The organism is Campylobacter sp. CFSAN093224, from assembly GCF_012897395.1.
In the GTDB taxonomy this organism is placed as follows: domain Bacteria; phylum Campylobacterota; class Campylobacteria; order Campylobacterales; family Campylobacteraceae; genus Campylobacter_D; species Campylobacter_D jejuni.
This window is the reverse complement of sequence record NZ_CP040607.1, coordinates 1,036,639-1,151,981: the sequence shown is the minus strand read 5'-3', so window position 1 is coordinate 1,151,981 and position 115,343 is coordinate 1,036,639. Positions and strand designations below refer to the sequence as shown.

Here is a 115,343-nt window from a genome sequence, read left to right as displayed (position 1 = left end):
AAAAGAAAAAGAAGAGCTTGCAACTCTTCTACATTCTTTAATCAATGCAAAAGATAAAGCGTTATTGAGTAATTAAAATTCTATATAGTTTTCAAAATCTTCTTCTTTTGGAGGATTAGGTTGATTCGAGGCTAGGGCTTCTTTAACAACCTGCTCGTATCCAGCTATGATATGTTTAAAATTCTCTTTCGCTTTTCCACTAAGTTCTGATTTGGCGATTTTTACAACAGATGCAGGATTTATAGCTTTATTATTTAAATATACTCCAAAATGCAAATGAGGACCTGTGCTCATACCTGTTGAACCAACATATGCAATTACTTGTCCTTGATTTACCTTTTGTCCGTTTTTAATTTTTGCAAAACGACTAAGATGAGCATATAAAGTCATATAACCTGAGTCATGCTTGATTTGAATTACATTTCCATAACCACCTTTTGTGCCTATAAAGGTTACTACTCCTTTGCCAGCACTTTTCACAGGAGTTCCAGTAGGTGCAGCATAGTCTATACCAAGATGGGCACGATAGCGTTTTAATATAGGATGATATCTTGCTGTTGTAAAAGGAGAAGAAATTCTAGTGTAATTCACAGGTTTTGTAAGTAAAAAAGATTCTAATTCTTTGCCATCACGATCATAGAATATATCATTATAAGAAAAGACTTCTCTAGCGCTTTTATTGATTTCTACCATTGCCATTTTTATATTTATATCACCCCAAAGTTTACCCATGCGTCTTTTTTGTTCATAATATAGGGTTACTTCATCACCTTTTTGGATATTGCGAAAATTTATACTTCCTCGAAAAGCACGAACCATAGCACGAGCTAAAGTACTGCTACCACTTTCTTCATAGACATCTTGATAAGCAGAGCTTTTAATGGTTAAATGTAAAATTCTATCTTCTTTTTGATAAGATACAGGAGTAAAAGCAAGAGTGTATTGTCCATCTTTATCTTTATAGATATGAATTTGTAAATCATCACTAATTGGAATTAAAACTTGTTCTATGTTGTTGTTTTCATCTTTTAAAACTTGATATTTTATTTTATAGGCTATATCAGAAGCAAGTTCTTGATCTTCTCTATCAAGTCCATAATAAAGCGACATAGGTATGGAATTTCTTTGTAGGAATTTAAGCAAGGTATCTCCATTATCCCAAGTTAGCTCTTCAACACTTAAAGCTGCAAAACTTTGAACAACAAAAATAAATAAAAGCAATAATTTTTTCATGAGATAACCTTAATTTTTAAAAGAATTTTGAAATTTGAAAGCTATATTTTACTTTATTTTTCTTACAATTGCTTAACAAAAAAGGATTATAATTCTATAAATTTTTATTTAAGGAGCAAATTTGTTTAAAACTATAGTGTGTTTTTTAGCTTTAAACCTTAGCCTCTTTGCGGTTGGATTTGATTTAAAACCTATAAAAAGTGAACTTGTAAAAGTTGATGATATTTATGGTTATATTAAAGATAGTGATGATATAAAACTTTATTCAAGTGGCGTAGTAGTGCAACATTTTAGCAATTCGCAAAGTATCATCGCTAGAGCAAGTGTTATAGATAAAAAAAATGGTTTGGCAAAATTAGAATTTAGTGTTTTTTCAGCTCTTAAGCAAGATGCTTTGCCTTTACCAAATGTTTTACCTAAAGTAGGTGATGAGGTTGTTTTAAATTTTCTTTATGATAGAGGATTGGTAATTGCTCCTGATGAACAAACTTATAATGAACTTGTTAGAGAATTTCCGCAGATATATTTTACCCATATTGATATTTTTGGAGCACAATTAATTAGAACGGCTACTCTTTCTCCTAAGCGTTCAGATTTTAGGCAATTTTGTGATGATAATGCGGTCGGCATTTTGGTTGTGGCTTTGGAAAATCATGCAGAAGTTGTGGATTGTCAAGATTTTAATAAGCTTTATGAAGTGCCTATAAGCAAGCCAACTAGCGTTCAGGTTCCTTTTTATTCTCGTATAGGTGGATATAAAAGTAATTTTTTTGATTTTAACTCTCAAGAAATAGGAAATTATTATAGGTATTATGATGCTTTGATTAATCTTCCTAAGGTGCAATAAACATGAAAAAAGAATTTGAACAATATTTTAAACGATTTTTAGGAGAAGAAAACGCTTATTTTGATGAAATTCACAAAAGAGCTTATAGCTATGATGCGACAAAAAAACATTATTTACCCGATGGGGTTCTTTTTCCAAGAAATGAAGAAGATATTGCTCGAATTTTAAAATTTTGTAATGAAAATAATATCATAGTCATACCGCGAGGCTCAGGATCTGGTTTTACAGGAGGAGCTTTAGCTGTTAATGGCGGGGTGGTGCTTGCTTTTGAAAAGCATATGAATAAAATTTTAGAAATTGATCTTGAAAATTTAGTGGCTGTTGTGCAACCTGGGGTTATTAATATACATTTACAAAAAGAAGTAGCCAAATACGGACTTTTTTATCCACCTGACCCTGCTAGCATGGAGTATTCAAGCTTAGGGGGTAATGTAAGCGAAAATGCTGGGGGAATGAGAGCTGCAAAATATGGCATTACAAAAGATTATGTGATGGCTTTAAGGGCTGTTTTGCCTAGCGGAGAAATCATTCGTGCAGGGAAACGCACTATTAAAGATGTAGCAGGTTATAATTTGGCAGGAATTTTAATCGCTAGTGAAGGTTCTTTGGCAGTTTTAAGTGAGCTTACTTTAAAATTAATACCTTTGCCTAAATTTAAAAAAACTGCTTTTGCTATTTTTCCAAGTGTAAAAAGTGCTATGAATGCGGTTTACAAAAGTCTTGCTAGCGGTGTAAGTCCTGTATCTATGGAATTTTTAGACAATCTTAGCATTAGAGCGGTTGAGAGCAAATTTAATAAAGGTTTGCCTATAGAAGCTGGAGCTATTTTGATTGCTGATGTGGATGGTAATGTTAAAGAGGCTATTGATGAGGATTTAAGAAATTTAGAATATTATTTTTTAGAAGCTGGCGCTAGCGAATTTAAAATAGCAAAAGATGAACAAGAAACCGCAGATATTTGGTTTGCTAGAAGAAATTGTTCTCAAAGCATTGCCATGTATGGAACTTTAAAACTTAATGAAGATATTACAGTTCCGCGTTCTAAACTACCTACTTTGCTTGAAGGTATAGATGAGATTTCTAAAAAATATGGTTTTAAAATTCCTTGCTTTGGACATACAGGGGATGGAAATGTGCATACTAATGTTATGGTTCCTGATAAAAATGATAAAGAGCAGGTGAAAAAAGGCTATGAAGCTGTGGAAGAGATTTTTAAATTAACAGTGAAACTTGGAGGAACTTTAAGCGGAGAGCATGGTATCGGACTCTCTAAGGCACCTTTTATGAATTTAGCTTTTTCTGAAGCCGAAATGAATTTAATGAGAAATATTAAAAAAGCTTTTGATCCAAATAATATACTAAATCCTTTTAAAATGGGACTTTAGAAGGTGAAAAATTTTTTTACTATTTTACTAAATTTGCGTGATAAGGAAATTTTAAATTATGCAGCAGCGCTTAGTTTTTATACTGTATTATCTTTAATACCTATTTTATTTGTATGTTTTTCTGTTTTTACGCAAATTTCCAGTTTTAAAGCTTATTATGAAAAAGCAAAGCAAGTAATTTTTGCTTTTTTAATACCAACGCAACAAGATGTTGTTGCTACCTACATCGATACTTTTTTAAAAAATAGTGTAAATTTGGGTATTGTAGGTCTTATTGCTATGGCATTTACTTCTTTAGCTTTTTTTTCAGGCTATGATTTTGTAATCAATCGCATTACTAAAAATGAACCTAAAGGACTTTGGCAAAGTATTAGTTCTTATTGGACTCTTTTAACTCTTGTTCCTTTGGGGCTTGGGCTTAGTTTTTATATTTCAGGTTTTATCCAACAAACTTTAGATGATTATAAAATAGGGTTTAATTTTTTTGAAATTTTACCCTTTGTAATTATTTGGGGTTTATTTTTTATATCTTATTCAAGTTCTGTTCATAAGGGAACTCTTAAAAGTTTAGCTTTAGTATCTTTTGGAGCGGGTACTATTTGGTATATAGGAAAAAATTTATTTGTATATTACGTGGTATATAATAAAACATACGCTAGCGTTTATGGATCTTTTTCTACTATTTTATTCTTTTTTATTTGGATTTATATTTCTTGGATTATTTATCTTTTTGGGTTTAAACTCTATTATTTTCTAAATCACAATCATAATGAAGGGAATAAAATTCGCAAAAATACAAAGAAAAGCTAGATATTTAAATCGCACAGAGATTAAAGAAGCAATAAGATAACTTATAAAAATCCAAAATGGGATATGGATATTAGTTCCATAAATTTTAAATTTAAAAAATTCATCTAAGATAAAATTGAGCAAATCTCCATAGTTTATAAGATGCAAAAATAATACTAAAGGATAAAATATTACAAAAATTCCACTCAAAATAATACCTAAAATTTGTTGGTAGCTTATAAGTGGAAAAAAATAAAGCACAGGTAAAACCATAGCAAAAAAAGTCCAAATATTAAGCAAAATAATATTTATAAGATTATTAAATTTATTTGCAAAATGATGCATATATAAAAAAATATAAAAAACACCTAAAATAGAAAATAAAAATCCAATACTAAATAAAAGTCTAGGGTAAAGAGAAATGCACAATAAAATACTACAAAAAAGCGTAACGAAATTAATGATTTTTATATTTTTACACAATAGATAAAAAACCCAAAAAGCCATAATCAAGGAGCGCACAAAAGAAGGGACAAATCCTATTAAACAAGCATAAGCTAAAAGTAGTGCAAAAATTAAAATACTTAAATCTAAACGTAAATTTCTATAAGGAAAATATCTTTTTTGGAAAAAACTATAAATTGGAGCTAAAATAAAGAAAATTAAACTAAAAAGTAAGCCTATGTGATAACCGCTAATTGCTATAAGGTGTGCTATACCGTAGTAATTTACATCGTTTCTAAGCTCTAAAGATATGGGCAGTGCAAAAAATAAAGCACCATAAAATTCTTTAATCTTTTCATTTGTATGTTGATTTAAGAAGTAAGATATAATGGGATTGTATTCTTTTTCTTTTAATTTTTCAAAATCATAAGAAGGTGCGTAAAAACTTTTACTCAGATAGTCTTTAAAGTTAATATTATGGGTGATAATTCTAAGGCTTAAAAATTGATTCTTGCTTAAATTTAAATCCTTAAAACTTGTAGTATAAAAAGTGAAGTTTTCAGTTTGTAACTTTAAAACCCAGTATTTTTTATTTTTTTTATTATATTTTATATATTGGTGCGTTAATAGAGCGTTGTCTATAAGGTAATGTTTTTGGTTTTTAAAGTTTAAAAAATTATTATATTCTAAAAGGATATTAAAAATAAAAATAACAACAACAGAGAAAAATAAATAATGAAATTCTTTAAAAGAGTAAGAAAAAGAATTCCATAGAGACATTATTTTTTAGAAAATTTACTTAAATAAAGCCAAATTATTCCGGCTAAAAATAATAAAAATAAAGGAGCAGCATAAGGATATAAACTCAGTTTATCAAAAATTGCTTCAATAACATACCCAAAAGTATAAGCAGTAAAACCTAGAACAATAGCCCATGCCAAACTAGCTAGAGTATTGATAATAAAAAATTTAATAAAATTATATTTTGCCATACCTGCAGCTATGGGAATGAAAGTTTTTAAACCATAAATAAATTTTTGAGTTACAAGTAAAATAATTCCATGTTGTTTTGTTTTTATCATAGCAAGGGCTATCTTGCGTCGGTGTTTTTTAAAATAAGGCATAATGTCTTTTTTATAATATTTTCCAAGTATAAAAAGCAAAGTTGAACCTATGGTATTAGCAATAAAAGCAAGAGCAATGCAAAAACTAAGATCCATTTTTCCTTGAGAACTTAAAACTCCTGCAGCTAAAATTCCAACCATCCCGCCCCCTAAAGAGTAAAAGAATAAAACAATATAACCATATTTTATTAAAGTATCAATCATATCTTGCATAATAAACCTTATTTAGCGTATTCTACAGCTCTAAGTTCACGTATAACATTGACTTTAATTTCACCAGGATATTGCATTTTTTCTTGAATTTCAGCTGCTATTTCCTTAGCTAAAAGTACACTTTCATCATCATTAACAAGCTGAGCATTGGCTATGACGCGAATTTCTCTTCCGGCATTGATTGCATAGGCATTTTTAATTCCTTCTTTACTTTTAGCGATATCTTCTAGCTCACTGACTCTTTTTAAGAAAGCTTCTAACACTTCTCTTCTAGCTCCAGGTCGTGCAGCACTTAAAGTATCTGCTGCACAAACAGCTGCTGATTCTATGCTTGTAGCTTCTTCGTGTCCATGATGTGCGTAAATAGCATTGATTACTACAGGATGCTCTTTGTAGCGTTTGCAAAGTTCTGCACCTAAATCCACATGAGATCCTTCAAAATCATGGGTTAATGCTTTTCCTATATCATGTAAAATTCCCGCACGACGTGCTAAATTCTCATCTCCACCACACTCAGCAGCAATGATTCCTGCAAGGTGAGCCACTTCCAAAGAATGTGCTAAAGCGTTTTGTCCATAGCTTGCTCGGTATTTGAGTTTTCCTATGAGTTTTACAATTTCAGGGTGTATTTTATTTAAACCTAGATCCATAACTATGGTTTCGCCTTCTTCTAGAATGGCACTATCAAATTCTTTACACACTTTTTCGTGAATTTCTTCTATGCGCGCGGGTTGAATTCTGCCATCTTCAACTAAAAGTTCTATAACTTTTGTAGCAATAGCACGGCGATAAAGATTAAAACAACTTACTATAATAGCACCTGGTGTATCATCGATGATAATATCAACACCTAAAACCATTTCCAAGGTTTTAACATTGCGCCCTTCTTTACCAATGATACGTCCTTTAAGTTCATCGTTTTTAATGTTAATAACATTGATAAGTCTTTCAGCTGCAAATTCACCTGCAAAACGAGAAGTAGCTTGAGCAATGATGAAATTAGCTTTTCTTTTAGCTTCATTTTTTGCTTCTTCTTCATATTTTCTTACTATATGTGCAATTTGCTCGCGAGAATTTTCTTCTACTTTTTTAAGAATGATTTCTTTGGCTTCATTTTGTGTAAGTCCTGTCGAATGTTCTAAAATTTTTAAAACATCGTCAAGTTTTTCTTGATATTTATTTTTTAATTTATCAACATCAGATTGTAAGTTTTGAATGTGTTTTTGTGACTTGCAAAGGTATTCTTTATCTTCTTTTAGTTTTTCTTCTTCTTGCTGAAGTTTTTGTTCTTTTTTAGAAAGATCATCAAATTTTTGATTAAAATCTTTTTGAATTTTGTGAGTTTTTTCTTCGTATTTTTTTTTAACTTCTAATTCTGCATTAAGAATTGAATTTTTTGCATCTTTTAAAATAAGCTCCGCTTCGTATTCTATAGCTTTGGCTTTAGCTTTGGCTTGTTCTACGAAAATTTCATATTTGGCATCATTGATTTTTTTTGCAACTAAATATCCTATACCGAGTCCAACTATAGCGGCTATAAGTGCGATAAGTGATTCTATCATTTTTTCTTTCTTTCTTGTAATATTTTTTATAAGGGTTTATGTATAATTTTCCTGAAATATCATGCTTTTGTGTTAGATTATTTTGACTTAAAGCATCTATACTTTGGACAAATATTATATGAGGCTTGTAATTTAAATTTTCAAAAAATCTATCATAAAAACCTTGCCCATGTCCTATTCTTTTTAAATTTTTATCGACGCCAATTACAGGCACAATAGCTAAATCAATTTTTGCTTTAAAAAAAGAATCTATAGGCTCTAAAACCCCAAACCTTTTTTTAATAAAAGGCAATCTTAATTTTACAATTTTTAAACTTTTATCTTGCATAAATGGAACAAAAAGTTTGTAATTTTTATTTAGAATATGGCGAAATTTTATTAAGTTTGGTTCATAATGCAAAGGAATAAAAATTAAAATATTTTTAGCTTTAAATAGCTTTATTATTTTAAGACATTCTTTAAATATTTTATAATCTTGTTTGAAATTTAGTTTTGAATGTTTGAAAAGGCGTATTTTTTGCAATGCCCTAAAATCTGTTTTTTCCATTAATATGCCTTTAAAAAAATATTATCTTATGTATGTTATAATTTTAGCATTTTTATAAAGAAGAATAAAGGATTGATAAATAATGAAGATTAAAAAAATACTTTTACTAGTGGCAATATCTTGTTTGTTTGTTGCTTGTAGCAATGATAAAGAAAAGCAGCAAAATGATGTAAATTTAAGCACCGAGGCAAGTATAAATCAAAGTGATGATATGAATTTTAAACTTAATTTGATTGATGGAGGATCAATTTCAGTTAAAAAAGAAAATACCGTTTTAAATTTCAACGATGAAGATAAGGCAACTTTGTTTGTATTTTTTACCACTTGGTGTACCCCTTGCATTGCTGAAATCCCTCATCTTAATAAATTACAAGAAAAGTATAATAATGATTTTAATATAGTTGGGGTTTTATTAGAAGATAAATCTAATGATGAGATTCAAAAATTTATAGAACAGCATAAAATATCTTATAAAGTCGCTAATGGTGAAAATAACTATCTTTTAGCTAAAGCTTTAGGCGGGGTAAATGGAATTCCTACCATGTTTCTTTACAACAAGCATTCTAAATTGATTAATCAGTATTTAGGGCTTATTCCTGAAGAAATGCTAGAAATTGATATACAAAAGGCTATACTTTAATGTTTAATTTTTTTAAAAAAGGACTTGCAAAAACTCTTGAAAATATTGTTGGAGTTAAAGGAGAGAATAAAAAGATAACCAAAGATTTGCTTGAAGAAATTTTGCTTGAAGCAGATGTAAGTTATGAAATAGTTGAAGAGATAATTTATTATTTACCACCTCAAAATGAAGTAAAAAAAGAAGATTTAAAGCGTGTTATGGGTTCTTATTTTCTTTATGAAAAAAAAGAAACCAATCAAGAAAAACCTTTTGTAGAGCTTATTTTAGGAGTAAATGGAGCAGGAAAAACAACAAGTATTGCCAAGCTTGCTTATTTATACAAAAACCAAAATCAAAAAGTGATTTTAGGAGCGTGTGATACTTTTAGAGCAGGTGCGATTGAGCAATTAAAACTTTGGGCGCAAAAAGTGGATGTAGATATAGTTTTAACTGCACAAGGGCATGATCCTTCAGCGGTTGCTTTTGATACCATTTCTAAAGCAAAAGCAAAGGATTTTGATAGAGTTATTATCGATACAGCAGGGCGTTTGCAAAATCAAAAAAATTTAGCTCATGAGCTTGAAAAAATTGTAAGAATTTCAAACAAAGCTTTAGAAGGCGCACCCCATAGAAAAATTTTAGTTTTAGATGGAACACAGGGAAATGCTGGAATTTTACAAGCTAAAGCTTTTAATGAGCTTGTAAAACTTGATGGTGTGATTATCACAAAGCTTGATGGGACAGCTAAAGGGGGTGCACTTTTTAGTATAGCAAGAGAGCTTGAGCTTCCTATTTTTTATGTAGGCGTGGGTGAGCAAATGACGGATTTGCAAGAATTTAATGCAAGTGCTTATTTAGATACTTTATTAGATCCTATTTTTGAATAATGGCAAAAAATAAAGCACTTTTTGAATGTCAAGCTTGTGGAAATCAACAAAGCAAATGGCTTGGAAAATGTCCTGATTGTGGAGCTTGGGATAGTTTTGTAGAATTAAAAGCTGAGCAAATTAAAGTTTTAAAAGAGCTTGCGCAAGTTAGCATGAAAACAAGTGAGGCTGTTTGTATTGAAGATGTGGAGTTAGAGCATTTTACAAGATACAGCACAGATGATAATGAGCTTGATTTGGTTTTAGGCGGAGGGCTTGTTGAAGGTTCTTTAGTGCTTATAGGCGGAAGTCCAGGTGTGGGAAAATCTACGCTTTTGTTAAAAATTGCTTCAAATTTAGCTAAACAGGGTAAAAAAGTGCTTTATGTCAGTGGCGAAGAAAGTAAAGCCCAGATTAAATTAAGAGCTGATCGTCTTGAGGCTAATACTCCGAATTTATTTTTACTTACTGAACTTTGCCTTGAAAATATTTTAGAAGAATTGCACAAAAAAGATTATAGCATTCTTATCGTTGATTCTATACAAACTCTATATTCAAATAAAATCACTTCAGCAGCAGGAAGCATCACTCAGGTGCGTGAGATTACTTTTGAGCTTATGCGTGTGAGTAAGGCTTATAATATCAGTACTTTTATCATAGGGCACATTACTAAAGAAGGTGCTATAGCAGGACCTAGAGTTCTTGAGCATATGGTAGATGTGGTGCTTTATTTTGAGGGAGATGCCACTAAAGAAATCAGACTTTTAAGAGGCTTTAAAAATCGTTTTGGTGGAACGAATGAAGTAGGTATTTTTGAGATGACTGCTAAGGGTTTGATCAGTGCAAAAGATTTGGCAAATCGTTTTTTTACTCGTGGAAAGGCTATTTCAGGAAGTGCTTTAGGTGTTGTAATGGAGGGATCTCGTGCTTTGGTTTTAGAAGTTCAAGCTTTGGTGTGTGAAAGTTCTTATCCAAAACGCAGCGCTACGGGCTATGAAAAAAATCGCTTAGATATGCTTTTGGCTTTGCTTGAAAGAAAGCTTGAAATTCCTTTGGGGCATTATGATGTATTTGTAAATATTAGTGGCGGAGTAAAAGTAAGCGAAACTGCGGCGGATTTGGCTGTGGTTGCAGCTATTATTTCAAGTTTTAAAAATCGCCCTTTGAGCAAAGATAGTATTTTTATAGGGGAGCTTAGTTTAAATGGAGAAATTAGAGAGGTTTTTAGCCTTGATACGCGTTTAAAAGAAGCTAAAATGCAAAAATTTAAAAATGCCATTGTTCCTTCTAAGCCTTTGGAAGATATAGGGCTTAAGTGTTTTGTTGCTAAAGAACTTTCGCAAGTTTTAGAATGGATGTAAATTTTCATTAAAATATAAGTAAGATTTTGCTAAAATTTCGAGTTTAGAATAAAATTTTTGAGGAAACCATGAAAGATTTATTTTTATTTAGCTCTTTGCTTGATGCAAGTCATACTTTTTCTTATTTTTTTCACATAGGTTTGGTAGCTTTAATTGCTGTTATAGTGGCTATGATGGCTACTCGTTCTATGCAACTTGTTCCACGCGGTATGCAAAATTTAGGTGAGGCTTTTTTAGAGGGAGTTTTATCTATGGGTAGAGATACCATGGGAAGTGAAAAAGGTGCAAGAAAATATCTTCCTTTGGTTGCAACTTTGGGGATTATAGTGTTTTTTAGTAATATTATAGGTATAATACCTGGTTTTCACGCTCCAACTGCAAGTTTAAATTTGACTTTGTCCTTGGCTATTATAGTTTTTGTATATTATCATTTTGAGGGTATTAGGGCACAAGGTTTTGTAAAGTATTTTGCTCATTTCATGGGACCTATTAAACTTTTAGCTCCTTTGATGTTTCCTATAGAGATAGTCTCTCATCTTTCTCGTGTGGTTTCTTTGTCCTTCCGTTTGTTTGGAAATATTAAAGGCGACGATTTATTTTTAATGGTAATTTTAGCTTTAGTTCCTTATATAGCTCCACTTCCTGCTTATGTGCTTTTAACTTTTATGGCATTTTTACAAGCTTTTATTTTTATGATTTTAACTTATGTATATTTAGCGGGTGCAACTGTTGTTGAGGAAGGTCATTGATCTATATTTTAGAATTTTTCAAAGGTGCATCTTTAGCTTTAATGCTTTTTGGTGCACTTTTCTTCTTTTTTAAATATAATTCTTTTTTCTATCTTTGCTTGGGTATTATACCAGGTTTGCTTTTATCTTTAATTTTTGTTTTACTTATAGAAAACCATAAGCTAAAAAATGAAAATAAGTTAAGATAAAAGCAAAAAATAGTTTATTTTCTAAGCATGAAGCTCTTCTTTAAGCAAATGCTTTACAGCTTCATAAATTTTAATAGCCGCTTTGGATTTATTCATAGTATAAAGATGAATTCCATCTACACCACTTGTGATTAAATCGACAATTTGATCGCAAGCATACGCGATACCTGCATCTTCTAAAGCCAAAGTATTATTTTCATATTTTTCTAAAATTTTAACAAATTTAGGAGGGATTTTAGCTCCGCAAAGTTGAGAAATTTTTAAAACCTGTCTTTTGTTAGTAATAGGCATAATACCTGCGTAAATAGGTATGTCAATATCTGCTAAAGCACAATTTTGTTTAAAAGTATAAAAATCTTCATTATCGTAAAAAAGTTGAGTAATGAGCTTATCTGTTCCTGCATTTACCTTAGTTTTAAGATGGTGTATATCCTCGATGAAATTTTTAGATTCATTATGTTTTTCGGGATAGCATGCGGCATAAATTTCAAAGTATTCTTGTTTTTTTATAAAAGAAATTAAATCACTAGCATAAGAAAAATCTTTGCTTTTTTTTAAATTTTCACATATATCGCCTCTTAGGGCAAGAATTTGATTAAGATTTTTTTCTTTGCATTTTTGAAGTATCTGAGTGATTTTTTCTTTACTAGAATGGATGCAAGGTAAATGTACTATGCTAGGAATTTGATATTCTTTCTGGATTAAGCTTGCAACTTCTAAAGTATTTTGTGAGTTAATAGAGCCTCCAGCTCCAAAGGTTACGCTGATAAAATTAGGGCTTAATTGCCCTAAATCATCTAAGATAGTATGAAGATTTTTGATATTTTCATCCTTTCTTGGTGGAAAAACTTCAAAAGAAAAACTACACATGAAAACTCCTTATAATTGTTCTCGTATTTTTTGCGTAGCCGTAACTAAATTTTTAAGAGAGGCTATAACTTCTTCATAGGCTCTTGTTTTAAGTCCGCAGTCTGGATTGATCCAAATTTGCTCCTTAGGTAATTTGTTTAAAATTTTTTCTATAGTTAAACTTAATTCTTCTACGCTTGGAACTCTAGGGCTATGTATATCATAAACTCCTGGTCCCACCTCAGTTTTAAAACGAATAGCTTTTAGGGTATCTAAAAGACTTAAGTTTGATCTTGAAGCTTCAAAAGAAATCACATCAGCATCCATAGCGTCAATTTCTTTTAAGATATCACTAAATTCACTATAACACATATGAGTGTGAATTTGAGTTTTAGCTTTTACCCCGCTATGCACAAGATTAAAAGCAGGAATAGCCCAATCTAAATACTCACTATGCCAATCACTTTTTCTTAAAGGCAGTTTTTCACGCAAAGCCGCTTCATCAATTTGTATGATTTTTATACCTGCATTTTCAAGATCTAACACTTCATCTCTTATAGCTAAGGCAATTTGCTCAGTGCTTTCTTTTAGACTGATGTCTTCTCTTGGAAAGGACCAATTAAGTATGGTTACAGGTCCAGTTAGCATACCTTTTACGATTTTTTGACTTAAACTTTGTGCAAATTTAGACCAAGCTAAGGTGATAGGCTTTGTGCGTGATACATCACCCCAAATCACAGGAGGTTTAACGCACCTTGTGCCATAGCTTTGCACCCAACCATTTTGAGTAAATAAAAAGCCCTTTAGATTCTCTCCAAAATACTCCACCATATCATTTCTTTCAAATTCTCCATGCACTAAAACATCAAGTCCTATTTCTTCTTGAATTTGTATGCATTCTTTGATTTTTTGTTGGTTAAATTCAGTGTAGTTTTGAGCTGAAATTTTTTCTTGCTTAAAGGCAAGGCGATTAGATCTTACATCGGCACTTTGAGGAAAGGAACCTATGGTTGTGGTTGGTAAAAGAGGGAGTTTTAAAAATTCTTTTTGGATTAAGGCGCGTTCTTTAAAACTAGGCGTTCTGGTAAAATCTTCTTTTTTTAAGGCCTTAAGCCTTGCTTTGACTTTTTCATCTAAACGCTCTGGGATATTTTTAAAAAGCTCTTGATTGGCTCTAAAGAGCGGATTTTCTTCGCTAGAATTTAGAATTTCTTTTAAATCTTTAAGTTCTTGAAGTTTTTCTTTAGCAAAGGCAAAAAGTTTAAGATAGCTTGAATCTAATTTGCTTTCAAATTCAGTGCTATAAGGCACATGCAAAAGCGAACAAGAGGTGTTTAAGACGATATTTTGTGTATATTTTTGAAGTTCTTTAATAAGCTTTAGGCTTTTAGCATAATCATTAGCATAGATATTTTTGCCGTTAATAAGACCTGCAAAAAGGATTTTATCTTTAGCAAAGCCGTATTTTTGAATCAAGGCTAAGCTTTGTTTACCTTCGATAAAATCAAGACCCAAAGCATCAAATTTGCTTTCTAAAAGTTTAGGATAAATATCTCTTAAGTCTCCAAAATAGCTTTGAAGTAAAATTTTAAGATCTTTTTTGTGATTTAAAAGCTCTTGGTAAAATTCTTCAAACAAAGCGATATCTTCCTTGCTTAAATCATAAACCAAATAAGGCTCATCAAGTTCAAGCCATGTCACTTTAAGTTCATTTAGTTTATCAAAAAGCTCTATGTAAGCGTTTAAAAGCTTTTCTTTAGCGAGTTTTTGAGTTTTTTCATCTTTAAAGGCAATGAGTTTAAAAAGTGTGAAAATGCCTATTAAAACAGGCTTGCTTTCTATGCCAAGCTCTTTAGCTTCAAGGTATTCTTTAAAAATTTTATCCCCTGTTAAAGCTATAATATCAGCATTATCGCACTCAGGCACCAAATAATGATAATTTGTATTGAACCATTTTTTCATTGCTAAGGCTGTAACATCTCCATTTTCTCCTTGATAACCTCGACTTTGAGCAAAGTATTCATCTAAAGCATCTAAATTTAAATTTTTATACTTTGTATGAACAATGTTAAAAAGCACAGCTGTATCTAAGACATTATCATAAAGTGAAAAATCATTACTAGGGATAAAATCAATGCCAGCTTTTTGAATTTCTTGCCAGTGTCTAATCCTTAAATCCTTAGCACTTTTTAAAAGCTCCTCTTTAGAACTTTGGTTTTTAAAGTATTTTTCAATAGCAAATTTTAATTCTCTATTTGCACCTATTCTTGGGTAAGAAATGATTGAATTTTTCATATTTATTCTCCTTAAAATGTAGGGATTAAAGCACCCTGATATTTTTCTTCTATAAATTTTTTAACTTCATCGCTTTGCAAGGCCTTTACTAGGGCTTTGATTTTAGGAAGGTTTTCATTACCTTCTTTAACAGCGATGATATTGCCATATTCACTATATTTACTTTCTGTATAAAGCCCATCTTTTACAGGGTTTAAACCTGCTAAAATAGCAAAATTGCTATTAATAAGAGAATAATCTACATCATTTAAACTCCTTGTAAGTTGAGCGTCTTTTAACTCTACAAATTTAAGCTTCTTAGGATTTTTAGTGATATCTAAAGGAGTGATGAGCTCATTATCCTTAACTTCTATAAGTCCTTTGCTTGCTACAATGCGTAAAGCACGGCTTTCATTTGTAGGATTATTGGGTATAGAAATGCTTTGTCCTTCCTCGGGGTTAAATTTTTTATGTTTTTTAGAATACACCGCCATAGGTTCTATATGGATACTGGCAACTTTTACAAGATGGGTGCCTTGCCTTTGATTGAATTCTTTTAAATAGGGTTCATGCTGAAAATAATTAGCATCTAACTCACCATTTTCAACCATTACATTAGGGATTACCCCATCATTGAATTCATAAATTTTTAAATCATAACCTTGTTTTTGAAGTACTGATTTTATAAATCTTAAAATATCTGCATGAGGTGTTATAGAAGAGCCAACTTTAAGTTCTTCATTTGCCCATGCAAAACCGGTAAAAAGAGTAGCGACGCAAAAAGCTTTAGTAAATAAAGTCATTTTTTCTCCTTTACGCAAAACTAAATTTTTCTATCAAGTCACTATGATAAATACTTGCCACATCAGGATGAGAGCGTATCATTCTTTTAAAATAATTACTTGCAACATTTCTTAAAAGTGGATTTTTAGGATCAGTATCCACACCTTTACTTTCTTTAGCAAGCTCTGGGTTTAATTTAAAAATGGGTATGTCTTTATCAAGTTGCACTCCAAGAAAATAAGCTATGCTAAAGCGTTCTTTTGGGCTTAAATTCACGCGGTGAATAGTAGCTTTTAAATAGCCATTGGTAGCTAGTTCTAAAAATTCTCCTATATTAACTACAACGCTATTTTCAAGTGGGGGTATACTAAGCCATTTACCATCTATAAAAGCTTCAAGTCCACTTTGTTTTTCTTGAAAAACAAAAGTGATAAGCCCACCATCTTTATGTGAACCTACGCCTTGAGTGATATTTTTTGAGCTTTTTGGATAATGTATGATTTTACAATGTTCGTAAGAATTTTCTCCATAAAGTTTATCAAAAGCATTGCTAGGTAGATCAAGAGCTTGAGCAAAGGCTTTTAAAAGCTTTAAACAAGCTTTTTTGGTTTGTTTGTGCCAAGTTAAGAAAGTTTTTTTAAGTTCTGGAATTTCACTAGGCCAAAGATTAGGACCTTCTAGTCTTTGCCATAAGGGTGAGTTTAAATTCCAGTTTAAAGCATCTCTTTCTGTGCCTATATCCAGTTGTTCTCTATAATCCTTAGTTCCTGCTGTGTATTCAAAACCTTCGCTAGTATAACCTCTAAATTGAGGAGAATGTACCATAGAAATAAGCTCTTTAGAACTTCTAGAAAGATTAAAAAATTCTTTGCCAAGTTTGAATAATTTCTCGTTTAAATTTTTATCTATACTGGTATTGATAAGATAAAAAAAACCTATTTTAGAAGCAATTTCTCTTAAATTTTTAAGAAAAGTGCTTTTATCTTTTTCATAAGCTTGTAAATCAAGTATAGGTAAGTTCATTTTTGCTCCTTAAATTAAAATTAAGGATAAGAAGATATTTTGAATTAAATTTTATTTAGAGAAATTTTTGTAAGTTAAGATTTTAAATGAGTATTTTGAAAAAATAAACTTTTTTGACTTTCTTACACATTATATCTCCTTATCCACTTTTTGGACCTTTGGAAACATAATGTTAAGCCAAAGGACGCACTAGATACTACACATCTCGCACATCAGTTTCATTTTTTCTCCTTTTAAAATAATAAAATTTCAAAATCATATATAAAAATATATTAATTAAAGCTTAATCGTCTAAAAAATAAAGATTCTTTTTAAGCATTCTCGAGTTTTAATTCTTTGTTATTCATTATGCTAATACCTAGATTTAAAACCTTTTGGGCAATTTGTTTGGCTTCATCTAAAGAATGCATTGCGCAAGTTCCGCATTGATAGATATTAAGTTCAGGAATTTTGCTTTGATCGCTTACGCTTAAAACATCTTTCATAGCTGCTTTCCAAGCTTTTGCAACACTTTTTTCATCTGGTGTTCCAATTAAACTCATATAAAAACCCGTGCGACAACCCATAGGTGAAATATCAATAATTTCAACTGAATTTGAATTAAGATGATCTCTCATAAATCCTGCAAATAAATGTTCTAAGGTATGTGTACCTTTTTCGCTCATAATGTCTTTATTTGGTATACAAAAACGCAAATCAAACACGCTAATATCATCACCCTTAGGTGTTTTCATAACTTTAGCTAAACGCACAGCAGGAGCTGGCATTTTAGTATGGTCAACTTTAAAGCTGTCTAATAATGGCATTTTAACTCCTTAAATATAAATTGTCTAAGAATTATAGCATTTAAAGTTAATATTTAAAGCCTTTCTAAAAGAAAAAAAGATAAAATAAAACATTTAAAAATTCAAGGAAATTTTATGTTTGAAGTAGTTATAGGTCTTGAAGTTCATACTCAGTTAAATACAAAAACAAAAATCTTTTGCTCATGTGCAACTTCTTTTGGAGAAGCTCCAAATACCAATGTTTGTCCCACTTGTTTGGCCTTACCAGGAGCTTTGCCTGTTTTAAATGAAGAGGCTGTAAAAAAAGCTATAGCTTTTGGAAAAGCTGTCAATGCAACAATTAATAAAAAAAGTGTTTTTAATCGTAAGAATTATTTTTATCCAGATTTACCTAAAGCCTATCAAATTTCACAATTTGATATCCCTATAGTAGAAAAAGGTGAGCTTTTTATCAATGTAAAGGGTGAAAATAAACGCATAGGTATTACAAGAGCACACTTAGAAGAAGATGCAGGTAAAAATATCCATGAAAATAATTTTTCTAAAGTGGATTTAAATCGTGCAGGAACTCCTTTGCTTGAGATTGTCAGTGAGCCTGAGCTTAGAAGTAGCGATGAGGCGGTGGCTTATCTTAAAAAACTTCATTCTATTATACGCTTTTTAGATATTTCAGATGCAAATATGCAAGAAGGAAGTTTTAGATGCGATGCAAATGTTAGTATAAGGCCTAAGGGCGATACAAAACTTTATACTAGAGTAGAGATTAAAAATCTTAATTCTTTTCGTTTTATCCAAAAAGCCATAGAATATGAGGTAAAAAGACAAAGTGAGGCTTGGGAAGATGGAACTTACGAACAAGAAGTAGTTCAAGAAACCAGACTTTTTGATACAACAAATTTAGTTACAAGAAGTATGCGTGGCAAAGAAGAAGCGGCTGAATATCGTTATTTTCCAGACCCTGACTTGCTTCCTGTTTTGTTAAAAGATGAGTTTTTGGATATTAAAATTCCTGAACTTCCTGATGAGAAGAAAGCACGCTTTATAGACGAGCTTGGTATAAAAGAAAGTGATGCCGAGGTTTTAATCAGTTCTTTAGAAATGAGTCGTTTTTTTGAAAGTCTTATTTCTCAAAATTTAAATTCTAAGCTTTGCGTAAATTGGTTAAATACTGAACTTATGGGACTTTTAAAAGGAGAATTGACTATAGAAAATTCTCCCGTAGATGCTCAAAAGCTTGGAGTTTTAATTAAACGCATAGAAGATGGCACCATCAGTGCAAAAGCGGCTAAAGATGTCTTAGCTTTTGTATTTGAAAATACTAGCGTGGAAATTGATGAAGCTATAGAAAAGCTAGGACTTAAGCAAGTAAGTGATGATTCAGCCATAGAAGCGGTGATTGAACAAATTTTAAATGCAAATGCCGATAAGGTTGCAGAGTATAAAAGTGGTAAAGACAAGCTTTTTGGATTTTTTGTGGGTCAAACAATGAAAGAAGGCAAAGGAGCTTTTAATCCTGCAAAAGTAAATGAAATTTTAAAAACAAAGCTTGGTTGATGCGTATAGCGGTTATTGGTGCGGGAAAATGGGGCAGTGCTTTACATCTAGCCTTAAAAGAAAATCACAATTGTTTTATCAGTTCTTTGCATCAGCGTGATTTAGAAGATTTTGTTAGCATAAAAGAAGCTTTAGAATGTGAATATCTTGTTTTTGCTTTAAGTTCTCAAGGGATGCGTGCTTGGCTTAAAGAAAATTTCATCAACAAGGGACAAAAAATTTTAATTGCTTCAAAAGGCATAGAAGATCAAAGTTGTCAATTTTTAGATGAAATTTTTTTAGATTTTGTACCAAAAGAAAATTTTTGTGTTTTAAGCGGTCCTTCTTTTGCTGCTGAAGTAATGCAAAAACTTCCTACTGCTTTGATGATTAGCGGGATAAATCAAGAGCTTTGTAAAAAATTTGCAAGTTTTTTCCCTGATTTTATTAAAACTTATATTGATAATGATGTTCGTGGTGCTGAAATTTGTGGTGCTTATAAGAATGTTTTAGCAATTGCAAGTGGGATTAGTGATGGGTTAAAACTTGGCAATAATGCAAGAGCGGCACTGATTTCAAGAGGGCTTATAGAAATGCATCGTTTTGGTAAATTTTTTGGTGCTAAAGAAGAAACTTTTTTAGGGTTAAGTGGGGCAGGGGATTTGTTTTTAACTGCAACGAGTGTTTTATCAAGAAATTATAGAGTAGGTTTAAAACTGGCGCAAAATCAAAAATTAGATAGTATTTTAGTCGAACTTAATGAAGTAGCAGAAGGTGTAAAAACTGCTTATGCTATAGAAAAACTAGCAAAAATGAAAGGAATTTATACACCTATTGTAAATGAAGTAGTGGCAATTTTTAAGGGTAAAAGCGTGCAAGAAGCAACGCAGAGTTTATTAAAGCAAAATGATTAAGGAAAAATCATGATAATTAAAAATGCAAAAATTTATGGAGATTCTTTACAAGATATAGAGATTAAAGAAGGAAAAATTACCAATATTGGTTCTAATTTACAAGGCGAAGAAATTTTAGATGCTAAAGGTATGACTTTACTTCCATCTTTTGTGGATTTGTGTGTGAGTTTAAAAAACGATAAATTTTCTTTAGCTAATTTAGAGCTTTTAGAAAATGAGTGTCTAAAAGGAGGAATTTCTAGTATAGTTTTGCGTGATTGCATGGATTTTGATGAAGAAAGTTTTGCTTTATTTTTACAAAATTTAGCTCAAAGAAAGATGCAAATTTTTTCAAGTGTGCGGGTTAAGGATGCAAACGGCAAGCTTAAAAATTTAGCCACTCTTTTAAATAAAGGTGCTTGTGCTCTAGAACTTGACAGCTCTTTAGATGCAAATACTTTAAAAGTAAGTTCACAATATGCTTTTATGAAAGACTCTCCAATTTTTGTGCGTTGTTATGATAAGGATTTTGATGATAATGGAGTGATGAATGATTGTGAAATGAGTTTTGAGCTAGGGCTTATAGGCATGAGTAAAATCGCTGAAACTAGCCAGATAGCTAAAATGAAAGAATTGGCTAAATTTTATAAAAATAAAGTTATTTTTGATCTTTTAAGTTTGAAAGATTCTTTAGTATTATTAGATGAAAAGGATTTAAAACTTGTAAGCATTCATCATCTTATCAAAGATGATAGTGCTTGTGAAGATTTTAATACGGCTGCGAAACTTATGCCACCTTTAAGAAGCAAAGAAGATGTTTTGGCTTTAAGAGAGGCTTTAAAAGAAGGAAAGATTAGCTTTTTAACTTCCCTGCATAGTGCAAAATCAATTTCTTTAAAAGATTTAGCTTTTGATGAAGCGGCTTTTGGAATTCATAGCGTATGCGAATTTATAAGTCTTTGTTATACTTTTTTAATCAAAGAAGGATTTTTAAATTGGCAAGAGCTTTGTCGATTTACAAGTAAAAATCCTAGTGAATTTTTAGGTTTAAATAGTGGAGTTATAGAAGTTGGCAAAGAAGCTAATCTAGTTCTTTTTGATGAGAATGAAGAAATTTTTGCTCCAAAAAGTTCTCTTTATTCTGAGGATAAACTTTTTGGAAAGATTAAAATGCATATAATTAAAGGAAAAAATATTTTAGAAAAATAAGCTTTACTTAAATTCCTAAAGATAGTTTAAATCCTAAAAATACAAGTGCTGCCATAATACCAGCGGCTGGTAAAGTGATAATCCAAGCCAATCCTATAGGTTTCATCATAATCCAATTTGCGTTTTTATTATACACTCCTATACCCAAGATAGCACCTATGAGTATATGGGTGGAGCTAACAGGAATTCCAAATTGTGTAGCTAAGAGTATAACTATGCTTGCACCAAGTTCTGCAGAAAATCCAGTAGTAGGGCGTATGGTTGCAAGTTTTGAACCCACTGTAGTAATCACTTCTTTACCTAAAAACCAAAGCCCTACAACTAGAGCAACTCCAAACATAGCTAAAGCAGCAAAAGGTACAGGAGAAGTCGCGTTAATTGTGCCGTTTTTTAAGACATCTAAAATCGCTGCAAAAGGACCTATAGCATTGGCTATATCATTGGCTCCGTGTGAAAATGCAAAACTAGAGGCTGTAAATATTTGAAACCATGAGAAAATTCTATCAGTAGTTTTATTAAGTTCTGTTTTTTTAACGATTTTGACTATAGCAAATGTTACAACATAACTTATAGTTCCTATAATTCCGATAATCCAAAAGTTTTGTAAAATATCCAAAGTGCTAACATTATTTAAACCTTTAAATAAAAACATTGCCGAAATGATAGCAGCAGCAATACAAGCAATGATTGGCATATGAGTTTTTAAAATAGAGTAAATATCTATATCTTTTTCTTGATCCTTAAATTCCTTCATTTTATTTCTATAGAAATTATTTTCTTGTTCTTCTTCATCCAAAGCTATAGCGGAAAGTTCTTTGATTTGTTCTTCTTGGGATTTTGTTTTTAAATTTAAAAAATATTCTTCTTTGAATTTTTTTCTTTCTTTTTTGATATTTTTCAAATCATCATTTAGTTTTTCTGATGGTTTTAAAATTTTCTTATCAATATATGAATAAATAATATAAGCTACAATACCCCCTAAAAGAGGCGAAGCTACCCAAGAAATAGCTATTCTTAAAATTTCACTCCATTTAACCATAGAGAGTGTTTGGATCCCATCAAATTTTAAAAGCCCCATCATAATGCTAGCACCTACAATCCCACCAACTATACTGTGTGTGGTTGATACAGGTAAGCCTTTCTTGGTTGCAATAAAAATCCAAACCCCAGAGCTTAAAAGTGCAGCAAGCATAATGATAACAAAAAGCATAGGATCTAAAGAATTTGGAAAAATAACAATACCGCTGCGTATGGTCTTAGTAACTTCTGCGCCTGCGAAGATTGCCCCGCTTAGCTCAAAAACAGCTGCTATAATTAAAGCTTGTTTAATGGTTACTGTTTTTGCGCCAACGCTTGTTCCAAAAGAATTGGCTACATCATTTCCACCTATATTAAATGCCATAAAAATGCCAAATATAGAAGCAAGAATAAAAAGAATCAATTGATGTTGCGAAATATAACCAAATCCCCAAATAACAAATGCGATAGTACTGATAATAAAAATAACAAAAGCTATGAGGTTGTCTTTTTGCATTAATAACCCTTTTTTATTTTAATTATACACTTATTTACTTTAAATTTGCTAATTTTATTTTTTAGTCTTTGTGGAATTTTTATTTATATTATTTTTTTATAATAAATACTTAAACAAGAAATAATAAGGAATATAAGAATAATGAGGGGTATTTTTTATATAATAGCATTGTTTTCTTTACTCAATGGCGATGAACTTACAGAGGCTTTAGCAAAAAATAATAATCAAAATTCTTGGGAGCACTTTGATTATAAAAATACCAAAGAAGCTCCAAAAATTCAAGAAGAGAATGTGGATTTTAAAAGCACTTTTGATAGCTTACTTTCAAAAACTTTAGAAAATAATAATGGTATAGATAAAACAGATGGGAATTTAGATTTTCAAAATGAAAACGCGCAGGTTAAAAATTTAAGTTCTCTTTATGAGGGGGAGAATAATTCTTTGCTTTTTCAAAAAGAACTTTTTGTGGCTCAAAATAATTATAATTACTCAGGGGGTTTAATCAATCGTTATGAAAAAGATGATTTTTTATTTGGAGTTAATGGTTTTATTGATAAACAAAAGGAACAAAAAGATACTAAAAGCTTTGGTACAGAGTTTGGTTATAGTAAATTTATAAAGGCTTATAGTAATTATTATATACCCAATGAAGCAGAAAAAAATTTACAGCTTGGAATGAGTTTTGTAATTCCAACTTATACCGCTTTTGCTTTTGATATAAGTAAGGATAATGATAAAACTAATTATCAAGTATCTTACTCTCCTTATAGTGTATTTAGTTTAAATTTATTGCGTCGTGATTATAGTGCAAGAGAGACTGTTGATGATACTGTTGTTCAAGTTGGATTTAGTTTTAATTTCAATGAAAGTTTTTTAAAGCAATTTAGAAAAAAAGATAATACTTTAGAGGAGGTTAATCGATATGATTTCCTCCAAAGAACTCATTAGTTCATTCCAGCATTATGGAATTTTTCTGGATTATCCATAGCATAGCGGAATTTTTCCCAATCAATTTGTTTATCCCAGATGGCAACGATTAAGGCTGCTACTGAATTTCCACAAAGATTTCCAACCGCCCTCATTTCAGACATAAATTTGTCAACACCTAAAAGAATACCTATAGCAGTTACTGGTAGAACTTGTGCTAAGGTTGCATTTGCTTCTGAAATTTCCATATTTCCTAGAGCCGCAAGCGTACTTCCAAGCACTATAAAACCTGATCCAGTTACACCTACTGCACCTTTTGAGGCTATCATTAATACTATTAAAATACTGATTTCGTGTGCTAAACTTAAATTTACATTGAAAGCTTGTGCTAGAAAGATTAAGCTCATAGCTAGATAAATATTTGTACAATCAAGATTAAAACTATATCCCGTTGGTAAAACAAGTCCGACTGTTGCTTTAGAAAGTCCTGCTTTTTCTAGTTTTCTCATTAAAGGAGCAAGTGCAGACTCGCTTGAACTGGTTGCAAAAACGATCAATACTTCTCTTGAGATAAATCTCATAAATTTGAAGATATTTACTTTTGCAAAATAACAAATCAGACCTAAGATTCCAAATATAAAAACAAGACATGAAATCAGCATTACTAAAAGTAAATATGCTAAGTTGATCAAAGAGCCAATTCCGTATTGAGCTATGAGTACAGCCATTGCTGAAAAGGCGGCAATAGGACTAAAATACATAATGATTTGTAGAATTTTAAAAACAAAATTTTGTACCACTTCAAAAACTCTTTGAATTGCCTGTTTGTCTTCTATTCTCATTAAAGAAATAATCAAAGCAGTAATTATAGCAATAACTAAAACTTGTATGGTTTTTCCTTCTGTAAAAGGTGTGATAATATCAGTAGGCATAGCATCTTTTAAAATATGCATAATCTCAGAGCTCGCACTTACTTCTGTGGTTTGAGAAATGTATTTTTGAACGCTTTTTGTATCAAGTTGACTTGGATCAAGATTCATTCCATGGCCTGGTTGCATAACATTTGCCATAAAAATACCTATAGCAAGTGCTAAAGTACTTACAACTTCAAAGTAAATAACCGCTTTAGCACCAATGCTACCTACTTTTTTTAAACTTTCAAGACTAATGATGCCCAAAACCAAAGTAACAAAAATAATAGGGCCTATAAGAACCTTTAAAGCACCTATAAAATAATCAACTCCTGGTTTGCTAGCAATGGCTAATTCTTTATCTGTATAGCCAAGTACAATACCTGTAATAATGCCTATAATCACCCAAAATCCAAGACTTTTGATAATACGTTTATATAAAGGCGGTTTTCTTTCAGCTAAAGTTTGACTTAAAGTTTCCAAGTTTATTCACTCCTTTTGATCTTTGTAAAATATAATTTTAACAATGTGTATCGTAAATTTTAACAAAAAAACAAATCTAGAAATACTTTCTTTTATATGATATGATAATTTTTTATATAAACGTTACAAAATTTCTCATTATTTGCATTATAAAATTTAAAATATTTTTGAAAATTTTATAATTTTGTAATTCAGTTTGCTTTTTGTTATTTATTATTGGTAATAATTCTATTTTTGATTTATTTGTTTTATTGGGATGTTTTAAATTATGAAAGAAATAGTTTTGTCTGAAAATGCTTTAATTACTTCTAAAACAGATCTTAAGGGGAATATCATTTATGCCAATAATGACTTTTTAAAATACGCAGGTTATAAAGTCGATGAGCTTTTATATAAATCTCATAATATAGTAAGACATGAAGATATGCCACGCACTGTATTTAAATGTCTTTGGGATTATATTCAAAAAGGAGATGAAATTTTTGCATTTGTGAAAAATAAATCCAAAGATGGTAATTTTTACTGGGTTTTTGCAAATGTAAGTGCTTCATTTGATGCTAATGGAGATATCGTCAATTATTATTCTGTTCGTCGTGCACCCAATAGAAAATCTCTTTCTATAATTGAAGAAGTTTATAAAATTTTACTTGAAAAAGAGCAAAAATCAGGCATTAATGCTGGAGTTTCAGCTTTAATGGATATTGTAAGTTCTTATAAAATGACTTATAATGAACTTATTTTTAACTTACAAGAAAATAACTAAATAAGATATATTTAATCTTTTTTATTGTATAATTTTCGCCTAAAAATTAAAGTAATATATTATTAAAGTATTGTTTTGATTTATGATTTCAAAAAATTTTCAATAAAAGGGGTAAATTTATGGTGAAAAATGGATTATTATCAACTATTTTTCTAAGTGTTATCGGTGTTTTAGGTGTCATTTTTATTCATATTTTTGTTGGAGCGATAATTTTTGTTTTAATCGCTGTTTTAATGATTTATTTGCTTAGACAACACAAAGATGAGCAAATAATGATAGATAAACTTTTGGTTCTTTGTAGAGAGTTAAAAGAAGGAAATTTTGACAATAGAATTATCTATGTAAAAACAAAAAGCAAAAAATTAGCCGAAATAGCAGATAATCTTAACAATACTATTGATGGGCTAGAAGCTTACTTAAGGGAAATTAATACTTCTATTTCTTGTTCTCAAAAAGGTGAATTTTATCGCAAGGCTTTGCCTGAAGGTTTAAAAGGAATTTTTGCTCATAATATCGAATTTATAAATAAAGCTTTAGCAAACATAGAAGTGACAGCAAGATCTACTTTTAAAAATGCTTTATCAAGAACTTTAATGGATTTAAGCCTTGGAAATCAAAATAAAGACATGTCTCAAATTTCTAGCTCATTAAATCAAGATATTAGCATGATGAAAAATGTATATGATACAGTGGATGCGCCATTTCTCATACAGCTACAGAAAATGGCTCAGAAGTGGATTCTTTACAAAGTGCTATGGGTTCTTTAATGGATGTTGTAAATTCGAGCAAGGAGACAGTACAAACTTTTGTGGCTAATTCACAAAATATCACTTCAGTGGTTGAAGTAATACGTGATATAGCCGATCAAACCAATCTTCTAGCTTTAAATGCTGCTATTGAAGCTGCGCGTGCAGGAGAGCATGGTAGGGGCTTTGCGGTTGTGGCTGATGAAGTTAGAAAGTTAGCAGAAAGAACTCAAAGATCTACAAGCGAAATTTCTATTGCAATTCAGACTATGCAACAAGATTTTGTAAATATCCAAAGTGGCAGTGAGCAAGTTTTTAACATTGTTAGTGAATCTGAAGAAAGAATTAATAAATTTTCTCAAGCTTTTAAACGTCTAGAAGAAAATAGTAGTGCTCTTGGTGTTAATTTTGGATCCTTTGCAAAGAGATTGATTTTGTCTGTGGTTAAAATCGATCATATTCTTTATAAATCAAATATATATTTAAATTTAAATGGGGCTCAAAATTTCAATCTTGAAAGTGTAGATCCAATTTCTAATCTTTGTCAAGATGAGAGAGCTCAAGGTGTTATTAATGAGCTTAGTTCTGAAACTGAGTTAAAATTAGCTAAAGAATTTATAAAAGATAACGCTAAAAAAGCAATAGAAGAATCAAGTCAAGATTATATCGATCAAAAAGCTTATGATGCGATTGTAAATGATATTAAATCACTAGAGCAAAGAAGTGCTGAAATCTTAGCAAAATTAAAAATATAAATTAAGAGGGTGGGAAAATGTCAAGAGAAATTTTTTTACAAGAAGATAGTTTAATTACTTCTAAAACAGATTTAAAAGGTAAAATAGTTTATGCAAATGATGATTTTTTAAAGTATGCAGGTTATACCATGGGTGAAGTTTTAAATAAACCTCATAACATAGTAAGACATGAAGAGATGCCAAAAACTGTTTTTAAATATTTATGGGATTATATGAAAGAAGGCAAAGAAATTTTTGCTTACGTAAAAAATAAAACCAAAGATAACAATTACTATTGGGTTTTTGCAAATGTAACCCCATCAATAGATGTTAATAATAATATCATAGGCTATTATTCCGTTCGTCGTATGCCAAATAAAAGCGCTATTTCTACAATAGAAAGTCTTTATAGCGATCTTTTAAGAGCAGAACAGCAACAAGGCTTAAATAAGGGTGTTGAGATGCTTAAAAATTTCTGCAAAGATGCAGATAAAACTTATAATGAGCTAATCTTTTCTCTTCAAGAAGCTAAATAAATTTTTGTTAGACTTAAAACGAGTTTGTTTTAAGTCTAAATATTATATAATCTTTCTTTTAAAAATTCACATTTTTCAAGGCAAAATATGTTTGATGTCATTGTTATAGGTGGTGGACATGCAGGTGTTGAAGCAAGTGCTGCTGCTGCTAGAATGGGTAAAAAAACCTTACTTTTAACTACATTGATTGAGCAAATAGGAGCGGCAAGTTGTAATCCAGCCATAGGTGGACTTGCTAAAGGGCATTTGGTAAAAGAACTTGATGCCATGGGTGGTCTTATGGGTGAAATCACCGATGAAGCAGGGATACAATTTCGCATTTTAAATGAAAGTAAGGGTGTAGCCGTTCAAGGAAGTAGGGCACAAATTGATATGGATAAATACCGTATCATTACACGTAATAAACTTTTAAAACTTCCAAATTTAGAAATTTCTCAAGAACAAGCGAGTGTTTTAATCGTAGAAAATGATGAAGTTAAAGGCGTAAAAACAAATTTAGAAAATATATATTTTGCCAAAAAAGTGATACTTACAACAGGAACTTTTTTAAATGGACTTATTCACGTAGGTGAAAACAAACTTCAAGCAGGAAGGGTAGGGGAGCTTGCTTCGGTAAATTTAGGAAATTATCTGCAAACTTTGGGTTTAAAAATGGGACGTTTAAAAACAGGAACTTGCCCAAGAGTGGATGCAAAAAGCATTGATTTTAGCGTGCTTGAAATTCAAGATGGTGATGTAAATCCTAAAGCTTTTAGTTTTCGTTCAAGAAATTTCAATCCTACTCAACTTCCTTGTTATATCGCACGCACTAATACAACTACACATGAGATTATTAAGAATAATTTTTATCGTGCCCCGCTTTTTACAGGACAGATTGAAGGTGTGGGGCCAAGGTATTGTCCTTCTATAGAAGATAAGATCAATCGTTTTAGCGACAAAGAAAGCCATCATCTTTTTATAGAGCCTCAAACTATCGATGCGACGGAGTATTATATCAACGGTTTTTCTACTTCTTTGCCTTATGAGGTACAAATTCAAATGCTGCGTTCTGTAAAGGGTTTTGAAAATGCTAAAATAACCCGTTTTGGTTATGCTATAGAATATGACTATATAGAGCCAACTGAACTTAAGCATACTTTAGAACTTAAAAAGATTAAAAATCTTTATTGTGCAGGACAGATTAATGGAACTACAGGTTATGAAGAGGCTGCAGCACAAGGCTTTATGGCGGGAATCAATGCAAGCTTAAGCATAGATATGAAAGAGCCTTTGATTTTAAGGCGTGATGAAGCTTATATAGGAGTTTTAATCGATGATTTGGTAGTAAAAGGCACAAAAGAACCTTATAGAATGTTTACTTCAAGAGCGGAATTTAGACTGCTTTTAAGGGAAGAAAATGCTATACTTAGACTTGGAAAATATGGCTATGATTTAGGGCTTTTAAGCGAGCAAGATTTTACTTATATACAAAATATTGCAAACAATCTTCAAAAAGGACTTGAATTTTTACTTTCTAAAGAATTTACGCCTAATAACCAAAATAATGCTTTTTTAGAGAGTTTAGGAGAAGATAAAATTTCTTCTATAGTCAATCTTCAAAAAATTGTTGCAAGAGCAAGTTTTGATATAGAAAAATTAAAAAAACTTGACCCTATATTTGAAATCATGGATAATTATTCTTTAAGAGAAATTTTAAATGAGGCAAAGTATTATCATTACATTAGTATGCAAAAAGCTCAAGTAGAAAAAATGAAAAATCTTAGTGAGCTTAAAATTCCTGAAAATTTTGATTTTAAAAGTGTAAGTGGTTTGAGTAATGAGGTTGTAGAAAAACTTAATCATCATAAACCTCCAACCATTTTTGCTGCAAGTCAAATCAGTGGAATCACTCCTGCAGCGTTGGATATTTTGCAAATTTATATCAAAATGCAAAAGAAAAAAGCTTAAATGCTTGCTTTTTTTATTTTTTTATCTACTTTAGTTTTACTTTTTTGGCGTCCATGGAATTTACCTATTTGGGTATTTTCTAGCTTGGGGGCTTTTTTTGTTTTTATTTTTCAATTGGTAGATTTTAAAGATGCTTGTTTTATTTTTTCTTTGGTTTGGGATAGTTCTTTAACTTTGGTTGGGTTGATTATCCTTTCTTTTAGCTTGGAAGCTTTGGGATTTTTTGATTTTATTGCGAGTAAAATTTTGTATTTTTCTAGAGAGAAAAATCAAGAAAAAATTTATATCAGTACAAAAAAAATGATGTTATTTTTGTTGATTTTTGTATTTTTTCTTTCTGCATTTTTTGCTAACGATGGAGCGATTTTAATCATTACACCTATTATTATAGCTTTATTTTCAACTCTTAAAGATTGTAAAAATCATGCTTTTATTTTAAGTTCTTTTTTACTTAGCCTTTCTTTTTTATGTGATGCAAGTTCAAACGCTTTGGTTATTTCAAATTTAACCAATATCATCACAGCAAATTATTTTAAGATAGAATTTTTAGAATTTGCTAAAAATATGTTTTTGCCAAATTTTTTTGTTTTGCTTTCTACTATAGTTACGGTTTTTGTGCTTTATGTGAGAGTTTTACCTAAAAGGCTTGAATTTAAATTAATCAAAAAAGAGCAAATTTCATTGAAATTGTTTTTTCTTTGCATAGTATTTTTATTTCTTTTTGTTATCAGTTTTTTTATAGGTGAAATTTTTAATATTAAAATAAGTTTTTTTGCTTTGCTTTGGGCGGGAATTTTTTGGCTTATTATTTTAAAAATTCAAGGTAAAAAAAGTATTAAAATTCTTTTTGAAGCACCTTATGGAGTTTTGCTTTTTAGTTTTGGGCTTTATATGGTGGTTTTTGCTTTACATAAAATAGGTGTGAGTGAAATTTTGGTTAAAAGCTATGCTTTTTTGATGCAAGATAAGAGTGGAATTTTTGGTGTGGCCTTGATTTCAGCTTTTGGATCTTCTGTGTTTAATAATTTGCCTATGGTTTTAATCGGAGATTTGGCATTAAAAGAATATTTTGAGAATTTTTCTTTTGATTCTTTGATGATTTATGCACATCTTTTAGGTGTAAATATAGGTCCAAAACTTACGCCAATAGGTTCTTTAGCAACTTTGCTTTGGCTTGGAGTTTTGGCTAGAAAAGGCATTAATATTTCTTTTTGGCAATATTGTAAATTTGGCTTTTTGATAACTTTACCTGTGCTTGTTTTTTCTCTTTTTGCTCTTATTGTCTAAATATCAAAACTTGTTAAACAAAGAAAAAATTTATTTTAATTTCGATAAACTTTTAACTTGGTTAAAAAATAAAATCGAAAGGAGCAAGTTATGGCTACATCTGAGAGTAGACGAAGCTTTATGGGCTTTGCATTTGGAAGCGTAGCTGCTGTAGGCGGTGTTTTCTCACTTGTTGCGATGAAAAAAACTTGGGATCCGCTTCCAAGTGTTAAAGCTGCAGGTTTTACTACAGTAGATTTATCAGGAATGCAAGATGGGGAGCTTAGAACTATAGAATGGCGTAAAAAGCCTATTTTTATATTAAAAAAAGATGCGAGTATGCCAAAAGATGAAAAACGTGATGTTGTGGTAGATAACGCAGCTTATACTGTGGTTATAGGACTTTGTACGCATTTGGGTTGTATACCTGCTTACCAACCAAGTGAGCAATTGTTTAAATGCGCCTGTCATGGTGGAGAATTTGACACAAGTGGAAAAAATGTCTTTGGACCTCCTCCAAAGCCTCTTGAAATTCCTCCTTTTAAAATTGATGGAACCAAGCTTGTTTTAGGTGAAGAGGGTCCTGAATATAAAAAAATGATAGCGGAGGCTTAAGATGGCACAAATTAGAAAAGCTAATGGTCTTGTAGATTGGCTTGATCAAAGACTTGCGGTACATAAACTGCTTGATGTTTTAATGGTAAAGTATTGGATACCAAAGCAAATTAACTTTCTTTGGGCAATGGGGGTTATTTTAACCACTCTTTTTGCAGTGCTTTTTGTTACAGGACTTTTACTTGTGATGTATTATAAACCAGATACTGCACTTGCTTTTGATAGTGTGAATAAGACTATTATGCAAGAGGTGGACTATGGATGGCTTTGGCGTCACATGCATGGTGTTGCCGCTTCTGTTGTATTTTTGATTATATACATACATATGCTAACAGGAATTTATTACGGTTCTTATAAAAAAGGTCGTGAGATGATTTGGGTTAGCGGTATGCTTTTGTTTGTTGTATTTTCTGCTGAAGCTTTTAGTGGGTATATGCTTCCTTGGGGACAAATGAGTTATTGGGCAGCTCAAGTAATCACTAATCTTTTTGGAGGGATACCATTTATTGGCCCTGAGCTTGTGATTTGGATTCGTGGAGATTATGCGGTTTCTGATCCAACTTTAACAAGATTTTTTATGCTTCATGTGTGCTTGCTTCCTATAGTTATCATTGCTATTATAGCATTTCACTTCTATTCTTTAAGAATTCCTCATGTTAATAATGAAATTTCTGAAGAACTTGACTTTGATTTAGAGGCTGAGAAATATATGGCAGGTGACACAAAGGGTTCTAAAGTGATTCCTTTTTGGCCAGGATTTTTATCAAAAGATTTTATGTATATAAGCTTTTTTATGATTTTCTTCTTTTATTTGGTCTGTTTTAAATTTGAATTTGCAATGGATCCAATTAATTTTGATCCAGCTAATGCGCTTAAAACACCAGCTCATATTTATCCTGAGTGGTATTTCTTATGGAGTTATGAAGTTTTAAGAGGATTTTTCTTTGATATTGCAAGTATTAAAGCTTTTGATATAGGTTTGGCTGCATTTGGTATTGCTCAAGTGATTTTCTTCTTGCTTCCTTGGCTTGATAGAAGTGATGTGGTAAAACCAGCTCATGAAAGACCTTTATTTTTCATTTGGTTTTGGATATTGCTTATCGATTTAATTGTTTTAACAGTTTATGGAAAATTACCTCCAACAGGTGTAAATGCTTGGGTAGGATTTTACGCTTCTATAGTATTTTTACTTTTACTTATTGTAGTTTTACCGGTTATTACTATTATGGAGAGAAAAGGAGCTAAACAATGAGAGAAATAAAAATATTTTTAGTTGTAGTAGTTTTTACTGCACTTGTATATTGGGGGGTAGAGCCTTATGCTCATTCAGTGATGAAGCCTCATGTTGCTCCTGCAAATTTTGATTTTGCTGTTGAAGATACTACTTTTGCAAAAGGTATAGTTGAAGCTAAAGAATTAGCTCTAAAAGATGCACAAGCTTCAGGAGATGCTAAAAGAATAGAGAGTGCAAACAAAGAACTTGAAAAAGCAAAAGAAGAATTAAGCAAGGTTGAAACACTTTGGGCAGATGTTGCAAAGATCGATTTTGCTAAGGGTGATGCAAAAAAAGGTAAAGAATTTTTTGAAAATAACTGTTTTGCATGTCATGGTGTAAAAGAAGATGGAATAGCAGCTAATATTACTGATTCTTCTATGGGAGTAATACCGCCTGATCTCAGTGCAGCTGGTGCTATTTTTGATGAAAAATTTTTAGCAGCTTTGATTATGCATCCTGCGCTTGCTTTAAAAGTAGATCATAAATTTGGTGATGCTTTTATTATGACAGCTTACAATAAAGATACTTCAGGAGAAAGTGAAGAAGCTACAAATGCAAATATAGCCAATGTAATTGCTTATCTTAAAGATGTGAGTGTTAAATTTGAAGCCAATGAAGATGCTACTATTAAGAAAGATGTTGAGGCAAAATATGCTAAAATGGAAAATAGTGCTCAAAAAGCAGCTTTAATGGAAAAAGATATAAAATTTGCTAAAGATAAAGCAACTTTTATTGAGGCTTGCGGACGTTGTCATGATATGAAATACGATAGCTTTTTTACTCCATCAAATCAAAATGATTTAAAAACTTATTTAGGTTCTGTTCCACCTGATCTTTCTATGATGATAAGATCTCGTGGTGAGCAATATTTACATGATTTTATTAATAATACTCAAAAACTTCTTCCAGGAACCGCTATGCCAAGAGTAGGTTTAACAGAAGCTGCACAGGCTAAGGTTGTATCTTATATTGATCAAGTGGGTGATAGCAAAAAAGAAGAAAGAAAAACTACAGGAATTTATGTAATGATATTCTTTGTAATTTTAAGTATTTTTGCTATAGGTTGGAAGCGTTCTGTTTGGTCTAAATTACATTAGTATTATAAAATTTTTGCCACTATTTTATATCTGTGGCAAAAATTCTATCTTTTCTTCAATTTTATCAAATTTTAAACATAATTAAGAGATACTATCAAATAATAATTTTTATTAGTTGGAGTATGTCATGCTTGAAAAACAAATGATTAAATTTATTCTTTCAAAATGGAATTATGGAAATTTTAGAATTGTATTTTGGGATCAAGAAGAATTTCATGTGGGTAATCAGCCTGCTAAATTTTCTTTAATTTTCAAAGAAAAAATACCTTTTTTAAAATTATTTAGTGATACGAGTTTAGTTTTTGCAAAACATTATATGGAGTCTAAACTAGAAATAGAAGGTGATTATGATGAAATAGCTAAAGTTTTGTATTATTTTTCAAATAAGCGTTTTTTAAAAAATACAGAGGATATCTTGAGTAAAATAGCCCAAAAACAGGAAAGTAAAAATATCAAAAGTCATTATGATATAGGTAATGATTTTTATAAGCTTTGGCTTGATGATACTATGAGCTATTCTTGCGCTTATTTTAAAGAGCCTAATAATACTCTTTATGAAGCTCAAATTAACAAAATAGAACATACTCTTAAAAAACTTGATTTAAAAGAAGGAGAAAAGCTTTTAGATATAGGTTGTGGCTGGGGTTGGCTTTCTATTATGGCGGCTCAAAAGTATGGAGTTAAGGTTGTTGGAATTACTATTTCAGAGGAGCAGTGTAAAAAAGCTAAGGAAAGAGTAAAAGAACTTGGTCTTGAAGATAAAATAGAAATAAGACTTCAAAATTATCAAGATTTAGAATTTGAAAATTATTTTGATAAAGTTGTTTCTGTGGGTATGTTTGAACATGTAGGCAAAGAGAATTTAGGACTTTATTTCATGAAAGTAAAACAAGTGTTAAAACCTGGAGGTTCTATGCTTTTACATTCTATTTTAGCCATGTTTGAAGGAAAAACAAATGCTTGGATAGATAAATATATTTTTCCAGGAGGATATTTACCTTCTTTAAGAGAGGTTGTAAGTGCTATGAGTGAGTGGGATTTTCATCTTCTTTTAGCAGAAAGTTTAAGAATGCACTATGCAAAAACTTTAGATTTATGGGATGAAAATTTTAACAAAGTATTGGACAAGGTAAGGGAAAAATATGATGAAGAATTTATAAGAATGTGGGATTTATACCTTCGTTCTTGTGCCTCTGCTTTTCGTGTTGGAAGCGTGGATTTGTTTCAATTTTTAATCACAAAAGAAATCAATAATAATCTAAGCCTTACCAAGGACTACATATATAAGTAAAAACTAAACTTAAATTTGATAAAATATTAGCTTCATTTCACACGCATCAATCCTTTTTAGCTTGTGTAAATTAAGGGATGTGGAGGAATAAAGCTAAATTTACAAGGAGAAACTCATGGTTAGTATGAGAGATTTATTAGAATGCGGTGTGCATTTTGGACACCAAACAAGACGCTGGAATCCAAAGATGAAAAAATTCATTTTTGGCGAGAGAAAAGGTATTTATGTAATTGATTTACAAAAAACTTTAAGATATTTTAGATATACCTATAATATCGTTCGTGACGCTGCTGCCGAAGGAAAAACTATACTTTTTGTCGGGACAAAAAAACAAGCAGGTGGAGCGATTAAAGAATACGCTGAAAAATGCGGTATGCCTTATGTAAATCATAGATGGCTTGGCGGTATGATGACAAATTTTGGTACCATTCGCCAATCAATTAGAAAATTAGAAGTAATTGAAAAAATGGAAGAAGATGGAAGTATTAAACTTTTAACTAAAAAAGAAGCTTTAATGCTTACAAGAAAAAAAGAAAAATTATTAGCTTATTTAGGTGGAATTCGTTATATGAAAACTCAACCTGATATGATTTTTGTTATTGACACAGTAAAAGAAAAAATTGCTGTTCAAGAAGCAAATAGATTAAGAATTCCTGTTGTAGCTCCACTAGATACAAACTGTGATCCTGACTTGGTAACTTATCCTATTCCAGGAAATGATGATGCAATTCGTTCAGTGCAACTTTTCTGCCAAGAAATGGCTGAAGCGATTAATGAAGGAAAAGCTTTAAGAGAACAAGATGGCGAAGCTTTAGCAAATGAAGAAAAAGAAATCACCGATGAAGAGAAAAAAGAAGTTTTAGATGAAGCGATGAGCGAAGAAGACTTCGGTGAGGAGCAAGAATAATGGCTGAAATTACTGCTGCAATGGTAAAAGAACTCCGCGAAAGTACAGGCGCGGGGATGATGGATTGTAAAAATGCTTTGAGTGAAACTAATGGAGATTTTGATAAAGCAGTACAACTTTTAAGAGAAAAAGGTTTAGGTAAGGCTGCTAAAAAAGCAGATAGACTTGCTGCAGAAGGTTTAGTAAGTGTAAAAGTAAGTGATGATTTTACAAGCGCAACTGTAAGTGAGATTAATTCCGAAACAGATTTTGTGGCAAAAAATGATCAGTTTATCGCTTTAACAAAAGATACTACAGCTCATATTCAAAGCAATAGCTTGCAAAGTGTGGAAGAGCTTCACTCAAGTACGATTAATGGTGTAAAATTTGAAGAATATTTAAAAAGTCAAATTGCAACTATAGGAGAAAACCTAGTTGTAAGAAGATTTGCAACTTTAAAAGCAGGTGCTAACGGCGTTGTAAATGGTTATATCCATACAAATGGCCGTGTGGGCGTTGTGATCGCTGCAGCTTGTGATAGCACTGAAGTGGCTTCAAAATCAAGAGATTTGTTAAGACAAATTTGTATGCATATTGCAGCAATGAGACCAAGTTATTTAAGTTATGAAGATTTGGATATGACTTTTGTTGAAAATGAATACAAAGCTTTGGTTGCTGAACTTGAAAAAGAAAATGAAGAAAGACGCAGACTGAAAGATCCAAATAAACCTGAACATAAAATTCCTCAATTTGCAAGTCGCAAACAATTAAGTGATGCAATTTTAAAAGAAGCTGAAGAAAAAATCAAAGAAGAACTTAAAGCTCAAGGTAAACCTGAAAAAATTTGGGATAATATCATTCCAGGTAAAATGAATAGCTTTATAGCCGATAATTCTCAACTCGATAGCAAACTTACTTTAATGGGTCAGTTTTATGTAATGGATGATAAAAAAACTGTAGAACAAGTAATTGCTGAAAAAGAAAAAGAATTTGGCGGAAAAATTAAAATTGTTGAATTTATTTGCTTTGAAGTTGGCGAAGGTTTAGAAAAGAAAACTGAAGATTTTGCGGCTGAAGTTGCTGCACAACTTTAAAAACGGTTAAAAATGGAACTCTTAAGAGCGGAAAATTTAAGCCATAGTTTTGATTATCCGCTTTTTGAGGGTTTAAATCTTACTTTAAATACCAAAGATTGCATTGCTATTCAAGGGAGTAGCGGTTGTGGTAAATCTACTCTTTTGCATATACTTTCTTCTTTATTGATTCCAAAAAAAGGTGAAGTTTTTTTTAAAGGTTCTAGTCTTTATCAGATAGATGAAAACGAAAGATTAAAAATTCGCCGTTATGATTTTGGTATTATTTTTCAGACACATTATCTTTTTAAAGGTTTTTCGGCTTTAGAAAATATCGAACTTGCTAGTGTTTTATCGGGTCAAGATTTAGATGAGAAAATTTTAAAAAGGTTAGGTATTGATACGCTTTTACATCAAAAAATAGGAAAGCTTAGCGGCGGACAACAACAGCGTGTGAGTATCGCACGTGTGCTTTGTAAAAAACCAAAGATTATTTTTGCTGATGAAGCAACTGGAAATTTGGATTTTGATAATGCTAAAAATGTTATCGAACTTTTAATTTCTTATGTTAAAGAAAATGATGCGGCTTTATTTTTTGTAACTCACGATAGTAAGCTCGCAAGTTTTTGTGATAAAATTTATACTATAAACGTTAATGGAATTTGTTAATTATTTAGGCGATAAAAATGTTGTAACTTTTATGTTGCTTCTTGCTAGAATGAGTGGTCTTATAGTTTTTTTTCCTTTTTTTTCACATAATTCTATTCCTATGATAATAAAAAGTACTATAGTTTTATTTTTGACTATGTATTTATATCCTTTGGCTAGATTAGAATCTTTGCATTTAGATAGTTTTTTTGTTTTACAGCTTATTAGTGAAGTGATTTTTGGAATGATGGCAGGATTAATGCTTCAAATTATTTTTGCTATTATTATGATGGCAGGTGAGCAGATTGCTTTTACTATGGGATTTACTATGGCAAGTATATTAGATCCAAGTTCTGGAACGAGTATGCCTATTACGGCACAAATTTTAAATTTACTTGCTTTGATGTTTTTTCTTGCTTTTGATGGCCATCATTTAATGCTTTTGTTTTTAAGTCATTCTTTGGGTTATATTAGTTTAGGTGGATTTTATCCGCATGAGAATTTAATGCATTATTTAAATATGGGTATGTTTAATATTTTCATCATAGGTTTTACTATGAGCTTTCCTATACTTGGAATTTCACTTTTAGCCGATGTTATTTTTGGACTTTTGATGAAAACAATGCCACAATTTAATCTTTTAGTTATTGGCTATCCTATAAAGATAGCTCTAGGTTTTGTAGTTTTAATTGCTATTTTACTAGTTATGATGCAATATTTTAAAAATTTAATTTTAGAACTTTTTACTCATATGCAAACTCTTTTTTTCTCCTAAGGAAAGGATAAATGAAATTATCGTAAAATAGCGATTATTTTTTAAGGATTAAAGTGATGAAAATTTTACTTTTAAATGAAAACCCTGTAGTTTCAAGACTTGTAAGCCTTAGTGCTAAAAAAATGTCTTATGATTTTGAAGAACTTAATGCTTATAGTGAAAATTTGGGTAATTATGATGTGATTGTTGTAGATAGTGATACTCCAGCACCTTTAAAAATTCTTAAAGAAAAATGCGATAGATTGATTTTTTTAGCCCCGCGAAATCAAAATGTAGAAGATATAGATGCGCAAATTTTACAAAAACCTTTTTTACCTACAGATTTTTTAAATTTACTTAATAATAAAGATGCGAACAAGCATACATCTATTGATTTGCCAATGTTAAGCAATGATGAAAATCCTTATGCTGATATAAGCTTGGATTTAGATAATTTAAATTTAGATGATTTGCCTGATGAAAATTCTTTAGATATAAATTCAGAGGGAATGGAAGATTTGAGTTTTGATGATGATGCTCAAGATGATAATGCAAACAAAACTTTAGAAACTCAAAATTTAGAACATGACAATTTAGAACAAGAAACAATTAAAGAACAGACTCAAGAAGACACTCAAACTGATTTAGATTTAACTTTAGAAGATGGCGAAAGTGAAAAAGAAGACTTAAGCCAAGAACATACAGCTTTGGATACTGAGCCTAGTTTAGATGAGCTAGATGATAAAAATGATGAAGATTTAGAAATCAAAGAAGATGATAAAAATGAAGAAATAGAAAAGCAAGAATTATTAGACGATTCTAAAACAAATACATTAGAAATGCAAGAAGAGCTTAGCGAATCTCAAGATGATAATTCAAACAAAACTTTAGAAACTCAAAATTTAGAACATGACAATTTAGAACAAGAAACAATTAAAGAACAGACTCAAGAAGACACTCAAATTGATTTAGATTTAACTTTAGAAGATGGCGAAAGTGAAAAAGAAGACTTAAGCCAAGAACATACAGTTTTGGATACTGAGCCTAGTTTAGATGAGCTAGATGATAAAAATGATGAAGATTTAGAAGATAATAAAGAATTACAAGCTAATATAAGCGATTTTGATGATCTTCCTGAGGTTGAAGAGCAAGAAAAAGAAATGGATTTTGATGATCTTCCTGAGGATGCTGAATTTTTAGGTCAAGCAAAATATAATGAAGAATCAGAGGAAAATTTAGAGGAGTTTGCTCCTGTTGTGGAAGAAGATGTTCAAGATGAAATAGATGATTTTGCTTCAAATTTGAGTACTCAAGATCAAATCAAAGAAGAACTAGCTCAACTTGATGAGCTTGATTATGGTATTGATAGTGACAATAGTAGCAAGGTCTTAGAAGATTTTAAAGATGAACCAATTTTAGACGATAAAGAATTAGGAACAAATGAAGAGGAAGTGGTTGTGCCAAATTTAAATATAAGTGATTTTGATACATTGAAAGAAAGTGATATACAAGAAGCTCTTGGAGAGGAAATCTTAGAAAAAAATGAAGAGCCTATAGTAAGTGATGTGACTAAAGATGATAATAGCGAAGAGATAGTTAATGAGCTTAGCCAAAGCATAGCAGGAGCGATCACTTCAAGTATTAAAGATGATACCTTAAAAGCTGCTCTTAAGGGTATGAATATGAATATAAATATAAACATTAGTTTTAAAGAGGATTGAAATTGCAAGGTTTTGTTTTGTTGATTTCAGGTCCTAGTGGTGCTGGAAAATCAACTCTTTTAAAAAAACTTTTTGATGAATTTGAAGATGAGCTTTATTTTTCTATTTCTTCAACAACTCGCAAACCAAGAGAGGGTGAAAAAAATGGAATACATTATCATTTTATATCCCATGAAGAATTTCAAAAAGGTATAGATAGTGATCATTTTTTAGAATGGGCTAGAGTGCATGAAAATTTTTATGGTACTTCTTTAAAGCACACTCAAAATGCTTTAGATAATGGAAAAATAGTTGTTTTTGATATTGATGTGCAAGGATTTAAAATAGCCAGAAAAAAAATGGCTGATAAGATTGTTTCTGTTTTTATTACTACAAAAAATAAAGATGAGTTAAAAAAAAGACTTATTAAGCGAAATACTGATACAATAATACAACTAGAAAAAAGATTACAAAACGCTAGTGATGAGATGAAAGAGCTTAGCGAGTATGATTATCTTATCATTAACGATGAGTTAAAGCAAAGTTATGAAGCATTGCGAGCGATTTTAATCGCCCATAAATTTAGAACCAAAGGGCAGAATCTAGGGCAAATTCAAAATATTTGGAATGAAGGAGAATAAAATGGGTGGTTGGTCAAGTCCAAGTCATTGGTTGATTATTTTATTGATTGTTGTATTGCTTTTTGGAGCAAAAAAAATTCCAGAACTTGCAAAGGGTTTAGGTAAAGGTATTAAAACTTTTAAAGATGAAATGAATAATGATGATGAAGTAGCAAAAAATACTCAAAAAATAGAAGAAAATAAAAACACAACTAATAATACAAATGCTGATGCAAGTATAGACGAAACAAAAAAAGCTTAAGGTTTAGTCTTTTGAAAAGTATTATTTTTAATGTAATTAAAAAGATTTTAGAGTGTGATTTTGCACTTGAAAATCCAAAGGATAAAAATTTAGCACATTTTGCTACCCCTTTGGCTTTTTCACTGGCTAAGGAATTAAAAAAATCCCCTATGTTGATCGCTAGCGACTTAGCGAGCAAATTTCAAAATCATGATTGTTTTGAATCAGTTGAAGCTGTAAATGGGTATTTAAATTTTAGAATTTCCAAAACTTTTTTAAATGAACTTGCAAATCAGGCTTTAACAAATCCAAATGATTTTACTAAAGGAGAAAAAAAACAAGAAAGTTTTTTGCTTGAATATGTGAGTGCAAATCCTACTGGGCCTTTACACATAGGACATGCAAGAGGCGCTGTTTTTGGAGACACCTTAACAAGACTTGCAAGACATTTGGGCTATAAATTTAATACAGAATACTATGTCAATGATGCGGGTAATCAAATTTATTTACTAGGGCTTTCTATTTTACTAAGTGTGAAAGAAAGTATACTTCATGAAAATGTTGAATATCCAGAGCAATATTACAAAGGCGAGTATATAGCGGATTTAGCAAAAGAAGCTTTTGAAAAATTTGGTAAAGAATTTTTTAGCGAAGAAAATATCCCTAGTTTGGCTGATTGGGCAAAAGATAAAATGCTTGTTTTGATTAAACAAAATTTAGAACAAGCAAAGATTAAAATTGACAGCTATGTAAGCGAAAGATCGTATTATGATGCTTTAAATGCAACTTTAGAATCTTTAAAAGAGCATAAAGGAATTTACGAGCAAGAAGGTAAAATTTGGCTTGCTTCTTCGCAAAAAGGCGATGAAAAAGATAGGGTAATTATCCGTGAAGATGGACGCGGGACTTATTTGGCAGCAGATATTGTTTATCATAAAGATAAAATGAGTCGTGGTTATGGAAAGTGTATTAATATTTGGGGAGCAGATCATCATGGTTATATCCCTAGAATGAAAGCTGCGATGGAATTTTTGGGATTTGACTCTAATAATCTTGAGATTATTTTAGCACAAATGGTTTCCCTACTTAAAGATGGAGAACCTTATAAAATGAGTAAAAGAGCAGGAAATTTTATCTTGATGAGCGATGTGGTTGATGAGATAGGAAGTGATGCTTTGCGTTATATCTTTTTGAGCAAAAAATGCGATACGCATTTGGAATTTGATATCAGTGATTTGCAAAAAGAAGATAGTTCTAATCCTGTGTATTATATCAACTATGCACACGCTAGAATTCATCAAGTGTTTGCTAAAGCTGGTAAAAAAATCGATGATGTAATGAAAGCTGATTTACAAAGTTTAAATCAAGATGGCGTAAATTTGCTTTTTGAAGCTTTGAATTTAAAGGCTGTTTTAAACGATGCTTTTGAGGCTAGAGCTTTGCAAAAAATTCCTGATTATCTTAAAAATTTAGCTGCAAATTTTCATAAATTCTACAATGAAAATAAAGTTGTAGGCTCTGCAAATGAAAATGATTTGCTTAAATTATTTTCTTTGGTTGCTCTTAGTATTAAAACCGCATTTTCTTTAATGGGCATTGAAGCGAAAAACAAAATGGAACATTAAAACCGCATTTTGCTGTTTTAATAGTTTAGTAAAAATACTGCTATTATCACGATAATGATACCTAAAATTCCTATTTTGTTTAATTTTTCTTTATATAAAATCCATCCACCAAGACAAGTTCCTATGATGCCTATAGCACCCCAAGTTGAGTAAGCTATGCTTAAAGGAACATATTTTAAAGAAAAAGAAAGTAGAAAAAAAGCAAGTATAGCATTGACAATCGCAGCTAAGCCCCAAATTTTATTCTTAAAACCATCTGATTTTTTTAGCAATAAATTTGCTACGATATCTAACAATGCCGATAGAACAATAATAAAAATATACATTATTCTTTAACCTCGCCTATATTAATCATGATAATTCCAACGATAGAAAGAACAATGCCTAAAATTTGAGTTAAGGTTAAACTCTCTTTAAAAACTATAAAAGAAACTAAAAGTATAAGAATAATCCCTAAAAGTTCCCATACGGCATAGGCTATGCCTACTTGAATTTTTTTAATCGCCTTGCCCATAAAAAAATAAGAAAAAGCTATAAATAAAGCCATAAATATATAGCCTAAAATTTGATTTTCCATTTTTAAAAAACTAGTACCTAAAACTTCAAATACAATAGCAGCAATCAAGAAAAACCAAGCAATAAAAAGTTCTTTTTTTGCGATATTCAAAAAGCTTCTCCCTAAAAATAAATGGTAAAATCATACCATTTAAAGCTTTAATTAGCCTTTTTAGTTTATACTTTTAAGTTTAAAAATCTTTAAAGAAAGTGAGAATTTATGGGACGAGCGTTTGAATACCGAAGAGCTTCTAAAGAGGCTAGATGGGATAAAATGAGTAAGCTTTTTCCTAAGCTTGCTAAAGCCATACAAGTAGCTGCTAAAGAAGGTGGCACTGATCCTGATATGAATCCAAAATTAAGAAGTGCTATAGCCACAGCAAAAGCAAATAATATGCCAAAAGATAATATAGATGCGGCTATTAAGCGTGCAAGTGGAAAAGATAGCGCAGATATTAAAAACATTCATTATGAAGGAAAAGCTGCACATGGAGCTTTGGTTATAGTTGAATGTATGAGCGATAACCCTACGCGCACCGTGGCTAATGTTAAAGCCATTTTTAGCAAAAATGGTGGAGAAGTTTTACAAAATGGATCTTTAGGCTTTATGTTTACTAGAAAAGCGGTTTTTCATCTTGAAAAATTTGCAGGAGATTTAGAAGAATTAGAACTTGATTTGATCGATGCAGGGCTTGAAGAATTAGAACAAAATGAAGAAGAGTTAGTAATTAGCGGTGATTATACTGCCTTTGGTGAGCTAAGTTCTGCTATAGAAGCTAAGGGTTTAGTTCTTAAAAAAGCAGGGCTTGAGTATATACCAAACAATCCTGTAAGCTTTAGCGAAGAACAGCTTAGCGATATAGAAAAACTTTTAGATAAGTTAGAAGATGATGATGATGTTCAAGCTGTTTATACAAATATAGATTAAGGAGAAATAATGATAAAAACAATCGACACAAGCAAAGTAAACGAATATAAATTTGCTCTTATAGAAACTGAAAAAGGCACAATGAAACTAAAACTTTTTGGCGATGAGGCTCCACAAACGGTTTGTAATTTTGCTACTTTGGCTAATGAAGGATTTTATAAAGATTTAAATTTCCATCGTGTGATCCCAAATTTTGTCATACAAGGAGGTTGTCCACACGGCAATGGTATAGGTGGGCCTGGATATGAAATCATTTGCGAATGTGATGATCAAGAACATAAACATGAGCGTGGAACCTTATCTATGGCACACGCAGGACGCGATACGGGTGGCTCTCAATTTTTTATTTGTCACAGCCCTCAAGCTCATTTAGATGGAGTTCATACTGTTTTTGGGCAAATTGATCCAAAAGATGAAGAAAGTTTGGAGGTTTTAGACTCTATACGTCAAGGAGATAAAATTTTAGACATAAAAATTTGCAATAAAATTTAAAAATTTAAAATCTTAAAACTTTTTTGAAACTACAATATTTACAAAGCTAGTCATAAGTTTGACTAGCTAAAAATGATTAATGTATAATTTTTTTTTAAACTTTTTTTTCTATAATCACAATTTTAATTTACTAAATGTAACAAAATTACAAGGAGTTATGATTATGAAAACTAAGTTTTCACTTATTTTAAGTGCTTGTCTTCTTTCATCTTCACTTTTTGCTAAAAATACAGATGATGAGATAACCAAGCTTCAAAAACAGCTTGCACAAATTCAAGCTGAACTTGCAGAAATCAGAAAAGAAAGGGAAGCTCAAGCTAAGCAAAATGAAGCTGTAAAAGCTGAACTTGCCGATCTTAATGATAGAGCCGATGAAACAGAATTTCAAGCTGCTTTAAGTAAGGTTAAATTTGGTCTTGAATTCTCAACTGCTGTATCCAATACAAACTATAAAGTTAGCGGACAAGATTATAGCGCTAATAACAAATGGATGAATGAGCTTCATTTAAATATGAATGCTGATATTAATGATAAAACCAAATTCTATGGTCGTTTATCTATGGCTAAAAACTGGTCTCAAATGGGTTGGAGTGGAAGTCCACTTGACTTAGACGCAGGAAGAAACACAAGATCAAGCGGGCCTGTACTTTATGTAGATAGAGCTTATCTTGACTACTATATCACACCTGAGTGGATTGCAACCATAGGAAGACAGCCAGGAACCGATGGTCCAGGAAGTAATCTTAGAAACAATGCTTTAAGACAATCAACTTATCCAGCTTTAGCAATCAATGCTTTAGGTGATGCAGCAGTGATCACTTATAAACCTGAAAGTTTGCAAGATCATAAGGTAGCTATCCGTGCAGCTTATGGTAAAACTTATCAATGGGATGAAGAAAATGGTAAAGTAAGAGACTGGATGAGTGATCAAAAAGATGCTGATGCAAATCTTTACTATGCTGCAGTAGAAGGAGAGCTTCCTATAGAAGGTATGGGAGATAATCTTATTATCTTCAATGTGGCTCATATGACTGATTTTGCATTGCCTATTCCAGGATCTATGTCATTGGGTGATGATGATGAAGTTGTTAATTTAGGTAATCTTACTTTAGCTAATATTCATTTTGAAAATTACAAAGCTTTTGGAACAAATTTTAATTGGTTCGCATCTTTGGGATATTCTAATGGAAGCAATAATGAGATAAATCCATTATTAAGCACAGCTCTTCAAATTCAAAGTAAAGGTTATAGCAATGGTAAGTTCAATGAAAAAGACGGCTATGCTGTGCATGTAGGCGGACGCTATGATTTTACCAAGGCTTTAAAAGTAGGGTATGAGTTCTTCTGGGGAAGTAGATACTGGTATACTATGAGCCGTCCAAGTATCAACGATCCGCTTAATATAAGAATGACAAGAGGAACGGCACATGATTTTTATGTGATTTATCAACTTGATAGATATCAATTCTTACGCTTAAGCTATACTAATATCCAAAATATTTGGGGTAATCGTGGCTTACCATTTGGTGGAGCGAAAAAAGATAAAGCAAGAGCTGATAATATCATGTTAATGTATAATGTAAAATTCTAAGGAGCAAAAGATGAGAAAAATACTTTTTGCAAGTTTATTACCTATCATTGCTTTGGCTGATTGTGCAAGTTTGATGGCAAAATACGAAGCTCCAGAGCCAGAGTCAAAAACAATGAAACAAGTTGAACGCTGGATTAATAAAAAAGTTAGCGATCCAGCTGATGCTGCTGTTTTAAAAGAGTGTATGATCGCTCGTGCAGCGGACAATCCAAATCAAGTTTCAGTTGCAGGTAAATAAAAAAAGCGGTGTAAAACCGCTTTTTACTGTTTAATCTTTTAAGCTACAATTTTTTAAAATTTTCTTCAAATAAGGCTAATATGCAAGAAATCATTTCTTTTATTGTTGAGACGGCTAGTGCTTGGGGGTATTTGGGTATTATTATCTTAATGACCTTAGAGAGTTGTTTTATACCTTTTCCAAGTGAAGTTGTTATGATACCTGCTGGATATTTGGCACATAAAGGCGAACTTGATATCACTCTTTGTATACTTAGTGGGACTTTAGGTTCTGTTTTAGGGGCTTTGATTAATTACTATATTTGCTTTTTTTGGGGTAAAAATTTTGTATTAAAATGGGGTAAGTATTTTGGTATAAATGAAGTCAAATTTGCTAAATTCGAAGAATTTTTTAACAAACACGGGGAATTTTCAACCTTTACTTGTCGTCTTTTACCAGGAATTCGTCAGTACATCTCTATGCCCGCAGGTTTGGTAAAAATGAAACTTGTAAATTTTATACTTTTTACTGCACTTGGTAGTGCTATTTGGGTGGCTATACTTGTATTTTTGGGTTATTATATAGGACAAAATGAAGAGTTGATTAAAACTTATTTAACTCAAATTTTAATCATTATAATTGTTTTTGTGATTTTAGCAAGTTTAATTTATATTAAAATCAAAAAGCCTTTTAAAAAGGCTTAAATTTTATCTTTTACGCTTTGTATCGCGTTTTTGATTTGTTGTTTTGAATTTTCTAATTTTGTTTTTTCTTTTTCATTGAATTTTAATTCAAAAACCTTTTCTATACCATCTTTTCCTATGATAGCAGGCATTGAAAAAGCTATATCATCGAAAACCACACTTACAGGATGTAAACTTTTTCTATCTTCTAGGATGGCTTTGGCTAAATTTGCACAAGAAGTTCCTATGCCAAATTCTGTCCTTCCTTTGCGTTCATAGATGAAATATCCCTCGCTAATCACGGCTTTTTCGAGTTCTTGTATGTCTAAATCTTTGCCTAATTTTTGCTTGTAAAAATCTAATAAATTTTGTCCTAAAACGCTTGCATTAGAAAGTGCTGCAAACTGAGAATCTCCATGTTCACCAATCATACAAGCAAAAATATCTTTTGAATTTATGTTTAAATCTTTGGCTAAAAATTTCTTAAGTCTTGAACTATCTAAATTTGTTCCACTACCAAAAACATGATTTTTAGGTAATTGGCTTAATACTTGAGTGTAGTAAGTTATGGTGTCATTTGGATTTGTTGCGACAATGTATTTGCCTTTAAAATTAGCATTTTTTAAGGTTAAGACAATGTCTTTAAGTTCGAGGATATTGTTTTTAAGTTCTACTAAGCGACTAGGTAATTCTTTTAAGCTTTCTTTTCTAAAAGCTAAAATGATAATATCGCAAGAAGCTAAATTTTCTAAATTTGGCACATGAAAAATTTTTGTATAAGAAAAATGAATGGCTGACACATCTTCCAAATCTCTTGCATGAGCTAGAGCTAAATCTTGTTTTATATCATATAAGTAAAGTTCTGAACAAATTCCTTGAGTAACTATGCTATAAGCACTAGCAGCTCCTACATAACCTAAACCAACTATACCGATTTTTGCCATTTTTTTTCCTTATTTATTTTAAAATTTGCTATAATTATAACAAATTCAATCAAAGATTATTAAAATATGGAAAAACCTGATATACAAAGATTAACTAATTTTTTAATCGTATATACTAAAACTTTGCTAGGTGCTGGAACTTATACAGCTAGGGTGGCAAAATGCGTAGGAAGAATAGCTGAGGTTTATGGCTATGAGATAAATATCAATTTCTTTTTTCATCATATTACTTTAAATGTTGTAGATATGGATGATAACTCCATTCAAAGAACTTATGTTATACCCAATCATCATGCCCATATTAATTTTAAACTTATTTTTGATTTAAGTGCTTTAAGCTGGGCTATATATGATCACAAATACGATCTTGAAAAAGCAAAAGTCGTTTTTGAGCAAATTTCTCAACAAAAAAAGCATTCTTATTTGCTTAATCTTTTATTTGTTTCTATGGCAAATTCGGCTTTTTGTAGGCTTTTTGGTGGTGATTTTGGCGCTGGAAATTTAGTGTTTTTTGCAACTTTTGTGGGATTGTTGTTAAGATATATTTTAACTAAAGCAAAGATTGATTTAAGAATTCAATACATCCTTTGTTCTTTTGTCTCATCGTGGTTTGTATTTTTTGGACTGGATATGGGATATACCAATACTTCTGATGTGGCTTTGGGTTCTAGTATCTTGTATCTTATACCAGGGGTATTTTTTATAAATTCTGTGATTGATATATTAAAAGATCATATTTTAATGGGGCTTAGCCGTATTATCAGCGTGGCTATTTTGATTTGTTGTATAGCACTTGGAATTTACATGACACTTAGTATTTCGGATTTTGGGATTTTAAGATGATTGAATTTATTTTAAGAGATATGTTTTTTGCTGCTGTGGCGGGATTTGGCTTTGCTTATGCTTGCAATCCACCTTTAAAAACCCTTATTTTATCTGCTCTTTTAGCGGCAATTGCACATGGGCTTCGTTTTACCTTGGTGGAATATTTTCATTTTCAAACTTTAGCAATCGCAACTTTTGTTGCTTCATTTTGCATAGGATGTTTAGGAATTGCTTTAGCAAAAATCATCAAAACCCCTGCTGAAATTATCGCTTTTCCTGCTCTTATTCCTATGATACCTGGAATTTATGCTTATAAAGCGATTTTGTATCTTATTTCTTTTATACGCAGTGATGATTTGAAGGCTAAGTCTGAATTTTTGGTTCAATTTTTTGATTATTTTTTTACAACTGTTTCTGTGACTTTGGCTCTAGCTATAGGAGTGAGTGTTACTTTGCTTATATTTTTTGAACAAAGTTTTATGATGACTAGACATGCAAAAAAACATTAAAACTTGTTGTAAATTTGTTTAATATTTCTTTTTATAATTTTAAATCAAAAATTTAAAAAAAGGTATTGTATGTTATGTCCAGTTTGTAATGTAGATTTGGTTATGAGTGATAGGAGTGGAGTTGAGATTGATTATTGTCCAAAGTGTCGTGGCGTTTGGCTTGATCGTGGAGAGCTTGACAAAATCATAGAACGCAGTGTCCCTAATACAGCAAATTTTAACCAAGCTCCAAGACAAGAGTCAAGATATAATGACTCAGCTTATCATCAGCACAATGACTACTATAAAAAGAAAAAGAAAGAAAGTTGGCTAGGCGAGCTTTTTGACTTTTAATTTTTATAAAAATAACAAATATTTATATCCTTTTTAGCTTAATATCTTAAAATGTCAAGCAAAAAAGGATATAAGATGTATAAATTTTTATCACACGAGCCTTTAGCTAACAAATCTTGTCATCATAATCACGAAGAACATTCTCATGAACATCATCATTCCCATGCTGATGCAAGGAGTGTGGATAAAAAGATTTTAAAAATTTCTCTTTTAATGACTTTTTCTATGATGCTTGTGCAATTTATTTATTCAATCCTTTCAAATTCTTTAGCACTTTTAAGCGATACTTTGCATATGTTTTCTGATGTTTTTTCCTTAGCTCTTAGTTTTTTAGCCATTATAGCCGTAGAAAAATGGCAAGATCATCAAAAGACCTTTGGGTATTTTCGTCTTGAAGTTTTAGTGGCTTTTATCAATGCTCTAACCATTATTTTATCGGCTTTATTTATCATTTATGAAGCTATAGAAAAATTTATTAATCCAAAAGAAATTGATGTTAAAACCATGATAATTGTAGCTATTTTGGGCTTTTTGGTAAATGGGATTAATGCTTTGATGATGTTTAAGGGTGCAAATTTAGAAAATGTCAATATGAAGTCCGCTTTTTTGCATATGATGAGTGATTTATTGGGTTCTTTAGCGGTTATTATAGGTGGGATCGTGGTGTATTTTAGCGGTATTGTTTATATAGATACGATTTTAGCTATTGTATTATCAATCTTGCTTTTAAGATGGGCGATTATCTTGCTTAAACAAAGCGCTAATGTCTTGCTTGAAAGTTCTCCTGTGGATATAGAAAAAGTAAGACAAGTTTTGCTTTTAAATCCTAGTGTGGATGAGGTAGTGGATTTGCATATTACTCAAATCACTAATAAAATGCTAGTAGCCTCTATGCATTTAAAAGTAAGAGTTTGCAATCTAAAGGAATTTGAAAAACTATCTCAGGATTTATCTCATAAGTTATTGCATGAATTTGAAATCGGGCACATTACCATACAACCTATAAGGAGTGAAAATGAAATTTAAAGTAAAAAATGTTAATTGCATGAATTGTGTAAATTTGATCAAAAATTCTCTTGAAGATGAATTTGGAAATATAGAAGTGGATTTGGAGCAAAAAATTTTAAGTTTAAATTTAGAAGAAAATCAAGTATCAAATTTTACAAAAGAATTTCAAGATTTAGGTTTTGAGATTGTAGAGCGTTTATAATGGAAGAATTGCGTATAAAAATAGGCAAAATGACTTGCGTTAATTGTTCTAATGCTATAGAAAGAGCTTGTAAAAAAATTGATGGTGTTAAAGATGCTAGTGTTTCTTATGTGAATTCTAGCGGGGTTTTTTTACTTGAAGATCAAAAAAAACGCAAGGATATCATCGCAAAAATTCAAAATTTAGGCTTTGAAATTTTAGAAGATGAACAAAGCTTGAACGCATACAAGGCAAAAAAACACTTAGAATTAAGAAAAAATTTGCTCTTAAGTATAGTTTTGAGTGTGATTATTATGTATTTTGAAATGTTTGTTAAAAGTTCTTTTTCTCAAAATATCCAAATGGCTTTGAGTTTTTTTGGGATATTTTATTGTGGGAGAGACTTTTTTTCTCATGCTTTTTTAGGACTTAAAAGTAAAAATTTAGATATGAATACCCTTGTAGCTTTGGGGACTTTGAGTGCTTTTGTGTATTCTTTTTTGGTGTATTTGCAAATTTTCAAAGAAGAAGATTTGTATTTTAGTGGTGCAATGATGATTATTTCCTTTGTGCTTTTAGGAAAATATCTTGAAAGTAAGGCTAAATTTAAGGCACAAGATTATCAAAGAATTTTAGAAAATATAGACACAAAAAAGACAAAAATTTTGCTTGAAGATGAAAGTATCAAAGAAATTTCAAGTTCTTTTGTCAAAAGTGGCGATGTACTTTTGGTAAAAGAAGGAGAAAGTATTGTTGCAGATGGAGTAGTGCTTTTAGGGAGTGCAGAGCTTGATATGAGTTTTTTAAATGGGGAGTTTTTGCCTGTTTTAAAAAAAGAAGGCGATGAAGTTCAAGCAGGAGCAGTAGTTTTAAATGGTGCTTTAAGGATCAAAGCAAACAAAAAGGCCATGGATAGTACTTTAGAACAAATCAAAAATCTAGTTTTTGAAGCAGGAAGTATCAAAAGTCCTTTGGCAAATTTAGCAGATCAAATTTCTAAATACTTTGTAGGGGGTATAATATTTTTTGCTTTTTTAGTTTTTGTTTTTTGGGTGCTAAAAGCAGATTTAAATACAGCTTTTTTACACTCTTGTGCTGTGCTTTTGATCTCTTGTCCTTGTGCTTTAGGTCTTGCAACGCCTATAGCTTTGGTTGTGGCAAGTGCAAATGCGGCAAAAAATTTCATTCTTATTAAAAATCCTGCTGCTTTAGAAAAATTAGCCTTAGTTAAGTATGCTTTTTTTGATAAAACGGGTACATTAACAAAGGAAAATTTGAGTATTTTTAAACACAATCTTTCTAAAGATGATTTTGATAAATTATGTCAAATTGAAAGTTTAAGCTCTCATCCTATAGCTAAGGCTTTACATAAAGATCATTTTTTTGATTTAAAGGGTGAGGGAAGAGTGATTGTGGGTTCTGGTATAAAATACAAAGAAGATAATGATAATTATCTCGTAGGCAATGCACAGTTTTTGCACGAAAATGAAATTGACACAAAAGAAAGTGATATCTTTTTTGATACTTTTAAAGAATATGTTAGGGTGTATTTTGCTAAGAATAAAAAGTGTTTAGGCGGTGTTTTGTTAAGCAATGCTTTAAAAGATGGAGCCAAAGAGCTTGTGTTAAATTTAAAAAAGCAAAATCTTAAAACTTTTATTTTAAGCGGCGATCATGTAAAAAATGTAGAAAAAATAGCCAAAGAATTACAAATAGACGAATTTCACGCTCAGCTTAAGAGTGAAGAAAAACTACAAATCATTCAAAAATTTAAAAAAACTCTTTTTGTAGGAGATGGGATCAATGATGCGGCGGCTTTATCTGCTGCAAGTGTGAGTATGAGTTTTTCAAAGGCAAATGAACTTGCTAAAAAAACAGGAGATTTTATCTTGATAAAAGATGATTTATCAGCGATTTTTAAATGTTTTAAACTTGCTAAAAAAACACGCGGTATTATTAAGCTAAATCTTTTTTGGGCTTTTATTTATAATGTGCTTTGCATTCCTATCGCGGCAGGATTTATACCTTTTATCTCTTTAAGTCCTCATATAGCAGCACTTGCAATGTGTTTTAGTTCTATTACTGTAGTGCTTAATTCTTTAAGACTTAAAAGAATTTAAAAATTTAATTTTTATTAATAATATATTATATATAATTAATATTACTAAAATATATTATTAAAAGAGTATAAATGCAACAAAAATGTTTTTGCATAAGCAAAATGATTAGATTTTCAAAAATTATTATTTTGCTTACCGTTGTATCGTTAGCAGGTATAGTGGTTTTTGGAAATGTGACAGATTACAATTCTAATTTCCAATTTGTTTCGCATGTGATGAGTATGGATACAAAGCCTGATTTATTTAGGTAATGCTGTAGTTTATAATGGCTATTACTTCTCCCGTGATTTATCATATAGGCTATATAGCAATTATTCTTTTTGAAACTTTTATTGCCTTAACAGCTCTAAAAAAGGTGCTTATGATATGTTTAAAGCTAGAAATTTAGATGCTCAAAGCTTTCATAATGCTAAGATTTTTTGGGATTATTTCTTTAACTTGTGTATTTTATGGTTTTTTGCCTTCCAAGTAGTTGTTGCAGAATGGTTTGGAATGTGGATGAGTAAGGTTTGGAAAGGTTTACCTGATACTATAAGATTGGTAACTTATATGTTTTTAGCTTTGATTTTCATCTCTCTTAAAAATGATGATTAATTTTCTATACTAGGCTCTCCAAAACAATCTTTAAGAGCCTCTTTAAGATCTTCTTGTGGGTCAAATTTTTTGGCCCCTTCTTTAAGCATATTAATAGAACTTTGAATATCTATGTTTTTATTTTCATTGTTTGGTAATTCTTGAGTTAAGGATTGAAGCTTATTTTCATCAATTGTTAGTGCTTTTTGCACATTAATTTTAGCATTTTCTCCAAATTTAGCTTTAAAAAGTTCTTGTATGAGTTTAAAACCTTTATTGAGTGTATCGCGATTTTGTCCTTGTGCGTTTGAGCTTATATTTAAGGTATTGTTTTCAAAACTAATAAATTTTGTGCTTTGTTTAAAGCATTCTGCAAGATCAAAATCCCTATCATAAATACTATCAAGCAAGATTTCATAAGCATTTTTTTCTATTTTTTTCTCAAGATTAGGTATGATAGGAGAAGGTGTGATCCTAGGTGTAATATTTGTTATATTTTCTTGTTTGATTTCTTGGATTTGTGCATCAATTTCTTTTAAATGGCTTGCTTCCATCATCATAAAAGCCATAACACAAAGCGTAAAGCCATCATCATCGCAAAGCATATTTTTAGCTTTTGATAAAATACGGAAAAATCTTTCATAAATTAAAATAGAAAATTCCGTACTTTTTGCAAAAAAGCTTTCTTTTAAATAAAAAAGCATTTCATCAATCACGCTTGAGGCTTCATAGTCTTGTAATTCTTCTAAGTATGCAAAAACTTTTTCCTTGTCTTTTGTTAAGATAGCCTGATAAAAGGCTTTGATTTTTTGAGGATCTAAAAAGCCTAGCATATCGGTAATCTTGCTAATGCTGATTTCATTTTGACAAAAAATAATAGCTTGGTCAAGCAAGGTTAAAGTATCTCTTAAAGATCCATTACCGCTTCTTGCTATGAATTTTAAAGCTTCTTCTTCAAATTTAACATTTTCTTTAAGTAAAATTTCTTTAAGATGATTTAAAATTTCACTCTGTGGAATTTGTTTAAAGCGAAAATGTTGCGTTCTTGAAAGCACGGTAGCTGGGAGTTTTAAAGGATCAGTGGTTGCAAGTATAAATTTAACATAACTTGGGGGTTCTTCTAAGGTTTTTAAAAGTGCATTTGCAGCCTGTGGGGTAAGCATATGTACTTCATCAATGATGAAAATTTTAAATCTTGCCATAGAAGGGGTGTATTTGGTTTGTTCGATTAAGGCTTGTATATCTTCAAGCCCACGGTTGCTTGCAGCATCCATTTCTATAATGTCTATATGTTTGCCTTCAAGTGCTGCAAGACAGTGTTTGCAAGTGCCACATGGAGTATCACTTGGTCCTTGTTCGCAAACTAAAGCACGAGAAAAAATTCTAGCACTTGAAGTTTTTCCACTTCCTCTAAGTCCTGAAAAAAGATAAGCATGAGCTAAGCGATTATGATTTAGGGCGTATTTTAAACTTACGCTAACTGTCTTTTGTCCTATGAGTTCATCAAAGGTTTTTGGTCTGTATTTAATCGCTAAAGCTTGGAGCATTTTCTACTCGTTCATTATAGATAAAAGTTCTACATTGTCTTTGGTTTTAAGCATTTTAGAATATAAAAATTTCAACGCTTCAACATCATCCATTTGAGAAATCGCTGAACGGATTGCCCAAATTTTTTGAAGGTTTGCCACACCTTGGAGTAATTCTTCTTTTCTTGTTCCTGATTTGATGATATTAATCGCAGGATAAATTCTTCTATCGGCGATATTTCTATCAAGAACTATTTCGCTATTTCCTGTGCCTTTAAATTCTTCAAAAATCACATCATCCATTCTTGAACCTGTATCAATTAAAGCTGTAGCAACTATGGTTAAAGAGCCTCCATTTTCTATATTTCTAGCTGCACCAAAGAAGCGTTTTGGTTTGTGTAGGGCATTAGCATCCACCCCGCCGCTTAGGACTTTTCCACTGCTTGGAGTTGCGGTGTTATAAGCACGTGCCAGTCTTGTGATACTATCAAGTAAGATGATAACATCTTTGCCTGTTTCTACCATTCTTTTGGCTTTTTCTATCACGAGTTCGGCTACACGCACATGATTATAAGCAGGTAAATCAAAAGTAGAACTAAAAACTTCGCCTTTTACACATCTTTGCATATCGGTAACTTCTTCAGGTCTTTCATCGACTAAAAGTACGATTAAATGCATTTCTGGGTGGTTTTTTGCAATAGCAGTAGCAAGTTCTTTCATAAGCTCTGTTTTACCTGTGCGTGGTGGAGCAACGATAAGCCCGCGTTGTCCTTTTCCTATAGGAGTAAAAAGATCCAAAACACGACCTGTAAGCTTCATTGCATCGTATTCGAGTTTGATTTTTTCTGTTGGAAAAATAGGGGTTAAGTTATCAAATAAAGGTCTTTCTTTGGCTTCTTGTAAAGGCAGATAATTGATCGCTTCGATTTTTAAAAGAGCGTAGTATTTTTCTTGATCTTTTGGTTCTCTAACTTGTCCTGTAACGATATCGCCTACACGCAGAGCAAATTTTTTAATTTGTGAATTTGAAACATAAGCGTCATTAACACTATCGCTAAGATTAGAGTCCATACCTCTTAAAAAGCCATAACCTTCGGAAGAAATTTCTAAAATCCCTGTAAAAAGTATAAAACCGCCTTTTTTTGTTTGTGCTTTTAAAATTTCAAAAATAAGTTCTTGGCGGCGAAATTCTCTTGGGTTTTCGATTTCGCATTCATTGGCGATTTTAACTAGATTTTCTAAATCTAATAATTTTAATTCTTCGATTTTATAACCTTCCACTGGAACGTGGGTTCTTTGATGTTGTTTTTTTTCTTTTTCCATAAGTCCTCGTAAGATTTAGCAGAATAATTTTTGTAAAATGTGATTTTAATAAAAAAATGCACTTTTTGTCAAATTTGTTTATAATTATAAAAAATATTTTTTTAAAGAATGATTATGAAATGTGAACATTGCAAACTTGATTATAAACAAGCCCAAATGATAGAGTATAAGGGTAAATTTTTTTGTTGTAAAGGTTGTGAGAGCGTTTGGGAAATTTTGCATGAAAGTGGATTAGATGAGTTTTATGAAAAGCTTGGAAATCAAACTTTAAGCCCTGTAAATTTTCAAAATGAAATGAAAAATTATGATGAGTTTATCACTAAAACCAAAGAAGGATTTAGTGAAATTTATCTCATGATACACGGTATAGAATGTGCAGCTTGTGTGTGGCTTAATGAGAAAATTTTAACCAAACAAGAAGGAATTTTAGAACTTGATATTAATCATTTAAACCATAAAGCACGCATTGTTTTTGATGAGCAAAGCATTTCTTTGGTGCAAATTTTAAGACTTATTGAAAGCATAGGCTATAAAGCGAGTGCTTATGATGCGAGCAAGGCTTCAAAAAAAGCGGATTTACTAAAAAGGGAATTTTATTCTAAGCTTGTTGTGGCTATAGCTTGTGTGATGAATATCATGTGGATAGCAGTGGCAAAATACGCAGGATTTTTTAGCGGTATGGATAAGGACACTAAGGATATTTTAAATTTTGCTGAATTTATCCTTTGTTCTCCTGTGCTTTTTTATACGGGATCTCATTTTTATAAAAGCGCTTTTAAAACTTTAAAAATGCATAGTTTAAATATGGATGTATTGGTGATTAGCGGAGCGAGTTTGGCTTATGTTTATTCTTTATGGGCCATGTTTTTTAGGGTGGGGGAAGTGTATTTTGACTCTGTGGCGATGATAATTTGCTTTGTATTTATAGGTAAATATCTTGAGATGTTTAGCAAAAAGCGTGCTTTAGATACCATAGATGGGCTTAATGATTTTTTGCAAAATGAAGTTTTAGTTTTCAATGGTAAAGAATTTGTTTCTAAAGAAGTGCAAAAGGTTTGTTTAGGAGATAGAATTTTACTTAAAACTGGAGATAAAATTTTAATCGATGGGATTTGTAAAAGTGGTGAAATGAGCGTGGATACCTCTTCTTTAAATGGAGAAAGTATTCCAAAACTCATACAAAAAGAAAATGAAATTTTTTCAGCTTGTATAGTGCTTGATGGAAGTGTGGAGTATGAAGCAACAAAGCTTTACAAAGATTCAAAACTCAGTCAAATTATCCAGCTTTTAGAACTTGCGAGTTCTAAAAAAGCAAAACTTGAAAGTTTGGTCAATAGTCTTTCGGCTTATTTTTCTAGAACGGTTTTATTGATCGCTTTTATTTGTTTTGCTTTTTGGTTTTTTTATAAAGATGCAAGTTTTGAAATTTCTTTAGTCAATGCGATTGCAGTTTTAATTATCGCTTGTCCTTGCGCTTTGGCTTTAGCAACGCCAGTGAGCAATCTTGTGGCCTTAGGTAGGGCTTTAAAAAAGCATATTTTGTTTAAAAGTTCTAGTGTGATAGAAGATTTAAGCAAATGTGATTGCGTGGTATTTGATAAAACGGGTATTTTAACCAAAATAGAGCTTGAACTTAAAGAGGTTTTTTTAGATAAAGCGCTTGATTTAAACGAGCTTTATAATTTTGTAAAACTTTCTAAACATCCTATATCTCAAAATATTGCGTCGTATTTAAAGCAAAAAGGAGCTAAGGATTTAAATTTGAATTTTAAAAAGCATTCAAGTATTCAAGCTAAAGGTTTAAGTGCTGAGTTAAATGAAGGGTTGCTTTTAGGCGGAAGTTCTAAATTTTTGCAAGAAAAGGGTATTGTGGCTAAAGAATTTGATAATACACATTTTATTTTTGCCAAGGAAGGTAAAATTTTAGCTTTTTTTGAGTTTGATAGTGTTTTAAGAGAAGGTGCAAAAGAGCTTATTGCTTATCTTAAAAAAGAAAAGAAAGAATTAATGATACTTAGTGGCGATCATCAAAAAGCAGTGGAAAAAATCGCTAAAAAGTTAGAAATTCAAAATTATCAAGCTTCTTGTTTGCCTGAAGATAAGATGAAAACTATAGAAAATTTAAGTAAAAATTACAAAGTTTTATTTGTAGGTGATGGGGTAAATGATGCACTAGCTTTAAAATACGCAAGTGTTTCAATGACTTTAAGAGAAGGAAGTGATCTAGCTATAGAAAGTAGTGATGTTTTGCTTTTGAAAAATGACTTGCTTTCTTTAAAAAAAGCCATCAAATTATCTAAAAACACCTTTAAAATTATCAAGCAAAACCTTGCTTTTTCTTTGTTTTATAATGCTTGCACCATACCTTTGGCTTTTTTGGGTATGATAAATCCTTTATTTGCTGCTATTTCTATGTCTTTTAGTAGTATAATAGTCGTTTTAAATGCTTTAAGGATTAAAGAATGAATAGTATAATCATGATGATGATAGGAGTTTCTATCTTAGCGTTTTTTATCATTTTGGCAACTTTGCTTTGGGGGATTAAAAATAAGCAATTTGATGATGATTATAAATTTACTACTTTAAATGATGATGAGGATTCTTTACGTGATGCTATAGAATTAGAAAGACGTAAAAAAGAAGCTTTGGATAAAAAAAGGCTTTCTTAAAAAGGAAAGCCTTTTGTAGAAATTATTTTAAAGTTTCAATATGAGCTTCGATAGCTTTAAAATCTTCTTCAGTTAAACCTTTAAGGTTAAGTTTCATGATCGCACCTTGACCATAAGCATTTCTTTTACCTTCTGAATATTCTTTCATGTATTGAAGTCTTTCAGCAGAAGAAAGAGTTTTTAAGGCTGGAACTTTGTTTAAGTAAACTTTGTCAGCATTTGCACCATGGCATACTGCGCATTTTTTAAAAAGTGTAGCACCATCTGCAGCAAAAGCAGAAACACCAAGACATGCCAAAGCAGAAACTACTAATAATTTTTTCATTTGATTTCTCCTCAGTAAAAATTAGATTGCTAGATATTATATATCTTTATTTTTATAAAAATCTTAAGAAAATAAAGATAATGTTTATTTTCTTTTCAAAAAAGCTATATTATAATGTTTTTTATGAAAACAAAAGCATTATTTTTAGATAGAGACGGTGTGATTAATATAGATAAAAAATATGTCTATAAAATAGAAGATTTTGAATTTTGTGATGGAATTTTTGAACTTTGTAGATATTTTTTAGCTAAAAAATATTTGCTTTTTATAGCGACAAATCAATCAGGCATTGCAAGAGGATATTATAAGGAAAGTGAATTTTTTAAGCTTTGTGATTATATGCTTAAAGAATTTACTAAACAAGGTATAAAAATTGATAAAATTTATCATTGTCCGCATTTAGAAGGTTGTGAATGTCGCAAACCTAAAGCAGGAATGCTTTTAAAAGCAAAAGATGAGTTTAATTTAGATATGAAAAATTCTATTTTTATCGGAGATAATCTAAGCGATATGCAAGCAGGGTTAAATGCTAATATTGGCACTTTGATTTTGGTAAATGAAGAAAAAAAAGAAGGCGATTTTTTTAGACAATTTAAAAATTTAAAAGAAATTTTGAGCTTTTTTAAAGAAAAGGACATTTAAATGAGAGTAGCAATCACAGGTGGTGCAGGATTTATAGGTTCGCAACTGGCTTTAAATTTGCAAGAAAAACATGAAATTTTAATCATTGATAAAATGCGTAGCAATGCGACTTTTGAAAATGGAAATTTACAAAGTTTTGGGCATTTTAAAAATTTACTTAAATTTGATGGAGAGCTTTTTGCAGGTGATATTAACGATGAAAAAGTTTTAAAAAAGATTGAAGATTTTAAGCCAGAGATTATTTTTCATCAAGCAGCAATTTCAGACACTACGGTTTTTGATCAAACTAAGGTTTTACAAACCAATTTAAATACTTTTAAAGATTTTATAGAACTTAGCATAGATCTTAATGCAAAGCTTATTTATGCAAGTTCAGCTTCGGTTTATGGTGATGCAAAAAGTCCACAAACTGTAGGTAAAGATGAAGAACCAAAAAATCCTTATGCTTTTTCAAAATTGATGATGGATAAGTTAGCGAAAAAATACTACGATAAAGCTCATTTGGTAGGACTTAGATATTTTAATGTTTATGGAAAAGGCGAATTTTATAAAAACAAAACCGCTTCTATGGTTTTGCAATTTGGCCATCAAATTTTAGCAGGAAAAAATCCACGATTGTTTGAAGGAAGTGATCAAATTTATAGGGATTTTACTTATATTAAAGATGTTATTAGTGCTAATTTAATCGCCCTTGATTCAAAATGTGGGGTTTATAATGTAGGCAGTGGTAAAGCAAGAACCTTTCAAGATATAGTTGATATTTTGCAAAAAGAGTTAAAGACTGATTTGCCTTGTGAATATATCCCAAATCCTTATGTAAAATCTTATCAGTTCCATACTGAAGCAAAACTAGATCAAACTTGGAATTATCAGCCAAAATTTAGCCTTGAAGAGGGTATAAAAGATTATTTAGGCGAGATAAAAAGACTTTTTGAAAAGGAAGTAAATGCTTGAGTTTTTAAGTCAGCAAAAACCTAAAATTTTGATTATAGGAGATTTTATGGTGGATAATTACACTTGGTGTGATTGTTCGCGTATCAGCCCTGAAGCCCCTGTTTTAATAGCTAAAACTCTTAAAGAAGATAAAAGATTAGGCGGGGCTGCGAATGTTTATGCAAATTTAAAAAGCTTGGGAGCTGATGTTTTTGCGCTCGGTGTTGTGGGCGATGATGAGAGTGGAAAATTTTTACAAGAAAATTTAAAAGGAGAATTTTTGATCCAAAAAGGACGCAAAACTCCTTTTAAAAATCGTATTATGGCGCATAATCAGCAGGTTTTAAGACTGGATGAAGAAGATATAAGTGAGATTTTGCTTGAAAATGAGCTTATTGCTTTGTTTGATGAAAAGATTAAAGACTTTAAGGCTGTGGTTTTAAGCGATTATGCCAAAGGTGTTTTAACCCCTAAAGTTTGTAAGGCTGTGATAGAAAAGGCTAAGGTTTTAAATATCCCTGTTTTGGTTGATCCTAAGGGGAGTGATTTTAACAAATACAGCGGTGCAACTTTACTTACACCTAATAAAAAAGAAGCTTTAGAGGCTTTGAAATTTGAAAATTTAGAGGGTGAAAATTTAGAAAAAGGCATCAAAAAATTAAAAGAAGATTTTTCTTTGCGTTATTCTATCATCACTCTTTCAGAAGCTGGAATTGCACTTTTTGATGAGGGTTTGAAAATCGCACCTGCTAAAGCCTTAGAGGTTTATGATGTAACAGGAGCGGGCGATAGTGTGATTGCCGTTTTGGCTTTTTGTTTGGCAAATGAAATTGAAATTTTTAAAGCTTGCGAACTTGCCAATGAAGCCGCAGCTGTTGTGGTAAGTAAAATAGGTAGCGTGAGTGTGAGTTTTGATGAGATTAAAAGTTTTAAGCGCGTGGATTTTGAGAAAAAAATCAAAAGCAAAGAAGAACTTTTGGTACTTTTGAAACAAAATAATAAAAAGATTGTTTTTACAAATGGTTGTTTTGATATCGTGCATTTTGGACATATAAAATACCTTGACAAAGCTAAAAGATTGGGCGATGTTTTGATTGTAGGTTTGAACTCAGATGCGAGTGTGAAAAGACTCAAAGGCGAGAGTCGTCCTGTAAATTCAGAATTTCAAAGAGCTTGTATGTTGGCAGCTTTTTATTTTGTTGATTTTGTAGTGATTTTTGATGAAGACACGCCTTTAGAACTTATAAGCTTTTTAAAGCCTGATATTTTGGTTAAAGGAGCTGATTATAAAGATAAACTTGTTGTAGGTGCAGATATCGTTTCAAGGGTTGAATTAATCGACTTTGAAGAAGGATTTAGTACAAGTAAGATCATAGAAAAGATTAAGGATAAAAAATGATAAATTTAGTGGAAAAAGAATGGCAAGAACATCAAAAAATTGTTCAAGCAAGCGAAATTTTAAAAGGACAAATCGCTAAAGTAGGTGAGCTTTTGTGTGAGTGTCTTAAAAAAGGTGGTAAAATTTTAATTTGCGGAAACGGTGGAAGTGCGGCTGATGCTCAGCATTTTGCGGCTGAACTTAGCGGGCGTTATAAAAAAGAACGCAAGGCTTTAGCAGGCATAGCACTTACAACCGATACTTCAGCACTTAGTGCCATAGGAAATGACTATGGTTTTGAGTTTGTTTTTTCAAGACAAGTGGAAGCTTTAGGAAATGAAAATGATGTTTTAATCGGTATTTCAACGAGTGGAAAAAGCCCTAATGTTTTAGAAGCTTTTAAAAAAGCAAAAGAGCTTAATATGCTTTGTTTAGGACTTAGTGGAAAGGGTGGTGGAATGATGAATAAGCTTTGCGATCACAATCTTGTCGTGCCAAGCGATGATACAGCTAGAATTCAAGAAATGCACATTTTAATCATACACACACTTTGTCAGATCATAGATGAGAGTTTTTAAGTAAATTTTTAGCCTGTTCTATCACTTTTTCAGGCTTTAGATCTTTCATGCATTTGTGGTGTTTTAAAGGGCAGGTTTTTTGCATACAAGGCATACAAGCTAGATCTAAATGCACTAATTTTGCATTTTCATTTTGCCAAGGTGAAGTTTGAGTAAATTTCGTAGGGCCAAAAATAGCTACGGTTTTTACCTTATAAACCGCACTTAGGTGCATAGGTCCACTGTCATTTGTGATGAAAAGATCGCAAAAAGCGATATTTTGACAAAGGGTTTTGATGGTGGTTTTATTGCAAAGATTTTTTACTTTTATGTTTTGTTCTTTTAAAATTTGATAAATTTCATTACAAAGTTCTTGTTCGGCTTTTCCTGCACCAAAGATTAAAATATCATGACTTTGGCTGAAATTTAAAGCCACTTTAGCAAAATAACTCGCATCCCATCTTTTTGCACTTCCAAAGCTTGCACCAGGGTTGAGTCCTAGAATTTTTTTACCATTTCTTAAGATAAGAGGGTTTTGAAATTTTAGCTTAAAGGGAAGCTTTAAGTCCTTAAAATGAGCTTTTATACTAAGTGAATTTTCTATAAAATAAAGGTATTTTAAAACTTGATGTTCTTCTTTGTACTTGTTTTTGTCAAAAAAATATCTTTGTTTTGTTTTAAGGATATGCAAGATAATCTTAGAAGAGAACGCAGATCTAAAAGCAAAGCTAAGATCGATTTTACCAAGTTCTTTGCGTAAAGATAGAGCTTGTTTATAACGGGATAGTTTATTTTCTATGATGATTTTAGAATTAGGAAATTCTTTAAAAAGTGCTGTAGAAACAAAAGAACCATAAAGGATAAACTGAGCATCTTTAAAATGTTCTTTTATAGTGTATAAAGCAGGTGAAGCCATTACCGTATCGCCTAACCAGGTGGGAAGATGTATAAAAATTTTCATAAATTTCCTAAACTTTGATAGAATTGTTTTTATTATTTTAACAAAATTTAGGAAAAATATGCCACAACTTTCTATCATAATCCCGCTTTTTAATTCTTGCAATTTTATCTCAAGAGCTTTGCAAAGTTGTATAAATCAGACTTTAAAAGATATTGAAATTTTGATTATCGATGATAAAAGTAAAGATAATAGTTTAAATATGGTTTTAGAATTTGCTAAAAAAGATCCAAGGATAAAAATCTTTCAAAATGAAGAAAATTTGGGCACTTTTGCAAGTAGAAATTTGGGAGTTTTGCATTCTAGTTCTGATTTTATAATGTTTTTAGATAGTGATGATTTTTTAACTCTTGATGCTTGTAAAATAGCGCTTAAAGAGATGAAAAAAGGTTTTGATTTGCTTTGCTTTGATGCTTTTGTACATAGGGTAAAAACCAAGCAATTTTATCGTTTTAAACAAGATGAGTTTTTTAATCAAAAAGAATTTTTAGAATTTCTAAGCAAACAAAGGCATTTTTGCTGGTCGGTTTGGGCTAAGTGTTTTAGAAAAGATATTATCTTAAAAAGTTTTGAAAAAATTAAAATAGATGAGCGTTTGAGTTATGGCGAAGATGTGCTTTTTTGTTATGTTTATTTTATGTTTTGTGAGAAAATAGCTGTTTTTAAAACTTGCATTTATCATTATGAATTTAATCCAAATGGAAGATATGAAAACAAAAATAAAGAAATTTTATGGCAGAATTATCAAGATAAAAAGAAAAGCAATGAACTTGTAAAAAAGCTTTGTTTAAACTTTAAAAATAATGATTTTCATAAGAAGTTGTTTGAGGTTTTAGAGAAAGAAGAATTTGATTTACAAAGAAGGGTTGATGAAGCAAGAAATTAGTAGTTTTTGGTATACACCTAGAGGTTATAAAGGTATTGGTTTAATGGAGCTTTTATCTATAAAATCTTTTATAGATAATGGTTATAAATTTATACTTTATACTTATAATTTAGATGATAAAATTTTTAAAAAATTAGATGAATTATTTGATGATTTTGAATTAAAAGATGCAAATGAAATTGTTTCTTTTAAAAATTATTTTAGAGACGATAGGGGATCTGGAGTAGCAGCGTTTAGTGATTATTTTAGATACAATTTACTTTATCTTAAAAAAAAAAGGGGGGGGGTATGGGTAGATCTTGATATGATATGTTTAAATTATATTGATTTAAATGAAGAATATATCTTTACACAAGAAGTGGATGAAGATAATAAAAAATCAAGAATCACAACATCCTTTTTAAAATTTTCTCGATATTCAGATTTTGGAAAAAATCTTATACAAGAAGCAGAAAAAATCATTAATAAAAGAAAAAAAATCTCGTGGGGTGTTATAGGACCTTGGTTTTTAGCTGATCATGTAAAAAAATGTGGTTTAGAAAATTTTGTTTGGGATTATAAAAGAACTTGTCAGATTCCATGGTGTAATGTAAAAATTTTTTTAGATAATACTTCAATAGATATCAGTCAACCTTTCTTACATTTATTTTCAGAAATGTGGAGATTAAATAATATGGAGAAAAATACTTTTCATCAAATGGGAGTTTATGGACAACTTTTAAAAAAACATGAGATAGAAAAATTATATAATCAGATAAATACTTGTTTAAAAACATCAATGCTAGATAATATAGCATCCTTTTTAACCAAGTTTTTTATAAAAAAATTATAAGAAGCTTATATTATTAACTCTTTTTAAATCCTCTGTTGTATCTATATCCAAACTAGCTTTTTCGTCCATTATATAGCAACTTGTTTTTTCTTGTAGAAAAGTTGGGTTATTTAAAAATAAATTTGACTTTACTATATAAATTGCACCATTACTCATATAAGTTTTTGGTAATTTTTGTCTAGGCATAAATGGATATTTGTTATCACAAATTCCTTTTAAGTTACCATTATCATCTATAAAAGCTTTTAAAATTTTATTATCACATTCTACAACACTTATTAATGCATTTGAGTTTTCATTTTTAAATTTTAAAAAAGCTTCATCTATATGTACATTTGTCCTTAAAGGAGAAGTGGGTTGTAATAAAACAATATTTTCATAATCTTTATAAAAACTCAAGGTATGCAATACAACCTTATCACTAGTTGTATCATCTAGCGCTAATTCTTTAGGTCTTTTTAACACATCTACACCTTGAGTTTGTCCATATTCTAATATATCATCGCCATCACTACTTAAAACAATTTTATCTACATACTTTGAATTTTTTGCTGCATTGATAGTATAATACAACAAAGGCCTATCATGCAAAAGAGCTAAATTTTTATTTTTTATACCTTTTGAACCAGCTCGAGCAGGTATTATAGCTAAAGTCATTTTTTTACCACTCAATTTAAATTTATCTAATATTTCACGAATTACTTTTTCATCAAGCATTGTATAATTTATTTTCTTTATTTTTCTATGTCTATAATGGATTTTTTTAAAATCTTCTAAAGTTAAAGCATCCAAATGTTTTTGATAATCATTTCTATGATATTTTAAAGCAGGAAAATGCCATTGAAGTAATTCTGCTTGTAAGATTTTTATATGTTTGGGTATAATTTGCTGTTCAGAATACAATTCTTTCACAGTTTTTTCAGGATCAATCCACTGACTTTGCTTTGAAACCATTCTTTCTATAAATACACTATTGCACTTTTGAATTAACAATTGATCCCCTCCATCGATAAAACCACATTCTCCTATATTTTGAATTACAATTTTTCTAGTATTAAAAAATTAATTCTTGGAAATCTAACAGCAGTATTTTTTGATGCCATATAAAAACTCTTATATAATTTTTTTGCATCATAGTAATGATCCACATCTATTTTTATAAGCCACTCATCTTGCGGTATAAAACTAGCTACATAGTTATAATAACTATGAAGTTTATTTTCTTCGCTTTGCGGATTTTCAATTTGCACCTCATGGGGATATTTTACTGGTATAAACGAAGGGTATTGTTTGCAAAATTCCAAAATAATTTCTTCACTTCCATCAGTACAATCATTATATCCTATAACACCTCTTTGTATGGCAGGTAACATACTTTCAAGTGATACTCTTAAAGTAGTGGCTTCATTTTTTACTCTTATAAAAGCCCATGGATTTAAAGGAGATTTTGTATCTTTTGAGTTTGGATCAAAATCAAAAAAACCTTTATGCTTTTCATTGTAGATTTTTTTATTTAAGTTTAAAAAATATTCATTATCAAATTTTAATTTTTTATCAATTTTAAGCAATCTTAAAAAAGCTATAATTTTATAAAACAAAGTCATTTTTTATCCATGAATATTTTTTGCTTGTTTATAGTAAATAAAATATTATTTTTCAATAACCTATAAAATTGCTCAGAACTATTTAAAATTTCTAGTCTTTTATTTGTAATATTAGTGCATTTACTAGTATTTAAAATCGCTTCCAATATATCCTTTTCCTCTGCATTTACTCTTATTGTTTTATTAATGTCAGTTCTACCATCTTGTCTTGAACCAACTAAAATTCCATTTATATTAAGATATAAAGCTTCTTTTATTATACAACTTGAATTTCCTATGATAAAATTGGCATTTTTTAGCAAACTTATAAAATACTCAAATCTTAAAGAAGGAAAAATTTTAAATCTTTCATTATTTTTTAGCCTTTCATAATTTTGCAAAATTAATTCAAATCCTAAATCATTATTTGGATAAATAACTATATAATTTTTTTCACTTTTTATAAGAGCATTTACAAATTCTTCACTTTGTTTATATAAAGAGTTTATTTCGGTTGTAATTGGATGAAATATAGCTATGGCATAATTTTTAAATTTTATATCATAATATTTTTTTGCTTCATCTAAAGATATAGTATTATTTAGCAATTCTAAATCAGGAGAACCTATAATAAAAATAGATTTCTCATCTTCACCCATTTGTATTAATCTTTTTTTTGCTATTTCATCATTTACTAAATGAATATGTGCTAATTTACTAATAGCATGTCTTAAACTCTCATCTATAGTTCCTGAAAGCTCTCCGCCTTCTATATGTGCCACTAAGATATTATTTAAACTTCCTACTATAGCAGCAGCTAAAGGCTCCACTCTATCACCATGCACTACTATTAAATCAGGCTCTATCTCATGTATAAATTTAGAAAAACCATCTATTGTTGATGATAAAGCCTTATCCATCTGATAATACTTATCGTGATTTATATATTTATATATATTTTTAAAACCACATTTTTCTATTTCCATATAAGTAGAACCAAACTTTTTACTCATATGCATACCGGTTACAAATATAAATAATTCAAATTCATTTGAATTTTCAACTTTCATCATTAGAGATTTTATTTTAGAAAAATCAGCTCTAGTTCCGCTAACAAAAACTATTTTTTTCATTCAAAATCATCCCATGTTAGTTGTATATTATTTTTTATATCTTTTTTTGCTCTTTTTCCAAGTATGGCTTCAAAATCCTTTGCACTTATACCACCTTTTGAAGGTCTTTTTACCCAAATATTATCCATAGATAAAATTTCACCCTTTTTTATATCTTTAATACTTACTACACTAGCAAATGCAAAATCAATGGTCACTTGCTCTTCTTTTAAAGGATTTTTATTATTATCGCCTCTTAAAAGCACCATTTCTTGTGTTTGATTTATAAGATCTTTTAAAGTGCTTTCATCCATAGAGCAAACTATATCAGGGCCTTTTCTGTCCATGGTATCTGTAAAGTGTCTTTCTAGTACACTTGCTCCAAGAGCTATTGCACCTATACATGCAAGATTGTTTGTGGTATGATCACTAAGTCCATAAAGACAATTAAACTCTTTATATAATTCTAACATAGCTTGTAATCTTACTAAGTGCGATGGAGTAGGATATAAATTTGTAGTATGAAGCAAAACAAAAGGTATTTCATAATCTCTAAGTATCTTAACTGTGGGTTTTATACTTTCTATGCTATTCATTCCGGTGCTTATAATCATAGGTTTTTTAAATTGTGCTATATGTTTTATTAAAGGATAATTATTACATTCACCTGAGCCTATTTTATAAGCACTTACACCCATATCTTCTAAACGATTTGCTGCAGCTCTACTAAATGGAGTGCTAAGATATACCAAACCTTGCTTCTCTACATACTCTTTTAAAGCTAGTTCATCTTTATAGTTTAATGCACATTGTTCCATAATCTCATAAATGCTAATATTTGCATTACCCGGTATAACATTTTTAGCCTCTTGGCTCATTTCATCTTCGACTATATGAGTTTGGTGTTTTATTATCTTAGCTCCTGCTCTTTTGGCCGCATCTACCATAAGTTTTGCTATTTCTAAACTACCATTGTGATTTATACCTATTTCAGGGATTATCAAAGGATTTTTCTGAGAAATAGTTAATTTATCTATTTTTATTTGCATATTTTTCCTTTAAGTAGTGTTTTATGTCACTTGGAAGTCTAATTAGATCTTTTATTAGCTTATAATGGAGATTTTCTTTTAACCTACTTTTTTTTCCATAATATCTTTCTTGTGCATACTTATCTGGTATCAATATATCATTTATATATTTTTTTGGTTTTTTACTCAATACAAAATCACTTCCAATATCCGGAGCCAATTTAAAATACTCATCTGAATTTAAACTATAAATATTCACATCATACCTTTTCATTAGATAATCTAAAGCTTGTAAATCACATGCCATTGAATGATTGATAAATTTGAATTTTTGATTTTTAAAACCAGTGCATTTATTTAATAAATTTTTTTTATTATTATCGAAGGCATATAAATTATTTGTATCTTGATAAAAATCAATACCACTTATATATATACTTTTATATCCCAGAGCCACAGCTGTAGCACACATATAAACTCCACTAGTAATTCTTTGCCTATTGTATATTTCATTATATTTAATATAGGCAAAAAAATCTTTAAGCTTTTTTATAATCTCATGACCTAAAAAAGCATCACTAAAGTATAATTCAAAATTATCAACAAATTGAAATCCATCTATGTATTCTAAATTAATAGTAGAACAAACTATATTTTCTATGTTATATTCTTCGTTTTGTATAAGTTTTTTACTAGTATAGTATTGTTCAAAAAACACAAAAGGATTAAAAAAAACATATTTTACATCTTTACCCACAAAATATCTATCTTCAAAATAAAACTGATTGCATCTAAATACATCAAATTGTTTTGGTAACCTTTTATAATCTATATTTTTTAAACTAGGTCCATTACCGCATACCAAAGCATTAATATTCATACTCATTTTATTACCTTAAATTTATAGTATAATTATATCAAAAAAAAATAAAGAGCTAAAATGAGTCAAATTTCCATCATACTACCAACTTATAATGTGGAAAAATATATTGCTAGAGCATTAGAAAGTTGCATTAACCAAACTTTTAAAGATATAGAAATCATTGTAGTAGATGATTGTGGTAATGATAAAAGTATAGATATAGCTAAAGAGTATGCTAGTAAAGATGATAGAATAAAAATCATACATAATGAAGAGAATTTAAAGCTTTTAAGAGCAAGATATGAAGGTGCTAAAGTAGCAACTTCACCTTATATCATGTTTTTAGATTCTGATGATTATTTAGAACTTAATGCTTGCGAAGAATGTATTAAAATTTTGGATATGGGTGGGGGGGGGTAAAATTGATTTGTTGTGTTTTGAAGCTTTTATTACCAATGCAAAAAAATCAATAAAAAAATTAAATATAAAACAAGGAAAATACAACAACAAAGAATTTACAATGCAAATACTTAAAACTAAAAATCCATTTTGGACAATGTGGGCTAAAATAATCAAAAAAGATATTTATTTAAAAGCCTTCAACATGTTAAATCTCAAAAAAGAAATCAAAATAAATATGGCAGAAGATGCCTTATTATATTATCCTTTGACAATATTATCTAATGAAATATTTTACTTAACACAACCTTTGTATACCCAGCATGTAAATAGCAATTCTATAACAAATAATATTAATTCTTTAGAAGCTAATATTCAAGAACATAAAATTGTTTTAAATGTTTTAAAATCAATTAAAAATAAAAAAACACCTCTATATTTTCTAATTATATATTTATTAAAAATTCAATTATTGAAATATGAACAAAATTTTAATAAAAGAAATATAAATCTTATTTATTATAAAATAAATATTTTATATCAAAAATATCAATTCAAATGGAAAAAATTTTTATATAATTTAATTCCGTAAAGATATTAAAAATTTCATAACTTTATATCTTATTTTTGAAATTTTATAGGGTTTTAATAGTTGCAATTTCTCTTTAATACACAAAGGATCTTTATCGAATTTTTTAATTTTAAATGCATTTTTGATATAAAAATACAAAATAGTATCTTTCAGCAACGAAGAAATTTTTTTATCATGATAATTTTCTACAAATCGCACTAATTCTAAACTGGTTTCCACCCAACTAACATATTTAAAATACTCTTTTGCTAAAGTTGCATTCTCTTCAAATGCAATAAATATATCTTTAAAATATGGAAGTATATTATCTTTAGTGATTTTTTTATCTTGATTTGTCAAAGAATTAGCTCGAATTCTATAATAATAAAATACTTTAGGATAGACATAAATATTTTTAGCTTGCGAAAAAAGCAAAATTCCAAATAAATGATCTTCAGCAAAAATAGCGTCTTTAAATTTCATTTTTTTATCTTTTATATAATCAAAATCAATTATGCCACTCCACGCAAATGCAAAGTCTTTAATTTTATTTTGCCTTAGAAGCTTAAGCCACTCTATAGGATTTATTCTACATTCTTTCTTTATATTAATATCTTTTAAACGACTATGATGCTTGAAATAACTTTTTTCTATATCATGATATTCAATACTATCAAACCAAACCACATCTACCCCATCCATTCTAGGTACACATTCTTCTATGCAGTTTAATTCCCAATAATCATCAGAATCTAAAAAGATGATATAATCTATAATAGGATAAGTAAAGTTAGTTAAATCTTGTTCATTATTAAAAGCTTTATAGCTTTTATATACAGTATATATTTCATAAGGATTATTACCTTCTATGTTAAATTCTATTAAAGAATTTTCTTTTATAGTTTGAGTTTTATTTTTGAGTTTATATTCTCCACTAAAATATTCTATACCTACATTTCTAGCACTACTTAAACCACCATTTTTTTTATCAAAAAGAATTATTCTTTTATCTTTTAAAGTATATTCTTTTGCAATATTAAGTGAGTTTTCATCTGTACTACCATCATTTACTAGTATGATTTCTAAATTAGTATAAGTTTGATTGATTACACTATCTAAACATTCTTTTAGATATTTTTCTACATTGTATATGGGGATTACTACACCTACGGTTTTCATATATACATAACCTTAATTATTTTTGATATTATATCAAAAAACTTTTTAGGAATATATATGCAAATACAACAAAACAATTCTTTAATTTATAATACTTTAACAAAAAAACTAAGCTCATTTATACCCATAAAATCAACAAGAAGAAAATTAAGAAATCATATTCAATATAAGCTAGAACACCCTAAAGTGACTAATTATCTTTCAAACAACTATATTAATCCTTTTTTAGAAGGGAAAATTCCTCATTTTGATTTTGAAAAAAAACATTATTTTAAAAACGATAAAATTATTTGGCAATTTTGGTATCAAGGTAAAAATCAAGCTTCACCTATGATACAACAATGTTTTAACTCTGTACAAAGTCAAATGAAAGATGACTACACAATTATCATTTTAGATAAAGATAATATAAAAGATTACCTTGATTTTCCACCATTTGTTATAGAAAAATTAGAAAATAATTTTTTTGGAGAAAAAACTATAACTTTTTTTTCAGATCTTTTAAGAGTATGCTTGCTTGCAACTTATGGAGGTATATGGTGTGATGCAAGTATATTTTTAAGTTCTAAAATTCCTAGTGAACTTTGTGATAAAGACTTTTTTACCTTTGAAAGATCAAAAATAAAACCTAGTAAAGAAAAATTGAAAAAATTTATCAAAAGTGGATATTTTTCTTATGGATACTTTAACTGGAATGATGATTTTAAAGTTAAAATGCTAAGTAGTTTTATGATAGCCAAAACAAACAATACTTTTATTCAAACTCTAAAAGATATTTTAATGAATTATTGGAAAAATGAGCAATCAAGTGAAAATCACTATTATTTTATACTACATATCATATTTGAACTTTTAAAAGAGCATGGCTTTGTAAATGATATCTATAAAAACATGAGCGATATAGAATGCCATTTATTACAATTTAGTGCCAAAGAAAAATTTAATTCAACTCTTTGGGAAGAAATTCAAAAACAAAGCTTTTTACACAAACTCACGCATTTTAAATCTATAAAAAAAGATTCAATGATAGATAAAATCATTTTGCAAAGTTGATTTTATCTAAAATACCCTTTATTTTTTGCCAAATTTTCCAAAGATCATAAGGAATTTTTGTTTGGATAAAAGGTTTAATTATAGGTAATTTTTCCTTTAAATTCAAAGGATCTTTTTTAAATTTTTTAATCATCAAAGCCTTTTTTACATAAAAAGGCAAAAAAGCCTCTTTTATGGCTTGAGAATTTTCATTTTTTTGATCTTTAAAAAATTCTATCAACTCCAAAGCTGTTATCATCCTACTTGCTGCTTTTAAATAGTTTTTTGCCTCTTTAGCATTTTCTCCAAAAAATTCATACAAGTCTTTAAAATACTCTGACACATTTGCCTTTGTAACTTTTTTATCATGATTTGATATACTATTTGCCCTCAAACGGCATAAGTACAATCTTTTTGGTAAAATATAGATACTATCAGCACTCGCAAACAAAACCATGCCAAAATGAATATCTTCATTGATGATTTTGTTGATAAATTTAAGTTTTAATTGTTTTAAAAATGAAAAATCTATCATACCACCCCAGCTAAACGAGATATCCCTCGAACCTACTTTTATAGCTTGCTTAGCATAGTCTCTTGGAGTGATAGTGCATTCTTGAGTAAAATTAAATACATTCATCCTTGTTTTTTGACCCTTATCTTCTATACCATCATCATAAATACAAGCATGGTCAAACCATAATACATCTACATTTTGCATTCTTACAACACACTCTTCTATGCAGTTTAACTCCCAATAATTATCAGAATCTAAAAAGATAATATAATCAATCTTTGAAATTTCTAGCTTATCACTCGCTAAAGCATTTTTGTACTTATAAATTTTATAAATATTTTGTGGATTATCGCCAATAATCTTAAAAACATTTAATTCATTTTCTTTTTCAATATATTGTGTTTCATATTCTCCACTAAAATATTCTATACCTACATTTCTAGCACTACTTAAACCACCATTTTTTTTATTAAAAAGAATTATTCTTTTATCTTTTAAAGTATATTCTTTTGCAATATTAAGTGAGTTTTCATCTGTACTACCATCATTTACTAGTATGATTTCTAAATTAGTATAAGTTTGATTGATTACACTATCTAAACATTCTTTTAGATATTTTTCTACATTGTATATGGGGATTACTACACCTACTTTTTTCATGTTTTATCTCCAAGTTGTTTTTTCATTTTTTATAGTTTCAAGATAAATTTGATGATTGATTTCGAGCATATTTTTGCTATTTTCTTCATGATAGATATGATAAGCCAGAGCATTAAATTTAAGCCTTTTAAACACTCCATCATTAAATAAAAATCTAGCTACAAACTCACTATCTTCCCTACCCCAGCCTATAAATTTTTCATTAAATCCCTCAATGGCTTCAAAATCACTTTTATAAAAACTCATATTGCAAGTTTTACTACCTTTAACAAGTTGTGATTTTTTAAAAAATTTCTTAGTTAGTTTTGAAAATTTATATACACATTTAGCTAAAAAAATACTTCTTTGATTTTTAAAACCTTTTTTATTAAAAGCTAAACTATAATTATTGTTTTTTAAGATTTCTTCGCTTTCATTTTTATTTAAAATTACTCTTGAACCTTGTAAAATTACTTTGCGTTTTGCAAATTCTAAATGATTTTTTACAAAGTCTTTTTCTAAAATCATATCACCATCAATTAAAATTATATATTCACTTTTAGAAGCTTTAATAGCATTATTTCTACTTTTTGCAGCACGAAAACCCTCATCTTCTTGCCAAATGTGTTTTAAAGGGCAAGGAAAATCTTTTTGATATTCTTCAATAAGCCTTGCTGTATCTTCTTTGCTACCATCATCTGCGATTAAAACTTCATTGGGTAAAAAGGCTAGATTTTTAACACTATCAAGCACTAATTTAAGGCGTTCTTTTTGATTATAAGTTGTTATTATTAAAGCGCAAGTTTTTGGCTTTTGCTTTTGAAGTTCATATAATTTCATGTATTTAAAAAAAGTCCCTAAGGCATTGCAAACGCTAATTATAAAACCCTTATAACCATATAAAAAGCCATTTTTTAAAAAATAATTTCTAAAAAAAGTCCAAAAAGCTCTTAAATTTGCTTTTAAAACACCACTTTTTTTGTGTATATTTTGTTTTGCCCAAAGGCTTGAGTAGTACTGCATTTTATCAATTAAGTGAGAAATATCTCTAAAAGCATAATGCCTTAATCCATTTTTAAGATGAATTTTTTTAACATTACTTGGTAAAACAAGGCTTTCGTGTACTAAATTATCATTAAAACGAGTGAAATTTTTATTAAAAATTCTTAAAACATAATCAGGCCACCAACCACATGCCTTTATCCATTCGCCTTTATAGAGATTTTTACGACTAAGTGCGATGATATTATCTTCTTGAAGTTCTAAATTTTTAAGCTCTTTAATACACTCATTTTCAAGCACTTCATCAGCATCAATGCTTAAAATCCAATCATTTTTTGCATAACTTAAAGCAAGGTTTTTTAAAGCTCCAAAACCTATAAAAGCACTGTGGTAAATGTGCAAATTAGCAAAATCTTTTTTAAATTCATTAGCTATATTTAGGGTATTATCACTACTTTCATTGTTAAGTAAAATAATTTCATCAAAATCTTTTAAAGAATTTAAACACTCAAGCAAGGTTTGTTTTGCATTTTTTACGATGATAATAGCACTTATTTGCTTTAGATTCATTTTGCATCCTTGTAAATTTCCTTATTATAACTTGCAAAGCGTCTATGAAAAAAAAAGTATTCCCAAGGTCTTTTTTTAATCATTTCTTCGCAACTTTGTGCTTGATAAAGTGTCAGTTCTTCTAAGCTTGCATTTTGAGAATCTTTTACTTTAAAAAACTCTATGCAAAATTTACCATCTTCTTTATAGGCATAAACAGGGATGATCAAAGCATTACTTCTTTGTGCGATAAGGCTTGCTCCCATTTGATAATTCACTTCTTTGTTAAAAAATTTTAATCTTACGCTTTCGTTTTCTACACAGTCTTGATCAGTTAAAATTCCCAAAGTTCTCCCTTTTTTTAGAGCGCTTAGCATTTGTCTTATGCCGCCTTTTTTGTCGATAAGTTCTATGTTAAATTGGGTGCGACTTTGGCTTAAAATTTCATACATAATTTCACTTTTTAACTTTTTCCCTACTATAGAAATCGCACCATATTTAGCTGCATAAGCAAGGCTTAAAATTTCCCAGTTTCCATAGTGTGCAGTTGTGAAGATAATAGGACGATTTAAAGCTAGAGCATCTATAAGAAAATTTTCATTGATGAAATTTACTTTATTGAGAATTTTTTCTTTGGTGGTGTTTTGATTTTGCAAACAATCAATCCCAAATTGAGCAAAATTTTCATAAATTTTTAAAGACAATTTATCGCGTTCTTTTTGAGTGTATTGAGGAAAACAGATTTGCAAATTTGTATTGATGATTTTGCGGTGTTTTTTGTTAAGATAAAAAGCGATTCTTGCTACAATCAAAGCTAAAAAATGCAAGATACACTCAGGCATAAAAGTAACAAAAAATTTCAAAATATAATAAAGACTAAGATATATTCTATCACTATTTTTCATTAAGTAAGCCTTTGGCAAGTTTGAAGATATCTTCTTCTTCTATACGCGTGATACAAAAATCACTTTTATCGATATGCTTGGCATTTTGGATTTTTTTACCTGCATCAATGATTTTATTGATATGAGTTTGAAAAGCATTGCGGTAGCTTGGTGTTGCACCAAAAATCGTAATAGATGCCTTATTTAAAGCAAAAGCCAAATGTGTTGGGCCGCTATCATTTCCTATGATTAAATTCATCATTTTTGTAAAAGCCATTAGTTCTTCAAGATTGAATTTTGGCGCTAATTCTATATGTGTTTCATCAATACCACTAAGATTTAAAACCTCTTTAGCAAATTCGTATTCTTTTACATTTCCCCAAGCGAGCCAAATTTTTGTTTGTTGAAATTCATTGATTAAAAGCTTACAAAGTATAGCAAGTTTGGTTTTAGGATAGATTTTATTTTCTACACTTGAGCCCACATGTATGAGTATGTTTTTTTCGTTTTTGTCGAGTTTGAGTTTATTATTTAAGAGTTGTTTTAAATTTTCATCTACGCTAAAAATATCTTGTTTAAAGGCTAAATTTTTGACATTAAAATCAGTATTTAACATAAAGGAGGTAAGACTTAAGTATCTTACAAATACATTTTCATTGTAATCTAACTCAAGTTTTTGGTTGTAGAAATTATGAGCAAAACTTTCTTTAAGACTATTTTTATCAAAACCAAAATTATTTCTACTTAAAATTCGACTTACAATAGCAGATTTTATGAGCCCTTGTAGATCTATTACTGCATTATAGTTGTTTTTTCTTGCTTTAAGAAGAATTTTTAGGCTTTTTAAAATTTTTTTGTCTTTTAAGGGCAGGGCATAGAGTTTGTTTATTAAAGGATGGTTTTTAAGTATGCCTTCAAATTTTTCATCTACAAACCAATGAATTTCTATATCTTTTTTAAAATTTTTGATAAATTGCAAAACTACGGCACTTTGTATAATATCACCAAGTGCTGACAAACGAACAATTGCTATTTTCATTAAAAGCCTAATATTTTAAAATTTTTGCTATGATTTTAGCGAAATTATTTAAAAAAAGGTTAAAAATGGCAAAAAATGAAGGTTATATTTGTGTTTTTGATTGTGAGAGTGTGCCAGATGTTGAGCTTATCCGCAAAACTTTGGGTTTTGAAGGAAGTGATTTAGAGGTAAGTTTAAAAGCACTTCAGTGGCAAAAAGAACAAAGTGGGAGTGAGTTTTTGCCTTTGCCTTATCATAAAATTATCAGTATTTGTGCGGTTTTAAGTGATAATTTTGGAAAATTTATCAAAGTGAATAAAATTGATGGACAAAATGAAAAAGAAATGATTGCTAATTTTTTTAATTTTATAGAAAATTATGAGCCAAAATTAGTCAGTTTTAATGGTAAAAATTTCGATATGCCTGTTCTTGTTTTAAGGGCTTTAAAATACAATTTAAAAGCAGCAACTTATTTGGATACTCAAAGTGATAAATGGAATAATTATAAAACAAGATTTTCAGAATTAAAACATTGTGATTTATTAGAATCCTTAGGATCTAACGGGCGTGGAATAAAGCTTGATACACTTTGTTCTATGGTGGGTTTGCCAGGAAAATATGATGTGCATGGCGATGAGGTAATGAAACTTTTTTATGAAAATAAACTTGAAAAAATCCACGAATATTGTGAAAGTGATGTTTTAAACACCTATATGCTTTTTTTAAAATATGAACTTATTAAAGCTAATGTTGATGAAGAAGATTATGTTGGTTTTCTTTCTTATATGAGAGATTTCTTGTGTGCAAAAAAATCAGATCGTTCTTATACAGAAGTTTTTGCAAAAGCTTGTGAGAGTGAAATTTCAAAAGTTCGATCTTAAGTATTTAAGAAAATATATTAAAATTTATTTTTGACATTTTTAAAAAAAGGAATGATGATGAAAATTCTTATTAGCGGTGGTGCAGGTTATATAGGTTCTCATACTTTAAGACAATTTTTAAAAACAGATCATGAAATTTGTGTTTTAGATAATCTTTCTAAGGGTTCTAAAATCGCAATAGAAGATTTGCAAAAAACAAGAGCTTTTAAATTTTTCGAACAAGATTTAAGTGATTTTCAAGGCGTAAAAGCATTGTTTGAGAGAGAAAAATTTGACGCTATTGTGCATTTTGCAGCAAGCATTGAAGTTTTTGAAAGTATGCAAAATCCTTTAAAATATTATATGAACAACACTGTTAATACGACAAATCTCATCGAAATTTGTTTGCAAACTGGAGTGAATAAATTTATATTTTCTTCAACGGCAGCCACTTATGGCGAACCACAAACTCCTGTTGTGAGCGAAACAAGCCCTTTAGCACCTATTAATCCTTATGGGCGTAGTAAGCTTATGAGTGAAGAGGTTTTGCGTGATGCAAGTATGGCAAATCCTGAATTTAAGCATTGTATTTTAAGATATTTTAATGTTGCAGGTGCTTGTATGGATTATACTTTAGGGCAACGCTATCCAAAAGCAACCTTGCTCATAAAAGTTGCAGCTGAATGTGCCGCAGGAAAACGTGACAAACTTTTCATATTTGGCGATGATTATGATACAAAAGATGGTACTTGCATAAGAGATTTTATCCATGTAGATGATATTTCAAGTGCGCATTTAGCGGCTTTGGATTATTTACAAGAGAATGAAAGTAATGTTTTTAATGTAGGTTATGGGCACGGTTTTAGTGTAAAAGAAGTGATTGAAGCGATGAAAAAAGTTAGTGGAGTGGATTTTAAAGTAGAACTTGCCCCACGCCGTGCAGGTGATCCTAGTGTATTGATTTCTGATGCAAGTAAAATCAGAAATCTTACTTCTTGGCAGCCTAAATATGATGATTTAGAGCTTATTTGCAAATCTGCTTTTGATTGGGAAAAACAGTGTTAAAAAAACTTTTTTTTATTTTAAGTAAGGAAGATAAAAATTTTTTATTTTTCTTGCTTGTTTTTTCAATATTTGTTTCTTTTATAGAAACTTTTGCAATTTCTTTAGTAATGCCTTTTATCACTTTGGCCAGTGATTTTTCTTATTTTGATCGTAATAAATATTTAATCAGCTTAAAAGAATATCTTAATATCCCTGTTTTTGAAATCATTGTTTATTTTGGGGTGGGGCTTATTGTTTTTTATGTGTTTAGAGCTTTGTTAAATGCGTATTATTTTCATCTTTTAGCAAGATTTTCTAAAGGGCGTTATCATGCGATCGCTTATAAGGTTTTTTCTAAATTTTTAAATATTAATTATGAAAAATTTACTCAAAAAAATCAATCTGAAATTTTAAAGTCCATTACAGGGGAAGTTTATAATCTAAGCACTATGATTTCATCATTTTTGCTTTTGATGAGTGAAATTTTTGTAGTGCTTTTGCTTTATGCTTTAATGCTTTTGATTAATTATAAAATCACTTTATTTTTAAGTATTTTTATGGTGTTAAATGCCTTTATTTTAGTGAAAATTTTAAGCCCTATCATTAAAAAAGCAGGAGTAAGACGCGAAGAAGCGATGAAAAATTTCTTTGAAATTTTAAATACAAATTTAAATAATTTTAAATTTATCAAGCTTAAAACCAAAGAAGATGGAGTATTAAGTCTTTTTAAAGCGCAAAGTGAAGCTTTTTCTAAAGCAAATATTACCAACGAAAGTGTAGCTGCGGTGCCTAGAATTTATCTTGAAGGAATAGGTTTTTGTGTACTTGTTTTTATCGTGGTATTTTTGGTGTTGAAAAATGAAAGTGATATTTCAGGTATTTTATCCACGATTTCTATTTTTGTTTTAGCACTTTATCGCTTAATGCCAAGCGCAAATCGTATTATTACAAGTTATCATGATTTGCTTTATTATCATTCTTCTTTGGATATTATTTATCAAAATTTAAGACAAGAAGAAGAAAATTTGGGCGAGGAAAAATTAAGCTTTAATCAAGAGCTTAAAATTTGCAATCTTAGCTTTGGTTATGAGGGAAAAAAACATTTATTTAAAAATCTTAATTTAAACATTAAAAAAGGCGAAAAAATCGCTTTTATAGGGGAGAGTGGTTGTGGAAAAAGCACCTTAGTAGATCTTATCATAGGACTTTTAAAACCAAAAGAAGGGCAAATTTTAATTGATGAGCAAGAATTAAATGCAAATAATACAAAAAATTATCGCCAAAAAATAGGCTATATCCCGCAAAATATCTATCTTTTTAATGACAGTATAGCTAAAAATATCACTTTTGGAGATGCGGTTGATGAAGAAAAACTTAATAGGGTTATCAAACAAGCAAATTTAGAGCATTTTATAAAAAATTTATCTCAAGGAGTGCAAACAAAAGTGGGTGATGGGGGGAGTAATTTAAGCGGGGGACAAAAACAACGCATAGCTATAGCAAGAGCTTTATATTTAGAGCCTGAAATTTTAGTGCTTGATGAAGCAACTTCTGCTCTTGATACTCAAAGTGAAGCAAAAATCATGGATGAAATTTATAAAATTTCTAAAGATAAAACCATGATTATTATCGCACATCGCCTTTCTACGATAACGCAATGTGATAAGGTTTATCGTTTAGAACACGGTAAGCTTAAAGAGGAGAAATGATGAAAATAAGCTTTATTATCGCAACTTTAAATTCAGGAGGCGCTGAGCGTGTTTTAGTAACCTTAGTTAATGCACTTTGCAAAGAGCATGAAGTAAGTATTATTAAATTTCATGCAGGAGAATCTTTTTATAAGCTTGAAAATGAAGTTAAAGTTACAAGTTTAGAACAATTTAGATTTGATACGCTTTATCATAAAATCGCAAGTCGTTTTAAGAAATTTTTTGCTTTAAGAAAGGCTTTGAAAGAAAGTAAGGCTGATGTTTTTATTTCTTTTTTGGATACGACTAATATTGCTTGTATTGCTGCGAAAATAGGGTTTAAAACTCCACTCATTATAAGTGAGCATAGCAATGAAGCGTATTTAAAACCTAAAATTTGGCGTTTTTTAAGAAGGGTAAGCTATCCTTTTTGTGATGCTTTAAGTGTGCTTGGAAGCAGTGATAAGGTGTATTATGAAAGATTTGTAAAAAGGGTTAGGCTTTTATTAAACCCTTGTCATTTTAGCGATGAAATTCCTTTTGATTCTAGTTTTGAAAAGGAAAATTTGGTTCTTTTTATAGGGCGTTTAGATCACAACAAAAACCCTGCAATGTTTTTAAAAGCTATAGCGCATTTGGATAAAAATTTGCAAGAAAATTATAAATTTGTTATAGCAGGAGATGGACAGTTAAGGCAAGAACTTGAATACAAGGTAAAATCTTTAGGAATAAAAGTTGATTTTTTAGGACGAGTTGAAAATGTCAAGACTCTTTATGAAAAAGCAAAAGTGCTTTGTCTTTGTTCTTTTGTAGAGGGTTTGCCAACGGTTTTAATTGAAAGTTTGTATTTTGAGGTTTGTAGAATTTCAAGTTCTTATTATAATGGTGCTAAGGATTTAATCAAAGATAATCATGATGGGCTTTTGATAGGTTGTGATGATGAAATAGCACTTGCTAAAAAACTTGAACTTGTTTTAAATAATGAAAATTTTAGAAAAGAACTTGTAAATAATGCCAAACAAAGGTGTAAAGACTTTGAAATTTCTCATATCAAAGAAGAATGGCTTAAGCTTATAGCTGAGGTTAAAAATGCCTAAACTTTCTGTTATAGTACCAACTTTTAATCGTCAAGTTTTACTAGAAAAGGCTATTAAAAGCATACAAAATCAAGATTTTAAAGATTTAGAAATTATTGTAAGCGATGATAATTCTAGCGATGATACTAAAAGTGTGGTGCAAAATTTACAAAAAGATGATGATCGCATTAAGTATTTTTTAAATCAAAATTACAAACAAGGCCCAAATGGCAATAAAAATAATGGCTTAGATCAAGCAAGTGGCGAGTTTGTAACTTTTTTAGATGATGATGATGAACTTTTATCTGGGGCTTTAAGCACCTTGATGCAAAAAGCAAATGAGGGTTATGCTCATGTTTTTGGAAATTGTTTGATAGAAAAAGAAGGAAATTTAAGCAAGGAATTTAGCGGCAAGGGCTTGGAAAAAGATAGTGAAATTTCTAAAAAAGATTTTTTAATGGCTAAATTTAGCGGAGAGTTTTTTTCTGTTTTTAAAAAATCTCTACTTGAGAACCAGCGTTTTAATGAAGAATTTTATGGCAATGAAGCCACGCTTTGGGTAAATTTATACAAGGAAAAAAGTTTTTATATCCATAAGGCTTTTAGGATTTATAGGATTTTTAGGCAAGATAGCGTGACTTTGGGGGCGAGTAAAAATGCTCATAGGGTATATTTGGGATATTTAGAGCTTGCTAAAATTTTAGAAAATGAACTTAGAATGAGTAAGGATAAAGATTATAAAAAAACTTGTGCGAGTTATTATAAAATGGCAGCTTATTATGCAAAACTTGCAAAAAATTATAAAGCTCTTTATAAGTGTTTGTTTAAAAGCTTGAGTATAAAAATCAACGCTCCTGCTTTGATATTACTCATTTTAAGTATAATTCCAAATAATATGATTGAAAAATTATCAAAAATTCGGGTGGCTTTATGCAAAAATTAGGCATTTTTATTTATTCTTTAGGAAGTGGTGGTGCTGAAAGAGTTGTGGCGACTTTATTGCCTATTTTAAGTTTGAAATTTGAAGTGCATTTGATCTTGATGAATGATAAAATTTCTTATGAAATTCCAGAGTGTCAAATTCATTTTTTAGAATGTTCAAAACCTAGTGAAAATCCTATTTTGAAATTTTTAAAACTACCTTTTTTGGCTTTAAAATATAAAAAACTTTGCAGAAATTTGGGCATTGATACAGAATTTGTTTTTTTAAATCGACCTAATTATATAGCCTTAATGGCAAGAATGTTTGGAAACAAAACTCGCCTTGTGATCAATGAATGCACTACGCCAAGTGTGATGTATGTAAAAAATAATTTTAATTCTTTGGCAAATAAATTTTTAATTTCTTTGCTTTACCCAAAAGCTGATTTAATCTTGCCTAATTCTAAAGGAAATTTAGAAGATTTAGTGCAAAATTTTAGTATAAATCCAAAAAAATGTGAAATTTTATACAATGCCATCGATTTAGAAAACATAGGGCAAAAAGCCCTTGAAGACATAGCTTTAAAAGATAAATTTATTTTAAGTGTAGGCAGGCTTGATAAAGGTAAAAATCATGCTTTATTAATTCGTGCTTATGCGAGATTGAAAACAGATTTAAAGCTTGTGATTTTAGGTGAAGGTGTGCTTAAGGATGAGCTTTTAGCTTTGATTAAAGAATTAAATTTGGAAGAAAAGGTTTTGCTTTTAGGATTTGATAATAATCCTTATAAATACATGACTAAATGCGAATTTTTTGCTTTTGCTTCTGTGTTTGAAGGTTTTTCAAATGTTTTAATCGAAAGTTTGGCTTGTTCTTGTGCGGTGGTTTGCACTGATCATAAAAGTGGTGCAAGAGAGCTTTTTGGCGATGATGAATTTGGACTTTTAGTAGAAGTAGATAATGAAAACTCTATGTTTCAGGGTTTAAAAACTATGCTTGAAGACGATAAATTAAGAAAAGCGTATAAAAACAAAGCTAAAACTAGGGCTAAAGCCTTTGATAAAGTAAAAATTGCACGCGATGCTTTGAAATATTTATTAGGATAAAAGATGTTGAAAAAAGAGTATTTAAAAAACCCTTATTTAGTTTTGTTTGCGATGATTGTATTAGCTTATGTTTTTAGTGTATTTTGCAGGTTTTATTGGGTTTGGTGGGCAAGTGAGTTTAACGAGTATTTTTTCAATAATCAATTAATGATCATTTCAAACGATGGCTATGCTTTTGCTGAGGGCGCAAGAGATATGATAGCAGGTTTTCATCAGCCTAATGATTTGAGTTATTATGGATCTTCTTTATCTACGCTTACTTATTGGCTTTATAAAATCACACCTTTTTCTTTTGAAAGTATCATTTTATATATGAGTACTTTTTTATCTTCTTTGGTGGTGATTCCTATTATTTTACTAGCTAATGAATACAAACGCCCTTTAATGGGCTTTGTAGCTGCTCTTTTAGCAAGTGTAGCAAACAGTTATTATAATCGCACTATGAGTGGGTATTATGATACGGATATGCTGGTAATTGTTTTACCTATGTTTATTTTATTTTTTATGGTAAGAATGATTTTAAAAAAAGACTTTTTTTCATTGATTGCCTTGCCATTATTTATAGGGATTTATCTTTGGTGGTATCCTTCAAGTTATACTTTAAATGTAGCTTTAATTGGACTTTTTTTAATTTATACACTTATTTTTCATAGAAAAGAAAAGATTTTTTATATAGCTGTGATTTTGTCTTCTCTTACTCTTTCAAATATAGCATGGTTTTATCAAAGTGCCATTATAGTAATACTTTTTGCTTTATTCGCCTTAGAGCAAAAACGCTTAAATTTTATGATTATAGGAATTTTAGGTAGTGCAACTTTGATATTTTTGATTTTAAGTGGTGGGGTTGATCCCATACTTTATCAGCTTAAATTTTATATTTTTAGAAGTGATGAAAGTGTGAATTTAACACAGGGCTTTATGTATTTTAATGTCAATCAAACCATACAAGAAGTTGAAAATGTAGATCTTAGCGAATTTATGCGAAGAATTAGCGGTAGTGAAATTGTTTTCTTGTTTTCTTTGTTTGGTTTTGTATGGCTTTTGAGAAAACATAAAAGTATGATTATGGCTTTACCTATATTGGTGCTTGGGTTTTTAGCCTTAAAAGGGGGGCTTAGATTTACCATTTATTCTGTACCTGTAATGGCTTTAGGATTTGGTTTTTTATTGAGCGAGTTTAAGTCTATATTGGTTAAAAAATATAGCCAATTAACTTCAAATGTTTGTATTGTTTTTGCAACTATTTTGACTTTAGCTCCAGTATTTATCCATATTTACAACTATAAAGCGCCAACAGTTTTTTCTCAAAATGAAGCATCATTATTAAATCAATTAAAAAATATAGCCAATAGAGAAGATTATGTGGTAACTTGGTGGGATTATGGTTATCCTGTGCGTTATTATAGCGATGTGAAAACTTTAGTAGATGGTGGAAAGCATTTAGGTAAGGATAATTTTTTCCCTTCTTTTGCTTTAAGCAAAGATGAACAAGCTGCGGCTAATATGGCAAGACTTAGTGTAGAATATACAGAAAAAAGCTTTTATGCTCCGCAAAATGATATTTTAAAATCAGACATTTTACAAGCCATGATGAAAGATTATAATCAAAGCAATGTGGATTTATTTCTAGCTTCATTATCAAAACCTGATTTTAAAATCGATGCACCAAAAACTCGTGATATTTATCTTTATATGCCCGCTAGAATGTCTTTGATTTTTTCTACGGTGGCTAGTTTTTCTTTTATTAATTTAGATACAGGAGTTTTGGATAAACCTTTTACTTTTAGTACAGCTTATCCACTTGATGTTAAAAATGGAGAAATTTATCTTAGCAACGGAGTGGTTTTAAGTGATGATTTTAGAAGTTTTAAAATAGGTGATAATGTGGTTTCTGTAAATAGTATCGTAGAGATTAATTCTATTAAACAAGGTGAATACAAAATCACTCCAATCGATGATAAGGCTCAGTTTTATATTTTTTATTTAAAGGATAGTGCTATTCCTTATGCACAATTTATTTTAATGGATAAAACCATGTTTAATAGTGCTTATGTGCAAATGTTTTTTTTGGGAAATTATGATAAGAATTTATTTGACTTGGTGATTAATTCTAGAGATGCTAAGGTTTTTAAACTTAAAATTTAAGGGTTGAAAATGAGAATAGGATTTTTATCACATGCAGGAGCGAGTATTTATCATTTTAGAATGCCTATTATAAAAGCGTTAAAAGATAGAAAAGACGAAGTTTTTGTTATAGTGCCGCAAGATGAATACACGCAAAAACTTAGAGATCTTGGCTTAAAAGTAATTGTTTATGAGTTTTCAAGAGCTAGTTTAAATCCTTTTGTGGTTTTAAAGAATTTTTTTTATCTTGCTAAGGTTTTGAAAAATTTAAATCTTGATTTTATTCAAAGTGCGGCACACAAAAGCAATACTTTTGGAATTTTAGCAGCAAAATGGGCAAAAATTCCTTATCGTTTTGCTTTGGTAGAAGGCTTGGGATCTTTTTATATAGATCAAGGTTTTAAGGCAAATTTAGTGCGTTTTGTTATTAATAGTCTTTATAAATTAAGTTTTAAATTTGCGCACCAATTTATTTTTGTCAATGAAAGTAATGCTGAGTTTATGCGGAATTTAGGACTTAAAGAAAATAAAATTTGCGTGATAAAATCTGTAGGGATCAATTTAAAAAAATTTTTTCCTATTTATGTAGAATCGGAAAAAAAAGAGCTTTTTTGGAAAAATTTAAACATAGATAAAAAACCCATTGTACTTATGATAGCAAGAGCTTTATGGCATAAAGGTGTAAAAGAATTTTATGAAAGTGCTACTATGCTAAAAGACAAAGCAAATTTTGTTTTAGTTGGTGGAAGAGATGAAAATCCTTCTTGTGCGAGTTTGGAGTTTTTAAACTCTGGCGTGGTGCATTATTTGGGTGCTAGAAGTGATATAGTCGAGCTTTTGCAAAATTGTGATATTTTTGTTTTGCCAAGCTATAAAGAAGGCTTTCCTGTAAGTGTTTTGGAGGCAAAAGCTTGCGGTAAGGCTATAGTGGTGAGTGATTGTGAAGGTTGTGTGGAGGCTATTTCTAATGCTTATGATGGACTTTGGGCAAAAACAAAAAATGCTAAAGATTTAAGCGAAAAAATTTCACTTTTATTAGAAGATGAAAAATTAAGATTAAATTTAGCTAAAAATGCCGCCCAAGATGCTTTACAATACGATGAAAATATAATCGCACAGCGTTATTTAAAACTTTATGATAGGGTAATTAAGAATGTATGAAAAAGTTTTTAAAAGAATTTTTGATTTTATTTTAGCTTTAGTGCTTTTGGTGCTTTTTTCTCCGGTGATTTTAATCACTGCTTTACTTTTAAAAATCACTCAAGGAAGTGTGATTTTTACCCAAAATCGTCCCGGGTTAGATGAAAAAATTTTTAAAATTTATAAATTTAAAACCATGAGCGATGAAAGAGATGAAAAGGGTGAGTTATTAAGCGATGAATTGCGTTTGAAAGCTTTTGGAAAAATCGTTAGAAGCTTAAGTTTGGATGAGCTTTTGCAACTTTTTAATGTTTTAAAAGGGGATATGAGTTTTGTTGGACCTAGACCTCTTTTGGTTGAGTATTTGCCTCTTTACAATAAAGAGCAAAAATTGCGTCATAAAGTGCGTCCAGGTATAACAGGATGGGCGCAGGTAAATGGTAGAAATGCTATTTCTTGGCAGAAAAAATTCGAACTTGATGTGTATTATGTGAAAAATATTTCTTTTTTGCTTGATTTAAAAATCATGTTTTTAACAGCCTTAAAGGTTTTAAAACGAAGTGGGGTAAGCAAAGAAGGACATGTTACAACGGAGAAATTTAATGGCAAGAACTGAAAAAATTTATATTTATGGTGCTAGTGGTCATGGGCTTGTTTGTGAAGATGTGGCTAAAAATATGGGTTATAAAGAATGTATTTTTTTAGATGATTTTAAAGGAATGAAATTTGAAAGTACCTTACCTAAATATGATTTTTTTATAGCTATAGGAAACAATGAAATTCGAAAAAAGATTTATCAAAAAATTTCAGAAAATGGCTTTAAAATTGTCAATCTTATCCATAAAAGCGCGCTTATAAGTCCTAGTGCAAGTATAGAAGAAAATGCAGGAATTTTAATCATGCCTTACGTGGTAATTAATGCTAAAGCCAAAATAGAAAAAGGCGTGATTTTGAATACTTCAAGTGTGATTGAACATGAATGTGTGATAGGGGAATTTTCTCATGTGAGTGTAGGGGCTAAATGCGCAGGTAATGTAAAAATTGGTAAAAATTGTTTTTTAGGGACTAATTCTTGTGTTTTGCCTAATTTAAGTTTGGCAGATGATAGTATTTTAGGTGGTGGAGCAACTTTAGTTAAAAATCAAGATGAAAAAGGTGTTTTTGTGGGAGTACCTGCAAAAAGAAAAATATGAAATGATTATAAAAAGATTTTTGTTTGATTCTTTGTAAATTTTTTTAGGTAAAATAGAGTCAATTTATAAAAATTTTGTTTTACACAAAGGATAAATCATGAGATTTTTTCTTTCTCCTCCGCATATGGGTGGTAATGAATTAAAATATATAGAAGAAGTTTTCAAAAGCAATTATATAGCACCTTTGGGTGAATTTGTAAATCGCTTTGAACAAAGTGTCAAGGCTTACAGTAAAAGTGAAAATGCCTTAGCTTTAAATTCAGCCACAGTGGCTTTGCATTTAGCTTTAAGGGTGGCAGGGGTAAAACAAGATGATATTGTTTTGGCTTCTTCTTTTACTTTTATCGCTTCAGTAGCACCTATTTGTTATCTTAAAGCAAAACCTGTATTTATAGATTGTGATGAAACTTATAATATCGATGTAGATTTATTAAAGCTTGCTATTAAAGAATGTGAAAAAAAACCAAAAGCATTGATTTTAACTCATCTTTATGGCAATGCGGCTAAAATGGATGAAATTGTTGAAATTTGCAAAGAAAATGAAATTGTTTTAATCGAAGATGCTGCTGAAGCTTTAGGAAGTTTTTATAAGAATAAAGCTTTAGGAACTTTTGGAGAATTTGGAGCTTATTCTTATAATGGCAATAAAATTATCACCACTTCAGGTGGAGGTATGCTTATAGGAAAAAATAAAGAAAAGATTGAAAAAGCAAGATTTTATAGCACTCAAGCTAGGGAAAATTGTTTGCATTATGAACATTTAGATTATGGTTATAATTACCGCTTAAGCAATGTTTTAGGAGCTATTGGCGTAGCGCAAATGGAGGTTTTAGAACAAAGAGTGCTTAAAAAAAGAGAAATTTATGAGTGGTATAAAGAATTTTTAGGAGAGTGTTTTAGCTTTTTAGATGAATTAGAAAATTCAAGAAGCAATCGCTGGTTAAGTACAGCTTTGATTGATTTTGATAAAAATGAACTTAATTCTTGTCAAAAAGATATAAATATCAGTCAAAAAAATATTACTTTGCATCCAAAAATTTCAAAACTCATAGAAGATTTGAAAAATGAACAAATAGAAACAAGACCATTATGGAAAGCTATGCACGCTCAAGAAGTATTTAAAGGAGCTAAGGCTTATCTTAATGGCAATAGTGAGTTATTTTTCCAAAAAGGAATTTGTTTGCCAAGTGGCACGGCGATGAGTAAAGATGATGTTTATGAAATTTCAAAACTGATCTTAAAGAGCATAAAGGCTTAAAATGATTTTTTATAAAAGCAAAAGATTAGCATTTTTTTTAACTTCAGATATTGTTTTAATTTTACTTAGCGTTTATCTGGCTTTTTCTTTGAGATTTAGTGGAGATATTCCGAGTATTTTTTATCATGGTATGATGGTTTCTGCTATTATTTTGCTTGTTTTAAAACTTTCATTTTTGTTTGTTTTTAGAATTTATAAAGTAGCTTGGAGATTTTTTTCTCTCAATGAAGCAAGAAAAATTTTTATCGCTTTGCTTTTAGCTGAGTTTTGTTTTTTTCTTATTTTTTATTTTTTTAGTGATTTTTTTAATCCTTTTCCAAGAAGTGCTATTGTGATAGATTTTGTTCTTTCTTATATGTTTATAGGTACTTTAAGAATTAGCAAAAGAATGCTTGTGGATTTTAAACCTTCTAGAATGAAAGAAGAAGAAACTCCTTGTATTGTAGTAGGGGCAACTTCTAAGGCTTTGCATTTGTTAAAAGGTGCAAAAGAAGGTTCTTTAGGGCTTTTTCCTGTAGGCGTAGTTGATGCGAGAAAAGAGCTTATAGGGACTTATTGTGATAAATTTATTGTAGAAGAAAAAGAAAAAATAAAATCTTATGTAGAACAAGGGGTAAAAACTGCCATTATTGCTTTAAGACTTGAACAAGAAGAGCTTAAAAAACTTTTTGAAGAACTTGTAGCTTATGGTATTTGTGATGTAAAAATATTTTCTTTTACAAGAAACGAAGCAAGAGATATCAGTATAGAAGACTTGCTTGCTAGAAAACCAAAAGATTTAGATGATAGTGCTGTGGCGGCTTTTTTAAAAGACAAGGTAGTTTTGGTAAGTGGAGCAGGTGGAACTATAGGCAGTGAACTTTGTAAGCAATGTATTAAATTTGGTGCTAAGCATCTTATTATGGTTGATCATAGTGAGTATAATCTTTATAAGATCAATGATGATTTAAATTTATATAAAGAAAAAATTACTCCTATTTTACTGAGTATTTTAGATAAGCAAAGTTTAGATGAGGTATTAAAAACTTATAAACCTGAGCTTATTTTACATGCAGCCGCTTATAAACATGTGCCTCTTTGCGAACAAAATCCACATTCAGCAGTAATCAATAATATTTTAGGAACTAAAATTTTATGCGACAGTGCTAAAGAAAATAAAGTAGCTAAATTTGTGATGATAAGTACAGATAAAGCAGTGCGACCAACAAATATTATGGGTTGCACTAAAAGAGTTTGTGAGCTTTATACTTTAAGTATGAGTGATGAAAATTTTGAAGTTGCTTGTGTGCGTTTTGGTAATGTTTTAGGTTCTAGTGGTAGTGTGATACCGAAATTTAAAGCACAAATTGCCAATAATGAGCCTTTAACTTTAACGCACCCTGATATAGTGCGTTATTTTATGCTTGTGGCTGAGGCAGTGCAACTTGTTTTACAGGCTGGAGCTATCGCAAAAGGAGGAGAGCTTTTTGTTTTGGATATGGGTAGGCCTGTGAAAATCATAGATTTAGCTAAAAAAATGCTTTTACTTTCTAATCGCAATGATTTAGAAATTAAAATCACAGGTTTAAGAAAAGGTGAGAAGCTTTATGAAGAGCTTTTGATTGATGAAAATGATGCTAAAACGCAATATGAGAGTATTTTTGTAGCAAAGAATGAGAAGGTTGATCTTGATTGGCTTAATAAAGAGATAGAAAATTTACAAATATGTGAAGATATTTCAGAGGCTTTATTAAAGATTGTACCTGAATTTAAACACAATAAAGAAGGCGTATAATGTATATAAAAGATATACAAAGATTTGAAGATAATCGCTATCGTGCTAGGGCTTATATGAGTTATATTTTAACAAGAAATCTGCCCAATAAACTTCCTGACATTCACCTTGAAACGATTAAAACAGCTTTGGATAAAATAGCTCATGAAGTTGTTGTTTTTGATGCTTTGTATATTTTAGATATTTCAGGCATGCAAATAGAAAATGCGATTTCCTTAAATAAGGCTCATGAAATAGGACAGGGTGAGGATAGAAGTACTCGTTCTTATTTTTATAGAGCTGTAAAATTAAGACGATGTGTTTTGAGCGATCCTTATCCTTCGGTTTTAAATAATGAGCTTTGCGTGACAGCTTCTATGCCAATTTACGATGATAAAAATAACTTGCTTTTTGTTGTTTGTATTGATATAAAACTTGAAGATATTTTAAAGATTATTCAAGCAGGAAAATTTGAATTTGTTTTTACTCAATTTAGTCGTTCGGTATATTTTTGCTTCGCACTGGTTTTATTTGTGATTACTTGTTTTTTATTTCAAAAAGGTTTTTTTAGTCTTTTTGATAATCAAGCTATAGGTATAGAACATATGTTTGAAAGTACCATCGCTATAACTTTGGCTTTAGCTATTTTTGATTTGGCAAAAACTTTGATCGAACAAGAAGTATTAGGAAGGACAAAAAAAGAAGAAGGTGGAATTCAAAAAACTATGGTGAGATTTTTGGGTTCTATTATCATTGCTTTAGCTATAGAAGCTTTGATGTTGGTATTTAAACTTGCTATTGGTGATCTTTCTCAGATGATTTATGCGATTTATCTTATCGGTGGAGTGAGCTTGCTTCTTTTAGGTTTAAGTGTATATTTATTTACGGTTAAGTATAAAAATAATAATATTTGAGTAAAAATTTAAGTAAAAGATGATATAATGCTGTTTTTTAAAATTTTTTAGCTTGATTAATAAGGCTAAAAAGGGTAAAATAAAACTATAAAAACTTTGAAAGGACGAAATTGTGAAATTGTTAGTTGTTGATGACAGTTCTACTATGAGAAGGATTATTAAAAATACCCTAACAAGACTTGGACACGATGATGTTTTAGAAGCTGAGCATGGCGTTGAAGCTTGGGATTTATTAACTAAAAATGAAGATGTAAAAGTTTTAATTACAGATTGGAATATGCCAGAAATGAATGGCTTGGAGTTGGTAAAAAAAGTAAGAGCAGAGAAAAAATATGAAGATATGCCTATCATCATGGTTACGACTGAGGGCGGAAAAGCTGAAGTGATTACTGCTTTAAAAGCTGGCGTAAATAACTATATTGTAAAACCTTTTACTCCACAAGTTTTAAAGGAAAAACTTGAAGATGTTTTAGGAACAGGAAGTGGAGAAGGTGCAGCTGAGTAAAGGCTGATTTTTAAAATTCTAAATGCAAAAAAAATATTATGAATTGTTCTTTATCGTAGAAGAGCAGTATAAAAATTTATTTCTTGATTTTGCTTTTGATTTAGGTATAGAAGCCATAGAAGAGAAAGATAATGGTGTTTACATTAGATCCCATGAGAGTTTAGAAGAGTTTTCATGGGCACTTGAAATATTTGCTCAAAAACTTACAACTACTTTCAATTTAAACCATAAAATTATTTCTAATTTAAGTCTTGTAGAGAAAGAAAACAAGGACTGGATACAAGAATATAAAAAAGGCATAAAACCTATCTTAGTGGATAATGTTTACATCCATACAACTTGGCAAGAAGAAAAGAAGAATTGTATAAATATAAAGATTAATCCAGCCTTAGCCTTTGGCTCAGGACATCACGAAAGCACATATTCTTGTGTAAAATTTTTACAAAAATTTTCTAAAAGTAAATTAAGAGCTTTAGATCTTGGTTGTGGTAGTGGAATTTTGGGTATTATTATGGCAAAGTTTGGCTGTAATGTTGAAATTTGTGATACTGATGAGTTGGCTATTGATAGTTCTTTAGAAAATGCAAGATTAAATGGTGTCGATTTTCACAAAGCTTGGTGTGGATCTATAGATAAAGCAAATGGTTTATATAATCTAATTGTTGCAAATATCATTGCAGATGTGATTTTAATTTTAGAAAAAGATATTAAAAACCATTTAGAAGATAATGCTATACTTATTTTGTCAGGAATTTTAGATAAATATTCAACAAGAATTAAAGAAAAATTTCAAGATTTGGAACTCATTGATGAAATGCAAATCAATGAGTGGTGTAGTTTTGTATATAAAAATAATAAAAAAGGATAAGTAATGAATAATAATACCCCAAATAATAAGGGTAATCCGCAGGGTAATAATTTTTTTAACAAAAATCCCATTTTTATTTTTGCGATTTTTGCAATTGTAATGATAATTATTTTTAAGGGATTTTTTGATGGCAATGGTTCTTTTGGCGGGGCATTGAATGGCAATGAAGTAAATAAAAATGTCCCTTATTCTGAGTTAAAAAAGCTTATTGAAAGTGGACAAATCAATCAAGTTAGTATAGGACAAACAACAATCAAAGCGATTTCAAGCTCTCACAATACTGTTTATACAGCAAAAAAAGTTAATGATCCTGAGCTTGTGAGTTTACTAGATAGTAAAAATATCGCTTATGGTGCGTATTCTGAAACAAATTGGTTTACGGATATACTTTTTTCATGGGTTTTGCCAGTATTTATTTTCTTTGGTATTTGGATGTTTTTGGCAAGTCGTATGCAAAAAAATATGGGAAGTTCTATATTGGGTATAGGAAGTTCTAAGAAGCTTGTAAATTCAGAAAAACCTAAAGTAAAATTTAGCGATGTAGCTGGTGTTGAAGAAGCTAAAGAAGAAGTAAAAGAAATTGTAGATTTTTTAAAGTATCCTGAAAGATATATTAAATTGGGAGCTAAAATTCCAAAAGGGCTTTTACTTGTTGGGCCTCCAGGTACAGGAAAAACTTTGCTTGCAAAAGCAGTTGCAGGTGAAGCTGATGTGCCGTTTTTTAGTGTTTCAGGTTCGTCTTTTATAGAAATGTTTGTGGGTGTAGGTGCTTCTCGTGTGAGAGATTTATTTGAAAATGCAAAAAAAGAAGCTCCTGCTATTGTTTTTATAGATGAAATAGATGCTATTGGTAAAAGTCGTGCAGCAAGTGGCATGATGGGTGGAAACGATGAAAGAGAGCAAACTTTAAATCAGCTTTTGGCTGAAATGGATGGCTTTGGGACAGAAAGTTCCCCAGTCATTGTTTTAGCAGCAACAAATCGCCCAGAAGTTTTAGATGCAGCGCTTTTAAGACCAGGAAGGTTTGATAGACAAGTTTTAGTTGATAAACCTGATTTTAAAGGTAGGTGTGATATTTTAAAAGTGCACATGAAAGATGTCAAAATCTCCCCAAAAGTTAAAGTAGAAGATATAGCACGCTTAACCGCAGGGCTTGCAGGAGCTGATCTTGCAAATATTATTAATGAAGCAGCGCTTTTAGCGGGTAGGGATTCTAAAAAATATGTAGAACAAAATGATTTAGTTGAAGCTGTTGAAAGAGCTATAGCAGGGCTTGAGAAGAAATCACGTCGTATTAATGAAAAAGAAAAGAAAATTGTTACTTATCATGAATGCGGTCATGCTTTGATTGCTGAAACTACCAAAGGCGCAAAACGTGTAAGTAAGGTTTCTGTGATTCCGCGTGGTCTTGCGGCTTTAGGTTATACTTTAAATACTCCTGAGGAAAATAAATTTTTAATGCAAAAACATGAACTTATCGCTGAAGTAGATGTACTTTTGGGTGGTCGTGCAGCTGAAGAAGTGTTTATAGGTGAAATTTCAACGGGTGCAAGTAATGATTTAGAAAGAGCAACCGATATCATAAAAGCTATGATTTCTATGTATGGTATGAGTGAAATTGCAGGACTTATGGTACTTGAAAAACAAAGAAATACTTTCTTAAGTGGTGGACAAACTATCAAAGATTATTCTGAAAAGATGGCAGAATCTTTAGATGATTATGTAAAGAAAACCTTAGATGAACGCTATAAAGATGTTAAAGATACTTTAAATACTTATAAGGGAGCGATTGAGACTATGGTTGCAGCCCTTTATGAAGAAGAAACTATTGAAGGTAATAAAGTGCGCGAGATTATTAAAGAGTTTGAGGATCAAAATAGTCTACCAACTCGTTTACAAGAACTCGAAGAAGTTAAAACTGAAGTTAAAGTAGAAGAATGAAAGATTTTATTGCAAAAGATGGATATTTAAGCCTTATTATTTTAAGCTTGATTTTTATTTTTGTATGGATTTTTTATTCTTTTTCCATTTTACTATTAACATTAATTGTAATTTGTATTTTTCTTTTTAGAACACCCAAAAGAGAACTTGTTTGTAGTGATGAAAAAGCTATTTTTGCACCTATAGATGGTAGGGTTACTAAAATAGAAAATATTCATCATAAAGATTTGGGTGAATGTGTTGAAATTACTATTAAAAATGCTCTTTATGATGCTGGAAATTTTAATACACCTTTTGCAATGTCTATAATAGATGTTCGTTTACGACATGGGCTTTTTTTGTGCAGTGAATTAAAATCTGCAAAAATGATGAATGAAAGAGCTTTTATTTTGGCAAAAGTTAAAGAGAATAAAACGATAGCCTTGCGAATCTATGCAGGTTCTTTTGATAGAAAATTAAAGCTTGATAATATTTCTCATGATTTAAAAGCAGGAGATAGAATGGGTTTTTTAATTAATGGCTCTATAAGTTTACTTTTACCAAAAGATACTAGAATTCATATAGGCTTAAATGATGAAATTAAAGCAGGTTCATTGCTAGGCTATTTTGCGTAAGGAAAAATAATGAATAACAGACCGCAACTAATTTATATTTTACCCAATCTTTTTACAGCTGCTTCAGCTTTTTTAGGGGTTATTTCTATTATAGCTTCAATACATGGAAATTATTATACAGCTTTGATTTATATTATTTTATCTTTGATTTGCGATGGGCTTGATGGCCGTGTTGCAAGACTTACAAATTCTACTTCAAAATTTGGAGTAGAATTTGATTCTTTGGCTGATCTAGTAGCTTTTGGAGTTGCTCCAGCGGTTCTTTTTTATATGGCGATAGGTTATGATTTTGGAAAACTTGGATCTTTGATTACAGCTTTTTTTGTGGTTTTTGGAGCTATTCGTTTGGCGAGATTTAATGTTACCACAGGCACTTATGAACCCTCCGTTTTTATAGGTCTTCCTATACCTACTGCAGCAGTTGTGAGTGCTATATGGACTTATGCGTTTATCAGTTATGATTTTTTAAAGCCTTATGGCGTAGTTTTTTTGGTGCTTCAAGCAATTTTAGGGCTTTTAATGGTAAGTAATATACGTTATCCTAGTTTTAAAAAGCTTGATTTTAATCGTTCTAGTGTTTTAAAAGTTTTGATTATTTTAATTATAATATTTTCATTTTTATATCTTTACCCTCTTGAAAGTTTAGTAATTTTAGCAAGCTTGTATGTGCTTTATGGAATTATTCGGGTTTTATATACCATTATCGTTTCAAAATTTAAGATAAGAAATCAAGAGTAAAATTTTTCAATGACTTCGCATTCTTCTTGAGTGAAGCCAGCTTTGATTCTTGCTTGAATGTTAAGTTTTTTTCCCGCAAGAGAGAATTGTTTAAATGTTTTGCAAAGCTCAATAAAATCATACCTGTTTTGATTTGCAAATTTCCACCAAGTATCTCCTTTTTTAACGTGTTTTATTTCATCATTAAGTATAATTTCAAGATATTCCATTAGAAGATTTTTAATGGAATGATTGGAACTTTGAAGTTTTTGAACAACAAAGGGGTTGGCATCAAGCCCTTTAGCTTCTAAACCTCTATGAACTACTCCCATTCTAAAGCTTAAAGAGTCTTTTGTAGCTTCTAGAGCAGATTCTAAATTATCATGCACTGGAAAATTTCCATATTTGTAACTAAGTTCTTTAAGTGCTGAATTTAAAAGTTTGAAATGTTTAATTTCCTCATCTGCTACCTCCAGCCAATCGTAATAAAATTGCAAAGGTAGATTTTTAAAGCGATAACTCGCATCTAAAGCCAGGTTAATTGCATTAAATTCTATATGAGCGACTGAATGAATTATTTTAGCAAGCGCATGAGTTGAATTGACAAATTTAGGCCTTCTTATACGCGTAGGATGAAGCAAGGTAATTTGTTGTGATGTATTTTTTTTGAAAATGCTTTGATGCTCGTGATTAAAAATCAATTTGTGGCTTTTAAAGTCTTCATAAAAATTTTGAAAAGAGTGAAATTTTATAGTTATATTTTTTTCATATAAAATATCTTGAAGTTCTTGAAAAAATTCTTTTTGCATTTAAAACTTTCTTGAAAATTATAAAAATTTATCATTTAAAATTGAAAATTTAATTATATAATATAAAAATTATTTTACAAGGGTAGATCATGAAAGAATTAAATGAAGAAGAAAAAAAAGTAATTTTAAATAAAGGAACAGAAGCTCCTTTTAGTGGGAAATATAATGATTTTTATGAAAAAGGAATCTATCAATGCAAGCAATGTGGAGCTTCGCTTTATAAATCCGAAGATAAATTTAAATCAGGTTGTGGATGGCCTAGCTTTGATGATGAAATAAAAGGGGCTGTTAAAAGAATTCCTGATAAAGATGGGATTAGAACCGAGATTGTATGTGCAAATTGCAATGGACATTTAGGTCATGTTTTTGAAGGAGAAGGATTTTCTGCTAAAAATGTAAGACATTGTGTAAATTCTATTTCTTTGGAATTTGTAAAAACTAAGGATTGATAGTGTTTTCTAGTATGGGTTCTGAGCTTTATTTGATGTTTTTTGCTGCAATTACTTTACTTGCTATATTAAATCCTTTTGGTAATTTAACTCAATTTTTGGCTATGAGTGATGGATTGCCTTTAATGCTTCGAAAAAAACTTTTTAGAACTATTCTCTATACAGCTTTTACTATAGTTTTGGTGTTTTTATTATCAGGACCTTTATTTATGAACTATATTTTTAGAGTTTCATTGGATGATTTAAGGGTTTCTGGTGGTTTGGTTCTTATTATAATGGCTATTAAAAATTTACTTTTTTCAACAAAAATTGCAACTAAGGATTTTAGTTCTTATCAAGATATGGATGATAAGGAAATTTTAAGACAGAGTTTAATACCTATGGCATTTCCTATGCTTGTTGGGCCTGGAACTTTAGCTAGCGTTATTGTTATAGCCGAAGATGGTGGGCTTGATGTTGCTCTTGGCGGAGTAATGATAGCTTTTATTTTTATGTTTATACTTTTTCATTTTGCAGCTACTATAGAAAAAATAGTTGGAAAATTGATTTTACATGTTTTTTCTCGTATAGCACAAGTATTTATTGTTGCTATGGGGTTTAAGATGATTATTGTAGGTTTAAAGGATATATTTAACTTATAAATTAATATAATTTTAAGTAAATAATACTATATAAATATGATATAATTTTAAAATAATTTATTATTAAAAAGGTGAGTTTTATGTTTGGTGCTAAGAAAAATAATACTAAAATAATTGAACAACTTGAAAAAAAATGTAATGGTTTAGGAGATATTTTAAGATCTATTGGGAATACCATGGCGGTAATTGAATTTACTACCGATGGCGTTATTTTAGAGGCAAATCAAAATTTTTTAACAACTATGAAATACTCCCTTTCAGAGATCAAGGGTAAGCATCATAGTATGTTTTGTTTGCCTGAAGTTGTTAATTCTTCAGCATATAGTGATTTTTGGAAAGATTTAAGAGATGGAAAAGCTAGAAGTGGTCTTTTTAGACGTATAGCTAAGGGAGGGATAGATGTTTATTTAGAAGCAAATTATCTTCCAATTAGTGATAATAATGGTTATGTTTATAAAATTATTAAATTTGCCAATGATATAACTCAAAGACATTATGAAATGCTTGATCTTAGAAATACTATTGCTGCTGCTAATCGTTCTATGGCTATTATTGAATTTAAACCTGATGGGACTATTATTACGGCTAATGAAAATTTTTTAAGAACTATGGATTTTAATATTGATGAGATTAAAGGAAAGCATCATAGTATGTTCTGTGATTCTAATTATAGACACTCTAAGGACTATGTTCAATTTTGGGAAGATTTAAGAGAGGGTAAATTTCAATCAGGTAAATATATAAGATACGGAAGAAATAATAAAAAAGTATACCTTGAAGCAAGTTATAATCCGGTTAAAAATGATGATGGAAAAATTTACAAGGTTATTAAATTTGCTACAGATATAAGCGAACAAGTTAAAAAAGATCAAGAAAAACTTCGTCTCATAAGCGAACTTGCAGAAAAAAATGATAATCTTACTCAAGATGGAGATCGTGTAATTGAAAACACTGTTTCAAATGTTCAGAATATTGCTGATATGATGTCTCAAAGTTCAAATCTTGTTTCCTCTTTAAATCAACAATCAGATGAAATTAAATCTATTATTCAAACTATTAGTGATATTGCTGATCAGACTAATCTGCTTGCTTTAAATGCTGCTATTGAGGCAGCACGTGCTGGTGAACATGGTAGAGGTTTTGCTGTTGTTGCTGATGAAGTAAGAAATTTAGCTGAAAGAACAGGGCATTCGGTTAATGAAATTACCACTACGATTAATTCTATTCGCAATGTTACATCACAAGTGGTTGAGAGTATTAAAAGCGGTTTAGAGGATGTTAATCAGAGTGTTGAACTTGCAAAAGAAGCAAGAGAGTGTATGGAGAAAATTCGTGAAAGCTCTGCTGAAGTTGCTAAAGCGATGTCATAAGCGTGATTTTCACGCTTATTTTTAAGTAATTAAATCTTTAAAATTTTTAAAACCACTTTCTTGATTGCATTTTTCTTTTAAAATATTTAAAAATTCTTTCCTAGAAATATTATGAGCACCCATAAATTCTAAATGTTGGTTATAAACTTGACAATCTATGATAAAATCATAAGGTTTTAATAAATCACAAAGTTTAATCATGGCAACTTTAGATGCATTTTTTTTAATGCTTACCATGCTTTCACCAAAGAAAACCTTGCCTAAAATTAAACCATAAATTCCACCTATAAGTTCATTATTTTCATAAAGTTCAAGGCTATGCGCATAGCCTTGGGTAAATAACTTATAATAAGTGGTAATAAATTCATCATCTATCCAGCTTTGAGAGCGTGTATCGCGACATAATGTAATTAATTTTAAAAAATCATAATCAAGTTTAATTTGATAGAGATTAATAAATTTTTTCATATTTTTTTGGATGTGAATTTGATTTGGAATTAAAATGCATCTAGGATCTGGACACCACCAAGTTACAGGTTTACTTGTCCATGGGAATAGACCAAAAGTATAAGCTTTTACAATAAAATCAGCTTCTAAATTTTGACTTAAAAATACAGGAGCATTTTTAGGCGCATTGAGTAATTTAGAATATAAATTCGAGCTTTTCATTTTTACCAAGTTTGATTTTAGCTATACCACCTTTTTTAAGCTTTCCAAATAAAATTTCATCACTGATTTTTTCTCCTATTTCCTCAGAAATTATGCGTTTTAAAAGCCTTACTCCAAATTCTTTATTATAGGCTTTTTTAGCTAAATAAATTTTAGCTTTATCATCCACTGATAATTTTATATTATTTAAATTTTTAGAAATTTCGTCAAGTTCTTTTTCGATAATTTTAACAAGTATAGCATCGTTTAAATCATTAAAATGTAAAATTTTATCAATGCGATTAATAAATTCTGGAGCAAAAAAGTCTTTGATAGCACGATTACTTTTTTCTTCATTTTTACTTAAAAAACCAAGCTCATTGCTTTCTTTAAGTCCTAGATTAGATGTCATAATAATGATTGTATTTTTAAAATCTACTTTAAGACCACTATTGTCGGTGAGTTCAGCATTGTCAAAAATCTGTAAAAAGGTATTGCTTAAATCAGGATGAGCCTTTTCTATTTCGTCAAAAAGAACAAGACTGAAAGGATTTTTGCGAATAGCATTGCTTAAAAGTCCACCCTCTTCAAAACCTATATATCCAGCTGGAGATCCTATTAGTTTACTTATAGCATGTTTTTCTGCATATTCACTCATATCAAAGCGTTCTAAATTTAAACCTAAAAATTCAGCTAAAGCTTTGCAAAGTTCTGTTTTTCCAACTCCACTTGATCCAGTAAACAAAAACACTCCGCGTGGTGTATTGGAATTTTTAAATCCTGCGAAACTTTGCTTAAGTGATGAAACAAGGCTATCTATAACTTCATCTTGGCCAAAAATTTTTGCTTTTAAATTTGTTTTTAAGTTCATTAAAGCTTTATTTTGATCGAATTCAAACATTTTGTGATGGTGGGTCATTTTTGCTAAAACATTTTCTAAATCTTTTAAATTGGCATTTTTTTTAGCTCTTGGATTTAAAGCAAAAGAAGCGCCAAGTTCATCGATCAGATCTATAGCGCTATCAGGTAAAAATTTATCATTAAAAAATTTTTTACCCCAAATTACAGCATATTGAAGAATTTCATCGTTTAATTTGATATGATGAAATTCTTCATATTTGTTTTTTAATCCTTTAAGAATTTGCAAGCTTTCTTCTTGGCTTGGTTCATCTACATTTATTTTAGCAAAACGGCGACTTAGGGGTTTATTTTTATCAAAAGTATTTTTATATTCCATAAAAGTTGTTGCACCTATGCATTTTAAAGTTCCATTGCTTAGAGCTGGTTTTAAAAGATTGGAAAAATCAGTATGAGATTCTCCTGTGCTTCCAGCTCCTACTATAGTGTGAATTTCATCAATAAATAAAATAGCATTGGGTATTTTCTCAAGTTCACTTAAAATTTCTTTAATTCTTTTCTCAAAATCTCCACGGTATTTTGTTCCCGCAAGTATACTAGCCATATCAAGACTAAAAATTTTTGCATTTTGTAAGTTTTTAGGCACCTTTTTTTCCGCAATAGCCAATGCTAATCCCTCTACAATGGCTGTTTTTCCAACTCCTGCTTCTCCTACTAAAATAGGATTATTTTTCTTGCGACGTGAAAGAATTTGCATCATTCTTTCAAGTTCAAATTTTCTTCCTATTAAAGGATCAATTTTGCCATTTTGAGCTAAAAGTGTTAAATCACTTGTGTGGTTGTTTAAATTTTGTATATTTTCATGATTTTGAAGTTCTTGAATTTTGTTAAGATTTATGTTGTGTTTTTTTAAGAGATAGCTAGAATAACTTCTTGAATCCTGTATGAGCTTTTCTAAAAAATCTATAATTTTAATTTCATTATTTTTATTTTTAGATGAAAGTAAGATTTCATCTAAAACAACAGATATTGTAGGTTCTATTTCTTGTTTAATAACTTGATTGTTTTGAGAAATGTAATTTTTTAATTCAGTTTCTAGAAGTTCAAGATCTCCATCTGAAAATTCTTCAAATATATCCTTAAAATCAGTGCTTAGTTTTAGTAATGCAAACAGTACATGCTCACAGGTAACAAATTCATGGTGATTTATTAAGCTTAGATTTTTGGCATTATCAAGATATTTTTGTAAATTTTCTTGGTATTTCATTCTTCTTCCACCTTTGCTTGTAGTGGAAAATTAGCAAGTTTAGCCGCATCCATAACTTTTTTTTGTTTTGAAAGAGCTATTTCCTGGGTGTAAATGCCACAAATTCCAGAACCATTGTGATGAATTTCTAACATTGTTTGACTTGCTTTCTCAAGGTTTTGATGAAAAATATTCATCAAAATTTCTATGACAAAATCCATGGTTGTTACATCATCATTTAAGAGTATAACTTTATACATTTTTGGTTCACTAAGTTTTGTTTGCTCTAGAGTTTGGGTTTTTGGCATTATTTTCCTTTGTAGATTTTATTTAAATCTTCTTGCATGAGTTCTGTTGGAATTTTACCAAGATAAAAATTTGTTGGAGTATTATTATTCCAGTAATCGCTTATTTTTTGATAAATTCCATTTTTTAAAACAACTTTAAAAGGAAGTTGCTCCATATTTTGATAGTCTATATCTTTTAAAATTTGAGCAATAATACGATCATTAGAGCTGCCATTGCTTAGAAAATAGTAAGCACCATAATCACCCGCGAATTTTTTAACTGTTTCATCGCTAACATCTTCAAAATGTGTAAGTCCTATAATGATAAATTTGCTAGAATTATTTTTCCAAAGTTTGCTAAGATCTAAAGCTTCTTCTTTACATGGGGTGCAAAAAGTGCCAAAAAAATCAAACATTAGAACTTTTCCTTCCTCTCCTTCCACCACAAAACCTTTATCTGTTCTTATTAAAGTTTTGCTTCCACCATTTACACTATTTAAGACTATTTTATCTCCTTTGTGATACTCTTCAAACATAAAATCATTTTGAATTTCTTCTTCCTTGGAGCAAGCATTAAGAAAAAATGCTAAACTTATTAAAAATAGGGCTGAAATTTTTTTCATTTATTTTCCTTTATTTGTAATTTTTCATAGCAGCTCTAGCTTCTAAATCGGCTTGCTTTTTCTTTAAAGTTTCACGCTTGTCGTGCAAATTTTTCCCTTTAGCTAAAGCAAGGGTAGCTTTTACTTTATTTTTTGTGTTAAAATAAAGATCTAATGCAACGATAGTATATCCTTCTATACTTACTTTACCTAATAATTTATCAATTTGCTTTCTATGCATTAAAAGCTTTCTAGCACCTCTTTCTTCGTGTTTATAGAAAGAATGTGTAGTATGAAGCAATGAAATATGAGAATTAAGTAAAAAAATCTCATTTTTTATAATGCGAACAAAAGAGTCTTTAAGATTTGCTCTTCCTGCTCTTAAGGCTACAACTTCACTTCCTTTAAGGACAATTCCGGCTTCAAAGCGTTCTATGATGCTATAATCAAATAAAGCTTTTTTATTTCTCGCAATAATTTTCATCGATCAACCTTAAAAACACTACTACCGCTACCGCTTAGAAAAAAATCTTCTTGCAAGTAAGACTTCATTTTAGGATATAAAGTTGCACAAGGAGTAAATAAATCATTTAATTCTTTGTTTTTAAAGTTTTGTAACAACTCTTTTGTGCTGAGTTTTTTGTAGATTTGCGCTTGATTATTGTTTTTTTGAAAGTCAAATATTCCTCTATCAAATTCATCATAAACAGCTTTAGTTTGGCAAGATATTTGTGGAAAAGTCCATTTTAAATTAGGTATGTCATCTTCAAATTCTTCTATAATTTCGCCACAGCTACTTACATTAGCAGAGTGAAAGCCACTTAAAAAAAAGGCAATATCACTTCCTAGTTGTATGCTTAAATTTATAAGTTCTTGTAGGTTTAATTTTAAATTTAGGGTTTCATTTATTAGTAGTAAAAAACTCGCACAATCGCTACTTCCACCACCAAGCCCAGCACATACTGGGATATTTTTTGTGAGTTTTAGACTTTTTTTGCTAAATAATTCTTTTAATTCGTTATTATATCTTCTAGAAAGTAGCAAATAAGCCTTTTGAATAATATTATTTTCGCATTTAAAATTACTAATGATTTCAAATTCTTTTTTAGAATCTGATTCTTTGTCAACAAGCTCAAGCTCATCAAAAACATCTTTTAAAAGTATAAATCGTGATTCTAAAAGATGATATTTTCTTGAGTCAAAACCGGTAAGTTTTAAAAAAATATTTGCTTTAGCGTAAGCTTTCATTTGATTAGTTTTTTGCTTAAGTCATCAAGTTTAATATCATTCTGAACAACAGAATGCAAATTTTCATCCTTTACTTGTTGAACAAGTTCTTTTCTAAGTATCATAAGGGATTTTGGAGCTTCTATGCCTATTTTGGCATATCCTTTCCCTGTTTGAACGACTTTGATTTCTATACCTTCTCCGATAATTATACTTTCATTTTCTTTTCTTGATAATATTAACATTTTTCAACCTTATTTAGAAGATATTTTACTGTATTTTCTTTAATATTAATTATGCTAAAATATTTTTCTGTTTCAATATAATAATCTCCTTCATCATGAAATTCTAATTCTTCGACAAAAATTTTAGCACCATTTTCGAGTTTATTTAAATCCTTGATAAAATTTGGCTTTAGGTTAATGTATTTTAACACATTTAAGCTTTTCTCATTATTATAAACAAATTTGCCTTCTTTAATGCGCTCTAAAGAGCTTAAAGTCGCATTAATACCTAGTTTTCTAGCAAAAAGTTCACAATAAGATCTTATATAAGCACCTTCACTGACTGTGATTTCAATATTTAAAAAAGGATGATTATAGCTTAAGATCTTGCAATCAAATACTTCCATTTGGCAAGGTTTTAAATTTACTTCTATACCTTTTTTTGCAAGTTCATAGGCGCGAGTTCCATTGATTCTTTTGGCGCTAAATTGCGGTGGTGTATAGGAGATAATTCCTTGCATTTGATCAATGATTTGTTGTAAATTTGGAAGATCAAATTCTTTTATATTTTTAATTTCTTTTATATTTTGATCATCAAGACTTAAGGAGTAAACTCCAAGCCATAAAGTAGCTTTATAGGTTTTTGGAGTTTTTTTTAAAAAACGGAAAAGTTTTGTATATTGTCCAAATGCAACGATTAAAACCCCTTTGGCGAAAGGATCAAGAGTGCCAGAATATCCTGCTTTTTTATTTTTATATTTTTTCTTTAAAGTACTTAAAAAGGCATTAGAACTCAAACCCCTTGGTTTAAAGGCTGCAAAGATCTTGTTCATACTGCTTTTTCCACAAAGCTTGCCATGATTACACGCATTATACCACCAAAATTAATATTAAGCTTTTCCTCTTTTCCGCTTTTATTAACTTCAACAACCCTGCCAATGCCAAAAATTTTATGTTTAACTAGATCTCCTTTGCAAAAACTAGTTTTTTGTATATTTTGATTTTTTGATTTTTCATTGATTAATTTACTTTCTTCTAAGAAGCGACTAGGATTGATATTTGCTCTTGAACCATGATAAAAACGAGAATTTGCAACACTTATTGTGAGAAATTTCTTGGCGCGAGTGATGGCAACATAAGCAAGACGGCGTTCTTCTTCGAGATTTTCTTCGCTATTTAAAGGAAAAAATCCTTCATCAAAGCCTATTATAAAAACATAATCAAATTCCAAACCTTTGCTAGCATGAATACTCATCAAGCAAACACATTCTTCATCTAAATTATCTTGATCACTTAATAAAGAAATTTCACTAAGTAGATCTTCTAAAGAAGCTTCGGGATCTTCTTTGAGTTTTTCTCTTAGATTAGCATAAAACTCATCAAGATTTCTGATTCTTTCATCTCCATCATCTTGCTCTGAAAAATAATCTTTGATTTTAAATAATTCTTCTATATTGTCAAAAACCTTTTTTGCATTATCGTAGCTTTTTAGAGTGTGAATATTTTGTATAAAAATATTTGCTTCATTTTGTGCTTTTTTTGTTGTTAAAATTCCTACACCACCATCGCTTTCGCATAGGGCATCAAAAAGTGAAATTTGACGTTTTTTTGCATATTCTTCTAAATTTTTTAGGGCTTTTTCTCCTATGGATCTTTTGGGGCGATTAATAATACGTTTAAACGACAAATCATCGCTTGGATTTAAGATAAGTCTAAGATACGAGATTAAATCTTTTATTTCTAATCTCTCATAAAAACGCATACCACTAAGTAGTTTATAAGAAATTTGTTTCTTCATAAATGCTTCTTCTATTGCTCTTGATAGTGCATTAACTCGAAATAAAATGGCGATCTCTTTAGCTTCTACTCCAGAATTTAGCAATTTTTTCACTTCTTGAGCGATATATAAACCTTCATCTTTTTCGTTTTCGTTTTTTAATATTTTAATATTTTCCCCAGTATCTTTAGTGCAGATTAAAGTTTTTCCAAGTCGTTGCTCATTGTGAGATATGAGATTATTTGCTGCTTGTAAAATAGTCCCTACTGAACGATAGTTTTGTTCAAGTTTTACAAGTTTAACATTTTTAAAATCATTTTGAAAATTTAAAATATTTTCAATTTTTGCTCCACGCCAACTATAAATACTTTGATCATCATCACCAACAACTGTGATATTTTCATGCATACAACATAGATTTTTTAGAATTTTATATTGCAAGGTATTAGTATCTTGATACTCATCAACTGTAATGTAATTATAAAGTAAGCTTTGTTCTTTGGCAAAATTTATATCATTTTCTAAAATGAGATTGCTTAGCAATAAAAGATCATCAAAATCTACAAAATTTTGTTTTAATAAGTATTCTTCATAAGCACGGTAATAGTTGGCAAATTTGTATTCATTTTGATATTTTTCAAAATTATGTTCTTTTAGTAAATTTAAATCTTCAAAGACATTGCTTACTCTTTTGCCTTCATTTTTGCAATAAGATATGTATTGGATAATATCATAGACATTATCTTTGTTTTTATCATGGATTAAGTCTTTAATTATTTTTTTTGTATCATCTGTATCGATAACAATAAAACTATTTTTACGCTCCAATCTTTCAAAATGGAGTTTTAAAAATAAAAGTCCAAATTTATGAAAGGTGCAAAGCAAAGGATTGTGATTGCCTTGTAGAAAATTTAATGCTCTATGACGCATAACACTAGCTGCTTTATTTGTAAAAGTAAGAGTAAGAGTGTTATGTGAGGGGATGCCTACTTCACCGATAAGATAAGCAAGACGAGTGGTGATAGTTTTGGTTTTTCCACTACCTGCGCCTGCTAGGATAAGCATGGCTCCATCAATGTGGCTTACCGCTTGTTTTTGACTATCATTTAAATCTTCAAATAGATTCATTTTTTGAAAATATCTTTATTTTTTGGATTATTTAAAAATATATTTTTAGATTTTTGTAAATTTTTGCTATCTTCACGTTTATAAAGACTAAAATTAACGAATAAAATGCTATTTTCTACTTGAATTTGCGTGATAGCTCCTAAATCAACCTTTACAAAACTATCAAAATCATCATTTCCAAAACCTGCGTGAAATTGAATGAAATCTTTATTTAGTTGTATGGATTCAAAGGTGTATCCTCCAAGAGCAAAAAGAGCATAAGGATTTTGTTTAATATCAAGCTCTTTGGGAAGTTCAGGGTTAAAATCTATGAAATTTGTATTTGCAACTATGGAAAATTCTATATTTTCTTCTATAAGGTGTGAAATAACTTCATAACAATGCTTTTGCATGGTATGGATAAAATTTTCATTTTTTAAGATTGTTTCTAGCATGATTGTAACTCCATGAATTCATTGATGAGTTTTTGAATTTCTTTTATGCCTATTTCCCAAAAATTTTCATCTTCTATATCAAATCCAAACATTCCTACTAGTTCTTTTGGACTCACGCTTCCACCTAAAGAAAGCATTTTGATATAAAGTTCTTTAAAATTTTCACATTTTTTACTTTTGTAAAGTCCATAAAGAGCTAAAACTAAAAGTTGTGCATAAGCATAAGCATAGCAGTAAAAAGGAGAATGGATAAAATGAGGAATATAACTCCACCAAGAAGCATAATTTTTTGTAAGTTTTACGCTGTCTTGAAACATCTTTTGAGATTCTTCCATCCAAATTTTATTGATTTCTTCAGTGCTAAGTTCATTTTCTTGAGCATGTAAGCGTCTTTCAAAACAAGTAAAATTAATTTGTCTATAAAAAGTTGCAAAAATATCTTCGATTTTATTTGCATATAAAGATAAGAGTTCTTCTTTTTTTAACTTATCTTTAATAAAATCAAATACGAGCATTTCAGCAAAAACTGAAGCTGTTTCTGCGGTGGTTAAAGGTGTATTTTGATTTAAATAGCTTACATTATAAGAAAGTTTTTGATGGATAGTGTGTCCTAATTCATGTGCAAGTGTAAAAAGATCGCGTCTTTTATTGGTGTAGTTTAATAAAACAAAAGGATGTGCATCAGAAGTTGCAGAATGCGAAAAAGCACCCCCTTGTTTATTTTCTTGCGGATAAACATCAATCCAACCTTGATCAAAAGCATTTTTTGCTATATCATAAAATTGAGGAGAAAAAGCTTGAAATGCCTCTAAAACAATATTTTTACTTGTTTTAAAATCAAAACTTGCTTCTTTTCCTATGGGTGCATATCTGTCATAGTCTTTAAGCTCATCATAGCCTAAAATTTGTTTTTTTCTTTTGTAAAATTGCGATACTAAGTTAAAATGTTTTTGCGCACTTGCTATCAAAGAATCAACGCTTTTTTGTGAAATTTGATTGCTGATATGTCTTGAAATTTCAGCATTTTCATAACCTCTTAATAAGCTTATATTTTTTCTTTCTGTTTTTATCATATTGATAATAAAACTTAAAAGTCTGCTATTTTTTTGTAAGACTTTACTGAATTTTTTAGCAGCTTTTTTGCGTATCTTTCTATTTTCATCATACATTTTGCTTAGAATTTCTTCTTCGCTAAGTTTTTTACCTTCAAAAGGGATTTTTAAAGCACTCATACTTTCATCAAAAAGTCTACTAAAAGCATTTGCACCTGTATTGGAAAGATAAAGCATAATGCGTTCTTCGTTTTTGCTAAGATTATAGCGTTTGTTTTGCAATAAATTAGAAAGATAAAAATCATAATCTTTGCAAAAAGTTGTAAATTCTCGACTTTTCTCAGGAGCTAACTCGCAAAATTCAAGCTCGAAAAAGAGTAAATTTTCTTCTATTTTTTTGCATTCTTCTTCGTATTGTGCATAAAAAGAACCATTTTGAGTGTTTTTAGCAAAAAGCAAATAAGCATAAGTCATGATTTTGCCAAGGGCTTGATTTAAATTTTCATAATCTTTTAAAGCTTGTAAAAACTCATTAGCATTTAATGTATAAAGTTTATTTTCATAGTTTTTTTTAAAATTTAAACTTTGTTGGATTTGGTCTTGTGTAAAATTTTGCAATGCTTCTTTATCGTGAAATAAAGCACTTAAATCCCATTCTAACATTTTTTATCCTTCATTTTCTAGTATGAGTTTTTTAAGAACAGCCATTCTAATAGCCACTCCATTTTTAACTTGTTTTAAAACTAAAGTCCTTTCATTGCTCATCATTTCATCGCTTATGTCAATATTGCGATTTACAGGGCCTGGATGTAGTAAAATAAGCTTTTTATCCTTTACTAAGCTTTTTTGAATGCAAAAATCATTTGCATAGTCTTTAAGTGAAGCATAAACGGTTTTATTATGTCTTTCTGTTTGTGTTCTAAGACTCATGATAATATCTGAATTTGCTATGATATTCTCATCAAGCTTATAATGTTTTTTAAGATGGGTATTAGGCATAAAATGTGGTGGAGCTACTAGGGTAATATCAAGATTAAATCTACTTAAAAGCTCTATATTGGACGCTGCTACACGAGAGTTTTTAATATCACCTACGATGCAAATTTTCTTACCTTCAACATTACCTTGAAAATGATTATAAATCGTAAACAAATCGAGTAAAGCTTGGGTAGGATGGGCGTGTTTTCCATCTCCTCCATTAACAACTGGACAATGCATATGCTTTGCTAATATCAAAGGAACTCCTGAGTTTGCGTGTCTTACAACAATAGCATTAGGACTCATGGCATCTAAATTAGCAGCAGTATCATAAAGAGTTTCTCCTTTGCTAGAGCTTGATCTTGAAACATCAAGGCGTAAAACCCTAGCACCTAATCTTCTTGCAGCGCTTTCAAAAGATGAAAGGGTGCGTGTAGAGTTTTCAAAAAAAATTGTCGTGATGCTTTTTCCTTCAAGAAAAGTCCTAGGTTTTTCATCTAAGAAATCACTTGCTTCTTTAAAAAGCTCCATAATTTCGACTTTATTAAAATCCTTTGTAGTGATGAGATGACGCATGTTTTTACCTTATTTGATATTGTAATTTAATTCATTTTTAGAACAAATTGCTGTAAAAAGAACATCTGTAGAACTATTTAAAGCAGTTTCAACACTATCTTGAATAACCCCTATAATAAAACCTATGGCAACTACCTTCATAGCAATATCATAGTCTATATTAAATAAAGAACAAGCCAAAGGTATAAGCAGTAAAGATCCGCCCGCAACTCCGCTAGCCCCACAAGCTGCAAAGGTGGCAATAATGCTTAATAAAAAGGCTTGTAAAAGACTGATTTCTATACCAACGGTATTGGCTGCAGTAAGACTTAAAATAGCTATAGTAACTGCTGCTCCTGCCATGTTGATAGTAGCTCCTAAAGGTATAGAAATGCCATAAAATTCTTTATCTATGCCAAGTTTAGCGCAAAGTGCCATATTTACAGGAATATTTGCCGCTGAACTTCTTGTAAAAAAGGCAAAAAATGCACTGTGCCTTAAGCAGATAAAAATTAAAGGAAAAGGATTTTTTCTTGTATAAAAAAAGACTATTAAGGCATTGATAACAAAAGTAACAAAAAGCATAGTAGCTACAAGTAAAATTAAAAGTTTTACATAACTTAGCAAACCTTGTGCTCCTGTTTGTGCTACAGAATTAGCCACAAGTCCAAAAATTCCAAAAGGGGCAAGTTTTACTACAAATTTAACGATTTTTAAAACCCCTTCATTGATATCTATAAAAACTTGTTTTGCTTCGTTAGAACAGTGTTTTAATGCTATACCTCCAGCTATTGCCCAAGTTAAAATTCCTAAATAATTTCCGCTTGAAAGAGCATTTATGGGATTATCGACAATTTTAAATAAAAGATCTTTGAAAATATCACTCATGTGGGTTGGAGATGAGTTTGTGGCAGTTTGAACTCCATCTAAAACAAGCTTTACAGGGAAGAAAAAATTAGCAAGAACTGCACAAGCTGAAGCAAAAAAGGTGCCTACTATATATAAAATGATAATATTTTTGATCTTAGCACCACTTTGAGAAAAATCTTTAGTGCAAATTGAGGTTAAAATTAAAATAAAAACAAGCATAGGAGCGATAGCTTTTAAGGCACTTGTAAAAAGTATTCCAAGTAAATTTGCAATTTCAGATATTTCTTTAGAGCTAATGCCTATAAGTATTCCTAGTGCTATACCTATGCAAATTTGAACTATGAGGTTGCCTTTAGCGTAGCTTTGAATGATTTTAGAAAACATAAAAACCTTTTAAATATTTTTTATATCAAAAGTTGATTTTAACTAACTTTTGCTTAATTTTAGAGAATTTTTAATTTATCAAGCTTTGATAAGTTTATTTGGATACAATTGTGGTTCATTTTAAATGAAAGGACTTTTTATGTATCTATTCACTTCAGAAGTCGTAAGTGCAGGTCATCCAGACAAGTGCGCTGATATAATCGCTGATACGATAGTGGATATACTCTTGAAAAATGACAAAAATTCAAGGGTGGCGAGTGAGGTTTTTGTCGCAGGAAATAAGGTTGTGATAGGAGGCGAAGTTAAGTCAAATCACAAACTTAGTAAAGCTGATTACGATAATTTAGTTAAAGATGTTTTAAAAAACATTGGTTATGACGGAGCAGGCCATTTTAGCAAAGAGCAGTGTTTACATCCTGATGAGGTTGATGTTATGGTGTTTTTAAATGAACAAAGCCCTGATATCAACCAAGGTGTCGATCAAGAAGATGGCGAAACAGGAGCAGGTGATCAAGGCATTATGTTTGGTTTTGCAAGTTGTGAAGCTGAGGAATATATGCCAGCAGCTATTAGTTATGCAAGAATGCTATGTGATAGAGTTTATGCTTATGCAAAAGCAAATCCACATGAACTTGGAGTGGATATTAAAACTCAAGTGACTATAGATTATGGCACTAAGGCGAATTTTGAAAATTGCAAACCGCAAAGTATTCATACTATAGTAGTTTCTGCACCTTGTGTTGAAAGTATGAAAATAGAAGATTTAAGATCTTTAGTGATGAAACTTATCTTAGATAGTAATTTACCAAAAGAACTTTTTGATCCTAATAAGACTAGAATTTTAATCAATCCAACTGGTAAATATGTTAATCATTCTTCTTTACATGATAGTGGTTTAACAGGAAGAAAACTTATAGTAGATAGTTTTGGAGGTTATTCTCCAATAGGTGGTGGTGCGCAATCGAGCAAAGATTATACTAAAGTTGATAGAAGTGGACTTTATGCAGGTAGATGGTTAGCTAAAAACATAGTTGCAGCAGGGCTTGCTAAAAAATGTATAGTTCAACTTAGTTATGCTATAGGTGTTGCAAAACCTACTTCGGTAAGCGTGGATTGTATGGGCACAAATACCAGTGTAAATGACGATGTTTTAAGTGATTTTGTAATGCAAAATTTCTCTTTAACGCCAAATTGGATCCGTGATAAATTTCATCTGGATAAACCAAGTAAAGAAACTTTTCTTTATGCGGATGTAGCAGCTCGTGGGCAAGTAGGACAAAAGGACTATCCTTGGGAAAAACTTGATGCTCTAGAACAGTTTAAAAAGCTACTTTAAAAAATTAACAATATTATACAAGCTTAAACAAGGCTTGTATAATTATAAAGAATTAATAAAGTTATATTAATTTTTGACTTAGAGGGATATTTTTCAATATCCCTCATAAATATAAAAGTTAGGAAGGAAGCTAAATTAATTTAGCTTTGGGGTAAAAACCCCTCTAAGTCAAAATATTGTTTGACAGAATTATAATATAAAATAACTTAAATTACTTTAAAATTAAAATTTTAATATTATTTTTTATCATTAAATATTTCTTTGGATAAATTTTTCCAATCTTTGCTTAAAAGCTTTTTAGGGAGTATAACTATATTCTCTTTGCCATTTGTAGCATGATAAACACTAACCCCATATTTACTTGCATAAAATTTCATTAAGAGTTGCTGGAGTTTGTATTCGCTACTATTATTAAACCAAGCATTGTTGCTTA

General features: G+C 30.1%; 116 protein-coding genes and 4 pseudogenes (2 of these 120 only partly in view). 75 read left to right on the top strand and 45 right to left on the bottom strand.

Annotation, left to right across the window (positions count from 1 at the left end; genetic code table 11):
• Positions 1–76: the 3' end of a hypothetical protein gene (locus tag FBF11_RS05945; protein ID WP_002852756.1), read on the top strand. It extends 128 nt beyond the left edge of the window; only the last 76 of its 204 coding nucleotides appear in the window; its start codon lies beyond the left edge, outside the window; the stop codon is at positions 74–76.
• On the opposite strand, the gene FBF11_RS05940 is transcribed toward FBF11_RS05945, so the two are convergent.
• Complete coding sequence (locus FBF11_RS05940) at positions 73–1,233, bottom strand: M23 family metallopeptidase (protein ID WP_002852845.1); 1,161 nt, start codon at positions 1,231–1,233, stop codon at positions 73–75. The two genes, FBF11_RS05945 and FBF11_RS05940, sit on opposite strands and share 4 nt — an antisense overlap.
• Positions 1,234–1,354: 121 nt before the next feature.
• Between FBF11_RS05940 and FBF11_RS05935 the strand changes: the two genes are divergently transcribed.
• From FBF11_RS05935 to FBF11_RS05925, 3 genes are read left to right on the top strand one after another with little or no spacing between them, the layout of a single operon-like run.
• Positions 1,355–2,080, top strand: coding sequence for a plasminogen-binding N-terminal domain-containing protein (locus FBF11_RS05935; RefSeq protein ID WP_002852692.1), 726 nt, complete (start codon positions 1,355–1,357; stop codon positions 2,078–2,080).
• A 2-nt stretch (positions 2,081–2,082) separates the two neighbouring features.
• Positions 2,083–3,465 (top strand): FAD-linked oxidase C-terminal domain-containing protein, encoded by a 1,383-nt coding sequence (locus tag FBF11_RS05930; RefSeq protein WP_002874588.1) that lies wholly within the window; start codon positions 2,083–2,085, stop codon positions 3,463–3,465.
• Positions 3,466–3,468: 3 nt separating this feature from the next.
• Positions 3,469–4,275 (top strand): YihY/virulence factor BrkB family protein, encoded by an 807-nt coding sequence (locus tag FBF11_RS05925; RefSeq protein WP_168977467.1) that lies wholly within the window; start codon positions 3,469–3,471, stop codon positions 4,273–4,275.
• Here FBF11_RS05925 and FBF11_RS05920 read toward each other — a convergent pair.
• The 4 genes from FBF11_RS05920 to FBF11_RS05905 are packed head-to-tail and all read right to left on the bottom strand — an operon-like array spanning position 4,219 to position 8,144.
• A complete protein-coding gene (locus tag FBF11_RS05920; RefSeq protein WP_002873165.1) occupies positions 4,219–5,478 on the bottom strand; it encodes a ComEC/Rec2 family competence protein in 1,260 nt (419 codons plus the stop codon). The two genes, FBF11_RS05925 and FBF11_RS05920, sit on opposite strands and share 57 nt — an antisense overlap.
• Entirely contained in the window at positions 5,478–6,035 is a 558-nt protein-coding gene (locus FBF11_RS05915; protein ID WP_002856055.1) for a DedA family protein, read from the bottom strand. Before FBF11_RS05915 ends, FBF11_RS05920 begins: the two co-directional genes overlap by 1 nt.
• Positions 6,036–6,043: 8 nt before the next feature.
• Positions 6,044–7,597, bottom strand: a complete 1,554-nt coding sequence (rny, locus tag FBF11_RS05910; protein ID WP_002867373.1) for a ribonuclease Y — start codon at positions 7,595–7,597, stop codon at positions 6,044–6,046.
• Positions 7,518–8,144, bottom strand: a complete 627-nt coding sequence (locus tag FBF11_RS05905; RefSeq protein ID WP_057096882.1) for a 5-formyltetrahydrofolate cyclo-ligase — start codon at positions 8,142–8,144, stop codon at positions 7,518–7,520. Before FBF11_RS05905 ends, rny begins: the two co-directional genes overlap by 80 nt.
• Before the next feature lie 82 nt (positions 8,145–8,226).
• On the opposite strand from FBF11_RS05905, the gene FBF11_RS05900 reads away from it, so the two are divergent.
• From FBF11_RS05900 to FBF11_RS05880, 5 genes are all read left to right on the top strand, one after another.
• Positions 8,227–8,784, top strand: coding sequence for a TlpA disulfide reductase family protein (locus tag FBF11_RS05900; RefSeq protein WP_002867374.1), 558 nt, complete (start codon positions 8,227–8,229; stop codon positions 8,782–8,784).
• Complete coding sequence (ftsY, locus tag FBF11_RS05895; protein ID WP_002858085.1) at positions 8,784–9,650, top strand: signal recognition particle-docking protein FtsY; 867 nt, start codon at positions 8,784–8,786, stop codon at positions 9,648–9,650. Before FBF11_RS05900 ends, ftsY begins: the two co-directional genes overlap by 1 nt.
• Positions 9,650–10,990 (top strand): DNA repair protein RadA, encoded by a 1,341-nt coding sequence (radA, locus tag FBF11_RS05890; protein ID WP_002858434.1) that lies wholly within the window; start codon positions 9,650–9,652, stop codon positions 10,988–10,990. Before ftsY ends, radA begins: the two co-directional genes overlap by 1 nt.
• 68 nt (positions 10,991–11,058) lie before the next feature.
• Positions 11,059–11,739 carry a F0F1 ATP synthase subunit A gene (locus tag FBF11_RS05885; protein ID WP_002858390.1) on the top strand — a complete coding sequence of 227 codons (681 nt, stop codon included), beginning with the start codon at positions 11,059–11,061 and terminating at the stop codon, positions 11,737–11,739.
• Positions 11,736–11,927, top strand: a complete 192-nt coding sequence (locus tag FBF11_RS05880) for a membrane protein (protein ID WP_002852856.1) — start codon at positions 11,736–11,738, stop codon at positions 11,925–11,927. The genes FBF11_RS05885 and FBF11_RS05880 overlap by 4 nt, the downstream gene beginning before the upstream one ends.
• Positions 11,928–11,948: 21 nt before the next feature.
• Here FBF11_RS05880 and metF read toward each other — a convergent pair whose 3' ends face one another.
• The 5 genes from metF to luxS all read right to left on the bottom strand — a co-directional run bounded on the left by metF (position 11,949) and on the right by luxS (position 17,662).
• Entirely contained in the window at positions 11,949–12,797 is an 849-nt protein-coding gene (gene metF / locus FBF11_RS05875) for a methylenetetrahydrofolate reductase [NAD(P)H] (RefSeq protein WP_057096884.1), read from the bottom strand.
• Positions 12,798–12,806: 9 nt separating this feature from the next.
• A complete protein-coding gene (gene metE / locus FBF11_RS05870) occupies positions 12,807–15,071 on the bottom strand; it encodes a 5-methyltetrahydropteroyltriglutamate--homocysteine S-methyltransferase (RefSeq protein ID WP_002868572.1) in 2,265 nt (754 codons plus the stop codon).
• A gap of 11 nt (positions 15,072–15,082) precedes the next feature.
• Positions 15,083–15,853 carry a MetQ/NlpA family ABC transporter substrate-binding protein gene (locus tag FBF11_RS05865; RefSeq protein ID WP_002868573.1) on the bottom strand — a complete coding sequence of 257 codons (771 nt, stop codon included), beginning with the start codon at positions 15,851–15,853 and terminating at the stop codon, positions 15,083–15,085.
• Between the two features lie 10 nt (positions 15,854–15,863).
• Positions 15,864–16,856, bottom strand: coding sequence for an isopenicillin N synthase family oxygenase (locus tag FBF11_RS05860; RefSeq protein ID WP_002868574.1), 993 nt, complete (start codon positions 16,854–16,856; stop codon positions 15,864–15,866).
• A 311-nt stretch (positions 16,857–17,167) separates the two neighbouring features.
• Complete coding sequence (luxS, locus tag FBF11_RS05855) at positions 17,168–17,662, bottom strand: S-ribosylhomocysteine lyase (RefSeq protein WP_002859279.1); 495 nt, start codon at positions 17,660–17,662, stop codon at positions 17,168–17,170.
• A gap of 114 nt (positions 17,663–17,776) precedes the next feature.
• Here luxS and gatB point away from each other — a divergent pair, with 114 nt between their 5' ends.
• The 3 genes from gatB to FBF11_RS05840 are packed head-to-tail and all read left to right on the top strand — an operon-like array spanning position 17,777 to position 21,276.
• Positions 17,777–19,195, top strand: a complete 1,419-nt coding sequence (gene gatB, locus FBF11_RS05850; RefSeq protein ID WP_002868575.1) for an Asp-tRNA(Asn)/Glu-tRNA(Gln) amidotransferase subunit GatB — start codon at positions 17,777–17,779, stop codon at positions 19,193–19,195.
• The gene (locus tag FBF11_RS05845; protein WP_075888380.1) at positions 19,192–20,088 is read left to right on the top strand and encodes an NAD(P)H-dependent glycerol-3-phosphate dehydrogenase; all 897 of its coding nucleotides are present in this window, start codon (positions 19,192–19,194) and stop codon (positions 20,086–20,088) included. Before gatB ends, FBF11_RS05845 begins: the two co-directional genes overlap by 4 nt.
• Before the next feature lie 9 nt (positions 20,089–20,097).
• Entirely contained in the window at positions 20,098–21,276 is a 1,179-nt protein-coding gene (locus tag FBF11_RS05840; RefSeq protein WP_002858139.1) for a metal-dependent hydrolase, read from the top strand.
• Positions 21,277–21,283: 7 nt separating this feature from the next.
• On the opposite strand, the gene FBF11_RS05835 is transcribed toward FBF11_RS05840, so the two are convergent.
• Positions 21,284–22,810, bottom strand: coding sequence for an inorganic phosphate transporter (locus FBF11_RS05835; RefSeq protein WP_002852729.1), 1,527 nt, complete (start codon positions 22,808–22,810; stop codon positions 21,284–21,286).
• Between the two features lie 141 nt (positions 22,811–22,951).
• On the opposite strand from FBF11_RS05835, the gene FBF11_RS05830 reads away from it, so the two are divergent.
• The gene (locus tag FBF11_RS05830) at positions 22,952–23,758 is read left to right on the top strand and encodes an inverse autotransporter beta-barrel domain-containing protein (protein WP_002868576.1); all 807 of its coding nucleotides are present in this window, start codon (positions 22,952–22,954) and stop codon (positions 23,756–23,758) included.
• Here the strand turns inward: FBF11_RS05830 and FBF11_RS05825 are convergent.
• The gene (locus tag FBF11_RS05825; protein WP_002868577.1) at positions 23,755–25,131 is read right to left on the bottom strand and encodes a cation:dicarboxylase symporter family transporter; all 1,377 of its coding nucleotides are present in this window, start codon (positions 25,129–25,131) and stop codon (positions 23,755–23,757) included. The two genes, FBF11_RS05830 and FBF11_RS05825, sit on opposite strands and share 4 nt — an antisense overlap.
• 268 nt (positions 25,132–25,399) lie before the next feature.
• On the opposite strand from FBF11_RS05825, the gene cetC reads away from it, so the two are divergent.
• From cetC to argS, 17 genes and pseudogenes are all read left to right on the top strand, one after another.
• On the top strand, positions 25,400–25,894 hold the full coding sequence (gene cetC, locus FBF11_RS05820) for an energy taxis response protein CetC (RefSeq protein ID WP_002859273.1): 495 nt from the start codon (positions 25,400–25,402) through the stop codon (positions 25,892–25,894).
• 119 nt (positions 25,895–26,013) lie between these two features.
• A pseudogene (gene cetA / locus FBF11_RS05815) lies at positions 26,014–27,395 on the top strand (bipartate energy taxis response protein CetA).
• 17 nt (positions 27,396–27,412) lie between these two features.
• Positions 27,413–27,910 (top strand): bipartate energy taxis response protein CetB, encoded by a 498-nt coding sequence (cetB, locus tag FBF11_RS05810; protein ID WP_002777340.1) that lies wholly within the window; start codon positions 27,413–27,415, stop codon positions 27,908–27,910.
• Between the two features lie 87 nt (positions 27,911–27,997).
• Positions 27,998–29,857 (top strand): tRNA uridine-5-carboxymethylaminomethyl(34) synthesis enzyme MnmG, encoded by a 1,860-nt coding sequence (gene mnmG / locus FBF11_RS05805; protein WP_002868578.1) that lies wholly within the window; start codon positions 27,998–28,000, stop codon positions 29,855–29,857.
• Positions 29,858–31,144, top strand: coding sequence for an arsenic transporter (locus tag FBF11_RS05800; RefSeq protein WP_002868579.1), 1,287 nt, complete (start codon positions 29,858–29,860; stop codon positions 31,142–31,144).
• A gap of 90 nt (positions 31,145–31,234) precedes the next feature.
• Complete coding sequence (petA, locus tag FBF11_RS05795; RefSeq protein WP_002852880.1) at positions 31,235–31,738, top strand: ubiquinol-cytochrome c reductase iron-sulfur subunit; 504 nt, start codon at positions 31,235–31,237, stop codon at positions 31,736–31,738.
• Position 31,739: 1 nt separating this feature from the next.
• A complete protein-coding gene (locus FBF11_RS05790) occupies positions 31,740–32,990 on the top strand; it encodes a cytochrome bc complex cytochrome b subunit (protein WP_002865731.1) in 1,251 nt (416 codons plus the stop codon).
• Positions 32,987–34,111 carry a cytochrome c1 gene (locus tag FBF11_RS05785; protein ID WP_002852693.1) on the top strand — a complete coding sequence of 375 codons (1,125 nt, stop codon included), beginning with the start codon at positions 32,987–32,989 and terminating at the stop codon, positions 34,109–34,111. Before FBF11_RS05790 ends, FBF11_RS05785 begins: the two co-directional genes overlap by 4 nt.
• A 127-nt stretch (positions 34,112–34,238) precedes the next feature.
• Positions 34,239–35,402 carry a cyclopropane-fatty-acyl-phospholipid synthase family protein gene (locus tag FBF11_RS05780; RefSeq protein WP_002852655.1) on the top strand — a complete coding sequence of 388 codons (1,164 nt, stop codon included), beginning with the start codon at positions 34,239–34,241 and terminating at the stop codon, positions 35,400–35,402.
• Positions 35,403–35,517: 115 nt separating this feature from the next.
• Positions 35,518–36,309: a 30S ribosomal protein S2 gene (gene rpsB, locus FBF11_RS05775; RefSeq protein WP_002853455.1), complete on the top strand. Its 792-nt coding sequence runs from the start codon at positions 35,518–35,520 to the stop codon at positions 36,307–36,309.
• The gene (gene tsf, locus FBF11_RS05770; RefSeq protein ID WP_002868580.1) at positions 36,309–37,382 is read left to right on the top strand and encodes a translation elongation factor Ts; all 1,074 of its coding nucleotides are present in this window, start codon (positions 36,309–36,311) and stop codon (positions 37,380–37,382) included. The genes rpsB and tsf overlap by 1 nt, the downstream gene beginning before the upstream one ends.
• 12 nt (positions 37,383–37,394) lie before the next feature.
• Positions 37,395–38,030 (top strand): ABC transporter ATP-binding protein, encoded by a 636-nt coding sequence (locus FBF11_RS05765; protein WP_002868581.1) that lies wholly within the window; start codon positions 37,395–37,397, stop codon positions 38,028–38,030.
• Entirely contained in the window at positions 38,017–38,784 is a 768-nt protein-coding gene (gene fliR / locus FBF11_RS05760) for a flagellar biosynthetic protein FliR (protein WP_002868582.1), read from the top strand. The genes FBF11_RS05765 and fliR overlap by 14 nt, the downstream gene beginning before the upstream one ends.
• A gap of 56 nt (positions 38,785–38,840) precedes the next feature.
• Positions 38,841–40,484 (top strand): hypothetical protein, encoded by a 1,644-nt coding sequence (locus FBF11_RS05755; RefSeq protein WP_057096885.1) that lies wholly within the window; start codon positions 38,841–38,843, stop codon positions 40,482–40,484.
• A complete protein-coding gene (gene gmk / locus FBF11_RS05750) occupies positions 40,481–41,104 on the top strand; it encodes a guanylate kinase (RefSeq protein ID WP_002860253.1) in 624 nt (207 codons plus the stop codon). Before FBF11_RS05755 ends, gmk begins: the two co-directional genes overlap by 4 nt.
• A gap of 1 nt (position 41,105) precedes the next feature.
• Positions 41,106–41,345 (top strand): twin-arginine translocase TatA/TatE family subunit, encoded by a 240-nt coding sequence (locus FBF11_RS05745; RefSeq protein ID WP_002852866.1) that lies wholly within the window; start codon positions 41,106–41,108, stop codon positions 41,343–41,345.
• 11 nt (positions 41,346–41,356) lie between these two features.
• Positions 41,357–42,949: an arginine--tRNA ligase gene (gene argS / locus FBF11_RS05740; protein WP_057096886.1), complete on the top strand. Its 1,593-nt coding sequence runs from the start codon at positions 41,357–41,359 to the stop codon at positions 42,947–42,949.
• 17 nt (positions 42,950–42,966) lie between these two features.
• Here argS and FBF11_RS05735 read toward each other — a convergent pair whose 3' ends face one another.
• Both FBF11_RS05735 and FBF11_RS05730 read right to left on the bottom strand, forming a co-directional pair.
• Positions 42,967–43,275 carry a multidrug efflux SMR transporter gene (locus FBF11_RS05735; protein ID WP_002777309.1) on the bottom strand — a complete coding sequence of 103 codons (309 nt, stop codon included), beginning with the start codon at positions 43,273–43,275 and terminating at the stop codon, positions 42,967–42,969.
• Complete coding sequence (locus FBF11_RS05730) at positions 43,275–43,616, bottom strand: multidrug efflux SMR transporter (protein ID WP_002852742.1); 342 nt, start codon at positions 43,614–43,616, stop codon at positions 43,275–43,277. Before FBF11_RS05730 ends, FBF11_RS05735 begins: the two co-directional genes overlap by 1 nt.
• A 108-nt stretch (positions 43,617–43,724) precedes the next feature.
• Between FBF11_RS05730 and FBF11_RS05725 the strand changes: the two genes are divergently transcribed.
• The 5 genes from FBF11_RS05725 to FBF11_RS05705 all read left to right on the top strand — a co-directional run bounded on the left by FBF11_RS05725 (position 43,725) and on the right by FBF11_RS05705 (position 47,436).
• Positions 43,725–44,432, top strand: a complete 708-nt coding sequence (locus FBF11_RS05725) for a YebC/PmpR family DNA-binding transcriptional regulator (protein WP_002780603.1) — start codon at positions 43,725–43,727, stop codon at positions 44,430–44,432.
• A gap of 9 nt (positions 44,433–44,441) precedes the next feature.
• Positions 44,442–44,924 (top strand): peptidylprolyl isomerase, encoded by a 483-nt coding sequence (locus FBF11_RS05720; protein WP_002868585.1) that lies wholly within the window; start codon positions 44,442–44,444, stop codon positions 44,922–44,924.
• Between the two features lie 163 nt (positions 44,925–45,087).
• Positions 45,088–46,515: an outer membrane tyrosine kinase gene (gene omp50, locus FBF11_RS05715; protein ID WP_002868586.1), complete on the top strand. Its 1,428-nt coding sequence runs from the start codon at positions 45,088–45,090 to the stop codon at positions 46,513–46,515.
• A gap of 10 nt (positions 46,516–46,525) precedes the next feature.
• Positions 46,526–46,753, top strand: coding sequence for a hypothetical protein (locus FBF11_RS05710; RefSeq protein ID WP_002822505.1), 228 nt, complete (start codon positions 46,526–46,528; stop codon positions 46,751–46,753).
• Positions 46,754–46,833: 80 nt separating this feature from the next.
• Positions 46,834–47,436: a DedA family protein gene (locus FBF11_RS05705; protein ID WP_002822507.1), complete on the top strand. Its 603-nt coding sequence runs from the start codon at positions 46,834–46,836 to the stop codon at positions 47,434–47,436.
• Here the strand turns inward: FBF11_RS05705 and FBF11_RS05700 are convergent.
• Positions 47,433–48,359 (bottom strand): L-lactate dehydrogenase, encoded by a 927-nt coding sequence (locus FBF11_RS05700; RefSeq protein WP_002868587.1) that lies wholly within the window; start codon positions 48,357–48,359, stop codon positions 47,433–47,435. The genes FBF11_RS05705 and FBF11_RS05700 overlap by 4 nt on opposite strands.
• A gap of 66 nt (positions 48,360–48,425) precedes the next feature.
• On the opposite strand from FBF11_RS05700, the gene FBF11_RS05695 reads away from it, so the two are divergent.
• The 8 genes from FBF11_RS05695 (at position 48,426) to FBF11_RS08590 (ending at position 53,929) form a co-directional block, all read left to right on the top strand.
• Positions 48,426–49,202 (top strand): threonine/serine exporter ThrE family protein, encoded by a 777-nt coding sequence (locus tag FBF11_RS05695; protein ID WP_002868588.1) that lies wholly within the window; start codon positions 48,426–48,428, stop codon positions 49,200–49,202.
• The gene (locus FBF11_RS05690) at positions 49,199–49,693 is read left to right on the top strand and encodes a threonine/serine exporter family protein (RefSeq protein ID WP_002853757.1); all 495 of its coding nucleotides are present in this window, start codon (positions 49,199–49,201) and stop codon (positions 49,691–49,693) included. Before FBF11_RS05695 ends, FBF11_RS05690 begins: the two co-directional genes overlap by 4 nt.
• A 69-nt stretch (positions 49,694–49,762) precedes the next feature.
• Positions 49,763–50,026 carry a zf-TFIIB domain-containing protein gene (locus FBF11_RS05685; RefSeq protein ID WP_002831611.1) on the top strand — a complete coding sequence of 88 codons (264 nt, stop codon included), beginning with the start codon at positions 49,763–49,765 and terminating at the stop codon, positions 50,024–50,026.
• A gap of 75 nt (positions 50,027–50,101) precedes the next feature.
• Complete coding sequence (gene czcD / locus FBF11_RS05680) at positions 50,102–51,052, top strand: CDF family cation-efflux transporter CzcD (RefSeq protein WP_002868589.1); 951 nt, start codon at positions 50,102–50,104, stop codon at positions 51,050–51,052.
• Complete coding sequence (locus tag FBF11_RS05675) at positions 51,042–51,236, top strand: cation transporter (RefSeq protein WP_002852760.1); 195 nt, start codon at positions 51,042–51,044, stop codon at positions 51,234–51,236. The genes czcD and FBF11_RS05675 overlap by 11 nt, the downstream gene beginning before the upstream one ends.
• Positions 51,236–53,335: a copper-translocating P-type ATPase CopA gene (copA, locus tag FBF11_RS05670; RefSeq protein ID WP_002868590.1), complete on the top strand. Its 2,100-nt coding sequence runs from the start codon at positions 51,236–51,238 to the stop codon at positions 53,333–53,335. Before FBF11_RS05675 ends, copA begins: the two co-directional genes overlap by 1 nt.
• A gap of 71 nt (positions 53,336–53,406) precedes the next feature.
• A complete protein-coding gene (locus FBF11_RS08595) occupies positions 53,407–53,586 on the top strand; it encodes a DUF2165 family protein (RefSeq protein WP_002868591.1) in 180 nt (59 codons plus the stop codon).
• A gap of 115 nt (positions 53,587–53,701) precedes the next feature.
• Positions 53,702–53,929, top strand: a complete 228-nt coding sequence (locus FBF11_RS08590; protein ID WP_002868592.1) for a DUF2165 family protein — start codon at positions 53,702–53,704, stop codon at positions 53,927–53,929.
• Here the strand turns inward: FBF11_RS08590 and FBF11_RS05655 are convergent.
• Positions 53,926–55,455: a DNA polymerase III subunit gamma/tau gene (locus FBF11_RS05655; protein ID WP_002868593.1), complete on the bottom strand. Its 1,530-nt coding sequence runs from the start codon at positions 55,453–55,455 to the stop codon at positions 53,926–53,928. The two genes, FBF11_RS08590 and FBF11_RS05655, sit on opposite strands and share 4 nt — an antisense overlap.
• A 3-nt stretch (positions 55,456–55,458) precedes the next feature.
• The gene (gene rho / locus FBF11_RS05650) at positions 55,459–56,757 is read right to left on the bottom strand and encodes a transcription termination factor Rho (protein WP_002852852.1); all 1,299 of its coding nucleotides are present in this window, start codon (positions 56,755–56,757) and stop codon (positions 55,459–55,461) included.
• A gap of 108 nt (positions 56,758–56,865) precedes the next feature.
• Here rho and FBF11_RS05645 point away from each other — a divergent pair, with 108 nt between their 5' ends.
• Both FBF11_RS05645 and ccoS read left to right on the top strand, forming a co-directional pair.
• Positions 56,866–59,223, top strand: coding sequence for a heavy metal translocating P-type ATPase (locus tag FBF11_RS05645; RefSeq protein ID WP_079254749.1), 2,358 nt, complete (start codon positions 56,866–56,868; stop codon positions 59,221–59,223).
• Positions 59,220–59,426: a cbb3-type cytochrome oxidase assembly protein CcoS gene (gene ccoS, locus FBF11_RS05640; RefSeq protein WP_002852798.1), complete on the top strand. Its 207-nt coding sequence runs from the start codon at positions 59,220–59,222 to the stop codon at positions 59,424–59,426. Before FBF11_RS05645 ends, ccoS begins: the two co-directional genes overlap by 4 nt.
• A 22-nt stretch (positions 59,427–59,448) precedes the next feature.
• On the opposite strand, the gene FBF11_RS05635 is transcribed toward ccoS, so the two are convergent.
• Positions 59,449–59,751 carry a cytochrome c gene (locus FBF11_RS05635; RefSeq protein WP_002852762.1) on the bottom strand — a complete coding sequence of 101 codons (303 nt, stop codon included), beginning with the start codon at positions 59,749–59,751 and terminating at the stop codon, positions 59,449–59,451.
• Between the two features lie 80 nt (positions 59,752–59,831).
• Here FBF11_RS05635 and gmhB point away from each other — a divergent pair.
• From gmhB to gmhA, 4 genes and pseudogenes are all read left to right on the top strand, one after another.
• Positions 59,832–60,393: pseudogene (gene gmhB / locus FBF11_RS05630) on the top strand (D-glycero-alpha-D-manno-heptose-1,7-bisphosphate 7-phosphatase).
• Positions 60,394–61,347, top strand: coding sequence for an ADP-glyceromanno-heptose 6-epimerase (gene rfaD, locus FBF11_RS05625; protein ID WP_057096888.1), 954 nt, complete (start codon positions 60,394–60,396; stop codon positions 61,345–61,347).
• Positions 61,340–62,725, top strand: coding sequence for a D-glycero-beta-D-manno-heptose-7-phosphate kinase (gene rfaE1 / locus FBF11_RS05620; protein WP_002858114.1), 1,386 nt, complete (start codon positions 61,340–61,342; stop codon positions 62,723–62,725). The genes rfaD and rfaE1 overlap by 8 nt, the downstream gene beginning before the upstream one ends.
• On the top strand, positions 62,722–63,282 hold the full coding sequence (gmhA, locus tag FBF11_RS05615; RefSeq protein WP_002875424.1) for a D-sedoheptulose 7-phosphate isomerase: 561 nt from the start codon (positions 62,722–62,724) through the stop codon (positions 63,280–63,282). The genes rfaE1 and gmhA overlap by 4 nt, the downstream gene beginning before the upstream one ends.
• On the opposite strand, the gene waaF is transcribed toward gmhA, so the two are convergent.
• Positions 63,263–64,222: a lipopolysaccharide heptosyltransferase II gene (gene waaF, locus FBF11_RS05610; protein ID WP_002875425.1), complete on the bottom strand. Its 960-nt coding sequence runs from the start codon at positions 64,220–64,222 to the stop codon at positions 63,263–63,265. The genes gmhA and waaF overlap by 20 nt on opposite strands.
• 58 nt (positions 64,223–64,280) lie before the next feature.
• Between waaF and FBF11_RS05605 the strand changes: the two genes are divergently transcribed.
• Together FBF11_RS05605 and FBF11_RS05600 are read left to right on the top strand one after the other, a co-directional pair.
• Entirely contained in the window at positions 64,281–65,105 is an 825-nt protein-coding gene (locus FBF11_RS05605; RefSeq protein ID WP_002858096.1) for a glycosyltransferase family 2 protein, read from the top strand.
• Entirely contained in the window at positions 65,089–65,937 is an 849-nt protein-coding gene (locus FBF11_RS05600; RefSeq protein ID WP_019108742.1) for a glycosyltransferase, read from the top strand. Before FBF11_RS05605 ends, FBF11_RS05600 begins: the two co-directional genes overlap by 17 nt.
• Here the strand turns inward: FBF11_RS05600 and FBF11_RS05595 are convergent.
• The 6 genes and pseudogenes from FBF11_RS05595 to FBF11_RS05575 all read right to left on the bottom strand — a co-directional run bounded on the left by FBF11_RS05595 (position 65,932) and on the right by FBF11_RS05575 (position 70,546).
• Complete coding sequence (locus tag FBF11_RS05595; RefSeq protein WP_002881429.1) at positions 65,932–66,594, bottom strand: N-acylneuraminate cytidylyltransferase; 663 nt, start codon at positions 66,592–66,594, stop codon at positions 65,932–65,934. The two genes, FBF11_RS05600 and FBF11_RS05595, sit on opposite strands and share 6 nt — an antisense overlap.
• An 81-nt stretch (positions 66,595–66,675) precedes the next feature.
• Positions 66,676–66,891 (bottom strand): annotated as a pseudogene (locus tag FBF11_RS08660) (hypothetical protein); the annotation flags it as partial.
• Positions 66,892–66,974: 83 nt separating this feature from the next.
• On the bottom strand, positions 66,975–67,541 hold the full coding sequence (locus FBF11_RS05590) for a hypothetical protein (protein ID WP_168977465.1): 567 nt from the start codon (positions 67,539–67,541) through the stop codon (positions 66,975–66,977).
• On the bottom strand, positions 67,538–68,653 hold the full coding sequence (neuC, locus tag FBF11_RS05585; RefSeq protein ID WP_002858400.1) for a UDP-N-acetylglucosamine 2-epimerase: 1,116 nt from the start codon (positions 68,651–68,653) through the stop codon (positions 67,538–67,540). The genes FBF11_RS05590 and neuC overlap by 4 nt, the downstream gene beginning before the upstream one ends.
• A complete protein-coding gene (gene neuB1, locus FBF11_RS05580) occupies positions 68,650–69,681 on the bottom strand; it encodes a sialic acid synthase (RefSeq protein WP_002858213.1) in 1,032 nt (343 codons plus the stop codon). Before neuB1 ends, neuC begins: the two co-directional genes overlap by 4 nt.
• Entirely contained in the window at positions 69,662–70,546 is an 885-nt protein-coding gene (locus tag FBF11_RS05575) for an alpha-2,3-sialyltransferase (protein ID WP_002858290.1), read from the bottom strand. Before FBF11_RS05575 ends, neuB1 begins: the two co-directional genes overlap by 20 nt.
• Positions 70,547–70,600: 54 nt before the next feature.
• Between FBF11_RS05575 and wlaN the strand changes: the two are divergent.
• Positions 70,601–71,513 (top strand): annotated as a pseudogene (gene wlaN, locus FBF11_RS05570) (beta-1,3 galactosyltransferase).
• On the opposite strand, the gene FBF11_RS05565 reads toward wlaN, so the two are convergent.
• Complete coding sequence (locus tag FBF11_RS05565) at positions 71,502–72,671, bottom strand: glycosyltransferase family 2 protein (RefSeq protein WP_002858320.1); 1,170 nt, start codon at positions 72,669–72,671, stop codon at positions 71,502–71,504. The pseudogene wlaN and the gene FBF11_RS05565 overlap by 12 nt on opposite strands.
• Positions 72,672–72,728: 57 nt before the next feature.
• Here FBF11_RS05565 and FBF11_RS05560 point away from each other — a divergent pair, with 57 nt between their 5' ends.
• On the top strand, positions 72,729–73,724 hold the full coding sequence (locus tag FBF11_RS05560; protein WP_002858358.1) for a capsular polysaccharide synthesis protein: 996 nt from the start codon (positions 72,729–72,731) through the stop codon (positions 73,722–73,724).
• Here FBF11_RS05560 and FBF11_RS05555 read toward each other — a convergent pair.
• The 4 genes from FBF11_RS05555 to waaC are packed head-to-tail and all read right to left on the bottom strand — an operon-like array spanning position 73,708 to position 78,333.
• Positions 73,708–74,880: a glycosyltransferase family 2 protein gene (locus FBF11_RS05555; RefSeq protein WP_057096889.1), complete on the bottom strand. Its 1,173-nt coding sequence runs from the start codon at positions 74,878–74,880 to the stop codon at positions 73,708–73,710. The genes FBF11_RS05560 and FBF11_RS05555 overlap by 17 nt on opposite strands.
• Positions 74,881–74,883: 3 nt before the next feature.
• Positions 74,884–76,431 carry a glycosyltransferase gene (locus tag FBF11_RS05550; protein ID WP_002875163.1) on the bottom strand — a complete coding sequence of 516 codons (1,548 nt, stop codon included), beginning with the start codon at positions 76,429–76,431 and terminating at the stop codon, positions 74,884–74,886.
• Positions 76,428–77,315 carry a lipid A biosynthesis lauroyl acyltransferase HtrB gene (htrB, locus tag FBF11_RS05545; protein WP_052821627.1) on the bottom strand — a complete coding sequence of 296 codons (888 nt, stop codon included), beginning with the start codon at positions 77,313–77,315 and terminating at the stop codon, positions 76,428–76,430. Before htrB ends, FBF11_RS05550 begins: the two co-directional genes overlap by 4 nt.
• On the bottom strand, positions 77,305–78,333 hold the full coding sequence (waaC, locus tag FBF11_RS05540) for a lipopolysaccharide heptosyltransferase I (protein WP_002858077.1): 1,029 nt from the start codon (positions 78,331–78,333) through the stop codon (positions 77,305–77,307). The genes htrB and waaC overlap by 11 nt, the downstream gene beginning before the upstream one ends.
• Positions 78,334–78,398: 65 nt before the next feature.
• Here waaC and FBF11_RS05535 point away from each other — a divergent pair, with 65 nt between their 5' ends.
• The 18 genes from FBF11_RS05535 (at position 78,399) to pssA (ending at position 98,056) form a co-directional block, all read left to right on the top strand.
• The gene (locus tag FBF11_RS05535) at positions 78,399–79,193 is read left to right on the top strand and encodes a 3'-5' exonuclease (RefSeq protein WP_002875164.1); all 795 of its coding nucleotides are present in this window, start codon (positions 78,399–78,401) and stop codon (positions 79,191–79,193) included.
• Between the two features lie 57 nt (positions 79,194–79,250).
• Positions 79,251–80,237 (top strand): UDP-glucose 4-epimerase GalE, encoded by a 987-nt coding sequence (galE, locus tag FBF11_RS05530; RefSeq protein WP_002853529.1) that lies wholly within the window; start codon positions 79,251–79,253, stop codon positions 80,235–80,237.
• A complete protein-coding gene (gene pglK / locus FBF11_RS05525; RefSeq protein ID WP_002890469.1) occupies positions 80,231–81,925 on the top strand; it encodes an ABC-type lipopolysaccharide transporter PglK in 1,695 nt (564 codons plus the stop codon). The genes galE and pglK overlap by 7 nt, the downstream gene beginning before the upstream one ends.
• Entirely contained in the window at positions 81,922–83,001 is a 1,080-nt protein-coding gene (gene pglH, locus FBF11_RS05520; RefSeq protein WP_079459982.1) for a GalNAc-alpha-(1->4)-GalNAc-alpha-(1->3)-diNAcBac-PP-undecaprenol alpha-1,4-N-acetyl-D-galactosaminyltransferase, read from the top strand. The genes pglK and pglH overlap by 4 nt, the downstream gene beginning before the upstream one ends.
• Positions 82,994–83,923, top strand: coding sequence for a GalNAc(5)-diNAcBac-PP-undecaprenol beta-1,3-glucosyltransferase (gene pglI / locus FBF11_RS05515; RefSeq protein ID WP_002854071.1), 930 nt, complete (start codon positions 82,994–82,996; stop codon positions 83,921–83,923). Before pglH ends, pglI begins: the two co-directional genes overlap by 8 nt.
• Positions 83,911–85,008, top strand: a complete 1,098-nt coding sequence (gene pglJ, locus FBF11_RS05510) for an N-acetylgalactosamine-N,N'-diacetylbacillosaminyl-diphospho-undecaprenol 4-alpha-N-acetylgalactosaminyltransferase (RefSeq protein WP_057042399.1) — start codon at positions 83,911–83,913, stop codon at positions 85,006–85,008. Before pglI ends, pglJ begins: the two co-directional genes overlap by 13 nt.
• A 3-nt stretch (positions 85,009–85,011) precedes the next feature.
• Complete coding sequence (gene pglB, locus FBF11_RS05505) at positions 85,012–87,153, top strand: undecaprenyl-diphosphooligosaccharide--protein glycotransferase (protein ID WP_168977464.1); 2,142 nt, start codon at positions 85,012–85,014, stop codon at positions 87,151–87,153.
• A gap of 9 nt (positions 87,154–87,162) precedes the next feature.
• Complete coding sequence (gene pglA / locus FBF11_RS05500; protein WP_002868618.1) at positions 87,163–88,293, top strand: N,N'-diacetylbacillosaminyl-diphospho-undecaprenol alpha-1,3-N-acetylgalactosaminyltransferase; 1,131 nt, start codon at positions 87,163–87,165, stop codon at positions 88,291–88,293.
• Positions 88,286–88,888 (top strand): undecaprenyl phosphate N,N'-diacetylbacillosamine 1-phosphate transferase, encoded by a 603-nt coding sequence (pglC, locus tag FBF11_RS05495; protein WP_002852766.1) that lies wholly within the window; start codon positions 88,286–88,288, stop codon positions 88,886–88,888. Before pglA ends, pglC begins: the two co-directional genes overlap by 8 nt.
• Positions 88,875–89,465 carry a UDP-N-acetylbacillosamine N-acetyltransferase gene (gene pglD / locus FBF11_RS05490; protein WP_002870125.1) on the top strand — a complete coding sequence of 197 codons (591 nt, stop codon included), beginning with the start codon at positions 88,875–88,877 and terminating at the stop codon, positions 89,463–89,465. The genes pglC and pglD overlap by 14 nt, the downstream gene beginning before the upstream one ends.
• Before the next feature lie 97 nt (positions 89,466–89,562).
• Positions 89,563–90,723: a UDP-N-acetylbacillosamine transaminase gene (gene pglE, locus FBF11_RS05485; RefSeq protein WP_002870126.1), complete on the top strand. Its 1,161-nt coding sequence runs from the start codon at positions 89,563–89,565 to the stop codon at positions 90,721–90,723.
• 1 nt (position 90,724) lies between these two features.
• Positions 90,725–92,497 carry a UDP-N-acetylglucosamine 4,6-dehydratase (configuration-retaining) gene (gene pglF / locus FBF11_RS05480; protein WP_002855851.1) on the top strand — a complete coding sequence of 591 codons (1,773 nt, stop codon included), beginning with the start codon at positions 90,725–90,727 and terminating at the stop codon, positions 92,495–92,497.
• Positions 92,497–93,390, top strand: a complete 894-nt coding sequence (locus FBF11_RS05475) for a PDC sensor domain-containing protein (protein WP_002856519.1) — start codon at positions 92,497–92,499, stop codon at positions 93,388–93,390. Before pglF ends, FBF11_RS05475 begins: the two co-directional genes overlap by 1 nt.
• 112 nt (positions 93,391–93,502) lie before the next feature.
• On the top strand, positions 93,503–93,895 hold the full coding sequence (locus FBF11_RS05470; RefSeq protein ID WP_002866134.1) for a chemotaxis response regulator CheY: 393 nt from the start codon (positions 93,503–93,505) through the stop codon (positions 93,893–93,895).
• Between the two features lie 22 nt (positions 93,896–93,917).
• A complete protein-coding gene (locus FBF11_RS05465; protein WP_002852657.1) occupies positions 93,918–94,763 on the top strand; it encodes a 50S ribosomal protein L11 methyltransferase in 846 nt (281 codons plus the stop codon).
• A gap of 3 nt (positions 94,764–94,766) precedes the next feature.
• Complete coding sequence (ftsH, locus tag FBF11_RS05460) at positions 94,767–96,704, top strand: ATP-dependent zinc metalloprotease FtsH (protein ID WP_002853468.1); 1,938 nt, start codon at positions 94,767–94,769, stop codon at positions 96,702–96,704.
• Positions 96,701–97,318 (top strand): phosphatidylserine decarboxylase, encoded by a 618-nt coding sequence (locus FBF11_RS05455; RefSeq protein WP_032586289.1) that lies wholly within the window; start codon positions 96,701–96,703, stop codon positions 97,316–97,318. Before ftsH ends, FBF11_RS05455 begins: the two co-directional genes overlap by 4 nt.
• A gap of 9 nt (positions 97,319–97,327) precedes the next feature.
• Positions 97,328–98,056: a CDP-diacylglycerol--serine O-phosphatidyltransferase gene (gene pssA / locus FBF11_RS05450; protein ID WP_002859122.1), complete on the top strand. Its 729-nt coding sequence runs from the start codon at positions 97,328–97,330 to the stop codon at positions 98,054–98,056.
• Here the strand turns inward: pssA and FBF11_RS05445 are convergent.
• Complete coding sequence (locus tag FBF11_RS05445) at positions 98,047–98,844, bottom strand: ferritin-like domain-containing protein (protein ID WP_002870128.1); 798 nt, start codon at positions 98,842–98,844, stop codon at positions 98,047–98,049. The two genes, pssA and FBF11_RS05445, sit on opposite strands and share 10 nt — an antisense overlap.
• 89 nt (positions 98,845–98,933) lie before the next feature.
• Here FBF11_RS05445 and FBF11_RS05440 point away from each other — a divergent pair, with 89 nt between their 5' ends.
• The 3 genes from FBF11_RS05440 to cetZ all read left to right on the top strand — a co-directional run bounded on the left by FBF11_RS05440 (position 98,934) and on the right by cetZ (position 101,304).
• Positions 98,934–99,293: a methionine-R-sulfoxide reductase gene (locus FBF11_RS05440; RefSeq protein WP_002826104.1), complete on the top strand. Its 360-nt coding sequence runs from the start codon at positions 98,934–98,936 to the stop codon at positions 99,291–99,293.
• Positions 99,294–99,307: 14 nt separating this feature from the next.
• The gene (locus FBF11_RS05435) at positions 99,308–99,934 is read left to right on the top strand and encodes a MarC family protein (RefSeq protein WP_002860212.1); all 627 of its coding nucleotides are present in this window, start codon (positions 99,308–99,310) and stop codon (positions 99,932–99,934) included.
• Positions 99,935–100,014: 80 nt separating this feature from the next.
• Positions 100,015–101,304: an energy taxis response protein CetZ gene (gene cetZ, locus FBF11_RS05430; RefSeq protein ID WP_002860211.1), complete on the top strand. Its 1,290-nt coding sequence runs from the start codon at positions 100,015–100,017 to the stop codon at positions 101,302–101,304.
• A 21-nt stretch (positions 101,305–101,325) separates the two neighbouring features.
• Here cetZ and aat read toward each other — a convergent pair whose 3' ends face one another.
• The 13 genes from aat to sstT are packed head-to-tail and all read right to left on the bottom strand — an operon-like array spanning position 101,326 to position 113,574.
• A complete protein-coding gene (gene aat, locus FBF11_RS05425) occupies positions 101,326–101,973 on the bottom strand; it encodes a leucyl/phenylalanyl-tRNA--protein transferase (RefSeq protein ID WP_002852895.1) in 648 nt (215 codons plus the stop codon).
• On the bottom strand, positions 101,948–104,077 hold the full coding sequence (locus FBF11_RS05420) for an AAA family ATPase (protein ID WP_002852743.1): 2,130 nt from the start codon (positions 104,075–104,077) through the stop codon (positions 101,948–101,950). The genes aat and FBF11_RS05420 overlap by 26 nt, the downstream gene beginning before the upstream one ends.
• Positions 104,074–104,364 (bottom strand): ATP-dependent Clp protease adaptor ClpS, encoded by a 291-nt coding sequence (locus FBF11_RS05415; RefSeq protein WP_002852892.1) that lies wholly within the window; start codon positions 104,362–104,364, stop codon positions 104,074–104,076. The genes FBF11_RS05420 and FBF11_RS05415 overlap by 4 nt, the downstream gene beginning before the upstream one ends.
• Positions 104,364–104,966 (bottom strand): TlpA disulfide reductase family protein, encoded by a 603-nt coding sequence (locus FBF11_RS05410; protein WP_002852711.1) that lies wholly within the window; start codon positions 104,964–104,966, stop codon positions 104,364–104,366. The genes FBF11_RS05415 and FBF11_RS05410 overlap by 1 nt, the downstream gene beginning before the upstream one ends.
• Positions 104,967–104,976: 10 nt before the next feature.
• Entirely contained in the window at positions 104,977–105,429 is a 453-nt protein-coding gene (gene smpB, locus FBF11_RS05405; protein WP_002852861.1) for an SsrA-binding protein SmpB, read from the bottom strand.
• Positions 105,426–106,193, bottom strand: coding sequence for a 4-(cytidine 5'-diphospho)-2-C-methyl-D-erythritol kinase (locus tag FBF11_RS05400; RefSeq protein WP_002859130.1), 768 nt, complete (start codon positions 106,191–106,193; stop codon positions 105,426–105,428). Before FBF11_RS05400 ends, smpB begins: the two co-directional genes overlap by 4 nt.
• Entirely contained in the window at positions 106,190–106,417 is a 228-nt protein-coding gene (csrA, locus tag FBF11_RS05395) for a carbon storage regulator CsrA (RefSeq protein ID WP_002852854.1), read from the bottom strand. Before csrA ends, FBF11_RS05400 begins: the two co-directional genes overlap by 4 nt.
• Positions 106,411–107,229, bottom strand: coding sequence for a tRNA pseudouridine(55) synthase TruB (gene truB, locus FBF11_RS05390; protein ID WP_002868623.1), 819 nt, complete (start codon positions 107,227–107,229; stop codon positions 106,411–106,413). Before truB ends, csrA begins: the two co-directional genes overlap by 7 nt.
• Positions 107,226–109,301, bottom strand: a complete 2,076-nt coding sequence (locus tag FBF11_RS05385) for a 3'-5' exonuclease (RefSeq protein ID WP_002878810.1) — start codon at positions 109,299–109,301, stop codon at positions 107,226–107,228. The genes truB and FBF11_RS05385 overlap by 4 nt, the downstream gene beginning before the upstream one ends.
• Positions 109,298–109,735, bottom strand: coding sequence for a hypothetical protein (locus tag FBF11_RS05380; protein WP_002852822.1), 438 nt, complete (start codon positions 109,733–109,735; stop codon positions 109,298–109,300). Before FBF11_RS05380 ends, FBF11_RS05385 begins: the two co-directional genes overlap by 4 nt.
• Positions 109,729–111,450 carry a M3 family oligoendopeptidase gene (locus FBF11_RS05375; RefSeq protein ID WP_002858266.1) on the bottom strand — a complete coding sequence of 574 codons (1,722 nt, stop codon included), beginning with the start codon at positions 111,448–111,450 and terminating at the stop codon, positions 109,729–109,731. Before FBF11_RS05375 ends, FBF11_RS05380 begins: the two co-directional genes overlap by 7 nt.
• A 3-nt stretch (positions 111,451–111,453) precedes the next feature.
• Positions 111,454–112,341, bottom strand: a complete 888-nt coding sequence (locus FBF11_RS05370; protein ID WP_002852714.1) for an aspartate carbamoyltransferase catalytic subunit — start codon at positions 112,339–112,341, stop codon at positions 111,454–111,456.
• A 9-nt stretch (positions 112,342–112,350) separates the two neighbouring features.
• Entirely contained in the window at positions 112,351–113,574 is a 1,224-nt protein-coding gene (gene sstT / locus FBF11_RS05365; protein WP_002858067.1) for a serine/threonine transporter SstT, read from the bottom strand.
• 139 nt (positions 113,575–113,713) lie between these two features.
• On the opposite strand from sstT, the gene metK reads away from it, so the two are divergent.
• A complete protein-coding gene (metK, locus tag FBF11_RS05360; protein ID WP_002852836.1) occupies positions 113,714–114,910 on the top strand; it encodes a methionine adenosyltransferase in 1,197 nt (398 codons plus the stop codon).
• Positions 114,911–115,146: 236 nt separating this feature from the next.
• Here metK and FBF11_RS05355 read toward each other — a convergent pair whose 3' ends face one another.
• On the bottom strand, positions 115,147–115,343 hold the 3' portion of the coding sequence (locus FBF11_RS05355) for an apolipoprotein N-acyltransferase (protein WP_057042270.1). The gene runs 1,129 nt beyond the window's last position; the window shows 197 of its 1,326 coding nt (coding positions 1,130–1,326); its start codon lies off the right edge, out of view; its stop codon occupies positions 115,147–115,149.

Coding starts and splice junctions, on each gene's coding strand:
- FBF11_RS05940 (WP_002852845.1), bottom strand. CDS start 1,233: ATGAAAAAATTATTGCTTTTATTTATTTTTGTTGTTCAAAGTTTTGCA.
- FBF11_RS05930 (WP_002874588.1), top strand. CDS start 2,083: ATGAAAAAAGAATTTGAACAATATTTTAAACGATTTTTAGGAGAAGAA.
- FBF11_RS05920 (WP_002873165.1), bottom strand. CDS start 5,478: ATGTCTCTATGGAATTCTTTTTCTTACTCTTTTAAAGAATTTCATTAT.
- FBF11_RS05915 (WP_002856055.1), bottom strand. CDS start 6,035: ATGCAAGATATGATTGATACTTTAATAAAATATGGTTATATTGTTTTA.
- rny (WP_002867373.1), bottom strand. CDS start 7,597: ATGATAGAATCACTTATCGCACTTATAGCCGCTATAGTTGGACTCGGT.
- FBF11_RS05905 (WP_057096882.1), bottom strand. CDS start 8,144: ATGGAAAAAACAGATTTTAGGGCATTGCAAAAAATACGCCTTTTCAAA.
- FBF11_RS05900 (WP_002867374.1), top strand. CDS start 8,227: ATGAAGATTAAAAAAATACTTTTACTAGTGGCAATATCTTGTTTGTTT.
- ftsY (WP_002858085.1), top strand. CDS start 8,784: ATGTTTAATTTTTTTAAAAAAGGACTTGCAAAAACTCTTGAAAATATT.
- radA (WP_002858434.1), top strand. CDS start 9,650: ATGGCAAAAAATAAAGCACTTTTTGAATGTCAAGCTTGTGGAAATCAA.
- FBF11_RS05885 (WP_002858390.1), top strand. CDS start 11,059: ATGAAAGATTTATTTTTATTTAGCTCTTTGCTTGATGCAAGTCATACT.
- metF (WP_057096884.1), bottom strand. CDS start 12,797: ATGTGTAGTTTTTCTTTTGAAGTTTTTCCACCAAGAAAGGATGAAAAT.
- metE (WP_002868572.1), bottom strand. CDS start 15,071: ATGAAAAATTCAATCATTTCTTACCCAAGAATAGGTGCAAATAGAGAA.
- FBF11_RS05865 (WP_002868573.1), bottom strand. CDS start 15,853: ATGACTTTATTTACTAAAGCTTTTTGCGTCGCTACTCTTTTTACCGGT.
- FBF11_RS05860 (WP_002868574.1), bottom strand. CDS start 16,856: ATGAACTTACCTATACTTGATTTACAAGCTTATGAAAAAGATAAAAGC.
- luxS (WP_002859279.1), bottom strand. CDS start 17,662: ATGCCATTATTAGACAGCTTTAAAGTTGACCATACTAAAATGCCAGCT.
- gatB (WP_002868575.1), top strand. CDS start 17,777: ATGTTTGAAGTAGTTATAGGTCTTGAAGTTCATACTCAGTTAAATACA.
- FBF11_RS05840 (WP_002858139.1), top strand. CDS start 20,098: ATGATAATTAAAAATGCAAAAATTTATGGAGATTCTTTACAAGATATA.
- FBF11_RS05835 (WP_002852729.1), bottom strand. CDS start 22,810: ATGCAAAAAGACAACCTCATAGCTTTTGTTATTTTTATTATCAGTACT.
- FBF11_RS05830 (WP_002868576.1), top strand. CDS start 22,952: ATGAGGGGTATTTTTTATATAATAGCATTGTTTTCTTTACTCAATGGC.
- cetC (WP_002859273.1), top strand. CDS start 25,400: ATGAAAGAAATAGTTTTGTCTGAAAATGCTTTAATTACTTCTAAAACA.
- cetB (WP_002777340.1), top strand. CDS start 27,413: ATGTCAAGAGAAATTTTTTTACAAGAAGATAGTTTAATTACTTCTAAA.
- mnmG (WP_002868578.1), top strand. CDS start 27,998: ATGTTTGATGTCATTGTTATAGGTGGTGGACATGCAGGTGTTGAAGCA.
- FBF11_RS05800 (WP_002868579.1), top strand. CDS start 29,858: ATGCTTGCTTTTTTTATTTTTTTATCTACTTTAGTTTTACTTTTTTGG.
- petA (WP_002852880.1), top strand. CDS start 31,235: ATGGCTACATCTGAGAGTAGACGAAGCTTTATGGGCTTTGCATTTGGA.
- FBF11_RS05790 (WP_002865731.1), top strand. CDS start 31,740: ATGGCACAAATTAGAAAAGCTAATGGTCTTGTAGATTGGCTTGATCAA.
- FBF11_RS05785 (WP_002852693.1), top strand. CDS start 32,987: ATGAGAGAAATAAAAATATTTTTAGTTGTAGTAGTTTTTACTGCACTT.
- FBF11_RS05780 (WP_002852655.1), top strand. CDS start 34,239: ATGCTTGAAAAACAAATGATTAAATTTATTCTTTCAAAATGGAATTAT.
- rpsB (WP_002853455.1), top strand. CDS start 35,518: ATGGTTAGTATGAGAGATTTATTAGAATGCGGTGTGCATTTTGGACAC.
- tsf (WP_002868580.1), top strand. CDS start 36,309: ATGGCTGAAATTACTGCTGCAATGGTAAAAGAACTCCGCGAAAGTACA.
- FBF11_RS05765 (WP_002868581.1), top strand. CDS start 37,395: ATGGAACTCTTAAGAGCGGAAAATTTAAGCCATAGTTTTGATTATCCG.
- fliR (WP_002868582.1), top strand. CDS start 38,017: ATGGAATTTGTTAATTATTTAGGCGATAAAAATGTTGTAACTTTTATG.
- FBF11_RS05755 (WP_057096885.1), top strand. CDS start 38,841: ATGAAAATTTTACTTTTAAATGAAAACCCTGTAGTTTCAAGACTTGTA.
- FBF11_RS05745 (WP_002852866.1), top strand. CDS start 41,106: ATGGGTGGTTGGTCAAGTCCAAGTCATTGGTTGATTATTTTATTGATT.
- FBF11_RS05735 (WP_002777309.1), bottom strand. CDS start 43,275: ATGTATATTTTTATTATTGTTCTATCGGCATTGTTAGATATCGTAGCA.
- FBF11_RS05725 (WP_002780603.1), top strand. CDS start 43,725: ATGGGACGAGCGTTTGAATACCGAAGAGCTTCTAAAGAGGCTAGATGG.
- FBF11_RS05720 (WP_002868585.1), top strand. CDS start 44,442: ATGATAAAAACAATCGACACAAGCAAAGTAAACGAATATAAATTTGCT.
- omp50 (WP_002868586.1), top strand. CDS start 45,088: ATGAAAACTAAGTTTTCACTTATTTTAAGTGCTTGTCTTCTTTCATCT.
- FBF11_RS05710 (WP_002822505.1), top strand. CDS start 46,526: ATGAGAAAAATACTTTTTGCAAGTTTATTACCTATCATTGCTTTGGCT.
- FBF11_RS05705 (WP_002822507.1), top strand. CDS start 46,834: ATGCAAGAAATCATTTCTTTTATTGTTGAGACGGCTAGTGCTTGGGGG.
- FBF11_RS05700 (WP_002868587.1), bottom strand. CDS start 48,359: ATGGCAAAAATCGGTATAGTTGGTTTAGGTTATGTAGGAGCTGCTAGT.
- FBF11_RS05695 (WP_002868588.1), top strand. CDS start 48,426: ATGGAAAAACCTGATATACAAAGATTAACTAATTTTTTAATCGTATAT.
- FBF11_RS05690 (WP_002853757.1), top strand. CDS start 49,199: ATGATTGAATTTATTTTAAGAGATATGTTTTTTGCTGCTGTGGCGGGA.
- FBF11_RS05685 (WP_002831611.1), top strand. CDS start 49,763: ATGTTATGTCCAGTTTGTAATGTAGATTTGGTTATGAGTGATAGGAGT.
- czcD (WP_002868589.1), top strand. CDS start 50,102: ATGTATAAATTTTTATCACACGAGCCTTTAGCTAACAAATCTTGTCAT.
- FBF11_RS05675 (WP_002852760.1), top strand. CDS start 51,042: ATGAAATTTAAAGTAAAAAATGTTAATTGCATGAATTGTGTAAATTTG.
- copA (WP_002868590.1), top strand. CDS start 51,236: ATGGAAGAATTGCGTATAAAAATAGGCAAAATGACTTGCGTTAATTGT.
- FBF11_RS08595 (WP_002868591.1), top strand. CDS start 53,407: ATGCAACAAAAATGTTTTTGCATAAGCAAAATGATTAGATTTTCAAAA.
- FBF11_RS08590 (WP_002868592.1), top strand. CDS start 53,702: ATGTTTAAAGCTAGAAATTTAGATGCTCAAAGCTTTCATAATGCTAAG.
- FBF11_RS05655 (WP_002868593.1), bottom strand. CDS start 55,455: ATGCTCCAAGCTTTAGCGATTAAATACAGACCAAAAACCTTTGATGAA.
- rho (WP_002852852.1), bottom strand. CDS start 56,757: ATGGAAAAAGAAAAAAAACAACATCAAAGAACCCACGTTCCAGTGGAA.
- FBF11_RS05645 (WP_079254749.1), top strand. CDS start 56,866: ATGATTATGAAATGTGAACATTGCAAACTTGATTATAAACAAGCCCAA.
- ccoS (WP_002852798.1), top strand. CDS start 59,220: ATGAATAGTATAATCATGATGATGATAGGAGTTTCTATCTTAGCGTTT.
- FBF11_RS05635 (WP_002852762.1), bottom strand. CDS start 59,751: ATGAAAAAATTATTAGTAGTTTCTGCTTTGGCATGTCTTGGTGTTTCT.
- rfaD (WP_057096888.1), top strand. CDS start 60,394: ATGAGAGTAGCAATCACAGGTGGTGCAGGATTTATAGGTTCGCAACTG.
- rfaE1 (WP_002858114.1), top strand. CDS start 61,340: ATGCTTGAGTTTTTAAGTCAGCAAAAACCTAAAATTTTGATTATAGGA.
- gmhA (WP_002875424.1), top strand. CDS start 62,722: ATGATAAATTTAGTGGAAAAAGAATGGCAAGAACATCAAAAAATTGTT.
- waaF (WP_002875425.1), bottom strand. CDS start 64,222: ATGAAAATTTTTATACATCTTCCCACCTGGTTAGGCGATACGGTAATG.
- FBF11_RS05605 (WP_002858096.1), top strand. CDS start 64,281: ATGCCACAACTTTCTATCATAATCCCGCTTTTTAATTCTTGCAATTTT.
- FBF11_RS05600 (WP_019108742.1), top strand. CDS start 65,089: ATGAAGCAAGAAATTAGTAGTTTTTGGTATACACCTAGAGGTTATAAA.
- FBF11_RS05595 (WP_002881429.1), bottom strand. CDS start 66,594: ATGACTTTAGCTATAATACCTGCTCGAGCTGGTTCAAAAGGTATAAAA.
- FBF11_RS05590 (WP_168977465.1), bottom strand. CDS start 67,541: ATGACTTTGTTTTATAAAATTATAGCTTTTTTAAGATTGCTTAAAATT.
- neuC (WP_002858400.1), bottom strand. CDS start 68,653: ATGAAAAAAATAGTTTTTGTTAGCGGAACTAGAGCTGATTTTTCTAAA.
- neuB1 (WP_002858213.1), bottom strand. CDS start 69,681: ATGCAAATAAAAATAGATAAATTAACTATTTCTCAGAAAAATCCTTTG.
- FBF11_RS05575 (WP_002858290.1), bottom strand. CDS start 70,546: ATGAGTATGAATATTAATGCTTTGGTATGCGGTAATGGACCTAGTTTA.
- FBF11_RS05565 (WP_002858320.1), bottom strand. CDS start 72,671: ATGAAAACCGTAGGTGTAGTAATCCCCATATACAATGTAGAAAAATAT.
- FBF11_RS05560 (WP_002858358.1), top strand. CDS start 72,729: ATGCAAATACAACAAAACAATTCTTTAATTTATAATACTTTAACAAAA.
- FBF11_RS05555 (WP_057096889.1), bottom strand. CDS start 74,880: ATGAAAAAAGTAGGTGTAGTAATCCCCATATACAATGTAGAAAAATAT.
- FBF11_RS05550 (WP_002875163.1), bottom strand. CDS start 76,431: ATGAATCTAAAGCAAATAAGTGCTATTATCATCGTAAAAAATGCAAAA.
- htrB (WP_052821627.1), bottom strand. CDS start 77,315: ATGAAAAATAGTGATAGAATATATCTTAGTCTTTATTATATTTTGAAA.
- waaC (WP_002858077.1), bottom strand. CDS start 78,333: ATGAAAATAGCAATTGTTCGTTTGTCAGCACTTGGTGATATTATACAA.
- FBF11_RS05535 (WP_002875164.1), top strand. CDS start 78,399: ATGGCAAAAAATGAAGGTTATATTTGTGTTTTTGATTGTGAGAGTGTG.
- galE (WP_002853529.1), top strand. CDS start 79,251: ATGAAAATTCTTATTAGCGGTGGTGCAGGTTATATAGGTTCTCATACT.
- pglH (WP_079459982.1), top strand. CDS start 81,922: ATGATGAAAATAAGCTTTATTATCGCAACTTTAAATTCAGGAGGCGCT.
- pglI (WP_002854071.1), top strand. CDS start 82,994: ATGCCTAAACTTTCTGTTATAGTACCAACTTTTAATCGTCAAGTTTTA.
- pglJ (WP_057042399.1), top strand. CDS start 83,911: ATGCAAAAATTAGGCATTTTTATTTATTCTTTAGGAAGTGGTGGTGCT.
- pglB (WP_168977464.1), top strand. CDS start 85,012: ATGTTGAAAAAAGAGTATTTAAAAAACCCTTATTTAGTTTTGTTTGCG.
- pglA (WP_002868618.1), top strand. CDS start 87,163: ATGAGAATAGGATTTTTATCACATGCAGGAGCGAGTATTTATCATTTT.
- pglC (WP_002852766.1), top strand. CDS start 88,286: ATGTATGAAAAAGTTTTTAAAAGAATTTTTGATTTTATTTTAGCTTTA.
- pglD (WP_002870125.1), top strand. CDS start 88,875: ATGGCAAGAACTGAAAAAATTTATATTTATGGTGCTAGTGGTCATGGG.
- pglE (WP_002870126.1), top strand. CDS start 89,563: ATGAGATTTTTTCTTTCTCCTCCGCATATGGGTGGTAATGAATTAAAA.
- pglF (WP_002855851.1), top strand. CDS start 90,725: ATGATTTTTTATAAAAGCAAAAGATTAGCATTTTTTTTAACTTCAGAT.
- FBF11_RS05475 (WP_002856519.1), top strand. CDS start 92,497: ATGTATATAAAAGATATACAAAGATTTGAAGATAATCGCTATCGTGCT.
- FBF11_RS05465 (WP_002852657.1), top strand. CDS start 93,918: ATGCAAAAAAAATATTATGAATTGTTCTTTATCGTAGAAGAGCAGTAT.
- ftsH (WP_002853468.1), top strand. CDS start 94,767: ATGAATAATAATACCCCAAATAATAAGGGTAATCCGCAGGGTAATAAT.
- FBF11_RS05455 (WP_032586289.1), top strand. CDS start 96,701: ATGAAAGATTTTATTGCAAAAGATGGATATTTAAGCCTTATTATTTTA.
- pssA (WP_002859122.1), top strand. CDS start 97,328: ATGAATAACAGACCGCAACTAATTTATATTTTACCCAATCTTTTTACA.
- FBF11_RS05445 (WP_002870128.1), bottom strand. CDS start 98,844: ATGCAAAAAGAATTTTTTCAAGAACTTCAAGATATTTTATATGAAAAA.
- FBF11_RS05440 (WP_002826104.1), top strand. CDS start 98,934: ATGAAAGAATTAAATGAAGAAGAAAAAAAAGTAATTTTAAATAAAGGA.
- FBF11_RS05435 (WP_002860212.1), top strand. CDS start 99,308: ATGGGTTCTGAGCTTTATTTGATGTTTTTTGCTGCAATTACTTTACTT.
- cetZ (WP_002860211.1), top strand. CDS start 100,015: ATGTTTGGTGCTAAGAAAAATAATACTAAAATAATTGAACAACTTGAA.
- aat (WP_002852895.1), bottom strand. CDS start 101,973: ATGAAAAGCTCGAATTTATATTCTAAATTACTCAATGCGCCTAAAAAT.
- FBF11_RS05420 (WP_002852743.1), bottom strand. CDS start 104,077: ATGAAATACCAAGAAAATTTACAAAAATATCTTGATAATGCCAAAAAT.
- FBF11_RS05415 (WP_002852892.1), bottom strand. CDS start 104,364: ATGCCAAAAACCCAAACTCTAGAGCAAACAAAACTTAGTGAACCAAAA.
- FBF11_RS05410 (WP_002852711.1), bottom strand. CDS start 104,966: ATGAAAAAAATTTCAGCCCTATTTTTAATAAGTTTAGCATTTTTTCTT.
- smpB (WP_002852861.1), bottom strand. CDS start 105,429: ATGAAAATTATTGCGAGAAATAAAAAAGCTTTATTTGATTATAGCATC.
- FBF11_RS05400 (WP_002859130.1), bottom strand. CDS start 106,193: ATGAAAGCTTACGCTAAAGCAAATATTTTTTTAAAACTTACCGGTTTT.
- csrA (WP_002852854.1), bottom strand. CDS start 106,417: ATGTTAATATTATCAAGAAAAGAAAATGAAAGTATAATTATCGGAGAA.
- truB (WP_002868623.1), bottom strand. CDS start 107,229: ATGAACAAGATCTTTGCAGCCTTTAAACCAAGGGGTTTGAGTTCTAAT.
- FBF11_RS05385 (WP_002878810.1), bottom strand. CDS start 109,301: ATGAATCTATTTGAAGATTTAAATGATAGTCAAAAACAAGCGGTAAGC.
- FBF11_RS05380 (WP_002852822.1), bottom strand. CDS start 109,735: ATGCTAGAAACAATCTTAAAAAATGAAAATTTTATCCATACCATGCAA.
- FBF11_RS05375 (WP_002858266.1), bottom strand. CDS start 111,450: ATGTTAGAATGGGATTTAAGTGCTTTATTTCACGATAAAGAAGCATTG.
- FBF11_RS05370 (WP_002852714.1), bottom strand. CDS start 112,341: ATGCGTCATCTCATCACTACAAAGGATTTTAATAAAGTCGAAATTATG.
- sstT (WP_002858067.1), bottom strand. CDS start 113,574: ATGTTTTCTAAAATCATTCAAAGCTACGCTAAAGGCAACCTCATAGTT.
- metK (WP_002852836.1), top strand. CDS start 113,714: ATGTATCTATTCACTTCAGAAGTCGTAAGTGCAGGTCATCCAGACAAG.